The 112547-nt window shown below is 65.9% G+C and carries 105 protein-coding genes and 1 tRNA gene (2 of these 106 running past the window's edge); 68 read left to right on the forward strand and 38 right to left on the reverse strand.

Going from position 1 to position 112547, the window contains the following annotated elements; translation table 11 throughout:
• Nucleotides 1-270, reverse strand: the 5' end (the start) of a protein-coding gene (locus ACW7G1_RS01695; RefSeq protein WP_456978035.1) for a DUF3667 domain-containing protein. 900 nt of this gene lie to the left of the window's left edge; the window shows 270 of its 1170 coding nt (coding positions 1-270); it begins with the start codon at nucleotides 268-270; the stop codon falls past the left edge of the window.
• Nucleotides 271-388: 118 nt separating this feature from the next.
• Between ACW7G1_RS01695 and ACW7G1_RS01700 the strand changes: the two genes are divergently transcribed.
• A complete protein-coding gene (locus ACW7G1_RS01700; protein ID WP_456978036.1) occupies nucleotides 389-1816 on the forward strand; it encodes an MATE family efflux transporter in 1428 nt (475 codons plus the stop codon).
• Between the two features lie 65 nt (nucleotides 1817-1881).
• Nucleotides 1882-3768, forward strand: a complete 1887-nt coding sequence (gene sppA / locus ACW7G1_RS01705) for a signal peptide peptidase SppA (RefSeq protein WP_456978037.1) — start codon at nucleotides 1882-1884, stop codon at nucleotides 3766-3768.
• 14 nt (nucleotides 3769-3782) lie between these two features.
• Here sppA and ACW7G1_RS01710 read toward each other — a convergent pair whose 3' ends face one another.
• Nucleotides 3783-4037 (reverse strand): hypothetical protein, encoded by a 255-nt coding sequence (locus tag ACW7G1_RS01710; RefSeq protein ID WP_456978038.1) that lies wholly within the window; start codon nucleotides 4035-4037, stop codon nucleotides 3783-3785.
• A 126-nt stretch (nucleotides 4038-4163) separates the two neighbouring features.
• Here ACW7G1_RS01710 and ACW7G1_RS01715 point away from each other — a divergent pair, with 126 nt between their 5' ends.
• Nucleotides 4164-4943 carry an SDR family oxidoreductase gene (locus ACW7G1_RS01715; RefSeq protein ID WP_456962606.1) on the forward strand — a complete coding sequence of 260 codons (780 nt, stop codon included), beginning with the start codon at nucleotides 4164-4166 and terminating at the stop codon, nucleotides 4941-4943.
• 37 nt (nucleotides 4944-4980) lie between these two features.
• On the opposite strand, the gene ACW7G1_RS01720 is transcribed toward ACW7G1_RS01715, so the two are convergent.
• Nucleotides 4981-5460 (reverse strand): winged helix-turn-helix transcriptional regulator, encoded by a 480-nt coding sequence (locus ACW7G1_RS01720; RefSeq protein WP_456978039.1) that lies wholly within the window; start codon nucleotides 5458-5460, stop codon nucleotides 4981-4983.
• Between the two features lie 147 nt (nucleotides 5461-5607).
• Between ACW7G1_RS01720 and ACW7G1_RS01725 the strand changes: the two genes are divergently transcribed.
• Nucleotides 5608-6900, forward strand: a complete 1293-nt coding sequence (locus ACW7G1_RS01725; protein ID WP_456978040.1) for a D-amino acid dehydrogenase — start codon at nucleotides 5608-5610, stop codon at nucleotides 6898-6900.
• Nucleotides 6900-8060, forward strand: a complete 1161-nt coding sequence (gene alr, locus ACW7G1_RS01730) for an alanine racemase (protein WP_456978041.1) — start codon at nucleotides 6900-6902, stop codon at nucleotides 8058-8060. Before ACW7G1_RS01725 ends, alr begins: the two co-directional genes overlap by 1 nt.
• Nucleotides 8061-8320: 260 nt before the next feature.
• Here alr and ACW7G1_RS01735 read toward each other — a convergent pair whose 3' ends face one another.
• From ACW7G1_RS01735 to ACW7G1_RS01765, 7 genes are all read right to left on the reverse strand, one after another.
• On the reverse strand, nucleotides 8321-8995 hold the full coding sequence (locus ACW7G1_RS01735) for a DUF4124 domain-containing protein (RefSeq protein WP_456978042.1): 675 nt from the start codon (nucleotides 8993-8995) through the stop codon (nucleotides 8321-8323).
• Entirely contained in the window at nucleotides 8995-9768 is a 774-nt protein-coding gene (locus ACW7G1_RS01740) for a DUF4124 domain-containing protein (RefSeq protein ID WP_456978043.1), read from the reverse strand. The genes ACW7G1_RS01735 and ACW7G1_RS01740 overlap by 1 nt, the downstream gene beginning before the upstream one ends.
• A gap of 49 nt (nucleotides 9769-9817) precedes the next feature.
• Nucleotides 9818-10381 (reverse strand): Sua5/YciO/YrdC/YwlC family protein, encoded by a 564-nt coding sequence (locus tag ACW7G1_RS01745; RefSeq protein ID WP_456978045.1) that lies wholly within the window; start codon nucleotides 10379-10381, stop codon nucleotides 9818-9820.
• A 112-nt stretch (nucleotides 10382-10493) separates the two neighbouring features.
• Entirely contained in the window at nucleotides 10494-12989 is a 2496-nt protein-coding gene (locus ACW7G1_RS01750) for a DNA topoisomerase I (protein WP_456978046.1), read from the reverse strand.
• A 149-nt stretch (nucleotides 12990-13138) separates the two neighbouring features.
• Entirely contained in the window at nucleotides 13139-13627 is a 489-nt protein-coding gene (locus tag ACW7G1_RS01755; protein ID WP_456962598.1) for a DUF494 family protein, read from the reverse strand.
• 77 nt (nucleotides 13628-13704) lie between these two features.
• Nucleotides 13705-14904: a DNA-processing protein DprA gene (dprA, locus tag ACW7G1_RS01760; protein WP_456978047.1), complete on the reverse strand. Its 1200-nt coding sequence runs from the start codon at nucleotides 14902-14904 to the stop codon at nucleotides 13705-13707.
• A 105-nt stretch (nucleotides 14905-15009) separates the two neighbouring features.
• Nucleotides 15010-16164 (reverse strand): LysM peptidoglycan-binding domain-containing protein, encoded by a 1155-nt coding sequence (locus ACW7G1_RS01765; RefSeq protein ID WP_456978048.1) that lies wholly within the window; start codon nucleotides 16162-16164, stop codon nucleotides 15010-15012.
• A 170-nt stretch (nucleotides 16165-16334) separates the two neighbouring features.
• Here ACW7G1_RS01765 and def point away from each other — a divergent pair, with 170 nt between their 5' ends.
• The 6 genes from def (at nucleotide 16335) to ACW7G1_RS01795 (ending at nucleotide 22229) form a co-directional block, all read left to right on the forward strand.
• Nucleotides 16335-16847 (forward strand): peptide deformylase, encoded by a 513-nt coding sequence (def, locus tag ACW7G1_RS01770; RefSeq protein WP_456978049.1) that lies wholly within the window; start codon nucleotides 16335-16337, stop codon nucleotides 16845-16847.
• A gap of 109 nt (nucleotides 16848-16956) precedes the next feature.
• Nucleotides 16957-17877 carry a methionyl-tRNA formyltransferase gene (gene fmt, locus ACW7G1_RS01775; protein WP_456978050.1) on the forward strand — a complete coding sequence of 307 codons (921 nt, stop codon included), beginning with the start codon at nucleotides 16957-16959 and terminating at the stop codon, nucleotides 17875-17877.
• Nucleotides 17878-17908: 31 nt separating this feature from the next.
• A complete protein-coding gene (rsmB, locus tag ACW7G1_RS01780) occupies nucleotides 17909-19201 on the forward strand; it encodes a 16S rRNA (cytosine(967)-C(5))-methyltransferase RsmB (protein WP_456978051.1) in 1293 nt (430 codons plus the stop codon).
• Nucleotides 19202-19213: 12 nt separating this feature from the next.
• Nucleotides 19214-20176 (forward strand): glycosyltransferase, encoded by a 963-nt coding sequence (locus ACW7G1_RS01785; RefSeq protein WP_456978052.1) that lies wholly within the window; start codon nucleotides 19214-19216, stop codon nucleotides 20174-20176.
• Nucleotides 20176-21213: a CDP-glycerol glycerophosphotransferase family protein gene (locus ACW7G1_RS01790; protein WP_456978053.1), complete on the forward strand. Its 1038-nt coding sequence runs from the start codon at nucleotides 20176-20178 to the stop codon at nucleotides 21211-21213. The genes ACW7G1_RS01785 and ACW7G1_RS01790 overlap by 1 nt, the downstream gene beginning before the upstream one ends.
• Nucleotides 21213-22229, forward strand: coding sequence for a glycosyltransferase family 4 protein (locus ACW7G1_RS01795; RefSeq protein WP_456978054.1), 1017 nt, complete (start codon nucleotides 21213-21215; stop codon nucleotides 22227-22229). The genes ACW7G1_RS01790 and ACW7G1_RS01795 overlap by 1 nt, the downstream gene beginning before the upstream one ends.
• A gap of 1 nt (nucleotide 22230) precedes the next feature.
• On the opposite strand, the gene ACW7G1_RS01800 is transcribed toward ACW7G1_RS01795, so the two are convergent.
• From ACW7G1_RS01800 to ACW7G1_RS01810, 3 genes are all read right to left on the reverse strand, one after another.
• The gene (locus tag ACW7G1_RS01800) at nucleotides 22231-23685 is read right to left on the reverse strand and encodes a PH domain-containing protein (protein ID WP_456978809.1); all 1455 of its coding nucleotides are present in this window, start codon (nucleotides 23683-23685) and stop codon (nucleotides 22231-22233) included.
• Nucleotides 23686-23770: 85 nt separating this feature from the next.
• Entirely contained in the window at nucleotides 23771-24313 is a 543-nt protein-coding gene (locus ACW7G1_RS01805; protein ID WP_456978055.1) for a PH domain-containing protein, read from the reverse strand.
• A gap of 56 nt (nucleotides 24314-24369) precedes the next feature.
• Nucleotides 24370-25311 (reverse strand): lauroyl acyltransferase, encoded by a 942-nt coding sequence (locus tag ACW7G1_RS01810; RefSeq protein WP_456978056.1) that lies wholly within the window; start codon nucleotides 25309-25311, stop codon nucleotides 24370-24372.
• 50 nt (nucleotides 25312-25361) lie between these two features.
• On the opposite strand from ACW7G1_RS01810, the gene dtd reads away from it, so the two are divergent.
• The 5 genes from dtd to ACW7G1_RS01835 all read left to right on the forward strand — a co-directional run bounded on the left by dtd (nucleotide 25362) and on the right by ACW7G1_RS01835 (nucleotide 31632).
• Nucleotides 25362-25802, forward strand: coding sequence for a D-aminoacyl-tRNA deacylase (gene dtd, locus ACW7G1_RS01815; RefSeq protein ID WP_456978057.1), 441 nt, complete (start codon nucleotides 25362-25364; stop codon nucleotides 25800-25802).
• A 102-nt stretch (nucleotides 25803-25904) separates the two neighbouring features.
• Nucleotides 25905-27881: an RNA polymerase sigma factor RpoD gene (gene rpoD / locus ACW7G1_RS01820; RefSeq protein WP_456978058.1), complete on the forward strand. Its 1977-nt coding sequence runs from the start codon at nucleotides 25905-25907 to the stop codon at nucleotides 27879-27881.
• A gap of 83 nt (nucleotides 27882-27964) precedes the next feature.
• Nucleotides 27965-28040 (forward strand) — tRNA-Ile (locus ACW7G1_RS01825).
• A 379-nt stretch (nucleotides 28041-28419) separates the two neighbouring features.
• Nucleotides 28420-30018 carry an alpha/beta fold hydrolase gene (locus tag ACW7G1_RS01830; RefSeq protein ID WP_456978059.1) on the forward strand — a complete coding sequence of 533 codons (1599 nt, stop codon included), beginning with the start codon at nucleotides 28420-28422 and terminating at the stop codon, nucleotides 30016-30018.
• 57 nt (nucleotides 30019-30075) lie between these two features.
• On the forward strand, nucleotides 30076-31632 hold the full coding sequence (locus tag ACW7G1_RS01835; RefSeq protein WP_456978060.1) for an FAD-binding oxidoreductase: 1557 nt from the start codon (nucleotides 30076-30078) through the stop codon (nucleotides 31630-31632).
• Nucleotides 31633-31637: 5 nt separating this feature from the next.
• On the opposite strand, the gene ACW7G1_RS01840 is transcribed toward ACW7G1_RS01835, so the two are convergent.
• Nucleotides 31638-32552, reverse strand: coding sequence for a LysR family transcriptional regulator (locus tag ACW7G1_RS01840; protein ID WP_456978061.1), 915 nt, complete (start codon nucleotides 32550-32552; stop codon nucleotides 31638-31640).
• A 109-nt stretch (nucleotides 32553-32661) separates the two neighbouring features.
• On the opposite strand from ACW7G1_RS01840, the gene ACW7G1_RS01845 reads away from it, so the two are divergent.
• Together ACW7G1_RS01845 and ACW7G1_RS01850 are read left to right on the forward strand one after the other, a co-directional pair.
• Entirely contained in the window at nucleotides 32662-34212 is a 1551-nt protein-coding gene (locus ACW7G1_RS01845; protein ID WP_456978062.1) for an FAD-dependent oxidoreductase, read from the forward strand.
• Nucleotides 34209-34400: a hypothetical protein gene (locus ACW7G1_RS01850; protein WP_456978063.1), complete on the forward strand. Its 192-nt coding sequence runs from the start codon at nucleotides 34209-34211 to the stop codon at nucleotides 34398-34400. The genes ACW7G1_RS01845 and ACW7G1_RS01850 overlap by 4 nt, the downstream gene beginning before the upstream one ends.
• Nucleotides 34401-34417: 17 nt before the next feature.
• Here ACW7G1_RS01850 and ACW7G1_RS01855 read toward each other — a convergent pair whose 3' ends face one another.
• The gene (locus tag ACW7G1_RS01855; protein ID WP_456978064.1) at nucleotides 34418-35164 is read right to left on the reverse strand and encodes a GntR family transcriptional regulator; all 747 of its coding nucleotides are present in this window, start codon (nucleotides 35162-35164) and stop codon (nucleotides 34418-34420) included.
• Nucleotides 35165-35205: 41 nt separating this feature from the next.
• Nucleotides 35206-36462, reverse strand: a complete 1257-nt coding sequence (locus ACW7G1_RS01860) for an acetyl-CoA hydrolase/transferase family protein (protein ID WP_456978065.1) — start codon at nucleotides 36460-36462, stop codon at nucleotides 35206-35208.
• A gap of 224 nt (nucleotides 36463-36686) precedes the next feature.
• Here ACW7G1_RS01860 and ACW7G1_RS01865 point away from each other — a divergent pair, with 224 nt between their 5' ends.
• From ACW7G1_RS01865 to ACW7G1_RS01895, 7 genes are all read left to right on the forward strand, one after another.
• A complete protein-coding gene (locus ACW7G1_RS01865; protein ID WP_456978066.1) occupies nucleotides 36687-38027 on the forward strand; it encodes an MmgE/PrpD family protein in 1341 nt (446 codons plus the stop codon).
• A complete protein-coding gene (locus ACW7G1_RS01870) occupies nucleotides 38024-39424 on the forward strand; it encodes an MmgE/PrpD family protein (protein ID WP_456978067.1) in 1401 nt (466 codons plus the stop codon). The genes ACW7G1_RS01865 and ACW7G1_RS01870 overlap by 4 nt, the downstream gene beginning before the upstream one ends.
• A 54-nt stretch (nucleotides 39425-39478) precedes the next feature.
• Nucleotides 39479-40879 carry a phenylacetate--CoA ligase family protein gene (locus tag ACW7G1_RS01875; protein ID WP_456978068.1) on the forward strand — a complete coding sequence of 467 codons (1401 nt, stop codon included), beginning with the start codon at nucleotides 39479-39481 and terminating at the stop codon, nucleotides 40877-40879.
• Nucleotides 40880-41280: 401 nt separating this feature from the next.
• The gene (locus ACW7G1_RS01880; protein WP_456978069.1) at nucleotides 41281-42678 is read left to right on the forward strand and encodes an amidase; all 1398 of its coding nucleotides are present in this window, start codon (nucleotides 41281-41283) and stop codon (nucleotides 42676-42678) included.
• A complete protein-coding gene (locus tag ACW7G1_RS01885; protein WP_456978070.1) occupies nucleotides 42675-43919 on the forward strand; it encodes a CaiB/BaiF CoA transferase family protein in 1245 nt (414 codons plus the stop codon). Before ACW7G1_RS01880 ends, ACW7G1_RS01885 begins: the two co-directional genes overlap by 4 nt.
• Before the next feature lie 480 nt (nucleotides 43920-44399).
• On the forward strand, nucleotides 44400-44819 hold the full coding sequence (locus ACW7G1_RS01890) for a DUF6326 family protein (protein ID WP_456978071.1): 420 nt from the start codon (nucleotides 44400-44402) through the stop codon (nucleotides 44817-44819).
• Nucleotides 44820-44944: 125 nt separating this feature from the next.
• The gene (locus ACW7G1_RS01895) at nucleotides 44945-45361 is read left to right on the forward strand and encodes a GFA family protein (RefSeq protein ID WP_456978072.1); all 417 of its coding nucleotides are present in this window, start codon (nucleotides 44945-44947) and stop codon (nucleotides 45359-45361) included.
• 1087 nt (nucleotides 45362-46448) lie between these two features.
• On the opposite strand, the gene ACW7G1_RS01900 is transcribed toward ACW7G1_RS01895, so the two are convergent.
• Nucleotides 46449-47321 carry an aldo/keto reductase family oxidoreductase gene (locus ACW7G1_RS01900; protein ID WP_456978073.1) on the reverse strand — a complete coding sequence of 291 codons (873 nt, stop codon included), beginning with the start codon at nucleotides 47319-47321 and terminating at the stop codon, nucleotides 46449-46451.
• 142 nt (nucleotides 47322-47463) lie between these two features.
• Between ACW7G1_RS01900 and ACW7G1_RS01905 the strand changes: the two genes are divergently transcribed.
• The 5 genes from ACW7G1_RS01905 to ACW7G1_RS01925 all read left to right on the forward strand — a co-directional run bounded on the left by ACW7G1_RS01905 (nucleotide 47464) and on the right by ACW7G1_RS01925 (nucleotide 49875).
• Nucleotides 47464-48342: a LysR family transcriptional regulator gene (locus ACW7G1_RS01905; protein ID WP_456978810.1), complete on the forward strand. Its 879-nt coding sequence runs from the start codon at nucleotides 47464-47466 to the stop codon at nucleotides 48340-48342.
• 220 nt (nucleotides 48343-48562) lie between these two features.
• Nucleotides 48563-48946 (forward strand): VOC family protein, encoded by a 384-nt coding sequence (locus ACW7G1_RS01910; protein ID WP_456978074.1) that lies wholly within the window; start codon nucleotides 48563-48565, stop codon nucleotides 48944-48946.
• 66 nt (nucleotides 48947-49012) lie between these two features.
• Complete coding sequence (locus tag ACW7G1_RS01915) at nucleotides 49013-49351, forward strand: NAD(P)H-dependent flavin oxidoreductase (protein WP_456978075.1); 339 nt, start codon at nucleotides 49013-49015, stop codon at nucleotides 49349-49351.
• Nucleotides 49261-49554, forward strand: coding sequence for a nitronate monooxygenase (locus ACW7G1_RS01920; protein WP_456978076.1), 294 nt, complete (start codon nucleotides 49261-49263; stop codon nucleotides 49552-49554). Before ACW7G1_RS01915 ends, ACW7G1_RS01920 begins: the two co-directional genes overlap by 91 nt.
• 9 nt (nucleotides 49555-49563) lie before the next feature.
• Entirely contained in the window at nucleotides 49564-49875 is a 312-nt protein-coding gene (locus ACW7G1_RS01925; protein WP_456978077.1) for a cupin domain-containing protein, read from the forward strand.
• A gap of 40 nt (nucleotides 49876-49915) precedes the next feature.
• Here the strand turns inward: ACW7G1_RS01925 and ACW7G1_RS01930 are convergent, their stop codons facing one another.
• The 5 genes from ACW7G1_RS01930 to ACW7G1_RS01950 form a co-directional block, all read right to left on the reverse strand.
• Nucleotides 49916-50809: a VOC family protein gene (locus ACW7G1_RS01930; RefSeq protein ID WP_456978079.1), complete on the reverse strand. Its 894-nt coding sequence runs from the start codon at nucleotides 50807-50809 to the stop codon at nucleotides 49916-49918.
• Complete coding sequence (locus ACW7G1_RS01935) at nucleotides 50806-51390, reverse strand: LeuD/DmdB family oxidoreductase small subunit (RefSeq protein WP_456978080.1); 585 nt, start codon at nucleotides 51388-51390, stop codon at nucleotides 50806-50808. The genes ACW7G1_RS01930 and ACW7G1_RS01935 overlap by 4 nt, the downstream gene beginning before the upstream one ends.
• Entirely contained in the window at nucleotides 51387-52658 is a 1272-nt protein-coding gene (locus ACW7G1_RS01940; RefSeq protein WP_456978081.1) for a 3-isopropylmalate dehydratase large subunit, read from the reverse strand. The genes ACW7G1_RS01935 and ACW7G1_RS01940 overlap by 4 nt, the downstream gene beginning before the upstream one ends.
• Before the next feature lie 92 nt (nucleotides 52659-52750).
• Complete coding sequence (locus tag ACW7G1_RS01945) at nucleotides 52751-54874, reverse strand: TonB-dependent receptor (protein WP_456978082.1); 2124 nt, start codon at nucleotides 54872-54874, stop codon at nucleotides 52751-52753.
• Between the two features lie 121 nt (nucleotides 54875-54995).
• Nucleotides 54996-55787, reverse strand: coding sequence for a GntR family transcriptional regulator (locus ACW7G1_RS01950; protein ID WP_456978083.1), 792 nt, complete (start codon nucleotides 55785-55787; stop codon nucleotides 54996-54998).
• A 57-nt stretch (nucleotides 55788-55844) separates the two neighbouring features.
• On the opposite strand from ACW7G1_RS01950, the gene ACW7G1_RS01955 reads away from it, so the two are divergent.
• Genes ACW7G1_RS01955 through ACW7G1_RS01965 form a run of 3 tightly spaced genes read left to right on the forward strand, consistent with a single transcriptional unit; the run spans nucleotide 55845 to nucleotide 59141 of the window.
• Nucleotides 55845-56675, forward strand: coding sequence for an enoyl-CoA hydratase/isomerase family protein (locus ACW7G1_RS01955; protein ID WP_456978084.1), 831 nt, complete (start codon nucleotides 55845-55847; stop codon nucleotides 56673-56675).
• The gene (locus tag ACW7G1_RS01960) at nucleotides 56672-57727 is read left to right on the forward strand and encodes a nitrilase-related carbon-nitrogen hydrolase (RefSeq protein WP_456978086.1); all 1056 of its coding nucleotides are present in this window, start codon (nucleotides 56672-56674) and stop codon (nucleotides 57725-57727) included. The genes ACW7G1_RS01955 and ACW7G1_RS01960 overlap by 4 nt, the downstream gene beginning before the upstream one ends.
• Complete coding sequence (locus ACW7G1_RS01965) at nucleotides 57720-59141, forward strand: aldehyde dehydrogenase family protein (RefSeq protein ID WP_456978087.1); 1422 nt, start codon at nucleotides 57720-57722, stop codon at nucleotides 59139-59141. Before ACW7G1_RS01960 ends, ACW7G1_RS01965 begins: the two co-directional genes overlap by 8 nt.
• Nucleotides 59142-59223: 82 nt before the next feature.
• Here ACW7G1_RS01965 and prpB read toward each other — a convergent pair whose 3' ends face one another.
• Genes prpB through ACW7G1_RS01995 form a run of 6 tightly spaced genes read right to left on the reverse strand, consistent with a single transcriptional unit; the run spans nucleotide 59224 to nucleotide 65668 of the window.
• On the reverse strand, nucleotides 59224-60111 hold the full coding sequence (gene prpB / locus ACW7G1_RS01970; protein WP_456978088.1) for a methylisocitrate lyase: 888 nt from the start codon (nucleotides 60109-60111) through the stop codon (nucleotides 59224-59226).
• 58 nt (nucleotides 60112-60169) lie between these two features.
• Nucleotides 60170-61852 carry a 4Fe-4S dicluster domain-containing protein gene (locus tag ACW7G1_RS01975; RefSeq protein WP_456978089.1) on the reverse strand — a complete coding sequence of 561 codons (1683 nt, stop codon included), beginning with the start codon at nucleotides 61850-61852 and terminating at the stop codon, nucleotides 60170-60172.
• Nucleotides 61849-62790: a polysaccharide deacetylase family protein gene (locus ACW7G1_RS01980; protein WP_456978091.1), complete on the reverse strand. Its 942-nt coding sequence runs from the start codon at nucleotides 62788-62790 to the stop codon at nucleotides 61849-61851. Before ACW7G1_RS01980 ends, ACW7G1_RS01975 begins: the two co-directional genes overlap by 4 nt.
• Nucleotides 62787-63731 carry a polysaccharide deacetylase family protein gene (locus ACW7G1_RS01985; RefSeq protein ID WP_456978093.1) on the reverse strand — a complete coding sequence of 315 codons (945 nt, stop codon included), beginning with the start codon at nucleotides 63729-63731 and terminating at the stop codon, nucleotides 62787-62789. The genes ACW7G1_RS01980 and ACW7G1_RS01985 overlap by 4 nt, the downstream gene beginning before the upstream one ends.
• Nucleotides 63728-64393: an isochorismatase family protein gene (locus ACW7G1_RS01990; protein ID WP_456978094.1), complete on the reverse strand. Its 666-nt coding sequence runs from the start codon at nucleotides 64391-64393 to the stop codon at nucleotides 63728-63730. The genes ACW7G1_RS01985 and ACW7G1_RS01990 overlap by 4 nt, the downstream gene beginning before the upstream one ends.
• Before the next feature lie 33 nt (nucleotides 64394-64426).
• Nucleotides 64427-65668 (reverse strand): MFS transporter, encoded by a 1242-nt coding sequence (locus ACW7G1_RS01995; protein WP_456978095.1) that lies wholly within the window; start codon nucleotides 65666-65668, stop codon nucleotides 64427-64429.
• A 60-nt stretch (nucleotides 65669-65728) separates the two neighbouring features.
• On the opposite strand from ACW7G1_RS01995, the gene ACW7G1_RS02000 reads away from it, so the two are divergent.
• The 8 genes from ACW7G1_RS02000 (at nucleotide 65729) to ACW7G1_RS02035 (ending at nucleotide 73396) form a co-directional block, all read left to right on the forward strand.
• On the forward strand, nucleotides 65729-66118 hold the full coding sequence (locus ACW7G1_RS02000) for a hypothetical protein (RefSeq protein ID WP_456978096.1): 390 nt from the start codon (nucleotides 65729-65731) through the stop codon (nucleotides 66116-66118).
• Nucleotides 66119-66125: 7 nt separating this feature from the next.
• Nucleotides 66126-66995, forward strand: coding sequence for an SDR family NAD(P)-dependent oxidoreductase (locus ACW7G1_RS02005; protein WP_456978097.1), 870 nt, complete (start codon nucleotides 66126-66128; stop codon nucleotides 66993-66995).
• A 248-nt stretch (nucleotides 66996-67243) separates the two neighbouring features.
• Nucleotides 67244-68110, forward strand: coding sequence for a polysaccharide deacetylase family protein (locus ACW7G1_RS02010; RefSeq protein WP_456978098.1), 867 nt, complete (start codon nucleotides 67244-67246; stop codon nucleotides 68108-68110).
• Nucleotides 68107-68970, forward strand: a complete 864-nt coding sequence (locus ACW7G1_RS02015; RefSeq protein WP_456978099.1) for an HpcH/HpaI aldolase/citrate lyase family protein — start codon at nucleotides 68107-68109, stop codon at nucleotides 68968-68970. The genes ACW7G1_RS02010 and ACW7G1_RS02015 overlap by 4 nt, the downstream gene beginning before the upstream one ends.
• Before the next feature lie 109 nt (nucleotides 68971-69079).
• Nucleotides 69080-69598: a MaoC family dehydratase gene (locus ACW7G1_RS02020; RefSeq protein WP_456978100.1), complete on the forward strand. Its 519-nt coding sequence runs from the start codon at nucleotides 69080-69082 to the stop codon at nucleotides 69596-69598.
• A gap of 10 nt (nucleotides 69599-69608) precedes the next feature.
• Nucleotides 69609-70793, forward strand: a complete 1185-nt coding sequence (locus ACW7G1_RS02025) for an acyl-CoA dehydrogenase family protein (RefSeq protein WP_456978101.1) — start codon at nucleotides 69609-69611, stop codon at nucleotides 70791-70793.
• A 15-nt stretch (nucleotides 70794-70808) separates the two neighbouring features.
• Nucleotides 70809-71996: a CaiB/BaiF CoA transferase family protein gene (locus ACW7G1_RS02030; protein ID WP_456978102.1), complete on the forward strand. Its 1188-nt coding sequence runs from the start codon at nucleotides 70809-70811 to the stop codon at nucleotides 71994-71996.
• Between the two features lie 263 nt (nucleotides 71997-72259).
• On the forward strand, nucleotides 72260-73396 hold the full coding sequence (locus ACW7G1_RS02035; protein ID WP_456978104.1) for a CaiB/BaiF CoA transferase family protein: 1137 nt from the start codon (nucleotides 72260-72262) through the stop codon (nucleotides 73394-73396).
• Nucleotides 73397-73487: 91 nt separating this feature from the next.
• Here ACW7G1_RS02035 and ACW7G1_RS02040 read toward each other — a convergent pair whose 3' ends face one another.
• The 4 genes from ACW7G1_RS02040 to ACW7G1_RS02055 form a co-directional block, all read right to left on the reverse strand.
• Entirely contained in the window at nucleotides 73488-74600 is a 1113-nt protein-coding gene (locus tag ACW7G1_RS02040) for a nitrilase-related carbon-nitrogen hydrolase (protein ID WP_456978105.1), read from the reverse strand.
• An 84-nt stretch (nucleotides 74601-74684) separates the two neighbouring features.
• The gene (locus ACW7G1_RS02045; RefSeq protein ID WP_456978106.1) at nucleotides 74685-75197 is read right to left on the reverse strand and encodes a hypothetical protein; all 513 of its coding nucleotides are present in this window, start codon (nucleotides 75195-75197) and stop codon (nucleotides 74685-74687) included.
• A 52-nt stretch (nucleotides 75198-75249) separates the two neighbouring features.
• Entirely contained in the window at nucleotides 75250-75615 is a 366-nt protein-coding gene (locus tag ACW7G1_RS02050; protein WP_456978107.1) for a hypothetical protein, read from the reverse strand.
• Nucleotides 75612-76793 carry a class I SAM-dependent methyltransferase gene (locus ACW7G1_RS02055; protein WP_456978108.1) on the reverse strand — a complete coding sequence of 394 codons (1182 nt, stop codon included), beginning with the start codon at nucleotides 76791-76793 and terminating at the stop codon, nucleotides 75612-75614. The genes ACW7G1_RS02050 and ACW7G1_RS02055 overlap by 4 nt, the downstream gene beginning before the upstream one ends.
• A 460-nt stretch (nucleotides 76794-77253) precedes the next feature.
• Here ACW7G1_RS02055 and ACW7G1_RS02060 point away from each other — a divergent pair, with 460 nt between their 5' ends.
• From ACW7G1_RS02060 to ACW7G1_RS02070, 3 genes are all read left to right on the forward strand, one after another.
• A complete protein-coding gene (locus ACW7G1_RS02060) occupies nucleotides 77254-79713 on the forward strand; it encodes a TonB-dependent receptor (RefSeq protein ID WP_456978110.1) in 2460 nt (819 codons plus the stop codon).
• An 85-nt stretch (nucleotides 79714-79798) separates the two neighbouring features.
• On the forward strand, nucleotides 79799-81133 hold the full coding sequence (locus tag ACW7G1_RS02065; protein ID WP_456978111.1) for a flavin monoamine oxidase family protein: 1335 nt from the start codon (nucleotides 79799-79801) through the stop codon (nucleotides 81131-81133).
• 35 nt (nucleotides 81134-81168) lie between these two features.
• Nucleotides 81169-82332 carry an acyl-CoA dehydrogenase family protein gene (locus tag ACW7G1_RS02070; protein ID WP_456978112.1) on the forward strand — a complete coding sequence of 388 codons (1164 nt, stop codon included), beginning with the start codon at nucleotides 81169-81171 and terminating at the stop codon, nucleotides 82330-82332.
• Here the strand turns inward: ACW7G1_RS02070 and ACW7G1_RS02075 are convergent.
• Nucleotides 82319-83725, reverse strand: a complete 1407-nt coding sequence (locus ACW7G1_RS02075; protein WP_456978113.1) for an amino acid permease — start codon at nucleotides 83723-83725, stop codon at nucleotides 82319-82321. The two genes, ACW7G1_RS02070 and ACW7G1_RS02075, sit on opposite strands and share 14 nt — an antisense overlap.
• A 272-nt stretch (nucleotides 83726-83997) precedes the next feature.
• On the opposite strand from ACW7G1_RS02075, the gene ACW7G1_RS02080 reads away from it, so the two are divergent.
• The 6 genes from ACW7G1_RS02080 to hemC are packed head-to-tail and all read left to right on the forward strand — an operon-like array spanning nucleotide 83998 to nucleotide 88423.
• Nucleotides 83998-84705, forward strand: a complete 708-nt coding sequence (locus tag ACW7G1_RS02080; RefSeq protein ID WP_456978114.1) for a pirin family protein — start codon at nucleotides 83998-84000, stop codon at nucleotides 84703-84705.
• An 11-nt stretch (nucleotides 84706-84716) separates the two neighbouring features.
• Nucleotides 84717-85325 carry a cytochrome b gene (locus ACW7G1_RS02085; protein ID WP_456978115.1) on the forward strand — a complete coding sequence of 203 codons (609 nt, stop codon included), beginning with the start codon at nucleotides 84717-84719 and terminating at the stop codon, nucleotides 85323-85325.
• A 14-nt stretch (nucleotides 85326-85339) separates the two neighbouring features.
• On the forward strand, nucleotides 85340-85900 hold the full coding sequence (locus ACW7G1_RS02090) for a YceI family protein (RefSeq protein ID WP_456978116.1): 561 nt from the start codon (nucleotides 85340-85342) through the stop codon (nucleotides 85898-85900).
• A 56-nt stretch (nucleotides 85901-85956) separates the two neighbouring features.
• Complete coding sequence (locus ACW7G1_RS02095) at nucleotides 85957-86691, forward strand: alpha/beta hydrolase (protein WP_456978117.1); 735 nt, start codon at nucleotides 85957-85959, stop codon at nucleotides 86689-86691.
• A 51-nt stretch (nucleotides 86692-86742) separates the two neighbouring features.
• On the forward strand, nucleotides 86743-87468 hold the full coding sequence (locus tag ACW7G1_RS02100) for a LytR/AlgR family response regulator transcription factor (protein WP_456978118.1): 726 nt from the start codon (nucleotides 86743-86745) through the stop codon (nucleotides 87466-87468).
• 16 nt (nucleotides 87469-87484) lie between these two features.
• Nucleotides 87485-88423: a hydroxymethylbilane synthase gene (gene hemC, locus ACW7G1_RS02105; protein WP_456978119.1), complete on the forward strand. Its 939-nt coding sequence runs from the start codon at nucleotides 87485-87487 to the stop codon at nucleotides 88421-88423.
• Between the two features lie 42 nt (nucleotides 88424-88465).
• On the opposite strand, the gene ACW7G1_RS02110 is transcribed toward hemC, so the two are convergent.
• A complete protein-coding gene (locus ACW7G1_RS02110) occupies nucleotides 88466-89125 on the reverse strand; it encodes a DUF481 domain-containing protein (RefSeq protein WP_456978120.1) in 660 nt (219 codons plus the stop codon).
• A 478-nt stretch (nucleotides 89126-89603) separates the two neighbouring features.
• Here ACW7G1_RS02110 and ACW7G1_RS02115 point away from each other — a divergent pair, with 478 nt between their 5' ends.
• Complete coding sequence (locus ACW7G1_RS02115) at nucleotides 89604-90581, forward strand: helix-turn-helix transcriptional regulator (RefSeq protein ID WP_456978121.1); 978 nt, start codon at nucleotides 89604-89606, stop codon at nucleotides 90579-90581.
• A 15-nt stretch (nucleotides 90582-90596) separates the two neighbouring features.
• Here ACW7G1_RS02115 and ACW7G1_RS02120 read toward each other — a convergent pair whose 3' ends face one another.
• Nucleotides 90597-91322, reverse strand: coding sequence for a DUF481 domain-containing protein (locus ACW7G1_RS02120; RefSeq protein WP_456978122.1), 726 nt, complete (start codon nucleotides 91320-91322; stop codon nucleotides 90597-90599).
• 98 nt (nucleotides 91323-91420) lie between these two features.
• Nucleotides 91421-91639, reverse strand: coding sequence for a hypothetical protein (locus tag ACW7G1_RS02125; RefSeq protein WP_456978123.1), 219 nt, complete (start codon nucleotides 91637-91639; stop codon nucleotides 91421-91423).
• Between the two features lie 241 nt (nucleotides 91640-91880).
• Between ACW7G1_RS02125 and ACW7G1_RS02130 the strand changes: the two genes are divergently transcribed.
• The 16 genes from ACW7G1_RS02130 (at nucleotide 91881) to ACW7G1_RS02205 (ending at nucleotide 107080) form a co-directional block, all read left to right on the forward strand.
• Nucleotides 91881-92816, forward strand: a complete 936-nt coding sequence (locus tag ACW7G1_RS02130) for a patatin-like phospholipase family protein (protein ID WP_456978124.1) — start codon at nucleotides 91881-91883, stop codon at nucleotides 92814-92816.
• A 98-nt stretch (nucleotides 92817-92914) separates the two neighbouring features.
• Nucleotides 92915-93148 carry a hypothetical protein gene (locus ACW7G1_RS02135; RefSeq protein WP_456978125.1) on the forward strand — a complete coding sequence of 78 codons (234 nt, stop codon included), beginning with the start codon at nucleotides 92915-92917 and terminating at the stop codon, nucleotides 93146-93148.
• 82 nt (nucleotides 93149-93230) lie between these two features.
• Nucleotides 93231-95357, forward strand: coding sequence for a prolyl oligopeptidase family serine peptidase (locus tag ACW7G1_RS02140; protein ID WP_456978126.1), 2127 nt, complete (start codon nucleotides 93231-93233; stop codon nucleotides 95355-95357).
• 113 nt (nucleotides 95358-95470) lie between these two features.
• Nucleotides 95471-97591, forward strand: a complete 2121-nt coding sequence (locus ACW7G1_RS02145; RefSeq protein ID WP_456978811.1) for a S9 family peptidase — start codon at nucleotides 95471-95473, stop codon at nucleotides 97589-97591.
• 97 nt (nucleotides 97592-97688) lie between these two features.
• Complete coding sequence (locus tag ACW7G1_RS02150; RefSeq protein ID WP_456978127.1) at nucleotides 97689-98129, forward strand: YbaN family protein; 441 nt, start codon at nucleotides 97689-97691, stop codon at nucleotides 98127-98129.
• A 37-nt stretch (nucleotides 98130-98166) separates the two neighbouring features.
• Nucleotides 98167-98493, forward strand: a complete 327-nt coding sequence (lptM, locus tag ACW7G1_RS02155) for an LPS translocon maturation chaperone LptM (RefSeq protein ID WP_456978128.1) — start codon at nucleotides 98167-98169, stop codon at nucleotides 98491-98493.
• Entirely contained in the window at nucleotides 98465-99352 is an 888-nt protein-coding gene (gene dapF, locus ACW7G1_RS02160; RefSeq protein WP_456978129.1) for a diaminopimelate epimerase, read from the forward strand. The genes lptM and dapF overlap by 29 nt, the downstream gene beginning before the upstream one ends.
• The gene (locus ACW7G1_RS02165) at nucleotides 99349-100023 is read left to right on the forward strand and encodes a DUF484 family protein (RefSeq protein ID WP_456978130.1); all 675 of its coding nucleotides are present in this window, start codon (nucleotides 99349-99351) and stop codon (nucleotides 100021-100023) included. Before dapF ends, ACW7G1_RS02165 begins: the two co-directional genes overlap by 4 nt.
• A 601-nt stretch (nucleotides 100024-100624) precedes the next feature.
• Nucleotides 100625-101506 (forward strand): tyrosine recombinase XerC, encoded by an 882-nt coding sequence (gene xerC, locus ACW7G1_RS02170; protein WP_456978131.1) that lies wholly within the window; start codon nucleotides 100625-100627, stop codon nucleotides 101504-101506.
• 97 nt (nucleotides 101507-101603) lie between these two features.
• Entirely contained in the window at nucleotides 101604-102155 is a 552-nt protein-coding gene (gene hslV / locus ACW7G1_RS02175; RefSeq protein ID WP_456978132.1) for an ATP-dependent protease subunit HslV, read from the forward strand.
• 2 nt (nucleotides 102156-102157) lie between these two features.
• Nucleotides 102158-103537 (forward strand): ATP-dependent protease ATPase subunit HslU, encoded by a 1380-nt coding sequence (gene hslU / locus ACW7G1_RS02180; RefSeq protein WP_456978133.1) that lies wholly within the window; start codon nucleotides 102158-102160, stop codon nucleotides 103535-103537.
• A 115-nt stretch (nucleotides 103538-103652) separates the two neighbouring features.
• On the forward strand, nucleotides 103653-104315 hold the full coding sequence (locus ACW7G1_RS02185; protein ID WP_456978134.1) for a hypothetical protein: 663 nt from the start codon (nucleotides 103653-103655) through the stop codon (nucleotides 104313-104315).
• Nucleotides 104308-104814, forward strand: a complete 507-nt coding sequence (locus ACW7G1_RS02190) for an RNA polymerase sigma factor (RefSeq protein ID WP_456978135.1) — start codon at nucleotides 104308-104310, stop codon at nucleotides 104812-104814. The genes ACW7G1_RS02185 and ACW7G1_RS02190 overlap by 8 nt, the downstream gene beginning before the upstream one ends.
• Nucleotides 104811-105455, forward strand: coding sequence for a hypothetical protein (locus ACW7G1_RS02195; RefSeq protein ID WP_456978136.1), 645 nt, complete (start codon nucleotides 104811-104813; stop codon nucleotides 105453-105455). The genes ACW7G1_RS02190 and ACW7G1_RS02195 overlap by 4 nt, the downstream gene beginning before the upstream one ends.
• Before the next feature lie 80 nt (nucleotides 105456-105535).
• The gene (locus ACW7G1_RS02200; RefSeq protein WP_456978137.1) at nucleotides 105536-106108 is read left to right on the forward strand and encodes an NADPH-dependent FMN reductase; all 573 of its coding nucleotides are present in this window, start codon (nucleotides 105536-105538) and stop codon (nucleotides 106106-106108) included.
• Between the two features lie 72 nt (nucleotides 106109-106180).
• Nucleotides 106181-107080, forward strand: coding sequence for a pirin family protein (locus ACW7G1_RS02205; RefSeq protein WP_456978138.1), 900 nt, complete (start codon nucleotides 106181-106183; stop codon nucleotides 107078-107080).
• A 196-nt stretch (nucleotides 107081-107276) separates the two neighbouring features.
• Here the strand turns inward: ACW7G1_RS02205 and ACW7G1_RS02210 are convergent, their stop codons facing one another.
• Together ACW7G1_RS02210 and ACW7G1_RS02215 are read right to left on the reverse strand one after the other, a co-directional pair.
• Nucleotides 107277-108440, reverse strand: a complete 1164-nt coding sequence (locus tag ACW7G1_RS02210) for a hypothetical protein (protein ID WP_456978139.1) — start codon at nucleotides 108438-108440, stop codon at nucleotides 107277-107279.
• A 119-nt stretch (nucleotides 108441-108559) separates the two neighbouring features.
• Nucleotides 108560-110779 (reverse strand): SEC-C metal-binding domain-containing protein, encoded by a 2220-nt coding sequence (locus ACW7G1_RS02215; RefSeq protein ID WP_456978140.1) that lies wholly within the window; start codon nucleotides 110777-110779, stop codon nucleotides 108560-108562.
• Nucleotides 110780-111054: 275 nt separating this feature from the next.
• On the opposite strand from ACW7G1_RS02215, the gene ACW7G1_RS02220 reads away from it, so the two are divergent.
• Nucleotides 111055-112547, forward strand: partial view of a DUF5677 domain-containing protein gene (locus tag ACW7G1_RS02220; protein WP_456978141.1) — the 5' portion only. It continues 55 nt past the right edge of the window; only the first 1493 of its 1548 coding nucleotides appear in the window; the start codon lies at nucleotides 111055-111057; its stop codon lies beyond the right edge, outside the window.

A 112547-nucleotide genomic window follows, 5' to 3' on the forward strand; every position in this document is an offset into this window, starting at 1 on the left:
CACGAACAGCCGCAGCGGCGCGATGTAGCGCTGGCGGTGCCCGGCGAGGTAGTTGATGGCCACCCGGCCCGGCGACATCAGGTCGCGCAAGGTGCGGAACACCCGGCCGTCGAGGTGCCAGAACGCCTCGAAGAATTCTTCCACGGCGTGTCCGGCGTGGCGGATCGGGTTGTGCGACGACTGCCCGCACTGATGGCAGAACTCGCCCTGCAGTGTCGCGCTGCAGTTTTCACAGTGACTGGCGTCGTGATGGGTCGCGGATTTGCTCATGGCGGGCGTTGTTCACGGGTCGTCATAGGTGAGCCGGTAAGATAGCGTCCCGTCGCGACCCGGCGCCAGCGCCCGACACCGGTTCGGGGCGCGGCTGCAGTTGCGCCCCGGCTTTCCCATGTCGTCCTCCCCACATCCCAGCGTTGCGACCCCGGTCGCCGCTTCGCCGTCGCCGCGACTATCCGCAGAGATCCGCCGCACCGGGATTCTGGCCGCCCCGCTGGTGCTCGGCCATCTGGCTACCGGCCTGATCGGCTTTGTCGACGCCGTCATCGCCGGTCACCATGGCACTGACACGTTGGCGGCGGTATCGGTGGGCACCGCGTTGTTCTGGCTGCCGATGATGGTGCCGATGGGCACCTTGATGTCGCTGCCGCCAGCGATCTCGCAGCTGGATGGTCGCGGACGTCGGGATGAGATCGGTGCGTTGTTCCGGCAGGCGCTGTGGCTGTCGCTGGGCCTGGGTCTGGTGTTGCTCGGTTTCCTCAGCGTGGTCGGCATGGCGTTGGAGCCGATGGGGATCGCCCCGGGCATTCGCGAAGGCGCGCGTGAGTTCCTAGGCGGGATCCGCTGGGGGGTGCCGGCGCTGACCTTCTATCTGTGCATGCGTTATCTGTGCGACGGGCTGCACTGGACCCTGCCGACCATGCTGTTCGGCTTCGGCGGGCTGCTGGTGCTGGTGCCGTTGGGGTATGTGCTGGCCTACGGCATGTTCGGCTTGCCCGAGCGGGGTGCGGCGGGGCTGGGAATCGCGTCGGCAATCATGATGTGGATCCAGGCGATTTCCTTCTTGCTGTATCTGCGCCGGTCCAGGCGGTTTGCCGGGTTGCGCCTGTTCGCGCGCTTCGACGCGCCGCAATGGCCGGCGATCCGCGGGTTGCTGGGCACCGGCCTGCCGATTGGGGTGACGGTGGCGATGGAGGGCGGCCTGTTCGTCGTCACCGCGCTGTTGATCGGACGGTTGGGCGAGGTGCCCGCGGCCGCGCACCAGATCGCGATCAACGTCGCCAGCCTGTGCTTCATGATTCCGCTGGGGCTGGCGGAGGCGACCACGGTGCGGGTCGGGCATGCACTGGGTCGCGGCGACCTCGACGGGGTACGTCGGGCGGCGTGGGCAGGCTACGCGATCGTGATGGGGACCCAGGCGATGTCCGGGTTGACGCTGCTGCTGGGCCATGACCTCGTGGTTGGCTTCTACACCGCCGATGCGGCGGTCGCCTCGGCGGCGGCGGTCTTGTTGTTGTATGCCGCCGCGTTCCAGTTGCCCGACGGCATCCAGGTCATCTCCGCAGGCGCGTTGCGTGGCCTGCGTGACACCCGGGTGCCGATGCTGATGGTGGCGTTCTCGTACTGGGCGGTGGGCATGCCGCTGGGCGGGGTGTTGGGGCTGGGCTGGGGCGGTCTCACCCCGGCGTGGGGGCCCCGTGGCATGTGGGTCGGCCTGATCGCCGGCTTGCTGGTCGCCTCGGTGTTGCTGGGGCTGCGATTGCTGTATTCGAGCCGGCCGGCGCGGCTGCGCCAACTGCTGGCATCGCCGCGGAAATGACCAATGATGGATGAATCGATGCCGCCGTACAGGTACGCTGCGCGCATCATCTTGGAGTGTCTGCAATGAACCAGGTTTCCCGTCGCGGCCCCATCGTCCGTTTTTTTGTCGGTCTGTGGGATGCGATGAACTTCACCCGCCGGCTGATCTTCAACCTGGTGTTCTTCGCCCTGTTGTTCCTGATACTGGCCGCGATCAGCGCCGGCGACCGTACCGAGCCATTGCTTGAGCGCACCACGTTGGTAATTGCGCCCGAGGGCACCCTGGTCGAGCAGTACAGTGTCGACCCCGCAACCCGTGCCTTTACCAAGGCGCTGGGGGCGAAAGGCGGTGAGGTGCAGCTGCGCGATGTGGTGCGTGCGCTGGATGAAGCCCGCGACGACAAACGCATCGAGCGCGTGGCGCTGCGGCTGGATCAACTGGCGGGTGGCGGCATGGCGTCGCGCCGCGCAGTTGCCGATGCGGTGGCCCGGGTCCGCGACAGCGGCAAACAAGTGGTCGCTTTTTCCGATTCGATGAGCCAGCAGCAGTACCTGATCGCCGCGCAGGCCGACGAGGTCTACCTGGACCCGATGGGTGGGCTGATCCTGGAAGGCCTGGGCCGCTATCGCCAGTACTACCGCGAAGGTCTGGAAGACAAGCTCGGCGTGGACGTGCACCTGTTCAAGGTGGGCGAGTACAAGTCGGCCGCCGAACCCTTTGTGCTGGATGCCGCATCGCCGGAGTCCAAGGAAGCCGACCTGTACTGGATGAACGACCTGTGGCAGCGCTACCTGGCCGACATCGGCACCGCCCGCGGGATCGCGCCGGCGCAGATGGCGACCGACATCGCCCAGCTCCCGGCCGGCATTGCCGCAGTGCACGGTGACCTGGCCCAGTACGCGTTGCAGCACAAGCTGGTTGACGGCTTGAAAACCCGCGAGCAGGTGGCCGACTTGCTGGTCGAGCGGGGCGTGGCCGATGAGGACGCCAGCGGCGGCTTCCGCCAGGTCTCGATGGACGGTTACCTGGCCCATCTGGACACCTCCTTGAAGGCGGTTGCCGATGTGCGGCCGCAGGTCGCGGTGGTGGTGGCTGCGGGGTCGATCACCGGTGGCGAACAACCGCCGGGCAAGATTGGTGGCGAGTCCACCTCCGCACTGTTGCACCATGCTCGCGACGACGAGAACGTCAAGGCGGTGGTACTGCGGGTGAACTCACCCGGCGGCGAGGTGTTCGCCTCCGAGCAGATCCGTCGTGAAGTGGTCGCCCTGCAGGCGTCCGGCAAGCCGGTGGTGGTGTCGATGGGCGACCTGGCGGCATCGGGCGGTTACTGGATATCCATGAATGCCGATCGGATCTATGCCGATGCCTCCACCATCAGCGGCTCGATCGGGATCTTCGGCATGATCCCGACCATCCCGCGCGCGCTCGACAAGATCGGCGTGCACACCGACGGTGTCGGCACCACCGCGTTTGCCGGTGCATTCGACATCACCCGCACGCTGGATCCGGCAGTCGGCGGGGTGATCCAGTCCGTCATCGAGAAGGGCTACCGCGACTTCATCGGCAAGGTCGCCAAGGCCCGCGGCAAGTCGGTCGACCAGGTCGACGAGATTGCCCGCGGCCGGGTCTGGAGCGGCGCGCAGGCCAAGGCGCGCGGACTGGTGGATGAGTTGGGCGGCCTGCAGCCGGCGATCGTCGATGCCGCCACCCGCGCCAAACTGGGCGAGGGCGATTACGCGGTGCACTACGTCGAAAAGGCCGCCACTCCGTTCGAGCAGTGGTTCAGCGGATTTGCCGGCAGCCGGGTCGGTGCGTACTGGCTGAGCGAGTCGGACCTGGTCCGAGGGATGATGGCCATGGCGTTGCCCAATAGCCAGGCCGACCTGGAGTTGCTTGGCGATGCCATGACACCGACCGCCGGCGTGCCGGTGAAGTCGCTGGCGTATTGCTTCTGCCGCCTGGACTAGCTGGGTAAGTCCGGCTAACCGCCGGCCTTCTCGATCGCGGCTCGCTGCGCGTCGGCCGCCTTCTGGGTGGCCTCCTCCACCGCGCGCGCCTTGTCCAGAGGCGCGTGGATGGCGTCATGCAGTTGGGTGTGCTCGGCCTGCGGCTCCGGCGGGCGCTCGGTGTCCGGGACGTCGGGCCGGTTGCATGCCGCCATTGCCAGCACGAGCGTGAACAACGCCACGCAGGAAACAAGGTTGAAAGCAGGTTTCAGAACCGGTGTCGGTGACATGAGCAGGCATCCTGATGGTGACCGACGCTATGCTAACGCGGTCGCGCAGGCGCGACCTGTCGCCGCAATGGCACGTGCCGGGTGGCATGCGCCCGGCGACACACGATGACGAACACAGGAGCAGGCATGGACCCCAAGCGTTGGCGACTGGACGGGCAGCTGGCACTGGTCACTGGCGGCAGCGCCGGCATCGGCCGCGCAATCGCGCGCGAGTTGCTGGGATTTGGTGCCGACGTGCTGCTCGCCGCGCGCAACAGCGCCGGCCTGGAAGATGCCCGGGCCGAATTGCTGGAGGACTTCCCGGAGCGCGATATCCAGGTATTTGCCGCCGATGTCGGCATCGAAGAAGAACGTCGCGCCCTGCTCGACTGGGTCGAGGACCAGGGTGATGGCGGCCTGCATATCCTGGTCAACAACGCGGGCGCCAACGTCAGCAAACCGGCCGGCGAGTACGCCGAGGACGAGTGGCGCGAGATCTTCGAGGTGAACGTATTCGCCGCCTTCGAGCTGTCCCGCTACCTGCACCCGTTGCTGACCCACCACGCCGCATCGAGCATCGTCAATGTCGGCAGCGTGTCCGGCCTGACCCACGTACGCACCGGCGCACCGTACGGCATGAGCAAGGCGGCGATGCACCAGATGACCCGCAACCTGGCCGTCGAGTGGGCCGAGGACGGCATCCGCGTCAACGCCGTCGCCCCGTGGTACATCCGCACCCGTCGCACCTCCGGCGCACTGGCCGATCCGGACTACCTGGACGAAGTCCTGCTGCGCACCCCGATCGGCCGCATCGGCGAGCCCGAAGAAGTCGCCGCGGCAGTCGCCTTCCTGTGCCTGCCAGCGGCCAGTTACGTCACCGGCGAATGCATCGCCGTGGACGGCGGGTTCCTGCGTTACGGGTTTTGAGCTGGCGTGCGGGGCGATTTCAATCACGTTTTGGTGATCAGTTCCCCAACGGCAAACTCAGCGTCTCCTTGACCTCCTCCATCACGATGTAGCTCTTTGAGTCGCGCACGTTGGGCATCGTCAGCAGGGTGTTGCCGAGCAGCTTGCGGTACGACGCCATCTCCGAGATGCGCGCCTTGATCAGGTAGTCGAAGTCGCCCGAGACCAGGTGGCACTCCAGCACATGGGGCAGGCGCAGGGCGGCGGCGCGGAACTCCTCGAAGATGTCGCCGGACTTGTAGGCCAGGCTGATCTCGACGTAGACCAGCAGCCCGGCGCCCAGCTGGTGTGGGTCCAGGCGGGCGTGGTAGCCGGTGATGACGCCGTCGCGCTCCAGTCGGCGCACCCGCTCGGTGCACGGAGTGGTGGACAGGCCGACGCGCTCCCCCAGCTCGGTGAACGAGATCCGCCCCTCCTGCTGCAGGATGCGCAGGATATTGCGGTCGATTTTATCTATGCCGCGGTTTTTACCGGCCATGAAAGTTCCAAAAATCGCCTGTATTGCAGTGATTTTGCCTGAGAATGGCGGGAAATACAGGGGGAAAGATTTGGCGATCATTCCTATACTCGCTGTCACTGATGTCCGGCGAATCATTCGCCGGGAAACCACCGGAAGGCGCGTGCGATGCGGGTATTGGTATTGGGCAGTGGTGTGATCGGCGTGTGCAGCGCGTGGTATCTCGCGCAGGCCGGCTTCGAGGTGACCGTGGTCGACCGTCAGCCGGCGCCGGCTCAGGAGACCAGCTTCGCCAATGCCGGTCAGGTGTCGCCGGGGTACGCCGCGCCGTGGGCGGCACCCGGGGTGCCGTTGAAGGCGTTGAAGTGGTTGTTCTCGCGTCACGCGCCGCTGGCGATCAAGCCCGGCCTGGACCCGAACCAGTACCTGTGGCTGCTGCAGATGCTGCGCAACTGCACGATCGATCGCTATGGGGTCAACAAGTCGCGGATGGTGCGCTTGTCGGAGTACAGCCGCGACTGCCTGGACGAGTTGCGTCACGAGACCGGCATGGATTACGAGGGGCGGCAACTGGGCACCGTGCAGCTGTTCCGGACCCAGCGGCAGTTGGATGACGCCGCCAAGGACATCGCGGTGCTGAAGCAATATGGGGTGCCGTACGAGTTGCTGGACCGTGACGGGATCGTCGCGGTGGAGCCGGCGTTGGCGGGCGTGACCGACAAGCTCACCGGTGCGTTGCGGCTGCCGCATGACGAGACCGGCGACTGTGAATTGTTCACCCGGCTGCTGGCGCAGCGTGCGCAGGCGGCCGGGGTCGAGTTCCGTTTCGGGGCGACCGTCGACCGGCTGCTGGCCGATGGCGGTCGCGTCACCGGGGTGAGCATCGACGGCCAGATCGAGCGCGCCGACCGCTATGTGCTCGCGCTGGGCAGCTACAGTCCGCAGTTGCTGGCGCCGCTGGGGATCAAGCTGCCGGTGTATCCGTTGAAGGGGTACTCGCTGACCTTGCCAATCACCGATGCGGCGATGGCGCCGACCTCGACCATCCTCGACGAGAGCTACAAGGTCGCGGTCACCCGTTTCGACCAGCGCATCCGGGTCGGCGGCATGGCCGAGGTCGCCGGTTTCGACCTGTCGCTGAATCCGCGCCGCCAGGCGACCCTGGAAAAGGTGGTCAACGACCTCTACCCGCACGGCGGCGACCTTGCCCGGGCGGAGTTCTGGACCGGCCTACGTCCGGCGACCCCGGATGGCACCCCGGTGATTGGCGCGACCGGTCTGGACAACCTCTATCTCAACACTGGCCACGGCACGCTGGGCTGGACGATGGCGTGTGGTTCGGGCCGCTACCTGGCGGACCTGATGGGCGGCCAGACGCCCCTGATCAGTGGCGAAGGGCTGGATATTTCGCGCTACGGCGGCCGTGCGCGCGGTTCGTCGTCGCTGGCAGGGCGCGCCTGATGCGCCCCGCTCAAGCGCTCATCGACCTGGACGCATTACGCCACAACTATCGGCTGGCGCGGGAGCTGGGCGGGCACAAGGCATTGGCGGTGGTCAAGGCCGATGCTTACAGTCATGGCGCGGTTCGCTGCGCCCGCGCATTGGAGGCCGAGGCCGATGGCTTCGCGGTGGCCTGCATCGAGGAAGCACTGGAGCTGCGCGAGGCCGGCATCCGCGCCCCAATCCTGTTGCTGGAAGGTTTCTTTGAAGCCGATGAGTTGGTGCTGATCGACCGTCACCAGCTGTGGTGCGTGGTGCAGTCCGAATGGCAGGTCGAGGCGATCGAGCGTGCGCGGCCGGCGCGGCCATTCAAGGTCTGGCTGAAGCTGGATTCGGGCATGCACCGGCTCGGCCTTTCGGCGTCGGCGTACCTGGACTGCCTGCGGCGGTTGCAAGCATTGCCGCAGGTGGCTGAGGTCGTCGCCATGACCCATTTTGCGCGCGCCGATGAACTCGGCAATGTGCGTACTGCCGAGCAGGTGGCGCTGTTTGAACAAGTCCTTGAGCAGGCGCGAACCGGTGTCGGTCCCGGGGCCGCGCCGGTCGATGCGTCATTGATGGCGGGCGAGGGCAACGGAACCCGGCTCGATCTTCCTCGGGCCTTGGCCACCAGTGTGGAAAATTCGGCGGCGCTGCTGGGCTGGCCCGGCGTGGACGGCGAGTGGGGCCGTCCGGGATTGATGTTGTACGGGGCCAGCCCGTTCGATCAGCCGCATCCGGTCGCGGACCGCCTGCAGCCGGTGATGACGGTCCAGTCGCAGGTGATCGGGGTGCGCGAACTGGCGGCGGGCGAGCCGGTCGGCTACGGCGCGAAGTTCGTCACCCGGCGGCCGAGCCGCGTGGGTGTGGTGGCCATGGGCTATGCCGATGGTTATCCGCAGTTCGCACCCAATGGCACCCCGGTGGCGATCGATGGTCAACCCGGTGAGGTGATCGGGCGGGTATCGATGGACATGCTGACAGTGGACATCACCGACCATCCGGCGGCAGGCCTGGGCAGCCAGGTCGAGCTGTGGGGCAAGCAGGTGCGTGCGGCCGACCTGGCGCGCCATTGCAGCACCAGCGCCTATCAGTTGCTGTGTGGGTTGAAACGGGTGCCACGTCGTTACCTAGGCGACTGAAAGGCGCTCCAACTGCCCGAACAATCCGGCTTTTACTCGCCATTCCAGTGAAGGCAGAGATCCATTTTTGCTCGCCATCCCCGCGACGGCAGGGATCCGTTTTTTGCTCGTCATCCCCGCGAAGGCGGGGATCCATGGACTTTGATGTTCACGCGCTTAACGTCCCTGGACTCCCGCCTTCGCGGGAGTGACGGCAATGGTTCCGGCACTTCCTGGCGAGTGGGAGTGACGGCGATGGTCAGGCACTCCGGCGAGCGCGCTTATCGGCGGCAGGTGCTGGCATCCACGATCGCGCCGATCCGCTCGACTTCCGCGCGCGTGCCCGCCGGGTCCGGTGCGCGACCGAACTGCAACATCGCCTCGGTGTCATTGAGGTACTTGCGCCATTGCTCGCACAGCTGGTCCTCGGCGACCGGCTCGCAGTGGTCACGCTTGATCTCGCACGCGACCCCGGCGCCGGCCGCCGGATCCCCGCCCAGTCCGGTGGTTTCCAGCGGCGCGCAACGCTCGGCCGGGACGGCGTTGTCGGTCAGCAGGATCTGGCGGTCCCAACTGCGGCAGGAAAACAGCGGTGGCGGTGGCAGCAAGTCGGCCGGCGACGGGTTGGAACCGGTGTCCAGGGCGGGCTCATCGGGATTGCCGGGTTCGCCGGCCGCAGTGGCCGCGTCCGCCGTAGCGATCTGGCCAGCGGCCGGATCAGTGATCGGCAGTAACGGCACCAACGGACCCACCGGACCCACCGCGACTGGTGGTGCCGGTGTCGGCCGCTCGGTTTCAATCACCCGGCGTTGCTGCTGGCTGCCCTTGGCGCACGGGATGTCGTTTTGCACGCTGACGGCGCCAGTGGCGTCGGTACAGCGGTAGATGACCACCGAATCCTGTGCGGCGGCGGCACCGGCCAGCAGGCCCAGCAGCAATAACAGCGCCGCGCGCATCAGCCGGACCTGCAGTCGTTGACCAGGCGCGCATCGATCTGGCGCTGCTCGGCATCGATCTGGCGGCGCTCACTCTGCATTGCGCTGTTGTAGCGTCGGCCGAGCTCCCAGCGCCGGTCCCGCAAGTGGTTGCACACCTGATCTTGTGGCAGCCGGTGACACTGGTCGCTGATCCAGCTGCCCGGCGATAGGCCAAGTCCGGCCATCGGCGGGCGCACTGGCAAGCCGGGGGCACTCCGCGAGGGTTCTGGCGTTGGCCTGCCGACGCTGTCGAACTTGAAGCGACTGACCTGACGTTCGCTGGGAGCCGGCCGGTGCGCTGGGACGGCAGGAGGGTAGCCAGGTCGTCCGACCCGACCGGACCGTGGATAGACCGGGTAGCCCAATGTCCACAGCGGTACCCAGCGCGGATTGCCGGCGGGGTTGTCGCTGGTGTAGCGCTCGCCTTCGTGCGTGACGCATTGGTAAACCGGCTGCGGCGGCTGGATCACGATCACCTGCGGCGATGCCTGCACGGCGGTTGAGGTGGCGGGCGTCGGGATGGTCGTCGTCGCTGCGTCGGCAGCCGGCCGGGGCGGTGGGTCCCGGGGTCGCACCATGTCGACGCGTTGCTGTTGTTGTCCGTTCGCGCACGGGGTGTCGCGCAGGCTCAGTCGTCCTTGCCCATCGGTGCAGCGGTAGATGGTGATCCCGTCGTTGCCCGAAGCCGGGGCCGCACTTGCAAGCGTCAGGGCGACAATGCCGAACAACGAGGGCCAGATGGGTCGATGCATGGCGCCATCTTGCCCGCTCCGCGATGAACGCGAAAGCGACGCCGGGGCGTCAATCGCGCAAGGTGGTGCCGCTGCGTGCGTCGCGGATCGTGGTCGGTGCGTTGCGACCGCCGGTGGTGCCTTGCACGAGTGCATCGACCTCGTCCAGCAGCGCCGGGTCCAGGGTGTCGCGCTGGAGCGCCGGTGGCCGACCCGCGAGGTTGGCGCTGGTCGATACCAGCGGACCGCCGAACGCGGCACACAGCGCAACCACGGTGGGGTGCGCGCTGACCCGGACGGCGACACCGGCGTGACTGCCGGTGATCCAGCCGGGCACCTGCGAGGTTGCCGGCACGATCCAGGTATCGGGGCCCGGCCAGCTGCGCAATACCGGCTCGCGGCAGCCGGCCGGCAGGGCTTTCCAGTCGAGCAGCCCGTCCAGCTGCTCCGTGGATCCGGCGATCAGGATCAGGCCCTTGTCGACGGCGCGTTGCTTGATACGGAGCAGCCGAGTGACCGCGTCGCCATCGAAGGGATCGCAACCCAGGCCCCAGACCGCCTCGGTCGGGTAGATGATGATGCCGCCCCGGCGCAGGGCGGCGACCGCGGTGGAAACGTCGGGGGACGGAGACATGCGGGAAGCATAGCGCTACGCGCGGTGAAGCAAGACGCGAACGCGTCGGCGGCCGGCAGTTCCCGGGCAGCGCGACTCACGTCGCTGCTGCATCCGGGTGTTGCCGATGGGGTCAGCTGGCTGCGCTGACCGCCTTCTTCACGACCTTCTTGGCGACGGTTTTCTTGCTTGCCTTTTTCACCGTCTTCTTTGCGGCCTTCTTCGCGACTTTTTTCACGGCTTTCTTGGCCGGGGCCTTCTTCACGACTTTTTTCGCCGCCGCCTTCTTCGCGACTTTCTTGGCCGGCGCCTTCTTGCCGAAGCCCTTTCGCATCGGCTTTCCGGTCTCCTCCATCAGCTTGATCACTTCTTCCAGCGTCAGTGAAGCCGGCTCGCGATCCTTGGGGATCTTGCCGTTGAGCTTGCCGTCGCTCAGGTACGGGCCGTAGCGGCCGTTCAGGACCTGGATGTCGCTGCCGTCGAACTGCTTGATGATCCGGTTGCGCGCGATCTCTTCCTTTTCCTCGATCAGGAAGATCGCCCGGGCCAGCTCGACCTTGTACGGGTCGTCCTCCTTGGGCAGCGAGGCATAGACGCTGCCGCGCTTGGCAAACGGGCCGAAGCGGCCGATACCGACACTGACTTCCTCGCCGTTGGACTCACCCAGCAGGCGCGGCATCTTGAACAGCTCCAGCGCGTCTTCAAGGCCGATCGTATGCATGCTCTGGCCAGGCCGCAGCGAGGCGAACTTCGGTTTGTCTTCGGCGTCCTCGGCGGTGCTGCCGATCGCCGCGTATGGCCCGTAGCGACCGAGCCGGACGCTGACCGGCTTGCCGGTCTTGGGATCGGTGCCCAATTCGCGCGCGCCGGTCGCCTGGTTGCGGTCGACCGATTCCATCTTTTCGTCGACCATTTCCTTGAACGGCGTCCAGAACCGCTCCATCAACGGCACCCACTCCTCCTCGCCGCGCGACACCGCATCGAGTTCGTCCTCGAGCTTGGCGGTGAAGTCGTAGTCGACGTACTGGGTGAAATGGCCGGACAGGAAGTTGCTGACCGCACGGCCAACATCGGTCGGCCGGAAGCGGCGGCTTTCCAGTTCGACGTACTTGCGATACAGCAAGGTGGCGATGATCGAGGCGTACGTCGACGGCCGGCCGATCCCGTATTCCTCCAGGGTCTTGACCAGCGAGGCTTCGGAGAACCGCGGCGGTGGCTCGGTGAAATGCTGGTTGGCCTGGATGGCCTGGACCGGAATCCGGTCGCCGGTCTTCATGGCCGGCAACTTGCGGCCCTCATCGTCGGCGTCGGTGGCCTTGGCGTCCTTGCCTTCCTCGTAGACGGCCAGGAACCCCGGGTTGACCACGGTGGTGCCCGAGACCCGGAAGCTGTGCTCGCTGCCGGCAGCCAGGTCGACCGAGACCGTATTGAGGATCGCCGGGATCATCTGGCTGGACACTGCGCGTTTCCAGATCAGCTCGTACAAACGGCGTGCGTCGTCTTCCAGGAAGCTGGCCATCTGCGCCGGTGTGCGCAGCGCGGACGTCGGCCGTATCGCCTCATGGGCTTCCTGTGCGTTCTTGGCCTTGGACTTGTAGACGTTGGGCTGGTCGGGCACCGCGCCGGTGCCGTAGTCGCGCGCGATCACGTCGCGGATCTCCGCGACCGCCTCGATCGACAGGTTGACCGAGTCGGTACGCATGTAGCTGATCAGCCCGACGGTGCCTTCCTCGCCACCCAGCGCCACGCCCTCGTAGAGCTTCTGGGCGACCTGCATGGTGCGCTTGGTGGTGAAGCCCAGCTTGCGCGCGGCCTCCTGCTGCAGGGTGGAGGTGGTGAACGGTGCGGTCGGGCGGCGCTTGCGCTCCTTGCTGGTGACATCGGTGACCTGCAGCGCGCTGCCGGCGGCGCTGGTGATGCGCTGGCGGGCGGCTTCGGCGGTGTCGCCATCGGTGATGGTGAATTGCTCGAACTTCTTGCCGTCCAGCTTGGTCAGCCGGGCGCTGAAAGCCTGGCTGGGGTGTTGGCAATCGGCCTGGATCGACCAGTATTCCCGGGCCTTGAAGGCCTCGATCTCCAGCTCGCGCTCCACGATCATCCGCAACGCGGGTGACTGCACGCGACCGGCGGACAGGCCGCGCTGGACCTTGCGCCACAACACCGGCGACAGGTTGAAACCGACCAGATAGTCCAGCGCCCGGCGCGCCTGCTGCGCATCGACCAGGTCGGCGGCGATATCGCGCGGGTGTGCCATCGCCTCGTTGATCGCGCGCGGTGTGATCTCGGTGAACACCACCCGCTTGAGCAGCTTGTCCTCCAGCAAACCGCGCTCGCGCAGGATCTCGGCGATATGCCAGCTGATCGCCTCACCCTCGCGATCCGGATCGGTTGCCAGATAAACCGCTTCGGCTTTTTTGGCCGCCTTGGCAATCGCCTCGACGTGCTTCTCGTTGCGCTCGATCAGGTCATAGCGCATCGCGAAGCCGGCGGCGGGATCGACCGCGCCTTCCTTCGGCACCAGATCGCGCACGTGGCCATAAGAGGCCAGGACGATGAAGTCCTTGCCGAGGTACTTGTTGATCGTCTTGGCCTTGGCGGGCGACTCGACGATAAGGAGGTTCTTGGCCATTGCGGCACAGCCTTGTGGTCAGTGGCGGAGACGCGTCGTGGAGCTGACGCGGAAGAAAGACGTACTACAACAACGCCCGTGAACTGGCCGCGGACACGAGAAAATCGCTTTCCAGTGGAATCATGCCGCGGACGCCGCTGTCAAGTATTTCAGTGCACGGGCTCGGGCTCTTCCTCGAACATCTGGGTTTCCATCCAGGCGTAAGCCGCTTCGCTGCCGGGCTGGTTGAACAGCACCATCAGCACCACCCATTTGAGGTCGTCCAGGTCGATCTCGTGCTGGTCCAGCGCCATCGCCCGGTCGACCACCAGCTCTCGCTGGCCGGCGTCGAGGATCCGGTGCTGCTCCAGGAACAACAGGAACCCGCGGCAGTCGGTATCCAGGCGGTCCAGCTCGGGGCCGGCGTAGACGCGGGTGGGGCCGTCGGCGCGCAGCGGGCTGGCTGCGGGTCGTTGGCTGGCCAGCGCATCAAGCCACTCGAACGCCTTGTTGATCTCGGCAGGACTGAAGCCGGCCTGGCCCAACTCTTCGAACAGAGGGCCGCTTTGCAGGTTTTCACGGTCGCGAACCAGATCCGCGTCTTCGGTGAAGTAGTGTTCAAACAGGTACAGCAGGACGTCCAGGATGCTTTCTTTCATTTCCCCTCGGCCTGCGCCGCTGTTGGCGCGGTGGGTCAGGAGTTGTTGGGACCGCCGGGCGCGTCCGGAGGACGGTTTCAGCGGCTGCGGTAGTACCGGCCGTGCTGCGTGACCACGCGACCCTCTAGCTCCATCGGCAGGAGCATGGATGACAGCTGCGCAGCCGTCAAACCGGTGCGCTCTACCAGTTGGTCCATGTCACAGGGATCGTGGCCCAGCGCTTGCCACAGTTCTTGCTGTTCGGCGCCAATGGCAGGGGCGGCGAGTATGGGATCGGTCTCGGTGGTGGCTTGACTCCCTGACGTGGGGGCGGACAACCGCTGGCGCAAGTCGTCGGCCAGATCACCGGCCGCCACTGCCACCAGGTCGATGACCTCTTGTGGGCGTTCCACCAGGCAGGCGCCGTCGCGGATCAGGCGATGGCAGCCACGGGCCAGCGGATTGTGGATCGAGCCGGGCAACGCCATCACCTCGCGGCCGTACTCACCGGCCAGGCGCGCGGTGATCAGCGCCCCGGAGCGATGGGCGGCTTCAATCACCAGGGTGCCAAGGCTCAGTCCGGCGAGGATCCGGTTGCGGCTGGGGAAGTGCTCCTTGCGCGGACCGGTTCCGGGAAGATGCTCGCTGATGACAGCACCATCGGTGGCGATACGGGCACGAAGAGCGACGTTGCTGCGCGGGTAGGCAACGTCGGCACCCGTGCCCAGCACCGCCAACGTGACCCCTCCGACCGCCAACACGGCATGGTGGGCGGCGGTGTCGATCCCAGCCGCCATGCCACTGGCCACCGCCAGGCCCGCAGCGGCGAAGCGGCGACCAAACTCGGCGGCATTGTCGCGTCCGCCCGGCGTGGGTGAGCGGCTGCCGACCAGCGCGATCGCCGGCCGCCACAGCAGGCTGGGGTCGCCATCGATGAACAGCACCAAAGGCGGGCTCGGAATGTTTCGCAGCAAGGGCGGATAGTCGGGGTCATCCCAGCCCAGCAGGTGATGCCCGGGCTCGGCAAGCCAGGCGCGGGCGCGCTCGAGGGTTGCCGGTGCGGGGCCACGTAGCGCGGTGACTTGGGCGGTGTTCAGCCCGCAGGCCCGCCACAGCGGCGCGCCTGCGTCCAGCGCACGGGCAGGCGGGACTTGTTCAACCAGGCGCCGGCGCGGCTCGCACGGCCCGCCGCAGGCGACCAGCCGCAGCAGGGCTTCGCTACGGGCTGGACTGGTTGGATTGGCGCTGCCTGGATCGGCGCGACTGATGCTGAAGGGGTCGGGTTGGCTGGCACGCATCGGTCCAGCATCCGGCCCAAACAACGACGGCGCCCTCGGGCGCCGTCGTGTATCGCTGTAGGAAAACCCCGCGCGATGGATCAGCGCGTGGGGTCAGCGCGTTGGTCAGTATGGCGCATCCGGATGCTTGAGCTCGTAGCCGACCTTGATCGGGCGGATACCGTCCATCACCAGTGCATAGCTGACCTTGTCGAAGGTCCGGAACACCATCAGGTGGCCGGCGAATTCATCGGGCAGCCGGACCCGGTCGTTACGACCGAAGGTGTCCTCGCTGCGATCCCAATCGCCATTGGTGGTGACCCGGTCGGCCACTTCGGTGCCAACCCGCCAACTGGAGAACACGGTGCCGTTGTCGATGCCTTCACGGGCGCCGACAGATAGCGCTACCACGCTCTGCGGGCCGCCGGTACGCAACTGGTCAGCCACGGCCATCACCTGCGCGCGCCCATAGTCAAGTTGCTGGCGCGGCGGATGCGGGAAGAACTGCAGGTCGTACGGCTGCGCTTCCACCGGAATCAACCGGTCGCCGATGCGAACCTCGCGGGCGCTGGTGTCCAGCAACACGGTCGATGCCTCGATGCCGCCAACTTCGCCGCGAGTGACCGTGCCGGTGGCCTGCTGCATCAGCTCGAAACCGAGCACTTCCTGGCCTTGGTCGGGGACCACTGCATTGGTCCAGTAGCCCTCGAAATCGGCGGAGCGGCGACCGCGGCTATCCAGCTCCTGGCCGTCAAACAGGTCGCAGCAGGCGACGCGGTCCAGATGCGTATAACGCTGGGTCGGCCGCACGACCGCATAACGCTGGCCCGGTGTTGCCTGGGCAAGGCCCTTGACGTAGATGACCTGGCCCTTCGCGCTGCGCAGCCGGTCTTCTTCCAGTCCGACCACATAGGGCAGGCTGTCGATCTCATCGACCACGCGCAGGTTTTTCAGGAACGGCTCGACCTGCGCCAGCGGTACCCCGGTTACCGGCGCGGCGGCGCGCGGCCCCGGCTCGGCGACGGTGACGCGGTTCAGATATGCCAGCGACAGCACATCGCCCGGATAAATCAGATGCGGATTGGCAACCTGTGGATTGGCCTGCCAGATCTCCGGCCACAGCCATGGCTTGTCCAGGAAAGTCCCGGCGATATCCCACAAGGTGTCACCCTTTTGCACGACATACGTGTCTGGGTGGTCGCCACGAATTTCGGCGGCCATCGCAAAGGTGGCAATCGTCAGCAACGCCACGGCCATTGCCGTGCGGATTGGTTTCAACATAATTGGTTTACCTGATTCCCCGTGCAGGTGCGTCCTGACGTCACAAAGCGACGCGGACGGGGCACTATAGCCTAGAAGAACCGCGCCAATGCAAGCGTCCGGCGTGTATTTGAGACGTTATAATGGGTCCACACCTTGTGGATGTGACCCACGCCCCCATTTTCAGAGCCATGGCCCAGCTACCCATCCTGGAGTTTCCCGATTCGCGACTGCGCACCGTCGCTGTCGATGTCGATCCTGCCCGCATCGTCTCCGCGCAATTCCAGCAATTGCTCGATGACATGTTCGAGACCATGTACGACGCCCCCGGCATCGGCCTGGCCGCCAGTCAGGTCGACGTCCACCAGCGGTTCATGGTGATTGACGTGTCCGACGAAGGTGACACGCCGATGGTGTTCATCAATCCGAAGATCACCGCGCGCGACGGGGAACAGGTCCATCAGGAAGGGTGCCTGTCGGTGCCGGGCATCTTTGCCGACGTCACCCGGGCCGAAGCGATCACGGTCGAGGCGATCGGTCGCGACGGAGTGCCGTTCGAGTTGCAGACCGACGGCCTGCTGGCGGTTTGCGTGCAGCATGAGATGGATCACCTGCTGGGCAAGTTGTTCGTCGATTATCTGTCACCGCTCAAGCGTGAGATGGTGCGCAAGAAGCTCGCCAAGGCCCGCCGCAACGCCGCGTAGGTATTGCAGGCCGCTCGATGGAACGATCCGGTGGAGTGCATGGTTCCAGGCCCAAACCGTCTGGCGTTCCCGTGCCGGCTGATAACGTGTCGGCTGATAAGATGACCCGATGAGAATCGTCTTCGCCGGTACCCCGGATTTTGCTGTGCCCAGCTTGCGCGCCGCCGCGCAGCGCAATGAAGTGGTCGCCGTGTATACCCAGCCCGACCGCCCTGCCGGACGTGGCCGCGGGTTGGCGCCGTCGCCGGTCAAGCGCGAGGCGTTGGCAAGCGGGATCGAGGTGGTGCAGCCGGAAAACTTCAAGTCGCCGGCCTCGCGCGAGGCGCTGGCCGCGTTCAAGCCCGACTTGCTGGTGGTGGTGGCCTACGGCCTGATCCTGCCGCAGGCGGTGCTGGACATCCCCACCCAGGGTTGCTGGAACGTGCATGCGTCCCTGTTGCCGCGTTGGCGCGGGGCGGCACCGATCCAGCGCGCCATCCAGGCCGATGACACGCGCACCGGCGTGTGCCTGATGAAGATGGACAAAGGCCTGGACACCGGTCCGGTGGTGCTGTCGCTGACGCTGGATATCGGTAGCGACGAAACCGGTGGCCAGCTGCACGACCGCCTGGCGGAGCTGGGCGCGCAGGTGTTGGCTGACGGCCTTGGCCTGTTGCGTGCCGGCATCCGTCCGATACCGCAGCCGCAGGCCGATACCGGCGTGACCTACGCGCACAAGCTGGACAAGGCCGAGGCCCGGCTGGACTGGTCGCGCCCGGCCGTCGAGCTGGCCCACAAGGTGCGCGCCTTCAATCCGTGGCCGATGGCCGAGGCGCAGGTGGCCGGCGAACGATTGCGCCTGCATGGTGCGATCGCGTTGCCGTTGGCGCACGACGCGGTGCCGGGCACGTTGCTGGCCGCCGGCCGCGATGGCCTGGATATCGCTTGCGGTGAAGGCGCCCTGCGCATCCGGGTGTTGCAACGCGACGGCGGCAAGGCGATGACCGCGGCCGATTACCTCAACGGCCGCGCCGAGCTGAGAACCGGATGATCCCCGCGACCGCCGCCGTGGCGCAGCCGGCGTGAGTCACGGCGCCGCACCCCGCGCCATCGCCGCCACCGTGCTTGATGCGGTGCTCCATCGCGGGCGCTCGCTGAAGGCCGAGCTGGCGGTCGCCCTGCCACCGCTGGTGGATCCGCGTGACCGTGCCCTGGTCGAGGCCATCTGTTTCGCCGTGCTGCGCCAACCGCAACGGTATGAGACCGCGTTGGCGAGGTTCCTCTCGCGTCCGCTGCCCAAGCGCGATGCCAAGGTACGCACCTTGTTGTACGCCGGTTTCGCCCAGCTCGATCCGCTCGGCTTGCCCGCCCATGCGGCGGTTGCCGCCACGGTCGAGGCGGCACGGATGCTGGGACACGAGCATCACGCCGGGCTGGTCAATGCGCTGTTGCGCCGCGCCCAGCGTGAGGGTTTGCCGGCCGTCGATCCCGGCGCGCATTGGCCGCCGTGGTTGCGCGACCGGTTGCAGCAGGACTGGGGTGACAAGACCCCGGCAATACTGGAAGCCAGCGCCAAGCCGGCGCCGATGTGGCTGCGGGTCAACGCGCTGCGCGGTAGTCGTGACGCCTACGCCGAGCGCTTGCGGGCAACCGGGGTGGACGTGGCCATCGATCCGTCATTGCCCGATGCGCTGCGACTGGAGGTCGGCGTGCCGGTGGCGGCATTGCCGGACTTCGACCTTGGCGCGGTCTCGGTGCAGGACGGGTCGGCGCAACAGGTGGCCGATGCGCTCGCGCTGGCACCGGGTGCACGGGTGCTGGATGCCTGTGCGGCGCCGGGTGGAAAAGCCGCGCACCTGCTCGAACGCGACCCGGCGTTGTCACTGGTGGCGGTCGAGATCAACGCCGCGCGCCTGCGCCGCATGCGTACCGGTTTCGCGCGGCTTGGCCTTGCCGGACGCGGACGCCTGGTCACTGCCGATGCCACGACGTTGTCGACGTGGTGGGATGGCGTGCCGTTCGATGCGGTGCTGCTGGATGCGCCGTGTTCGGCGACCGGCATCGTCCGGCGCCAGCCCGACGTGCTGATACACCGGCGTGAATCCGACCTGGTTACCCTGGCCGAAACGCAATCGAACCTGCTCGACGCACTGTGGCAAACGCTCGCGCCCGGCGGCGTGCTGCTGTATGCCACCTGCTCGATCCTCAAAAGCGAGAACGAGGCGCAGGTGGAGGCATTCCTCGCCCGCACCCCGGATGCCAGCGCCGAGCCGCTCGACGAGTGTTTTGGCCATGCCAGCGGACCGGGCCGCCAACGCCTGCCGGGCGAGGGCGGCATGGATGGGTTCTTTTACGCGCGTTTGCGCAAGGCCTGAGGGCTGCCCGCCATGCCATTGGTACGCATCCTCGGCCGTGACAACGGCGCCGGTCTGAGTCGCGACCTGACCCTGGTCGCCGGCTTGCTCGCCGAGGCGGGCAACACTGTCGAGGTGGTGGGCTTCGGCAATGAAAAAGGCATCCGTACCCTGCGCCAGGCGGGCATGTGGGTCGCACGCAGCTGGCAAGGTCGCGCCGACCTGCAGATCTCGCTGGAGCATGTCTATCCGTTGTCGCTGGGGTTGGCGAAACGCAACTGGCTGATTCCCAACCCGGAATGGTTCCGGGACCGGTGGTTGCCGGTGTTGCCACGCTTTGACCAGGTGCTGTGCAAGACCCGCCACGCCCAACGGATCTTCGCCGATCTCGGCAGCCAGACCGCCTTCATCGGTTTCACCTGCGATGACCGCATGGACGCCACGGTGCAGCGCCAACCCGGGTTCTTCCATCTGGCCGGTCGCAGCCCGGTCAAAGGCACCGAGGTGATCCTCGAGGCATGGAGGCGGCGTCCGGACTGGCCGAAACTGGTCGTGGTGCAAGGCAGGAAAACCGCCCGCCCCGGCCCGGCCGCGGACAATATCGAGCACCGTATCGGCCACATCGAAGACGACGAGCTGCGGCGCCTGCAAAATACCTATCCATTCCATATCTCTCCGTCGGAGGCCGAAGGGTTCGGGCACTGCCTGGCCGAGGCGATGAGCGTGGGTGCGGTGACGGTGACGGTTGACGGCGAGCCGATGAACGAGCTGATCGAGCCCGGCCATGGCGTGTTGATCGCGCCGGCCCGGGTCGGTCAACTGGGTCTGGCGAAGCGCTACTACGTGGACGTCGATGGCGTGGACAAGGCGGTGGATCATTTGTTGGCGCTGCCCGCCAGTGAGCGCGAGGCGATGGGCGCGCGCGCACGTTCGCGCTTCCAGGCGATGGATCTGGCGTTCCGGCAACGTCTGGTGGAACAAGCAAGGGAGCCCTGATGTCGAAACGCTATCTGCTTTACGGGTCCGTCCGTTACGCCCTGGCCATCCTGCGCCCCTTGCAGGACGCCATCCGTGCCCGCGGCGGCGAGGCGGCGTGGTTCTTCGACAGTGACGGCACCGGCGCCGACGAGCTGGTGGAAGGCGAGCGCCTGCTCAGCAGCGTTGCCGAGGTGCGCGACTGGAACCCGATCGCCATATTCACTTCGAGCAACGCCCTGCCGCACTTCTTCCCCGGGGTGAAGGTCCAGACCTTCCACGGCTTCGATGCCGGCAAGCCGCGACACATCTACATCCGCGCGTTCTTCGACCTGTACTGCACGACCGGCCCGGATGACACGCGGGCGTTCCAGGCGCTCGCCGACAAGCTGGGCTACTTCAAGGTCACCGAGACCGGCTGGCCGAAGCTCGACCCGTTCCTGAAGGCCATCGAGGGACCGCTGCCACCCGTGCGCGAGCCTCCGGTGATCCTCTACCACTCCACCTTTTCGCCGTCCTGGAGTGCAGCGCCGATCCTTTACGACCAGGTCCGGCGGCTGTCGCGCGACGGGCGTTGGCGCTGGATTGTCAGCCTGCATCCCAAGACCGACCCGCAGGTCATCGCCAAGTACCGGGCGCTGGAGAACGAGAACCTGCGTTTCGCCGACAACGACAACATCCTGGAGCTGTTTCCGCAGGTCGACATGATGTGCTCGGACACCTCCTCGGCGCTCAGCGAGTTCCTGCTGACCGGCAAGCCGGTGGTGACCTTCCGCAACCGTCGGCCGGGGCCGCAGCTGATCGATATCAACGACCCGGCGCAGTTCGAGCCGGCGATCGAACGGGCATTGTCACGACCGCCGGAGCTGCTGGCGGCGATCCGCGCCTTTGCCGAGCGCCTCCATCCTTACCCGGATGGGTGCTCCAGCGAACGCACGCTGGACGCGGTCGACGACTTCCTGGCCCAGGGCGGCGTTGCCCGCCTGCGCCGTAAACCGCTCAACCTGTGGCGAAAGACCAAGATCCGTCGTCGCCTGAAGTACTGGGGGCCGCAGTAATGCGCATCGTCCATCTGCTGCTGACCAGCCGCTTTGCCGGCAGCGAGCGCCACGCGCTGGAGCTGGCCGCCGCGCAGTCGGCGCAGCACGAGGTGACGCTGCTCCTGCGTCGTGATGGTGCCGCCGGGCGCGCCGATGCCATAGCCCATCGGGTGGACCCGCGGGTCAAGGTCGAAGTGGTCGGGAACCTGTTGCCGTCACTGCAGGCGCGACGGCTGCTGCGGCGCTTGCGGCCCGACGTCGCCCACGCCCACCTGAGCGCCGGATCGCGCGCGCTGCATGGCCTGGACGTCGACGGCTGCCTGCGCGTCGCGACCCTGCACATCCGCTACAAGCCGCGCCAGCACGCGCCGCTGGATGGCCTGATTGCGATCGCGCCGTGGCAACTGGCCGACATCCCCGATGGGCTGCAAGACCGCACCGTCCAGGTCGACAACTGGACCCTGCCACGCCCGCCTGGCGCCGGCGCACGCGCCCGGTTGCGCGCCGAGCACGGCATCAGCGACGACACCTTCCTGATCGGCGCCTTGGGTCGGGTCGAGCCGGGCAAGGGACTGGATGTGCTGGTGGAGGCGTTCCAGCGCGCTGACTTGCCGAACGCACGCCTGGCCATCGTCGGTCAGGGGAGTGCCTGGAAGACCGTGCGAAAGCAGGCGGGCGCCGGGGTGTTGATGCCCGGTTTCGCGGAGCGGCCGGAAGACTGGCTGTCCGCGTTTGACGGCTTCGTCAGTGCCGCCCGGCGTGAACCCTTCGGGCTGGTGTTGCTGGAAGCGATGGAAGCGGGCCTGCCGATCGTCGCGACGGCCAGCCAGGGCGCCCAGCACCTGTCCGCGCAACTGCGGTCCGCGCTGGTGCCGATTGACGATGCGGACGCGTTGGCCGGGAGCCTGCAACAAATGTGCGCGCAGGGCCAGCAGCGGATGGCTTACCCGATGGACGGGTTCCGGATCGACGCCAAACTGGCGCAGGTTGAGGCGTTCTACCGTGATGGGCTGGCGCGCCTGCGCGGCGGCTGAATCACCAGCGCAGCCGTCGATGCGCCAACTCACCGGACAGTCGTTGGTAAATTGCCACCGCCTGGGCTTCGGGCACGAACCGGATCCGCAACGGCAGCGACGTCGCGCCGGCACCGGCGGTGTCCAGCCACACCGAAGCGGTACCGCAATAGCGGTCCAGCGGATTGCGCGACAACAGCAGCGCCTGCAGTTTGTCGATCTCGGCAAACCGCCAATGCCGGTCCAGCCAACCCTCGCGCACCGCGACCAGCTCGTCGCCCAGCGCCCAGGCGGCCCACGCCGCTCGTCGCCGTGCCTTGAAGGCGGCCCACGGCAGCCACGCCAGCGCGAGCAAGCCCCAGCGGCCAAATTCCCATCCCAGCAGCGCAGCGGCCAGCAATGTCAGCGGCAATGACGGCAGCCATCGACGCAGCCAGCTGATCACCGGCACCGGCTGCCAGTCGAGCTGGTCCCACTGCCCGCGCGGCAGCAGATTGTGGATCAGGTCGGCGCATTGTCGCGGCGTGGCAATGGGCGCGATATCGCGCAACGCACGCGACCGGTTTTGCTGCTCGGCCACGGCGGTGTCGACCTTCAACGATTGCCGCCCCAGCCAGCGGTGCATCAACCCCTCGTGCAGGATTCCCGCCTGGATCCGGCGGCGTGATGCGCTGGTGCGCCAGCGGCCCAGCAGGCCGCGTTCGACGGTCAGCCGGCGATCCTGCTCGCTGAGCCGGAAGCCGTAGTACTGCAGCAACGCCAGGGCGACCGACAGCAGCCGCAACAGCAGCACCACCAGCAGCACCAGACTGACCGCGGCGAGTGCAAACTCGGCCGCGCCAAAATGGCGCTCGCCGGCCCAGCCAAACAACGTCTCGCCCCATTGCTCGAACACGCGTGGCACCAGCTCACCGTTGAACTGGGTGATACCGCCGAATGCCGCCGCCAGCAGGATCAGCCCGCGGTTGGACACCAGTCCCAGCCGCAACACCTCACCCATTGGCAGCTCCAGCAACGTGGCGCGGGCCGTTGTAGCTGTGGGCGCGATTGTGCCGGCGCCGGAGCGGGCACGGCGGCGCACCAGTGCCTCAAGCGCCAACGCATCGTCGAGCTTGAGCACACGCATCTCGGCCTCGGGCTTGGTGCCGCCGGCCGATTCAAGCCGTACCTCGGCGACGCCGAAAAACCGATGCAGCAGTGATTGCTGCAAGGCGACATTGTGGATGCGGGAAAACGGGATCACCCGCAGGCTGCGCTCGAGCAGGCCACTGCGCACCACCAACGCATCCTCGCCGACGCGGTAGCGGTAGGTGAAGTAGTGCCACAGCGACACCAGCGCCAGCGCGCCGACGCCGATCAATGGCCACCACGCGCTGTCGCCGTAGCCGCTGGAGCCGCCACCGCCGAATACCAGCAGGGCCAGCAGCGGCACGATGAATTGCCTGAGCTGTGCCAGCAGCACGAACAACCACGACATCGGGTGCAGCCGGTGCTCGACGTCGCTGGCGTTGTCCAGCGAGGTCTCCGCCGGGGTGTGGCGCGGTGTGTCGCCTGGTTCGGTGTCAGTCATCGTCGCCGTCGTCGATCTGATGGCCGAGGCGATCACGTAGCCGCTCGGCATCGTCGGCGTCCAGGTTGGGCACGGTCACCGCGCTGTGGCGGGTGCCGGCGGTGTGGACGACCAGTGTCGCCAGCTGGCGGCGGCGTTGCAGCGGGCCGCGCTTGATGTCCAGGTGTTGGACCCGGCTCGCCGGCACCCGGGTCTCGTGTTGCCACAGTTTCCCACGGCGCAGCGCCAAGCCGTTTTCATCGAGTCGCCAGAACGTGTGGCGGTATTGCTTCAAGCCCAGCCACAGGCCGAATCCGCCGCCCAGTGCCGCCCCCAGCGCCGCGTTGGCGATCGTCGCAGCCAAGGACAACTCGATAACGGCGGCGATCACCGTGAAGGGGGCCAATCCCGCCAGCGCGAGCGCGGGCACCGTGCCGAGCAGGAACAACGCCCGCGAGCGCGGCGGTAATGGCTGCCACGCGGACACGTCCGGTCGCCCGGGCCGATCAGGAGAATCAACGGGTTCGACCGGTCCGATCGCCGGGTCGTGGCTCATCGTGAGTGCCTGTGCATCGGGATTCCCCTGGTTGGCCGTGGTGGCGCCGGCCTACGCTAGCGCCGGTAGCACTCCGGCCAGTACGGATTCTCCTCGCCGCTACCGGATGGCTGCCGCGAGAAACGTTTGTAGGTCCATTGGTACTGCGCCGGGTCGCGCCGTGCAACGCGCTCGATGGCGGCGTTGAGCGCAGTGACACTGACTTTGGGGTCGGGGTCGGCCACTGCGGCGGGCGCCGGCACGATATGCAGGGCGAACCGGGGCCCCTCGTTGCCGGTGCCACCGTCGATCCGTTCGCACCAGGCGACCACCACCGTGGCGCCGCTGCGTGCGGCGAGCCGGCCGAGCAGGGTCATGGTCAGGGCCTCGACGCCGAAGAACGGGCCGAACTCGCCGTCGCCCAGCTTGGGCTGCTGGTCGGGCAGGATGCCGACCACGCCGCCACGGGCCAGTCGCTTGAACAACTGGCGCACCCCCGCCCCTTCGGCGCGGACCTGGGTAACCCGCGCGGCAGCCCCGTCATCGGCGCGCACCCGTTGCAGGAACGCCTCGCCAATCGCCGAGTCCGGCGGCGCGTACAGGATCGCCAGCGGCGTGCGCGAGGCGAGCCACTGGTTCAACAGCTCCCAGTTGCCGTGATGCGGCGCGGCGATGATGACGCCCTTGCCGGTCGCGAGTGCGGCATCCAGGTGTTCCTCCCCGTGCATCTCGCTGATCAGGGCGAGGTTCTCCGCATGCGGGCGGGTCCACAGCCGCAGCGTCTCGACCAGTTGCCGTGCCGTATTGCGCAGGATCGATTGACGCAGCTGGTCGCGCTGAGCGGGTAGCAACTCGGGGTAGGCCAAGGCCAGGTTGCATGCGGTCACCCGCGCTGCGCAGCTGTTGGCGCGCAGGCTTCGCGCCGCCAACGCGTCACCCAGCCGATACAGCCACCGCCATGGCAGCCGGGTCAGCGCGGCGGCCATCAGGTAAAGCAAGTGGGCAACAAAAGTCGTCATCGGCGGCAGTGTAGCTACCCCGGCCACGTCACGGTCGGTATCGTGTGCCGATGCTTGCCCTCATCCAGCGCGTCACCCAGGCCAGCGTCCACGTCGACGGTGAGTTGATCGGGGCCATCGGCCCGGGCTTGCTGGCGCTGGTCGGCATTGAACCCGGGGACGGCGGCGCGCAGGTCGCGCGGATGGCGGAGCGGCTGCTTGGCTACCGGGTGTTTGCCGACCAGCAGGGCCGCATGAACCTGAGCCTGGGCAATACCGGGGGTGGATTGTTGCTGGTCAGCCAGTTCACCCTGGCCGCGGATACCTCCAGTGGCATGCGGCCGGGCTTCAGCACCGCCGCAGCGCCCGATCTGGCTGAACCGGTGTTCAACCAATTGCTGCAAACCTGCCGGGCCCGGCACCCTGCAGGGGTGGAAACCGGCCGCTTCGGTGCCCATATGGTGATAGGTCTGGTCAATGATGGCCCGGTCAGCTTCCTCCTTCGGGCCTGATCCCCGGCGCCATCCCCTGCCACAGCTTGCTTTCAGGCGGTGGCGGCAGACACTGGTATAATAGAAGGTTCCTTCCTCCCCATTACATGGTGGCGCAGCCGTATGGCAAACGAACGTCAGGCTCCCCAGTCCGATATCAAATCGCTGATCAGCAAGGGCCTGGAACAAGGCTACCTGACCTACGCGGAGGTCAACGACCACCTGCCCGACGATATCGTCGATGCAGAGCAGATCGAAGACGTCATCGCGATGATCAACGGCATGGGCATCGAAGTGCACGAAGTTGCACCCGATGCCGACACGCTGTCGATTGGCGACAGCAGCGCCAGTGCCCGCGAGGTGGACGAAAGCACCGCCGAGGAAGCTGCGGCCGCATTGACCAGTCTCGACGCCGAAGGTGGTCGCACCACCGACCCGGTGCGCATGTACATGCGCGAGATGGGCACGGTCGACCTGCTGACCCGCGAGGGCGAGATCGAGATCGCCAAACGCATCGAAGATGGCCTGAACCAGGTCCAGGCTTCGGCCGGCCTGTTCCCGGGCACGATCGAGTTGATCCTGCAGGATTACGAGCTGCACAAGGCGGGCAAGAAGCGCCTGGCCGAGCTGCTGGTTGGCTTCCTGGATCAGCTCAACGACCCGACCGTGGCGCCGCCGCCGCGTGAGGCGATGTCGATCAGCCCGGAAGAACGGCAAGAGGAGCTGGACGCCAGGGCCGCAAGGGAAGAGGCGCGGGCCGCAAAGCAGGCCGCCAAGGAAGCAAGGGAAGCGGCCAGGCAGGCCGAAAAGGGCAGTGATGACGATGCCGACGAAGATGACGACGAGGACGAGGATGACGAGGACGTCGCCGATGACGGCCCGACCGGCCCGAATCCGGCCGAGGTCACCAGTCGCTTCGAGTACCTGAGCGGGCTGTACGCCAAGTTCGAGAAGGCCTACGCCAAGCACGGCCCGAGCCACAAGTCCGTGACCAAGCTGCGCGAGGACATGGCCGAAGTGTTCGTCACCCTCAAGCTGCCGTTGCCGCTGATCGATGCGCTGGTGCAGAACATGCGCGACACCCAGGCCGAGATCAAGCGCCACGAGCGCCGGATCCTGGACCTGTCGACCCGCGTCGCCAAGATGCCGCGCAAGGACTTCATCCGCTCCTGGGATGGCAACCAGACCAACCTGGAGTGGGTCGACGAGCTGCTCAAGCGCAAGCAGAAGTGGGCCTCCGGCCTGCGTGACGTCAAGGACCAGATCATCGCCGAGCAGGAGGCCACCATTGCCACCGAGCTGGCGATGCGCATGACCCTGGGCGACCTGCGCGACATCAGCCGCACCATGGCCTATGGCGAGACCCGGGCCCGCAAGGCCAAGCGCGAGATGGTCGAGGCCAACCTGCGCCTGGTGATCTCGATCGCCAAGAAGTACACCAACCGCGGCCTGCAGTTCCTCGACCTGATCCAGGAAGGCAACATCGGCCTGATGAAGGCGGTCGACAAGTTCGAGCATCGCCGCGGCTTCAAGTTCTCGACCTACGCCACCTGGTGGATCCGCCAGGCGATCACGCGCTCGATTGCCGACCAGGCACGCACCATCCGCATCCCGGTGCACATGATCGAGACGATCAACAAGCTCAACCGGATCTCGCGCCAGATGCTCCAGCAGTACGGCCGCGAAGCCACGCCGGAAGAGCTGGCCGCAGAAATGGAGATGCCCGAGGACAAGGTTCGCAAGGTGATGAAGATCGCCAAGGAACCGATCTCCATGGAGACCCCGATCGGCGACGACGAGGACTCCCATCTGGGCGATTTCATCGAGGACACCAACGTGGAGTCCCCGGTGGAGGCGACGGTCAACATCAACCTGACCGAGACCGTCCGCGACGTGCTGTCCGGCCTGACCCCGCGTGAGGCCAAGGTGCTGCGCATGCGCTTCGGCATCGACATGAACACCGACCACACCCTCGAGGAAGTCGGCAAGCAGTTCGATGTCACCCGCGAGCGGATCCGCCAGATCGAGGCGAAGGCGTTGCGCAAATTGCGTCACCCGACCCGCTCGGAGCAACTGCGCAGCTTCCTCGATATCGAGTAAGCCCCGCAATCCCGGAACTACCCGAGGCCCCGCCAAGTGCGGGGCTTCGCTTTTCCGCAGGCTACAATTGCACTCCGCGATGCGGGCCCATAGCTCAATGGTTAGAGCAGAGGACTCATAATCCTTTGGTTCCAGGTTCGAGTCCTGGTGGGCCCACCAACTGAACTGCCAAGCCCGTGTGATTGATCCAACGCGGCTTGGTGCAGTTCGGAAATGTCTTGGCTGCTCGCGCCCTTGCCCGTGTCCACCGACCTGCTGGAAAGGATTGGCGTCCGGATCCCACCGATCAGCCAGACTGCTGGGCCATCGAGACGTCACCGTTGGCGAGCGAAGATAATCCGGGTATCTTGACAAATGTCCGGACAATTAACGCCGGCTTTTTACCGCACTGATTCCTCTTTCGGGCAGCGGTAGGGAGCGCGCTGCGGGAACGGACGCGACTGCGTGATCGTCCCGGAACGACCAGGAAGTGGTGCATGGCTACACCCCCAGAACATGAGCAGATACGGCAGGTTGTGGTGCTGGTGCGGGTGGCGCCATGAGTACGCCAGTACAGCGCCGCTTCGTCCGCATCGGCGAGCGCCACGTACACCTGCGCCATGCCGGCAGCGGCCCGGCGCTGGTGCTGCTGCACCAATCACCGCAGAACTCGCGGATGTGGCTGGACATGATCGTGCGCTTCGCCGGCCGCTACACGGTGATCGCGCCGGACACCCCGGGGTTTGGCTACTCTGATCCGCTCGCGGTTGCGAAACCGTCCATCGCCGATCTCGGACAGGCCACGGTGGAGGTGCTGGACGCGCTGGGGATCGCGCGTTTCGCCGTGTTCGGCATGCACACCGGCGGCCTGGTAGCCGCCCAGGTTGCGGCGGCATATCCGGACCGGGTCAGCGCGCTGGTGGTGGATGGCTATGCGGCCTTCACGCAGGAGGAAGGCGCGATCTATGGTGACCGCTACCTGCCGCCGTTCGAGCCGGCGTGGGACGGCTCGCACCTGCGCTGGCTGTGGTCGCGGATGCGTGAGCAGAAGTACTTTTTCCCCTGGTACGACGGCAGCGCCCAGGCGGGGATGGCGATCGATCCGCACACCACTGCCAGTACCCACGAGGCGGTGATGGATGTGCTCGAGGTCGGCGATGCGTACCGCGCCGGTTACGGCGCGGCGTTCCGGCATGTCGAGCACGGCTTTCTGTCCAAGCTGCAGCCGCCCTCCTTGCTGGTGTTCCGCCACGGCGATCCACTGCTCGCCCACCTGCCGCGCCTGCCGGTGCTGCCGGACAACGTGCAGGTGGAGGTCGAGGAGAATGGCATCGCAGGCATGCATACGCGCATGGACACGCTGTTTGCCGGCGTTCTGGCCGGTGAAGCGGCGGCCGACCTGACGCGCAGCGGCGTCGGCGTACCTGACGGCACCGACTGGTCGCGCCGCATCGTCACCTGCGCGGCGGGCGACGTCGCCGTGTGGGCGCGCACCGGGGTTGAATCGTTGAGGCTGGTGTTGCACTCGCCGGGCGAGCGGCCGTTGTCGCCGCGTGCGCTGGACGTGGGCACGGCGGCCGTGGTGGCGCCGGACCTGCCCGGCCACGGCGCCTCATCGGAGGTGGATGCGCACCTTGGCGTGGAGACCATGGTCACCGCGATCCTGGCGGCGCTGGAAGCTGCGGATGGCGGATTGCCGATCACGATCGAAAGCCACGGCGCGGCGGCCGGCTACGTGCCGGCATTGGCGGCCAAGTTGGGTGCGCGCCTGCAGCGGATCGTGCTGCACCGGCCGTGGCTGCTGGAGGCGGACGAAGCCGTGACCCTGTTGGCGCAGCTGCCCGATCCGCGGGTGCTGCGTGCGGGCGGCCATCTGGATGAAGCCTGGCAGTGGGAGCGCGAACGGCATCTGCTGTGGCCGTGGCTGGTCCCGTCGGCGGCTGCCCGGCGCCTGGTCGCCGCGCCGGCCCCGAGCCAGGTCAACGACAACGTGGTCGAGTTGTTGCGGCTGGGGGCGCGTTGCGAGCCGATGTTCCGCGAGGCCGCCTGGCCCGGACTGGCGACCAGACTGGCCGCGCTGGGAGTCCCGCTGGCAGCGGGAAATTCCGCAGCCCCTGACGACTATATGGGCCGTGCAGCTGCCCTGATTCATTCCTGACCACTGCCGCCACGAGCGCACAGTGCGCTGGCCGGCTTCACATCCGAGGACACCCCCATGAGCACCACACTTTCCCCCGAAAACGTCATCGCCCAGGTGAAATCCCGCTGGGGTGACGGTGTCATCACCGACCCGATCGAGCTGGAATACTTCGGCACCGATGTCTATTCGCAGGGCGAGCCCCTGTTGGCCGTATTGCGCCCCAACGACGCCCAGCAACTTGCCGCCGCGGTAGCGGAGCTGACGGCGGCCGGGGTGACCCTGATCGCCCGCGGTGGCGGCATGAGCTACACCGGCGGCTATCTGGCCACCCGGCAACCGACGGTGCTGGTTGACACCACCGGCCTGAACCAGGTGGTGGAGATCAACGTCGAGGACGCCTATGTGGTGGTCGAGGCCGGCGTCACCTGGGAAGCGCTGCGGCAGGCGCTGGATGCGAAGGGCGTGCGCACGCCGTACTTCGGCCCGATGTCCGGCTCGCACGCCACCGTCGGCGGGGCGTTGTCGCAGGGCAGCGTGTTCCATGGCTCGGGCCGTTATGGCTCATCGGCCGACGCGGTGCTGGGTGTGGAGGTGGTCACAGCCAACGGCGACCTCCTGCGCACCGGCTCGGCCGCGTCCGGCAATGCCGCGCCGTTCTTCCGCTGGCACGGCCCGGACCTGACCGGCGTGTTCCTCGGTGACTGCGGCCTGCTCGGCATCAAGGTGCGCGCGAGCCTGCGGCTGCTGCCAAAGCACAAACACATCGACTACCTGTCCTGGCAGTTCCAGGACGCCGCCGGCCTGATGGGTGCGATGGGCGCGCTGGCCCGCGCCGGCCTGGCGTCGGAAGTCGCCGCGTTCGATCCCAGCCTGTCGCAGATCCGCATGCGCCGGGCCAGCCTCGGCTCCGACGTCAAGACGCTGGGCAACGTGATCCGCAAGGGCGGGCTGATGCAGGGCCTGAAGCTGGTCACCAAGGGCCGCGACTTCCTCGATCCGGAACTGTTTACGTTGCACATCACGTTGGAAGCCGACTCGGCCGGTGAGATCGCCGCGCGCGTGGAGGCCGCCCGCAAGGCGGTGGCGGCGTTCGGCCACGAGGTGGAGAACAGCGTGCCGAAGGTGATGGCGGCCAACCCGTTCGCGGCGAAGAACTCGATGCTCGGTTCCGCCGGCGAGCGCTGGGCACCGATCCACGCCATCGTCCCGCACTCGCGCAGCACCGAACTGTTTGATGCGCTGCAGGACCTGTTCGCCGCCGAGAAGGCCGGGATGGACAAGCACGGGCTGTTCATCGGCACGCTGATGACCACCGTCGGCGCGCAGGCCACCTTGATCGAGCCGTGCATTTACTGGCCCGACTCGCACAACGCCTTCCACGTGCGCACCGTTGATGCTGACCATCGCGCCAAGATCGGCTGCCCCGGCGAGCACCTGGAAGCCCGCGCCGCGGCCGACGCGCTCAAGCGCAAGATCGCCGACACCATGCGCGCGCATGGTGCCGCGAACTTCCAGATCGGCAAGTTCTACACCTACCGCGAAGGCCGCGACCCGGCCGCACTGGCGATGCTGGACGCGATCAAGGCCCAGCTCGATCCGAAGGGCCTGATGAATCCGGGTGTGCTGGGGTAGGCGGCCTATTCGTCCAACGCGCGCACGTCCGTGGCGGCGTTGCGCAGTGCCTGCAGCAGTCGCGCGAGGGGTGCTGACTGCGGTTCTCCGTCGCGGGTGTAGATCATCAGCGGGCGCTGCCAGCGGAATCCGGGGGCTTTCAAGCAGACCCATTCGCCCGATACCAGCTCGGCGTGGACCAGGCGTGCGGGCAGCAGGGTGAGATAGCCGCCTTCGCGCACCAGCCCACGCAGAAAATCCAGCGACGCGGACTCCACCGGCTGCGGCGGCGGGGCGAGGCCGGCATCGGCGAAACGCTGGCGGAATTCGACTTCCACCGCGCCCAGCCGTCGGCCCATCACCCACGGGTGTTCGAGCAGTTCCGCGGCAACGATGCCGGTGCGGCCGGCGAGCGGATGCCGCGCGCTGGCCATGATCCGGTACTCGTCCTGGACCAGCAGGTCGCGGTGCAGGCGCGGGTCGGTCTGGTTCATGGTGTCCAGCGCGATCACCACGTCGATCTCGCGTGCCAGCAGGGCCGGCAGCAGTTCGGGCAGCACCCCGCCGCTGACCCGCACGCCGATCTTCGGCCACTGCTGGCGTAGCGCCAGCACTGCCGGTGCCACCAGCGAACCCGCCGCGGTCGGCCCGGTGCCGATCCGGACTTCGCCCTCGGCACCGGTCTGCAGCTCCTGCAGGCGGTCCTCGAAACTGCGCACGGCTTCATCCGCAGCGCGCGCGTGGTCCAGCAACAGGCGGCCTACCGAGGTTGGCCGCGCCTCGCGCGCGCCGCGCTCGAACAGGCGCGCGCCGAGTTGCTGCTCCAGCGCCTGGATGCCCTTGCTGAGGGCCTGCTGGGTACGTCCGGTCATCGCCGCGGCGCGGGTGAAGCTGCCGTGTTCGACGACGGCGAGGAAGTAACGAAGCTGGCGAAGGTCCATCGCCCAAGGCTAATACATTACAACTCATGGTTGTGGATGGCCCGCGAATTGGTTGGCGCTCGCGGTGGCGGCTGGCGATAGTCGGACCCTCCATTCAATGAGGAATCCCATGGCCAGCCTGTCTTCCGTTACGCAGTGGGACCAGACATTCGATCTGGTGATCGCCGGCTCCGGCCTGGCCGGGATGTGCGCGGCGATCGAGGCGCATGACCTCGACCCGGCGCTGAGCATCCTGATCATTGAAAAGGCGCCGGAAGCCGAGTCCGGCGGCAACAGCCGGGTGGCCGGCCAGTCGCTGCTGATCTCGAAAAACGCCGAGGTGCTGGCCGAATACCAGCGCAAGATGAGCACCGCCAACCCGATCCCGGAGGACATGCTGGTGCCGTGGTCGGAAGCGATGGTCGCGCTGGAACCGTGGATCCAGGAGCGGGCCGCCCAGGCCGGTGCCCAGTACATCCACGGCACCGGTTTCAGCGAGCGCGATGCGGTGCTGGAGTTCCCCGAGTTCGGCGCGCGCGAGGCCGTGCACTGCACCGCCACCATCCTGCCGATCCCTTCGGGCGTGTATCTGGCGTTCCGCGAGAACGTCCGTTTGCGTCCGCGCATCCAGATCGCCTACGAAACCCCGCTCAAGGACCTGGTGCAGGATCCCGACACGCTGGAAGTCTTCGGCGTCATCGTCGAGATTGACGGCCAGCGCCAGGCGATCCGCGCCAACCGCGGCGTGGTGATGGCGGTCGGCGGTTTCGAGGCCAACGCGGACATGCAACGCAATTATTTCGGCCTGGCCGAGGCGCATCCGCTGGGCACGCCGCACAACACTGGCGACGGCATCAAGATCCTGCAGAAGGCCGGCGCCGACCTGTGGCACCTGCGCAACCAGGGCCAGTCCGGTGGCATCTGGCCGGGCTTCAAGCCGCCGGGTTTCGACAGCGCGTTCCTGCGCACGTTCTTCTGGCAGAGCTTCAGCTGGATCGAGATCGACGCGGAGACCGTGCGGTTCTACAACGAGACCGCCGAACTGCAGCTCACCCACTACAAGGAAAAGAAGCACGGTCACTGGGTTGATACCCCGCATTACCGCGCCCAGCCGGTGCACATGATTTTTGACGCCGTGACCTGCCAGCACAACAAGCTGGTGGTCGAGGTGATGAGCTGGAACCCGGTGGTCGGCGGTTACCGTTGGAGCGACGACAACAGCGCCGAGATCGCCAAGGGCTGGATCGAGCAGGCCGACACCATCGAGGAACTGGCAGCGAAGATCGGTCGCGACCCGGCCAAGTTGAAGCAGACAGTGGAGCGCTACAACGCCGCCTGTGAGCAGCAACGCGATAACGATTTCAGCCGCAATCCGGACACGCTGTACCCGATCGCGCAAGGCCCGTTCTACGCGGTCAAGGTCGATCCGGTGATCGTCTGCACCGGCGGTGGCGCACGTCGCAATATCCATTCCGAGGTGCTCGGCCACGACCGCAAACCGATCCCGCGTTTGTACGAGGCCGGCGAGCTGGGCTCGATGTTCTCCGACCTGTACCAGAACGGCTCCTACCTGACCGAGGCGATGATCTCCGGTCGCGCGGCGGGGCGCGGCATCGTCGCGCTTACGTCCTGGCAGGCTGCGAGCGAGGCGGCAAACCAAAGCGCGCAGGTGCCGGCATGAAGGTGGTCACCCCGGCGATGAAGCTGGACGTGCGCATCAACGAGGTCGATGCACAGGACGGCCTGCTGGTGATGAAGGGCGTCGCCGGAATGCTGCCGTGCACGACCAGTCTGAGCCCGGCCGAGTTTCGCCAGCTGATGCGCATGGCATTGCGCCCGGCGGTGTTGAAGCTGTTGTTCCGCAAGTAGACAACTGCGGTAATCGCTCAGCGGTGGTTGCGCGACAGCACCATCGAGTAGGCGAAGCGACCCGGCGGATGTTTGCTGATGGCCAGCATCAGCAGTCGTCCGGTGGGGTCGCGGTAATGGCGTTGCACGCGCATCGCCGGCTCGCTGCGTTTGACCCCGAGCAACTTGGCCTCGTCGGCACTGAATGAGGCCGCATCGAACACCTGCTCCACCCGCGACAGACGCGCGGGGTCCAGGAAGCTGGCCACGGCGCGCGCTGCGGTGGCCGGGTCGAGCAGCTTGTCGGCCGGCACCCCGGTGCGCACGGGGACGAGCATTTCGGTGACGGCAATCGGCTCGCGGTTGGGTTCCTCCAGTCGCAGGCCCACCAGGTGCAGATACTCCTTGCCCTTGCTGATCTCCAGCCGCGCCGCCATCGCCGCGTCGGCAATCTCGCGGATGCCGGTGAGTACCTTGAGCCGGGTCGTGTTGCCGTACTGCATCAGCAAGTCGACGGTGTCGATCTCGTGCTCGTAACGCATCGCCTCGCGTTGAGCGATGACGCGGGTGCCCGAACCCGGTCGACGCTGCACCAGCTTGGCGGTGATCAACTGCGTCAATGCGGCGCGTGCGGTATGCCGGCTGACCTGGAAGCGCTCGCACAACTCCAGCTCGGTAGGCAGCAGGCTGCCCACCGGGTAGTCGCCACGTTCGATGCCCGCCTGCAGCAGATCACCGAGTTCGGCATAACGGGGCTTGCTGCGTTGCTTCGCGTTTGCGGTCATTCCGGAAAGTCCTTCAGGTGTTCGGGCTGCAGAGGTACGTGTCAAAGTCGTTGTGCGATGTCGTGCCAGTCGCGTTCCAGCGATTCGCGGTGAGCAGGATCCGCGATCGCGATGATGGCGCGGGCGCGGGCGTGCATGTCCAGGTGCCGCACGTCCGCTACCCCATGCTCGGTCACGATGCAGTCGGCGTCGATCCGCGCCACGCTGACCGGACCCGCAGGCAACATTGACACAATCCGGCTTTGGCCCTTGGGCGTGGCTGCCGGCAGCGCGATGATGCCGCGTCCGTCGGGTGCCTGCCGCGCGCCGCGCAGGAAGTCCGGCAGGCCGCCGACACCGCTGATCTGGCGGCCGTTGAGGCAGTCGCCGTTGACCTGTCCCAGCAGGTCGACCGACAGCGCGCTGTTGATCGCCGTCATCCGCGGGATGGCGCGCAACACGCCGTGGTCATGGGTGTGGCCGACGTCGCGGAACTGAACCCGTCCGGCCACCGCGTCATACAACGCCTGGCTGCCCAGCGCGACGCCGGCGACCACCGCGTCGGGCGCGGGTGCTAGTGCATCGGCCTCGATCAATCCGAGCAGTCCATCAGAGACCATCCCGGTATGCAGTCGCAGGCCCCGACGGCCGCGCAGCGCGCGCAGTACCGCCGACTGCAGGCGGCCCAGGCCGAGCTGCAGGCACGCGCGGTCCGGCACCCGTTCCGCAACCCGCTCGGCCACCGCGTCCATCACCGGGTCGGCCGGCGAGTCGGGGACTTCCAGCAACGGGCTGTCGTGCTCGATCGCCGCATCGATGCGCGACCATGGAATCGATGGCCCGTGCGTGCGCGGCATGCGCGGATTGATATGGGCCAACACCTTCGTCGCGCGCGGCCAGGCGGCGGGAGTGAAGTCGCAGGCGATCCCGAGCGAGCACTGACCGTCGTCGTCCGGCGGCGCGACCTGGATCAGGGCGACATCGAAGCGCGCGTCCTCGGCCAGCCATTGCCAGGTGGCCGAATAGCTCATCGGCAGGTAATCGACCCGGCCCGCCAGCCAGGATTCGCGCAGTTCGCTGCTCAGGAAGATCGTGCGCTGGCGTGCCTGCGGGTGCAGTCCGGCGAAGTCGAACCGGTTGACGGTGGGGATGTGCACGCCGGTGAAGCGCAATTGCGCACAGCGCTCCGGGGCCTGCCGCAACCAGGACTCGAACAACAGCGAATGGCCAGCGCAACCGGGCGTGTACACCTCCGCGCCGGGGCGCAGATAGTCGAAGATGGTGCTGGCATTGAGCAGTTCGGGCACGGGGTTGTTCAAGCTTTATCGTGGGGGTGGGTTGCGAGACAGCCACATGGCGTTTGCGGTCTGCGGAATCGTGATCATATGATATGTCCGGACAAAGTCCGATACCCTGCTGATAACGGCCTGCCATGCAGCGACGACCAAAACCGGCGTTGCTGCGGTGCAAGCCCATCCAGCCCCATCCCATGCAGTGAGGTGCCCGTGTTGGTTGACGCGCGATGACCCGGCAGGCTTCCAGCTTGACCGCCGCACTGGCCGTGCACCTGCTGCGGCCGGTCGACCCCGCCGCGCGCCATCGTGCCGCCGCGCTCTTGCTCGATTGGCTGGGCTGCAGCCTGGGCGCGCTGCGCTCGCCACTGGCAGGGCAACTGGCCGGGCTGGTCGACACCTTGCCTATGGGCGATGCGACCGCGATCTCGGCCGGCCAGCATGATCCGGCCTCCGCGCTGCTGATCAATGCCGCACTGGGCAACGTGCTGGAAATGGACGACGTGCACCGAGGCGCGATCCTGCACCCCGGCCCGGTGGTGATCCCGGTCGCGTTGGCGGCCAGCCAGGCCAGCGACGCTTCGCCGCAACAGTTCCTCGACGCAGTGGTACGCGGCTACGAGGCCACCATCCGCATAGGCCGCGCACTGGGGCGCGGGCATTACCGCTACTGGCATCCGACCTCCACTGCTGGCGCGTTCGGCGCGGCCGCGGCGGCGGCATCGGTGCTGGGCCTGGACGCAGAAGCGACCGCCGACGCACTGGGCACTGCCGGCAGCCGCACCGGCGGGTTGTGGCAGATGCGCCACGAACCGGTGCCGACCAAATCGATCCACAACGCCGAGGCCGCGCGCAGCGGTTGGCTGGCTGCGCAACTTGCGGCAGCCGGCTTGCGTGGACCGCGCGCGATCCTCGAAGGCGAGCAGGGCCTGTTCGCCGCCACCGCACCCGACGCACGGCCGGAACTGGTGCTGGCCGCCGAGCCGGACTGGCTGATCCACACCACCAGCCTGAAACCCTGGCCCGCCTGCCGGCACGCGCACCCCGCCGTCGATGCGATGCTCGATGCCCTGCGCCAGGCCGGCGATTTGCCCGTGGAGGCGTTTGCGAGCATCCAGATCACCACCTACGCCGAGGCCTTGCGGTTCTGCGATCGGCCGCATCCGGCCACCGAGCTGGAGGCCAAGTTCAGCCTGCAGCATGCGGTCGCCGCCATCGCCTGCCTGGGCCGGCCGCAGTTGTCGCATTACCTTCCGCATACCTTCAACGACCCGGCCATCGGCGCCATGCGCGAGCGCGTATCGGTAAGCGAGGACCCCGCCTGCAGTGCCCGCTTCCCCGATCATTACGGCGCTACCGCAACCGTGTTGCTGACCGATGGCCGACGCCTGCATGCAGCCCGCACCGATGCCTGGGGCGACCCGGAGTGCCCGATGAAGGACGCCGCGATCGGCGCCAAGGCGCTGGCGTTGGCCGAATGGGGTGGGGTATCGCCTGAGGTGGCGGCTGCGTTGTTTGATGCCGTGCGCGCGCTGCCAACCGCCGCGTCGCTGGAGCCCCTGCGCGTCGCGCTGGCCGGAGTGAAACGATGACCACGACAGCACCTAACCCGATGCCACGGCTGACCGAACCGCTGATTGCCCACGCCGCCACGCTGCGTTATAAGGACCTGTCGCCTGCCGCGATCGCCGCGACGAAGAAGTTCATCATGGACTCGGTCGCCGTCGGCATTGCCGGCTCCGGTCCGCAGGTGCCGCTGACCACCGACGTGCGTGCGGCTGCCGCCGCGTTGGGCAGCGGCAACGAAGCGCGGGTCTGGGTGACCGGTGAGCCACTGCCCACCGCCAGCGCCGCGCTGGTCAACGGCTTCCAGATCCACAACCAGGAGTTCGACTGCGTGCACATGCCCGCAGTCGTGCATCCGATGGCGGTGATCCTGTCGACCCTGGTGGCGGTCGCCGAACAGCACGGCGGGATCGACGGCAAGCGCCTGATCACCGCGGTCGCGATTGCGGTCGATGTCGCCACCCTGATCGGCATCAGCGGCCGCGCGCCGATGCGCTTCTTCCGTCCCGCGATGTGCGGTGCGTTGGGCGCGGCGGCCGGCATCGCCCACCTCCACCAGGCCGATGCGGAAACGTTGCAGCGGGCGCTGGGACTGACCTACAGCCACCTGTCGGGCACCATGCAGGCGCATGTCGAAGGCTCGCCGACGTTGGCCCTGCAGATCGGCCTCAACGGGCGTGCCGCGAGCACCGCATGGGCGCTGGCGAGCCACGGCTTCCCCGCGCCGCGCGACTGGCTCGAAGGCCCGTTCGGCTACCTGCCCTTGATCGAAGGCGCCTACGACACCGCGCCCGCGCTGGCGGCATTGGCCGCCGGACAATCGCAGGTCGAGCAGATCAGCCACAAGGTGTTCCCGACCGGCGGCGCCGCGCATGCCTGCCTGGACATGCTGGGCGAACTGCGCGAGCGCGAAGGTCTTGAACTCGACGACATCGAAAGTATCCAGCTGCAAGCGCCACCGCTGGTCCGGCGACTGGTCGCCCGCCCTTACGTGGACGGGCTGACGCCGAGCTATGCACGCCTGTGCCTGCCTTACCTCGTGGCGAGCCTGATGATCGATGGGCGGGTTGGTCTGGACACCTACGCCGCCGCCAAGCTGGGCGATCCGCGTCGCGCCGCATTTGCCGGCAAGCTGCAGGTGGTGCCCAACGCCTGCGACGACCCCAACGCGCTGGTACCACAGAGCCTGGTCGTCACACTCCGCACCGGCGCGCAGTTGCACAACCACCGCGATGCCGCGCTTGGCTCGCCGCAGCGGCCGTTGTCGCGCGAGCAGCAACTGGCCAAGTTCCACCATTGCCTCGACCACGCCGCGCGGCCGTTCGACGCCGCACGTCGCGCCGAGCTGCTGTCCCTGCTCGACCGGTTGGAGGCGCTCGACGACGTGCGCCGTCTGGTCGATTGCCTGATCGCGCCCGGTTGACCGCTGTCCGGCCGCCACCGCACTGATCGCCCCTTTTCCGATTGTTGAGATGCCATGACCACGACCCCGACCTATTTCGAGACCTTTGACGTCCGCGAACTGCTCTCGCAGTTCCCGCTGGACCAGGCGTTTGCCGAACGCTTCCAGAGCCTCAGCCGCGACGAGCTGTTCGCGCAGCAGGACACGATGTTCCAGCGCTGCGTCGCGCGTGCCTGGCAGATCCCGTTCTACCAGCGCCTGTGGGGCGCGCAGGGCATCCAGGCCGGCGACATCAAGGGACTGGCCGACATCGGCAAGCTGCCGGTATTCGGCAAGCACGAGATCATGGCGTCGGTGGAAGCCTGCCCGCCGCTGGGCGACTTCCACGGCTGGCGTGACGGCACCGCCGCCGGTGACACGCCGATGGTGTTCCACACCACCAGCGGCACCACCGGCCGGCCGCAGCCGCTGATGTTCAGCCCGAAAAGCCGGGAGATCCAGAACCTGCTGCTGGCGCGTCTGTACCGCTGGCAGGGCATGAAGGCCGGCGACGTCGTCCACTCGGTGTACGGCCACGGCATGATCAACGGTGGTCATTACGTGCGCGAGGCGGTCAACCACTTCACCCAGGCGCTGTTCTGCTCGGCCGGTACCGGTATCGAGATGCGCTCCGCCCAGCAGGTCAACCTGATGCGCGACATGGGCGCGACCGTCATCGTCGGCTTTGCCGACTACATCAAGAAGCTCGCCGACGTCGCCCGCGAGCAGGGCCTGGAGCCAGGCCGCGATATCCCGGTGCGGATGATTTGCGGCCATCTGGGCCGCGAGTCGCGCGAGTCGCTGTCGGCGGCCTGGGGCGGCGCGCAGCTGTACGACTGGTACGGCGTTGGCGACACCGGTGCGATCGCCGGCCAGGGCCCGGACCAGGACGGCCTGTACCTGATGGAGGACGCGCAGTACGTCGAGATCCTCGGCGTCGACGACGGCGCGGTGGTCGCCGATGGCGAGCCCGGCGACATGGTGGTTACCTGCCTGTACAAGGACGACATCTACCCGATCATCCGCTTCAACACCCACGACGTGACCCGCGTGCTGACCACGCCGTCGTCGCTGGGCATCAACCTGCGCCGGATCGAGGGCTTCCTCGGGCGCAGTGACAACATGGTCAAGATCCGCGGCATCAACGTGTTCCCGCAGGCGATGGCGCCGATCCTGGAAGAGCACGCCGGGTTCGCCGGCGAGTTCATCTGCGTCACCACCCGCGACGCGACCGGCCGCGACGACCTGGCCGTGCATGTCGAGGTCAAGGGCGACTGCAACGATGCCAAACTGGCCGCCGCGTTTGCCGCGTTGCTGCGCATGCGGCTGGGCGTGGACGTCAGCATCGTGCTGGCCGAGCCGGGCGCGCTGGCACCGTTGACCGGCATGGAAACCCGCCAGAAGCCGGTGCGTCTGATCGACAAGCGTTTCGCGTAACCCGCCCATGAATATCCCGGTTAGTCATTCCCGCACCTCGTTAGTCATTCCCGCACCCCCGTACTTCATTCCCGCTCCCCCGTACTTCATTCCCGCACCTTCATTCGTCATTCCCGCACCTCCATTCGTCATTCCCGCACCTTCATTCGTCATTCCCGCGAAAGCGGGAACCCAGTGACTTTGAGGTCATCGGCAACAACGGCGCTGGATCTTGCGATCTCCGGCCCTCACGCGTGGCGTTCGTGCGTTCAATCGGGCGCGAGCCAGTGGCTCGCAAGCGCCCGATCTCACCCCCGCTTTCGCGGGGACGACGGCAGTTGTTGAGACCTGACCCGCCCCGCCCCGCGCCAACGTCCGCCCGATCGAGTCCCGATGAAATCCTCCCGCATGAGCCTGCCGTTATGAGCCAAGCCGACCCCGTCCTGCTGGGCGAAGACATGAGTTCGCAGCTGGCGCGGCTGGATCGTGGCGAGCTGTCCTGCACTGACCTGTTGGAGCAGCAGCTGGATGTGATTGCCGCCAGCCAGCCGGTGCTCAACAGCTACCTCGCCGTCGGAGCCGAAGCAGCGCGGGCTGCGGCTGCGGCGTCGGATGCGCGCCGCCAAGCCGGCAACGCACGCGCGCTGGAAGGCGTGCCGATCGCGATCAAGGACAACCTCGACGCGGCCGGGTTCATCACCACCGCCGGCATGGCCACGCGCCGGGACAAAGCGCCCGCCAGCGAAGACAGCCCCGCCGTCGCCCGCCTGCGCGCGGCCGGCGCGGTGATCGTCGGCAAGCTCAACATGCACGAAGCGGCGCTGGGCGCGGACAACGACAACCCGCACTACGGCGCCTGCCACAACCCCCACCGTCCCGGCTTCACCCCGGGCGGTTCCAGCGGCGGCAGCGGCGCGGCGGTGGCGGCCGGGCTGTGCAGCGCGGCGTTGGGCACCGACAGCATGGGCTCGGTGCGAATCCCTGCCAGCTACTGCGGCGTGGTCGGCTTGAAGCCGAGCTGGGGCGCGGTCAGCACCCGTGGCAGCGTGGCCCTTAGCCGTCGGCTCGACCACGTCGGCCCGCTGGCCCGCTCGGCCCGCGACCTGCGCCGGCTGCTGCCGGTGCTGGCCGGGTTTGATCCGGCCAGCGCGCAGTCGCGGGCGATTGCGTTCGCGCCCGCATCGACCGGCCCGCTGCGGCTGGGCGTGATCGATTTCGGCGACACCATCGAGTGCGAGGCCGGCATCGCCGAGGCCTTCGCCGCCGGCCTCGACACCCTGCTTGCACTGGGTCACCAGCACATCGAGCTGCCCGCGCCGACCCTCGCACCCGGCCACTCGCGCCGCGCCGGCCTGCTGGTCTGTGAGGCGGAAATGCTGATCGAACATGAACACGACTGGCAGCATCACCGCGAGCGGTTCTCCCCCCTGCTGCAAAAGCTGATGGCCTACGCCGAAGGCAAGTCCGCCAGCGATCTGGTCGCCGCGTCGCTCGTGCTCGACCAGGCCCAGGTGCAATTGCAGCAATGGCTGGCGCAGTGCGACGTGCTGGTGATGCCGACCACGCTGCAGCGCGCGTTCGCGTTCGGCACGCCGGCTCCGGCGAACCAGGCCGACCTGACTGCCTACGCCAACTTCGCCGGCAACCCGGCCCTGTCGGTGCCGCTGGCCGTGGCCGACGGAGAACTGCCGTTGGGCTTGCAGCTGGTCGGCAACATCGGCGACGAGTTCCGCCTGATCGCGCTGGCCGAACAGTTCCAGCAGGCGATTGGCTGGCAGCCCTCGTTGCCGACGGCCTGCCGTGACTGGTGGCCGCGATGAGGCCGCTGGATGGCGTGCGGGTACTGGACCTGTCGCGCATCCTCGCCGGCCCGTGGGCGACCCAGGTGCTGGCCGATTTCGGTGCCGAGGTGATCAAGGTCGAGCGTCCCCAGGGCGGTGACGACACCAGAGGCTGGGGCCCGCCGTGGTTGCACGATGTCGACGGCGCGGCGACCGCCGAATCCGCGTACTACCTGTGTGCGAACCGCGGCAAGCGCTCGGTCGCGATCGACTTCACCGGCGAGCGCGGGCAGGCGCTGATCCGCGAACTCGCCCGCCACTGCGACGTGCTGGTGGAGAACTACAAAGTTGGCGGGCTGGCCAAATACGGGCTGGACTACGCCAGCCTGAAGGCGATCAATCCGAAGCTGGTGTACTGCTCGATCACCGGCTTCGGCCAGACCGGCCCCTACGCGCAACGGGCCGGCTACGACGCCGCGATCCAGGCGATCGGCGGCCTGATGAGCATCACCGGCGAACCCGAAGGCAAGCCCGGCGGCGTACCGCAGAAAGTCGGCGTCGCCGCTACCGACCTGATGACCGGCATGTACGCGGTGTCGGCGATCCTCGCCGCGTTGCGCCACGCCGAGCGTCACGGCGCAGGCCAGCACATCGACCTCGCGCTGCTCGACACCCAGGTCGCGTGGCTGGCCAACCAGGCCATGAACTACCTGGTCGGCGGCGAGGTGCCGCAGCGGCAGGGCAGCGCGCACCCGAACATCGTCCCGTACCAGGTCATGCCCAGCGCGGACGGCTACTTCATGCTCGCGGTCGGCAACGACGGCCAGTTCGCGCGCTTCTGCGCGGTGCTCGGCGACCCCGAACTGGCGGCCGACCCGCGCTACGCCACCAACGCCGCCCGCGTCGCCAACCGCGACCGGCTGGTGCCGTACCTCGAACAACGCCTCGCCACCCGGCCCAGTGCGCAATGGCTGGCGGAACTGGAACGCGCCACCGTGCCGTGCGCGCCGGTCAACCGCATTGACCAGGTGTTCGACGACCCGCAAGTGCGCGCGCGCGGCCTGCGCATCGACCTGCCACACCCGACCGCCGGCCACGTTCCCGGCGTCGCCAATCCGGTGCGGTTTTCGGCCACCCCGGTGCAATACGGTCACGCCGCGCCCGGACTGGGCGAACACACCAACGACGTGCTTGGCGACCTGCTCGGCCTGGATGCCGCCGAGTTGACCGCACTGGCGGCGGCTGGCGTGGTGGCATTGCCACCGAAACCGTCCTCGTGAGGAATGTCTGAACGCTTGTCGTCTTCCCCGCTTTCGTTCGTCTTCCCCCCGCTTTCATTCGTCATTCCCGCGGGCCTGTATTACCCCACCGTGATGGCCGTGCTGTGCGGAATGTTCGCGTGGTGGCCGATGCCGGCAACGAGGGATCGGGATATTTCCCTGTAGCGAGCGCAACGGTCACACCGTGTTGTCTTTGGTGTAACAGGGTAAAGGTCGGCGCTATGACGGATAGCACAATGTCCGGCGATATGAGGGAGGTGGTGGGGTGGGGCGTAACTCGTTGATCTGACGCTGATTGTGTCCTGTAGACCCCCAGGAATATTCGGGCATACTGCTTGCAACGCCCCGTTTAGGGGTCGAATAGGCGTTAGGCGTCATCCCAATCGTCACGGGGACGCGAGACACTCGTTGTTGTCTATTGCAGTGGCGAGAGTCGTGAAGCCGATAGGCACCTCACAGACCTTTTACTCGGAGACCGCCTTGTCACAGCTCACCGATTTCAAGCTCCACACGAAGCTTAAGCTGAGCCTGCTATGGGCGTCGACTGTCTTTTGCTATCTCTACTGCGACTACTTCGAACTCTACGTTCCCGGAAAACTCGAGGGAATGCTGCAAGGAAATGGACTCTTCGGCACCGTCACTCAGGGCGCCTTAGTAGCCACTTCGGTGCTTTTAGCCATCCCGTGCCTGCTTGTGTTCTTGTCTTCCGTGCTCAACCCAAGAACTAGTCAAGTTTTGAACGTCACATTTGGAGTTATCTACACGCTAATGATGGCTCTACTTGCACTCCAGGCAGACTGGTACTTTTACAAGTTCTTCGCCGCACTAGAGGCGCTTCTGACAGCTCTTGTAGTCTGGTACGCGTGGACCTGGCCAAAGACTGCAGCAAATGCCGCCTGACAATGCGTTCAAGCCGCAATTGCATCGCTACGCCAACAACATGCCCGATAGAGCTTGCCATGTCGTTGGCTACGCGCTGCAATTCGGCTTAACTTGAGCGTTAGCCCTCATACGGAGCAATCAACATGTCGGACACAAAGTTTGAAGGTGGCTGTCAGTGCGGCACCATCCGGTACCGGATCACCGGTGAGCCCGTTATGACGGCAATCTGTCATTGCTCCATGTGCAGGCGGGCCAATGCAGCGCCCGCCGTCGCGTGGGCCATGTTTGAGGAGCCGCAAGTAGTCTTCGCTCAAGGCCAGCCCAAGCTCTATGCCTCCTCGCAAGAAGGGAAGCGGGGCTTCTGCGAGACCTGCGGTACGCAGATCTCTTTTGCCGCAACTTACATCCCAGGCCTGGTGGACATCACCATCGGCAGCCTTGACGATCCGGCCTCACTCACCCCGCAGTTTCACTATTGGCATGCCGAGCATCTTGCTTGGGCGGAGTTCGCGGACACCTTGCCCCGTCATGCGGAGTTTCCACCGTTGGCTGAGGGGTGAATTAACACTCCAAATGCAACACCCCTGAGAGTTTGTGCATGCGGTCGGCGGGGGTCTGGAAGCCATAGCGTTTCCCCGGTCATTTGTTCCGCTCCACTACGCGGGTCGGCTTAACTTGGGTGTTGGGCTTGACTCAGGCGTTAGCGCCCGGAGTTGCAATGTCCGAATCTGGCGAGTAATTGCTGACTGATCGTGTGAGAGTGATCGTCCACCTTCGCTGAGAAATGGCCAATGACCATGTTCCAACTGGTAGGTATTGATCATGAACAATCTGAGCCGCTCTTTGAGCTGCCTGATGCGGAATCAGCAAATTAAAGCATCGCCAGGTGCATTGCCAACAGTGACTCGGAGTTTCGTCGCCGATTCAGCCTGGAAGACGCCGCTGCGGGCGACCAACTTCTTCTGTTGCTGTGTTGCACTGTCAGCTCACGGCCAGCGCGTTGCGGGGCGGCTTAATTCAGGCGTTTCCTCCGCGTATCACCTCCTCCAGAATACATCCTCATTCAATAGGGGTCCTCGTGTATCAAGACTTTGCGAAGTTACCGAAACCACCTTATTATTCCGTAATCTTTTCGTCGCTCAGAACCATGGGCGACAGAGGCTACGATGCAATGGCTGATCGAATGGTTGAACTGGCCGCACAACAGTCCGGCTTCCTCGGTGCTGAGAGTGCGCGCGCGAGCTCAGGGTTCGGTATCACAGTCTCTTACTGGCAGACTCTCGAATCAATATCGAGGTGGAAGGCTCACGCGGAACACAAGATCGCACAAGAAACAGGCAAACGAGATTGGTATGCGCACTATGCGCTTCGAATTGCCAGGGTCGAGCGCGCGTACTCCAAATCAGGCCACGAAGCACCTGATGCCTAACCCTTCAATCGAGAGGACATGCCCCGGCAAGCCGGGTCATGCCTCTCATCTCAAACGTTAGGCGGTTGCTGTTGATAGTTCTGCGGTGGGGCGGTTTCGGGTGCGTTCGCCCGGTTGGCGCGGCTTCGGTGGGTTGCCTCGCTTCCAGTTCCTGGCGTCTTCACTCTCGTCCTTCGGCGGCATCCAAAAGCATCGCATCTGGTACTGTTTCGGCGGGATCAGACGGCCGTTGCCACGCCATCCAGCTCACGCAGTACATCATCGAACAACACGATGTCTGCCGCGGCGATGTTTTCGTGCAGATGCGCCACCGACGACGTGCCGGGAATCAGCAGGATGTTCGGCGAGCGCCGCAGCAACCACGCCAGCGCCACCTGCATTGGTGTGGCGCCCAGGCGCGCGGCGATCTCCGACAGCGTGGTCGACTGCAGTGGGCTGAACCCGCCGAGCGGGAAAAACGGCACGTACGCCACGCCATCGCCCGCGAGATCGTCGATCAGCGTGTCGTCGTCGCGGTGCACCAGGTTGTACTGGTTCTGCACACAGGCTATGCGGCATATGCCGCGGCCTTCGGCGATCTGCGTCGGCGTTACATTGCTCAGGCCGATGTGACGCACCAGTCCCTGGCGCTGCAGATCCGCCAGAATCTCGAGCATCGGCGCGATCGAGCCCTCCGCTGGCCCGTGCGTATCGAACATGATGCGCAGGTTGACCACATCGAGCACATCCAGCCCCAGGTTGCGCAGATTCTCGTGTACCGCCGCGGTCAACTCCTCGCGCGAAAAGGCAGGTAACCAGCCGCCCCCGTCGTCGCGGCGTGCCCCGATCTTGGTGACGATGACCGCGTCGTCGCGATACGGGTGCAAGGCTTCGCGGATCAGCTGATTGGTAATGTGCGGACCGTAGAAGTCGCTGGTGTCGATGTGGTTCACGCCGCTTTCGACGGCGGCGCGCAGCACGGCGAGCGCCGCATCACGATCCCGCGGCGGGCCGAACACGCCGGGGCCCGCCAGTTGCATGGTGCCGTAGCCCATTCGGTGGACGCGACGATCGCCAAGCGTGAACGTGCCGGATTGCTGGATGGCGGACATGGGGAAACTCCTGTCGAGGTGGAGTTCCAGCGTAGGACCTGTCGGATCGTCCGATAAGAGGGCACAATCCGCACGACTTGTGCTGATTTCCGCACAACCAAAAGCTGCAGCAGAGAAAGTTGTGAAAGCGGAGCTGGCCGACCTGAACGCGTTCGTGACCGTGGCAAGCGCTGGCGGCTTTCGCGAGGGCGCGCGACTGAGCGGCGGCAGCGCCTCCGCCCTGAGCGAGGCGGTGCGCCGGCTCGAAGCGCAGCTCGGCGTGCGCCTGCTCCATCGCACCACGCGCAGCGTGGCACCCACCGAAGCCGGCAAAAATTTGCTGGAACGGCTGCGGCCCGCCTTGGCCGAGGTGGCGGACGCACTGGACGTGGTCAACAACTTTCGCGAACGCCCGGCCGGCACGCTGCGCCTCAACGTGCCGATGAGCGCCTCGCGCCTGGTGCTGCCCGCGATCGTGCCGCCGTTTCTCGCCGCTTATCCCGACATCCGCCTGGAAGTGCTTACCGACGAGAGCTTCGTCGATGTGCTGGCGGCCGGTTGCGACGCGGGCATCCGCTACGACGAGCGGCTGGAGCAGGACATGATCGCGGTGCCGATCGGGCCGCGCGTACAGCGCTTCGCCGCTGCGGCCGCGCCGGCGTATCTCGATCGCCGTGGGCGCCCGACACATCCGCGCGACCTGCTGGCCCACGCCTGCCTGCGTGGCCGTTTCGCCAGCGGCAACATGCCCGCGTGGGAGTTCGAGAAGGATGGCGAAACCGTGCGGGTGGAACCCACCGGACCGCTGGTGGTGCGCATGGGCGGCGCATCCGACCTGGCCGTCGACGCCGCGATCGCCGGCACCGGCATCGTCGCGCTGTTCGAGGACTGGATCCGCCCGCACCTGGACAGCGGCGCGCTGGAACCCGTGCTGGAGCCGTGGTGGCTGGCCTTCCCTGGGCCCTTCCTCTATTACCCCGGGCGGCGGCTGGTGCCGGCGCCGCTTCGTGCGTTCATCGACTTCATCAAGACGAACAGCTGACATGAAAAGCCCAGGTCCGATCAGTGATCCTTCCCGCCCTTGTCCGTCGAGAAGCGATAGATGATACGGTTTTCGCACACCTGCCCCGGACGCAGTACCGCTGACCCGAAATCCGGGTGATTGGGCGTGACCGGGAATATCTGCGGCTCAAGTCGTTCAAGCCGAACCGATAGTTCCTACGGCTTAGTTCAGACGTCAGGCTGCAAAGGAGGTTTTTGGCATGATTGACCACACCGGAATTGGAGTTGCTGAGGTCAGTCGCTCCGCTGTCTTCTATGATGCTGCTCTTGCCGCTCTCGGCCTTCGCAGAGTCGTGCAGCTTCCCCAAGCAACAGGTGCCGACGCTGTAGGTTACGGTGTTGAGTACCCGGTGTTCTGGATCGACCGATTCCATCCTCACAGTACCAAACAGCACACGGCGTTCATTGGGGAAAGCCGTGACGCCGTCGATGCCTTTTATACGGCGGCGCTCAGCGCCGGCGGCAAAGACAACGGGCCTCCGGCGCTTCGAGAAACCAACCAAGGCTACCCGCCCGGTTACTACGCAGCTTTCGTACTGGACCCGGATGGCAACAACATCGAGGCGGTTTGTCGTGATTTGTAACTCACAGCGCATTGTCGGGTGAATTAGCACTCCAAGGGACGCTGTTCAGAAACTGGAGTTCCAACAATGACCCTTCAACAACTCCTGGGTATAGAGCTACCGATCATTCAAGCACCTATGGCGGGCGTGCAAGGTAGTGCACTGGCAGTGGCCGTGTCTAACGCTGGTGGGCTGGGCTCGCTGCCCTGTGCCATGCTCAGTCTTGATGCCATGCGCGATGAGCTGGCAGCAATCAAGATCCAAACAGACAAGCCTTTTAACGTGAATTTTTTCTGCCACACGCCGCCCAGACCCAGTGCCGAGCGCGAAGCAGCGTGGCGAGCTACGCTTTCGCTTTATTACAAGGAATATGGAATACGGCGGTCACCAACCTTTTCTCCGGTCGACCCGCCCGAGGCATCGTGAACCGCGTCATAAACGAGCTTGGTCCTAACAGTGTCACTACACCCGATTTCCCTTTGGCTACCGCCGCCATTGCTCCTTTGCGCGCCAAGGCCGAAAGCCGAGGCTCCGGTGATTTCTCACCTCTGTGGTCTGGTCAGAATGCGAGTGGATGCAGGGAGATACCAGCCGCGCAACTCACCCGTGAATTGGCCGCTGGCCTCTAGCAATAGAACATGAAGATCATCCGCAGCAGGGAGTTCATCGCCAGTCGGCCTTGGGGTTCTCTTGATATCGCCAATATGAATGGGGTCACGACACGCCTTCATTGGACCGACCAACCCTACAAATGGCACATCAATGACGGGCAAGAGGTTTTTGCTGTTCTGGATGGCCGTGTTGAAATGCATTACCGCGAGAATGGCATCGAGCAGTCAACGGTCCTCGAAACAGGCGATATTTTCTATGCGTCGGTGGGTACCGAGCACGTTGCACATCCGATCGGCCAAGCCCGCATTCTCGTCATCGAGACTGAAGGCAGTGTCTGATAATTAATTTGACCGAAGTTGGTTTGCGGACCCGTTGAATTCAGGATCCAGAGAATTCTGTCAGCTCGATATGCTCGCCCGCCGGGCCGCGCAGGCCGAGGTGGCGGTTGCCAGTGGAGTTTTGGATTTCGCCCACCAGCTCCCAACCCGCTGGCACGTTGTCGCCGCCCAACCCCGGCAACCGCAACGCGACGCTGTGCAACCCGGCGCTGCGTTCGTTCGTTGACCGGGTGGGCGCTTGCGGCAGATCGACCTGGTCGATCTCGACCAGGCATTGCCCGGTCAGCGGGACGACGGCGACGGGGTAGCGGCCTTCCAGCTCGCGGCCGAAGGCGCGGTTGAGGACGGTGATCCTGGTGTCGAATGCCCAGCCGTTTGCTCCCGCCAATGCGGCCCAGGCGGCTTGGGAGGCGGTGCGGTCCGGGGTGGACATGACGCCGATGAAGGGACGGGCGATACGGTCGTCGGTCATCGGCAGGTCGAACGGTGGCACCGGGGCCTTGATCTGGGTGAGGTAGAGCATCTCGCCGCAGGGGCCGATGACCTGGCTGGCGCGGATAGCGGGGCTCAGTTCCAGGTCGGCCGGGGCGCCGAGCACGCGGAACGGTGCGCGCAGGCCGCCGGCGAGGGCGTCGATGTCGCCGACCAGCACTTCCAGCGACAGCCAGCCGTGGCGGAACATCGGTTCGCCGACAATGGATGTGGGATCTTCGATCACGCGCAGGATCGCTTCGCCGGCATCGTTGGCCAGCCATATGAGTGGTTGGTCGCGCAGGCCGGGCAGGCCGAGGACGTCGGCGGTGGCGGCGTCCAGCGTGTCGCGCTTGCCGACCGCCAGGCCGAGCTGCTCGGCGTAGGCGGCGCAGGTGGCATGCAGGTCGGGGGTGATCAGGGTCGCGTGCAGGATGCCTTGGCGCAGGTGGTTGTTGGTCATGCGCGGGGGGCTCGCGTTGGTGCCGCGGTGTCATCCGCAGGTCTGGCTTCGGCTGCGAGCTTGCGTTGCAGCCACGGCATCAGGCCGCCCACGCTGACGATGTCCATCAGCTCCGGCGGGATCTTCTCGCAGGCGTACTGCTGGCCGCTGGTGTGGTTGATCACCAGCCCTTCGACCGGCCGCACTTCCAGCTCGTCGCCGCGCTCGGCCTGCAGGTCGGGACATGCCAGCGCGGGCAGGCCGAGGTTGAGTGCATTGCGGTAGAAGATTCGCGCGAAGGACTTGGCGATGATCGCGCCTACGCCCAGGTGGACCAGCGATTGCACGGCCTGCTCGCGCGAGGAGCCGATGCCGAAGGAGTCGCCGCCAACCACGATGTCGCCGGGCTGCACCTCGCGTGCGAAATCCGGGTCGATCGCTTCCAGGCAATGGCTGGCGAGCACGGCGACCGATTCGCGCATGTACGGGCCGGGCGCGAGCAGGTCGGTGTCGATGTTGTCGCCGAACACGAACGCGCGGCCACGCCGGATCATGTTGCTGGTCGGGGTGCCGCCGGCGCCGCGAGTGGGGTGGTTGTTCATGCGGGCTCCATCAGCAGTTCACGCGGGTCGCAGATCACACCCTTCACCGCGCCAGCGGCGACGCTGTAGGGCGAGCCCAGGTAGACCTGCGCCTGCGCCGAGCCCATCCGGCCCTTGAAGTTGCGCGCGGTGGTGGACAGGCAGACCTCGCCGGCGGCAAGCATCCCCGCGCCCATGCCGGCGCACGCGCCGCAGCCGGTCGGCAGCAGGATCGCGCCGGCTTCGGTCAGGGTAGCCAGGGTGCCGTCGGCGGCGGCCTGGGCGGTCATCGCGACCGAGGCGGGCGCGATTAACAGACGGGTGCCGCGGGCAACCTTGCGGCCTTTCAGCACTTCGGCGGCCATCCGCAGGTCGGACAGTTTCGCGCCGGTGCAGGCGCCGATATAGGCCTGGTCGATGCGGGTGGTGTCGTACTCGGTGACTGCACGGCTGTTGGCCGGGCTGTGCGGGGCGGCAATCTGCGGCGCGAGCGAGGCGGCGTCATAGCGATGCTCGGCCAGACAGGTGGCGTCGGCGTCGCCCTGCCATTGCGTAATGTCGCCATCGAACGGCTGGCCGGCTTCGACGAGCGCGGCCATCGTGGTCGCATCGGCAGCGACGATGCCGGTCTCCGCGCCCAGCTCGGCGGACATGTTGCACAACACCATGCGCTCGGACATCGACATCGCCCGCACCGCCGCACCGCCGTATTCGAACACCTGGTTCTCGTTGCCCATGCCCAGCGTGGCACACAGGAACAGCATGATGTCCTTGGCGCTGACGCCGTTGGACAGGGCGCCATCCCAGTTCACCCGCACGGTCTGCGGGACCTTCACCCACAACTCGCCGGTGACCAGCGCGCCGGTGATGTCGGTCGCGCCGACGCCCACCATGAACGAGCCGTAGGCGCCGCCGCTGGGCGAGTGCGAATCCCCGCCGACGCAGAACATGCCTGGCTGCACGTGGCCGCCTTCCTGCAGCACCACGTGGCAGATGCCGACCATGTCGTAGTGGCGCACGCCCTGCTGCTGCGCCCAACGCCGGGTCAGGGCCAGGATCTCCGCGCTTTCCAGGTCGGTGGCGGGCACGAAGTGGTCGCTGACCACCACCACTTTGTCGGGGTCCCAGACCTTCGCCCCCAGCGACTCCAGCCGCGAGGCGACCCGGCGGGGCCCGCCGGAGTCATGCATCATCAACAGGTCGATCGACGCGGTGACGATTTCCCCGGGACGCACGCTGCCGCGATGACAGGCGCTGGCGATGATTTTTTCGGCCAAAGTTGCTGACACGCGTATCCACTCCGTTGATTAGGCCCTAATGATATATCTATATACCAAAAAGGCCTGCATTGGCAGGCCCCTTGGTGGAAGACGCGCGCGAGTTACCAGAAGCGGTACTTGAAATCGACGCCATAGGTGCGGGGAAGGGTGGGATAGATCACCGCCACGCCCAGTCCGGGGATATCGAAGCCGCCGGCCGAAATCTGCTGATCGGTGAGGTTGCGGCCCCACGCGGCGACCGACCAGTTTCCATGGTCCGGCTCGTAGGCGATGCGCGCGTTTGCCTGGGTGTTGGCCGGGGTCTTCACCAGCTCCGACAAATCCTGGTTCTGGTAGAACATGTCGGTGCGCACGACCTGAACGTTGAATATCAGCTGCGCATCGGCGATCGGCTGGACGTACGTGGTGCCGATCTGCCACTGCATCTCCGGCGCCTGCTTCAGGTCGCGGCCCTCGAAGGTCTCGCGGTTGATCTCGGCGTAGTCCCGGTACTCGGCGTCGATCGTGCCGATGTTGGCGTTGACGTTCCAGTTGTCGGTCAGCTGGGCCTGCACCTCCACTTCGACACCCTGGATGAGCGCGCCGGTGGCGTTGGTGGTGACGTAGATGCCGTTGGGATCGATTGCCGACAACTGCAGGCCGCCGTAGTCGTTGCGGTAGTAGGTGGCGTTCAGACGCACCCGGTTGTCGAACAGGGTGCTCTTGATACCCGTTTCGTAGGAGCGGACGGTCTCCTCGTCGAACGGGGTGATCGTCTCCGGCGTGGTGCCGCGTCCATTGAAGCCGCCGCTCTTGAAGCCGGTGGATATCGTGGCAAAGGCCATGACGTTGGCGCTGAGGTCGTAGTCGGCCATCAGCTTCCAGTCCGGCTTGGACCAGCGGCCGTTGCGGGTCACGCGGAAGGTCTCGTTGCCTGCGGGGTCGCGTGCCAGTACCGAGAGGTCCTTTTTCTCGTTGCTGAAGCGGCCGCCGGCAGTCAGGTTCAAGCGGTCGCTGACCGCGTAGGTCGCCTGGGCGTAGGCCGCCAGCGCCGTGGTGTCCTGCGCGATGTCATAGACGCCGCCGATGCCGAAGATGTCGTTGCGGGTCGGCTGCTCGTTCTGCTCCCGGAAACCGAACACGCCAGCCACCCAGGTGAGCGGACCGTCGCCTTGGGAGATCAGCTGGCTTTCATAGCCGTACTGGCTCTGTTCCTGGTCCTGGAACAGGTGGTAGAGCAGCTGGTCGGTGCCGTCGACGTCGACATAGATGGTGCTGTCCATGCTCCGGTAGTGGGCGATATGGCGCCACAGGAACTTGTCGTAGTAGGTCTCGAAGGTAAAGGCGGCCCCGAACTGGTCCAGATCGTTGATGCCGCCCACCAGGTCACTGCGGGTGGTGTACAGGTTCTCCAGCCGGGGCACGGTCTGGCCATCCACCAAGGCCACCGGCACCGCGTAGGTGGGCGAGGAGCGCTCGCGCAGGCGATCGATGTTGAGCGATGCGTAGGAGTTTTCCGCCACCGGCATCGAGAAGCCGACGCGTCCGGCGGTGACCTTGCTGTCGTTGACGTCCTTGCCGCTGACCTGCTCGTGGATGAAGCCGTCGCGATTGCGGGTCAGTGCCGCAGCGGAGAAGTCGATGGTCTCGCCGAGGCGGGTGTTGTACATGACCCGCATGTCGGCCCGGCCGAAATTGCCGAGCGTGCCGTCCACCTCGAGCCGCTCATCGCCCATGGGCTTGCGGGTGATGTAGCGGATCGCGCCGCCGGTGGCGTTGCGGCCGTACAGGGTCCCTTGCGGCCCGCGCAGGACCTCGATGCGTTCCACGTCGTAGAGGTCGAACATCGAACCGTTCTGGCGCGGGATGTAGACGTCGTCGATGTAGATCGCCACCGCGGGGTCGGCGGTGAACATCGACTCGTCCTGACCGACGCCGCGCAGGAAGATCTTCGCGCCCGAGCTGGTCGAGGTGTTCTGGTCAATGGTGATGTTGGGAACGTGGAACTTCAGGTCGTCCACCCGGGAGACCTGCTTGCGCTTCAGGTCTTCGGCGTTGAACACGCTGATCACCACCGGGGTGTCCTGGACCTGTTCTTCGCGGCGCTGGGCGGTGACGGTGACGTTGTCGAGCTGGACCGCCTGGCTCGCCGCCTCCTCCGCTGCCTGCTGGGCTTGGACGGGCATGCTGCTCAGGGCCGCCGCGACTGCCACCACCAGTGCACGCAGGTAGATTTGATCGTTCACCAACACCTCCATACCGCTAATTGACGTTGAACATCTCGATTAGCTCTATCGATATATCAATAGGAGATGAGAGTCAATATTTGTCCGGACAATATGGGAGGTAAGTACGGCAAAGCCCTGTTCAGTACGCCGGTTTTTCCCCGTCCACGTCGAGGGTCATCTGGTAGGAGAACTGGTCGGGGCGGTACAGGATGTTGAGCAGGTCGATAAGCTGTCCGTCACCGTCATAGGACCGGCGATCCAGCGACAACAGGGCGGTGGCGGGTGCGACCTTCAGGTGCATCGCGGTGACCGCATCGGCATTGACGGCCGACAACACCTGGTCGACGCGCCGGATCCGGATGCCGATCTGGCCGTACAGCTTCAGGCGCGAGGTGCTGGCCAGGCTGGCGGCGTTGTAATCGGGGTGGTCGGTGCGGGTCCAGCTGGTGTAGTGGCCGAACGGGGTGTCGCCGCGCAACCGCAGGCGAATGGCGTAGGCGAGCAGGTCATCGGATGCCAGCCCGAACTCGCTGCGGATCGGCGCCGATGGAACCGTGCGCCTGAATTGCAGGACCTTCACCCGGGTCTGCTCCACCAGGTCTTCCAGGCTTTCCAGCAGGCCATTGAGCGGGCTGTGCAATGGCTTGGGCTGGGAACGGTGGACGACGTGGGTACCACGGCCGCGCCGGCGTTCGACCAGACCGTCGGACGCCAGTTCGTCCAGCGCCCGTTTGACCGTGATCCGGGACACCCCGAACGCTTCGGCCAACTCGAATTCGGTCGGGATCCGCGCCCCGGTCGGCACTTCGCCGTTGAGGATCCGGTCGCGCAACAGCACGAAGATCTGGTGGTACAGCGGGGCAGGGATGTCGCTGCGCAACAACTTGCGCGCACTTGCATCCAGCAGTTGCGCTAACGCGTCGCTCGGCATGTGGCTTCACCGGTCCAGGTAGGAATGCTATAACAATAGATCAAAATGGGTGGTGCGATGAACAATACTGGCGACGATACAACGACCCCGCACGGGGATGCGGAGATGGATGATGCGGTCGCTGTCAGGATCGAAGCAGGCGTCGCCCGGATCGGGATCCACCGTGCGGACAAGCGCAACGCGCTGGCGACCCGGCACTGGGCTTCACTTGAAGCCGCTCTCGACCGGGTCGCCGAAAGCCCGGCGCACCTGTTGGTGCTTTCGGGGGTGCCGGGCGCGTTCAGTGCCGGCGCGGACATCGAAGAGCTCGGACGCCTGCTCGCCGAGCCGGCCGCGTTTGCCGCCAACAATGCCCAGGTCCAGCGCACCCAGCTGAAATTGCAGCGCCTGCCGCAGACCACCATTGCCGTGATCAATGGCGTCTGCATCGGCGGCGGACTCGGGCTTGCGCTGGCCTGCGACCTGCGGCTGGCCAGCGACCGGAGCCGTTTCGCGATCACCCCCGCCAAGCTCGGCCTGGTCTACAGCGCCGATGACACGCGGCGGCTGGTCAACGCGGTCGGGATGGCGCGCGCGCGCGAGCTGCTCCTGACCGGGCGGCTGCTGGACGCAGCGACCGCGCTGCAGTGGGGGTTGCTGAACGAAACCGTCGCCGACAGCGAGTTGGACGCCGTGGTGGCGTCGTGCCTTGAGGCGCTGCGGGCCACGTCCGGTCAGGCCCGTCGCGGCATCAAACAGGTGCTGGGTCATCTGGGCGGCGACGCCAGCATCACCGCCGACCACGCCGAGGATGCATTCCAGGCGGCGTTCGCCAGCGAGGATTTCGTGGAAGGCGCCCGCGCCTTCCTGGACCGGCGGGCACCCCGATTCGAAGGAGGAACACGATGAGTACCGCCGCCAACATCGCCTATCGCGCGCTGGCCCTGCAGAGCACCTGCCATGCGATCAATGCCGCCGCGTCGGTCGACGATGCACGCGGCCTGATCGCCGCCAACATCGAGCGCATCGGCCGCCAGGTCCGCGCCAGCAAGGCCTTCATCGGTCCCGACCTGAAGCTGGTGGTCCTGCCGGAGTACTTCGCCACCAGCTACCCGCTCGGGGACACCATTCCCGGCTGGGCGGCCAAGGCCGGTTTCGAGATGCACGGCGCCGAGTACGGGCAACTGGCCCGAATCGCGCAGGACAACGGCGTCTACCTGGCCGGTAACGCCTACGAGCAGGATCCCAACTTCCCCGGCCTGTACTTCCAGTCCAGCGTGGTGATCGACGACGCGGGCAACCAGGTGCTGCGCTACCGCCGGCTGGTCTCGCTGTACGCGCCATCGCCGTACGACGTGTGGGACAGGTACCTGGACATCTACGGCATCGACGGTGTGTTCCCGGTCGCGCGCACCGCGATCGGCCGGCTGGCCTGCGTGGCCTCGGAGGAGATTCTCTATCCGGAGATTGCGCGGGCACTGGCGCTGCGCGGAGCCGAAGTATTCCTGCATTCCACCAGCGAGGTCGGCAGCCCGGAGCTCACTCCCAAGGACATTGCCAAGCGCGCACGGGCGGTGGAGAACCTGGCCTATGTGGTCTCGGCCAACACCGCCGGCATCAGCGGCGTGGACATACCGATGGGCAGTGCGGACGGGATGTCCAAGATCGTCGACGACCAGGGCCGGGTGCTGGCCGCGGCCGGCCCCGGCGAGTCGATGGCCGCCAATACGGAACTGGACATCACCGCGTTGCGCCGGCGCAGGCAGCGCCCCGGCATGGGTCACACCCTGTCGCGATTGCCGCGCGAGGTGATCGCCCAAGGGCTGGCCCTGGCACCGCTGGCGCCCAACGCATTGCTCGATGCCGGCCAGCCGGTGATCCCGGAGCGCGCCGACTTCGCCCGTCGGCAGGTTGCGGTCATCGACCACCTTAAAGACGCCGGAGTGCTCGGGGATGATTGATTCGACCACCCTGTTGCCGCTGCGCAACCCGCGTACGGGCCAGATCGACGCGCACTTGCCGGTAACTCCGGTCGCCGCCGTTGCCGCGCTCGCCGTCGCTCTGCGCCGGGCGCAGCAGGACTGGGCCGCACGATCCGTGCAATCGCGCTGCGACGCGCTGGCCCGCCTGGCCGATGCGATCGAGCGCCGCCGCGAGCCGATGATCGAGGCCTTGCTGGCCGACACCGGCCGCTGGCACGAATCGCTGATCGAGGTCGACGGCACCGTGGCGGCGATGCGCCGCTGGAGCGTGCAGGGACCGTCGTGCCTGGCCGAGCCGGAGCCGGTACGCGAGGCGATCGGGCTTATCCGCTCGCGCCAGACGTGGGTACCTTTCGAGCTGGCCGGCGTGATCAGCCCGTGGAACTTCCCGCTGATGCTGACCCTGATCGATGCGGTGCCTGCGCTGGTCGCCGGCTGCGCGATCCTGGCCAAGCCCAGCGAAGTCACCTCGCGCTTCGTGCCGGTGTTGCAGGCGGCGCTGGACGACGTGCCCGAGCTCGCCGGCGTGTTCGGCCTGGTGACCGGGCCGGGGCACGTCGGCCAGGCGGTGATCGACGCGGTCGACCAGATTTGCTTTACCGGCAGCGTGGCCACCGGACGCAAAGTTGGCGAAGCGTGCGCGCGCCGCTTCATCCCGGCCTCGCTGGAACTGGGCGGCAAGGATGCGGCACTGGTGCTGTCGGACGCGGACCCGGTACGCGCGGCCCGTTCGCTGGCGTGGGGCAGCTTCGTCAACGGCGGCCAGAGCTGCATGTCGATCGAGCGGGTCTACGTCGAGCAGCCGGTGGCCGAGGCGTTCATCGCGGCACTGGTCGAGCAGGCCGGTCGCTTGCGGCTGGCGTACCCGGACCCCAGGGACGGCGAGATCGGCCCGATCATCTCCGAGAGCCAGGTGGCGATCGTGCGTGAGCAACTGGCCGACGCGAAGGAAAGGGGCGCACGGGCACTGACCGGGGGCGAGCTCGTCGACCACGGCGGCATGTGGTGCCCGCCAACGGTGCTGACGGACGTCACCGACGAGATGAAGGTGCTGCGTGAGGAATCCTTCGCCGCGATCCTGCCGGTGATGGTGGTGGCTGACGAGGAGGAGGCGATTGCCCGTGCAAACGCGACCGAGTTCGGGCTTTCCGCGGCCGTGTTCAGCGGCGACCTGGAGCGGGCCGAACGGGTGGCCAGGCGGCTCCAGGCCGGCGGCGTCAGCATCAACGACGCCTGCCTGACCGGGATGGTGCAGACCGCCGAGAAGCAGAGTTTCAAGCTGTCGGGGATGGGCGGCTCGCGCATGGGTACGGCATCCATCCGCCGGTTCGTGCGTGCCCGCGCATTGCTGATCCACGACGGCGACAGCTCGCCATGGTGGTTCAACCCCTAGGCCGCGGCTGGCATCGGGCAACAAAAAAAGGCCGTGCTCGCGGGAGCACGGCCTTGCTGTCTGTCATCGACCCCTGACGGGGTTACCTGGCGTCGCTGAACACCTTGTCCAGGCGACGCTCGAACTCGTGGTAACCGATGCGCTCGTACAACTCCTCGCGGGTCTGCATGAGATCGACCACGTTCTTCTGGTGGCCGTCGCGGCGGATTGCGGTGTACACCGCTTCGGCGGCCTTGTTCATGGCGCGGAACGCGGACAGCGGGTACAGCTGCATCGCCACGCCAACCGAGGCCAGCTCGTCGCGCGTGAACAGCGGGGTCTGGCCGAACTCGGTCAGGTTCGCCAGCACCGGCACCTTCACCGCATCGACGAATCGCTGATAGGTCGGCAGGTCGTAGGCCGCCTCTGCGAAGATGCCGTCGGCGCCGGCTTCCACGAAAGCAATCGCGCGCTCGATCGCGTCATCCACGCCGTGTGACGCGATGGCGTCGGTGCGTGCGATCAGGAAGAAATCCGGGTCGGTTTTCGCATCGACCGCGGCCTTGACGCGGTCGACCATCTCGCCCTTGGAGACGATCTCCTTGCCCGGACGGTGGCCGCAACGTTTCGCGCCGACCTGGTCTTCGATATGGCAGGCGGCGCCGCCTGCCTTGATCAGAGACTTGATGGTGCGCGCGATGTTGAACGCGCTGGAGCCAAAGCCGGTGTCGATGTCGACCAGCAACGGCAGCTCGCACACGTCGGTGATCCGGCGCACGTCGGTGAGCACGTCGTCCAGGGTGTTGATGCCCAGGTCCGGCATGCCCAGCGAGCCGGCGGCGACACCACCACCGGACAGGTAGATCGCGCGGTAACCGGCACGTTGCGCCAGCAGGGCGTGGTTGGCGTTGATGGTGCCGACGATCTGCAGCGGCTTCTCTTCGGTCAGGGCGCGGCGGAAACGCGCGCCGGGGCTGGTGATTGAGGTCATGGGGCTCTCGGTGTGGGGTGAAGGGGACGATCGCGCGAGCCGGTGACGGCCGCGTCGGTCACATCTGGGCGTAGTTGGGACCGTCGCCGCCGAGCGGCGCAACCCAGACGATGTTCTGGCTCGGGTCCTTGATGTCGCAGGTCTTGCAGTGCACACAGTTGGCGAAGTTGATCTGCAGGCGTTCCTCGCCGGGCTCGCCAACGAACTCATACACGCCCGCCGGGCAGTAGCGCGCTTCCGGGCCGGCGTACTTGGCCAGGTTGACGGTCACCGGCACGGCCGGATCCTTCAGCGTCAGGTGCGCCGGCTGGCTCTCGTCGTGGTGGGTGCTGCTCAGGAACACCGAGCTGAGGCGGTCGAAAGTCAGCACGCCGTCGGGCTTGGGATAATCGATCTTCCCGCGCTGGTCGGCCGGGTCCAGGCAGTCGTGGTCGGCCCTGGAATGGCGCAGGGTCCACGGCGGGTTGCGGACGCCCAGCCTGGGTAGCAACCACTGCTCGATGCCGGTCATCAGGGTGGCGATCAGGCGGCCCTTCTTGAACCACTGTTTGAAGTTTTTCGATTGCTTGAGTTCGTCGTGCAGCCAGCTGGCTTCGAACGCGGCCGGGTAGGCGACCAGTTCGTCCTGCGCGCGGCCTGCAGCGAGCGCGTCGAACGCGGCCTGGGCGGCGAGCATGCCGGTCTTGAGCGCGGCGTGGCTGCCCTTGATCCGGCTGGCGTTGAGGTAGCCGGCCTCGCAACCGACCAGCGCGCCACCGGGGAATATGGTTTTGGGCAGCGACATCAGGCCGCCCGCGGTGATGGTGCGTGCGCCGTAGGAAATGCGCTTGCCGCCTTCCAGGTGCTTGCGGATCGAGGGATGGGTCTTGAAGCGCTGGAACTCCTGGAACGGGCTCAACCACGGGTTGCTGTAGTCCAGCCCGACCACGAAGCCGACCACGACCTTGTTGTCGTCCGCGTGGTACACGAACGAGCCGCCGTAGGTATCCGAGTCCAGTGGCCAGCCGGCGGTGTGTACCACCAGACCGGGCTCGTGCCGGGACGGATCGACCTGCCACAGCTCCTTGATGCCCAGGCCGAAGCTCTGCGGGTCGCAGTCCTTGTCCAGCTTGAAACGGGCGATCAGCTCGCGCCCCAGATGGCCGCGCGATCCCTCGGCGAAGATCGTGTACCTGGCGTGCAGCTCCATGCCGCGCTGGAACTGGGGGCCGGGCTCGCGGTCCTTGTCCAGGCCCATGTCGCCGGTGGCCACGCCGAGCACCGCGCCGGCGTCGTTGTAGAGCACTTCGGCGGCGGCGAAGCCGGGGAAGATCTCCACCCCGAGCGCCTCGGCCTGGGCGGCCAGCCAGCGGGTGAACTCACCGAGGCTGATGATGTAGTTGCCGTGGTTGTCGAAGCAATCCGGCAGCAGGAAGCCGGGCGTCGCCTGCGCTCCGGTCTCGCTCAGGAACAGGAACTCATCGCGGGTCACCGGCTGGCGCAGCGGCGCGCCGCGCTCCTTCCAGTCCGGGAACAATTCATCCAGCGCGCGGGTATCCATGATCGCGCCCGACAGGATGTGCGCGCCGGGTTCGGAGCCTTTCTCCAGAACGCACACCGACACCTCACTGCCCTTGCTGGCGGCGAGCTGGCGCAGGTGGATCGCAGTGGCCAGCCCGGCCGGGCCGGCGCCGACCACGACGATGTCGTACTCCATCGATTCGCGGGGGCCGTAGGCGGCGAGCAGGTCTTCCGGGGTCATGACGGTTCCATTGCTTGTGGTGACGCCGCTGCGAGGATGGCCGAGGGCGGCGCGTTCCAGATTGATCCGGCCTGCGCTGCCAGGTGTGCAAACACGCGCTCCAGGTGCTTGATCCGGTGCGGCTGGCCCATCACCCACGGATGGATGTTGAGCGCCAGCATCCGGCCGTGGCCGGTCTCGCGGGCTTCGGCCAGCAGGAACTCGCAGGCGTCGATGATCTGGTCGGCGTACCCGGACTCGGCATGCAGGTTGTCGCCGACGATGAAGCGGTCCTCAAGCTCCAGCGACAGCGGCAGGATCGACAGCGGGCCGTGATCGGTGTTGAAGGCATAGGGCAGCTCGTCGTTGACCCAGTCCGCGCACCACTCGATGCCGGCGGCGCGCAGCAGCTCCGGTGTGCGTGCGGATTGCGAGCGGGCCGGCGACAGCCAGCCGCGGATCGGCCCGGCGGCGTACGGCGTCAGTGCGGCCAGGCTGCGCTGGATCCACTCGCGCTCGCGCGCCGCATCCAGTCCGCCGTAATGCACGCAGTCCATGTTCCAGCCGTGGCCGAGCAGCTCGGCTCCGGTCGCCTGTACCCGGCGCAGCAGCGTCGGGTAGCGCTCGGCCAACTCACCATTGACCGCGACACTGGCGGTCAGGCCATGGGACTTCAGCGCGTGCAGCACCCGGAACACGCCGACCCGGTTGCCGTAGTCGCGCAGGGTGTAATGGCGCAGGTCCGGGTAGGGCATGGTCATGCTGCCGGGCGCCTTGAAGCCTTCGCCGGTCGGGTTCAGCGGGAAGTGCTCCAGGCTCAGGTTCACCCACAGCGCCACCGGTTTCCCGTCCGGCCACGCGACCGGCGCGCGCTGGGCCAGCATCGACCAGGCGTAGCGGTCGTGGTCCATGCCGTGACGGCGGCGCGGGTACTCCAGGTATTCCGGGCCAAGGCTCATGCCGTCTGCTCCTGCGCCACCGCGTCGATCGATGCCAGTGCCTCGTCGTAGTGATGCTCGAGATAGTGTGCGGCGATCTCGCGGCCGGTCGCCTTCCATACCCCGGTGTGCTTGCTGATGTAGTCCATCGCCTCCTCGAAGGCGCGCAGCCGGTGCGGGTGGCTGACCTGGTAGGCGTGCAGCGGCACGCACATCACGGTGCCGCTCTGCGCGCCCTCTTCATACAGGCGGTCGAAGGCGTCCTTGATCATTTGCCCGTAGCGGCGTGGCTCGATCTTGTTGACCACGTAGGTGATGGTGTCGTTGAGCTCCAGCGAGTACGGCACCGAGACAAACCGCTTGCCGCTGCGGGTGCGTACCGGGGTCGGCTGGTCGTCATGGAACAGATCGCAGGTGTACTGGCCGCCGGCCTCGGCGAACAGGTCGATGGTGGCGTTGGAGTGCGACAGCGCCGGGGCCAGGTAACCGTCGCAGTGCTGGCCGGTGTGTTTGGCGATCAGCGCCATCGACTCCTCGATCATCGCCCGCTCCTGCGCCTCGTCCAGGCCGTAGGTGTAGCGGGTGTTGTAGATGCCGTGGCTGAAGAACTCCCAGTCGCGCTCGGCGGCCAGCTCGATCACCTCGGGGTGATGGATCAGGGTTGCCGCCGACAGCGACACCGAGCCGCGCAGGCCGTACTTGTCCATCACCCGCATCATGCGCTGGTGGCCGACCCGGTTGCCGTAGTCGCGCGTCGCGTAGCCCAGCACGTCCGGCTGCGGCCGCGGCCATGGCTTGCGCTGCGGATTGGGCGGCGGCGCCAGCTCGTAGAACTCGATGTTGGGCGCGATCCACAGTGCGACCTTCGCGTCACCCGGCCACTGGATCTTCGGCCGGCTGTCGTAGGGCCAGTAGTCGTACAGACCGGGGTCGGCCTTGTGGGCCGGATCGCGGGTACTCATGGCGCGACCTTGCGCAGCTGGGCCTCCACCTCGGCCACCGGCTCCACATCGGCGTACTTGAGCATGATGTCGGCAAGGTTGGCGAAGTGCGGGATCTCGTGCTTGTCGGCCACGCACTCCTCGACCACGATGGTGCGGAAACCGCGCGAGAGGCTGTCCACCGAGCAGGCGCGCACGCAGCCCGACGTCGAGCCGCCGGTGATGATCAGGGTGTCGATGCGGTGGAAGGTCAGCAGCGACCACAGGTTGGTCTCGAAGAATGGGCTGGCCATCAGCTTGTGCATGACGATGTCGCCTGGCTGCACGTCGGCGCGCGGATCGAGCTGGGCGCGCTCGGAGCCGTGCTTGATGTTCTGCAGCGAGTCCGGCGTGTTGGTGCGCGTGCCCCAGACCCCGGCGTCCTCGCCGTTCCCGGCATAGGCGACATAGGTCCAGATGACCGGCAGGCCGCGCTCGCGACACAGGAACGACAACATGTTGATGTGTTCGATCTGGCGCGGATCGGTCTGGTACGCGGTCTTGAACGCGTCCATGTCGGTGTAGGCACGCTGCACGTCGATGTTGACGATCGCCGGACGCTGGCCGAAGCCGAATTTGGCGCGGTTGCGGTTGGCCTTGACCTGCGCCCAGTACTGGCGCGCGGTGAGGTCGGAGGTTTCCATTACAGGCATCGGAGTTCTCCCTGGATCAGCGGGTCAAGAGGCGAGGCGCGCCAGGCGGGCGCGCTCGTCGCGCACCAGAGTGGACATGACCAGGGCCACGGCGATGAGGATAAACACCAGCTGGAAGGCCGGCTTGTAGCTGCCGGTAACGTCGAAGATCTTGGCGGCCATCCAGATGCCCAGTCCCGCGGTGGAGGCATCCAGCAGGGTCACGGTGCCGAGGATCTTGCCGGCCGCGGTCAGCCCGAAAGCATTGACCGCCAGCAGCTGGATCATGGTGTATAGGCCGCCCCAGCCAAGCCCGAACAGGATCAGCGAGTACCAGATCAGATCGGGCCGCATGGTGGCAAGCACTGCTGCGCCCGCGGCCATGATCATCAGGTTCACCATGAAAACGACTTTGGCCGACAGGATGTCAGCCAACATGCCGAACAGGAACTTGCCGACCATCGCCAGGCCGAACATCAGGCTCAGCGCCGAGCCCGCCTGGACCGGCGAGAACTCGAGATCGCGCATGTGCAGGAACAGGTTCTGTGACACGGCCATGATCGAGAAGAACGTGGTCATCGCGACGGTCGCCAACGCCCAGAACGTACGCGTGCGCAACGCCTGCCCGTAGGTCAGGTCAGGCAGGGTGACGATGTTTGCGGCGGCGTCCGAGGCGGCTTTTGCGGCCACCTTGTCGGCGCCCCAGGGCTTGATGTTGAGCTCTTTCGGGCTGTGCACCAGGAAGTAGGCGATGACCAGGAAGGTGGCCGGGATCGCCATTTCCCACATGAAGGCGGTACGCCAGTCCATGGTTTTCAGCAGATGCACGGCCAGCGGCGGGAAGATCATCCCGCCCAGGCTGGTGCCGACCAGTGCGATGCCGATGGCGGTTCCCCGCTGGACGCTGAACCACTGCGACACATAGATCACCGCTACGTTCAGCCCGGCGGCCACCAGCACCACGCCCATGCCCACGTGGATCATGTACAGGTGGGTCAGCGACTGCACGAAGCTGTAGGCGAGGTACATGGCACCCAGCAACGCGATGCCGGCCAGGATCAGGCGGCGCGGGCCGGCCTTGTCGATGATCGCGCCGATGAACGGCCCCAGCCAGCCAGCCATCACCAGGGTGATCACGTCGCGCAACTTCAACTGGCTGCGGGACCAGCCGAACTCGTCCAGCAGCGACTCGTCGAATGCGGTCAGGCCGGTCACGACCAGGCCGTTGGACGTCAGCAGGACCAGCATCCCCATTACCGCCATCAGCCACGGGTAGTAGCGCTTCATTGGTGTACCTCTGCAGGTTGGTTCATGGGGAACAGGGATGCCCGGTGGGACGAATGTCGATTGGCGTTGACCGCCGACGGAGGGCATGCCTACACTTTGTCCGGACAAAGTGTGCCACAGTCGATTGCCTTGGAGGAAGCCATGAATACCGTGATCGTTCTTTTCAACCTCAAGCCGGGCGCCAGCGCCGCAGACTTCGAGCAGTGGGCGCGCGAGCACGACCTCCCAACGGTAAATGCCTTGGCGTCGGTGGCGAGCTTCGAGACGTTGCGGGCCAAGGGCCTGCTGATCGGCGACGGCAAGCCGCCGTACGAATACATTGAGATCATGCGGGTACCCGACATGGCGGCGTTCGCCGCCGATCTGTCCGCGCCGGCGGTGCAGGCGGGCGCGGCGCAGTTCCAGCAGTTTGCCGACAACCCGATGTTCATCCTCACCGAATCGATCTGAGGCCGTCATGACCGTTGAATCCTCCCCGTTGGCGCCACCGCGCTACAGCGAACTCAAGGGCAAGGTCGCCCTGATCACCGGTGCCGGCCGTGCCGGCGGCCTCGGCGAGGGCATCGCCCGACGCCTCGCCGCGGAGGGTTGCACGGTGGTGATCACCGATATCGGCAAGGGCCGCGGCGAGCAGATGCCGGTCGATGCGATCGGCACCGACGAAGAGATGGCGCACACCGCGGCGGCGATCCGGGAGGCCGGCGGCGATTGCGTCGCGATGGCGCTGGACGTGCTGGAGGAGAGCCAGGTCGAGGCGGTAATCGCCAGGACCGTCGAGCGTTTCGGCGGCATCGATATCCTGGTCAACAACGCGGGCATCGGCTACCTGATGAAGTCGCTGGTCGATGTCGAGGCGGACGAATGGGACGCGGTACTCGGGGTCAACCTGCGCGGTACTTTCCTGTGCACCAAGCACGCGGCGCGCGCGATGATCGCCAAGGGCCGCGGCGGCCGGATCGTCAACATTGCCTCACAGGCCGCCAAGTCCGGCGTTCCGCATGCCGGCGCGTACTGCGCATCCAAGCACGGCGTGGTCGGGCTGACCCGGGTCAGCGCGATCGAACTGGGCGAGCACGGCATCACCGCCAACGCGATCTGCCCCAACCACGTCACCACCGGCCTGGGCGCGTGGCAGAACGAGTACTTCGCCAAGCTGCGCGGCCAAAGTGTCGATGAGTACCTGGCCCAGATGCGCGCGCGCATCCCGCTGGGGCGTCCAGGGCTGCCGGGCGATACCGCGGCGGCCTGCGCGTTCCTGTGCTCCGACGACGGCGCCTACGTCACCGGCGAGGCGATGAACGTCTCCGGCGGTGAAGAGACCCACTGACCCATTTGTTTCAGGCCGCGCACGCCTGCGCGGCACGTAACGTCAGGGAAGGTTTGGACAACTCCCGTCATCCCCGCGAAAGCGGGGATCCATGGACTTCAGCCCGTTGATTGGCAACGTTCATGGGCTCCCGCCTGCGACCGCAGGAAGTCCAGTCGGGCGCGGGAGTGACGAGCAAAGACGAGTTGACCAGGGCTTCCCTGGAACAAGCAACACAAGAGCACGCAACGTGAGAACCGGAGGGTTCGATGTCCCAAACAACTTATGCCTGGCCCAACGATGCGCGACTGGCGCTGTCGGTGGTGGTCAACGTCGAGGAAGGCTCGGAGTACAACGTTGGTGAAGGCGACAAGATCACCGAGCCGGTGGACGAGCTGTCGGTCTCGCTGACCAAGCCGGTCCGCAACTACGGCAACGAGTCCAACTATCGCTATGGCGTGAAAGAGGGCCATGCGCGCATCGCCGCGCTGCTGGACAAGTACGACGTCACCGCGACCTACACCGCCGCCGCGTTGTCGCTGGAGCGCGCGCCGGAGATCGCTGCTTACCTGCATGGCAGTCGCCACGAGACCTGCTCGCACGGCTGGCGCTGGATCCACCAGTTCCGTCTCGACGAGGCCGCCGAGCGCGAGTTCATCCGCAAGGCCGCCGACAGCATCGAGAAGACCACCGGCACCCGTCCGGTCGGCTGGCTGTCGCGCTACCTGCACACCGCCGATACCCGCCGGCTGCTGCAGGAGGAAGGCTTCCTATACCACATGGACGACTACTCGGCCGACGCGCCGTTCTGGGCGCCGGTGGACGGCTCCGACACGCCGATGGTGATCGTGCCCTACCAGTTGGACACCAACGACATGAAGATGTGGCTGGCGCCGTCCTACCTGCCCAAGCACTGGCTGGACTACGCGATCGACAGCTTCGACACCCTGTACGAAGAGGGCGGTGATGCGCCGCGGATGATGTCGCTGGGCCTGCACCTGCGGATCATCGGCCGACCGGGACGGATCGGCGCGTTGCAGAAATTCTTCAAGTACGTCGGCGAGAAACAGGGCGTCTGGTACGCGACCCGGCGCGGTATCGCCGAGCATTTTGTCAGCGAGGTCGCCGCGAAATGAGCGAGGTCGCGACCCTGGCCGCCAATCCGCGCCGTTGCCTGATGTTCGTTCCTGGTTCGCGCCCGGAGCGCTATGCCAAGGCGATTGCCACCGGTGCCGATCAGGTCTGTATCGATCTGGAGGACGCGGTCGCACCGGGCGACAAGGACAGAGCGCGTGCCTCGGCGTTTGCGTTCCTTGCTGATGTCCCGGCGTCGTACAGCGAAATCGGCCTGCGCCTGAATCCGCTATCCACCGAACTGGGGCAGAAGGATCTGGGCGCGCTGCAGGCCTCGGGCCTCACGCCGGCGTTCGTGATGTTGCCCAAGGTCGAAAGCGCCGCCGAACTGCTGCAGGCCGATGCCGCGCTGGCCGGTCGCGCCACCGCGTTGATCGCGCAGATCGAAACCCCGCGCGGGCTGCTGGATGCACGCGAGATCGCCGCCGCCACGCCGCGCCTGCAGTCACTGATGTTCGGCGGCTTTGATTTCATCGTCGCCCTGCGCGGCCGCGCGAGCTGGGAGAGCTTCTTCCACCCCCGCGTGCAGCTCGCGGTGATCGCCGCCGAGGCCGGCATCGGCTGCATCGACGTGCCGTTCCTGGACATCAAGGACGAGCCCGCGCTGGTGGCCGAGACCGATCGCGTGATCGCGCTGGGCTTCACCGCCAAGGCCGCGATCCACCCCGCCCAGGTAGACCCGATCCAGCAGCGCTACCTGCCGACCGTCGCTGAACTGGAACGTGCCAGGCGCGTGGTGGCCGCCCTGCAGGCCAACCGCGGCGAGGCGATCCAGCTCGACGGTAAGCTGGTCGATCGCCCGATCGAGATCGCCGCCGAGCGTGCAATCGCGCTGGGTGTGCACGGCGCGCGCCCGGGCTGACCCGTTATTGCGCCCGGGGCATCACCGCGCTCCACCTTCATGGACGAGCGCCGCCGACCGGCATGCCGTCATCACCACTTCAACAATTCCAAAAACAAGGAACACCCCCATGGTCCAGACAGCCAAGAAAGTCGGTGAAAACCGCTACCGCGAAACCTTCGGACGCTTCTTCGAGGAGTTCCGGATCGGTGATACCTACGAGCACCGTCCGGGTCGCACGATCACCGAGACCGACAACACCTGGTTCACGCTGCTGACGATGAACACCCATCCGATGCACTTCGACAAGGAGTATGCGAAGGCGTCGGAGTTCGGAAAGATCATCGTCTGCTCGCCGTTCACCGTCGCCTTGATGGTCGGCATGAGTGTCACCGACGTCAGCCAGAAGGCGGTGGCCAACCTGGGCTGGTCGGAGATCAAGCTGACCCACCCGCTGTTCGTCGGCGACACCCTGTACGCCGAATCGACCGTGCTGGAGAAACGCGAGTCCAAGTCGCGGCCCGGCGCCGGCATCGTCACCTGCAAGACCGACGGGCTGAACCAGGACGGCGTTCTGGTGTGCACTTTCAACCGCACCATGTTGATCGCGCGCGAAGGCCATTCGGTCGAAGACAAGGTCAACTACTGAGCGCGATGCCATGAATGCAGAAGCCAATACCGTCGCCGATGTGCCCGAGTGGAGCGCCGAGGATGAGCGCACCCTGCTCGACACCATCGATACCTGGGTGGAGAAGTCCGTCGCCCCGATCGCGATGGAATACGACCAGGAGGACAAGTACCCGCACCAGCTGGTGGAAGAGATGAAGGAGCTCGGCCTGTTCGGCGCGACCATCTCCCAGGAGTACGGCGGCCTTGGCCTGCCCGCGGGCATCTACGCCAAGATCGTCACCCGCATCGCCTCGGTGTGGATGGCGCCGACCGGCATCTTCAACTCGCACTTGATCATGGCCTCGGCGATCGAGCGTTGCGGCACAGAGGCGCAGAAGCGCCACTACCTGCCGCTGATGGCGACCGGTGAGCTGCGCGGCGGCCTCGGTCTGACCGAGCCCAACGCCGGTACCGATCTGCAGGCGATCCGCACCGTCGCCAAGCGCGACGGCGACCATTACGTCGTCAACGGCGCGAAGACCTGGATCACCAACTCGCTGCACGGCGACATGATCCTGCTGCTGGTCAAGACCGACCCGGACGCGCAGCCGCGCCATCGCGGCATGAGCATGCTGATCGCCGAGAAGGGCGATGGCTTCATCGTCGCCAACAAGATGAAGAAGTCCGGCTACCGCGCCATCGACACCTGCGAGCTGGTGTTCGAGGACTACAAGGTGCCGGTCGATCGCCTGCTCGGTGGCGAGGAAGGTCAGGGCTTCAAGCAGACCGTCGGCGGGCTGGAGCTGGGCCGCATCAATATTGCCGCGCGCGGTGCCGGCATCGCCGAGGGCGCACTGCGCCTGTCGCTGCGTTACGCCCAGGAACGGAAGACCTTTGGCAAGCCAATCTGCGAGCACCAGGCGATCCAGCTCAAGCTGGGCGAGATGGCCACGCGCGTGGAAGCCTCCAAGCTGTTGATCCAAAGCGCCGCGCGTGCCTACGACAGCGGCCAGCGCTGCGACATGGAAGCCGGCATGGCGAAGCTGTTCGCCACCGAGACCGGCGCGTACTGCGCGCAGGAAGGCATGCGCATCTTCGGCGGCTACAGCTACTCCACCGAGTACGAGATCGAGCGCTTCCACCGCGATGCGATGTTGATGTGCATCGGCGAGGGCACCAACGAGATGCAGAAGATCATCATTTCCAAACAGCTTGTCGCACGCAACGCCATCTAGTCCGGAGTCAGCAGCATGAGTGAGCTTCCCCTGAAGGGCGTTCGCATCCTCGCCGTGGAGCAGTACGGCGCCGGACCGTATGGTTCGATGCACCTGGCCGATCTGGGCGCGGAAGTGATCAAGATCGAGTCGCCGCCGGGTGGCGACGTGTCGCGGGCGACCGGGCCTTACTTCCTCGGCGACGGTGACAGCCAGTTTTTCCAGACCTTCAACCTCAACAAGCGTTCGTTGCGGCTGGACCTGAAAAGCGCTGAAGGCCGCGAAGTGTTCGGGAAGCTGGTCGGCACCGCCGACGCCGTGCTCAACAACCTGCGTGGCGACCAGCCGGCCAAGCTGGGGCTGGACTACGCCACCCTGGGCAAGCTCAATCCAAAGATCGTCTGCGCGCACCTGTCGGCCTACGGGCGCGACAACGAGCGCGCTGCGTGGCCGGGTTACGACTACCTGATGCAGGCCGAGGCCGGCTTCATGGCGCTGACCGGCGAGCCCGGCCAGCCGCCATCGCGGTTCGGCCTGTCGATGGTCGACTTCATGACCGGCACCACGATGGCGATGGGTCTGCTGGCCGCGCTGGTCGGCGCGATGCGCACCGGTGAAGGTCGCGATGTCGATGTCAGTCTGTTCGATGTCGCCCTGCACCAGCTCAGCTACCCGGCCACCTGGTACCTCAACGAAGGACACGAGACGACCCGATTGGAACGCTCCGCCCACCCCAGCACGGTGCCGTGCCAGGTGTACCGGACCGCCGACGGCTGGGTGATGGTGATGTGCATGCTGGAGAAGTTCTGGCAGACCTTCATCGCCGGCATCGAGCGTCCGCAACTGGGCACCGATCCGCGTTTTGCCGATTTCCCGGCGCGGCGCGAGCACCGCGAGGCACTGACCCCGCTGGTTGACGAGGCGCTGATGCAGCACGACACCGCGTACTGGACCGGGCGTTTTTCCGGCCAGATTCCGATCGCGCCGGTGCTCGACATCGCCCAGGCGTTGGACAATCCCTACGTCGAACGCATCGGCATGCTGCAGTCCGTCGATCACCCGCAGGGCGCGCAACGCATGCTCCGCAGTCCGATCAAGTTGAACGGCCAGAGGCTGGAAGGCGCCGCCTGCCCGCCGCTGGGCGCCGACGCGTCCGAGCTGCTGACCGAGTTGGGCTACAGCGCCGACCAGCGTGCGCGGCTGGCAGCGCAAGGCGTGGTTTGACGGGCCCGCAAGGGAAGGTCTGAATAATTGCCGTCGTCCCCGCGAAAGCGGGGGTGAGGTCGGACGTTTGCGAGCCACTGGCTCGCGTCCGATCGAACGCCCAAGCGCTATGCGCGCGGGCCGGGGATCGTAAGATCCAGCGACTTCAAGTAATTGAAAAGCAACCACGCTGGGTTCCCGCTTTCGCGGGAATGACGGGGAAAATCCAAGTTTCCCGGAGCCCCCCGAGCCGCGTGATCTACCGTTTCCACCGGAGTCGAAAGATGAAACTCGAAGGCGTGCGCGTGCTCGACCTGTCGCTGTTCCTGCCCGGCCCGCATCTGACCATGATGATGGCCGACCACGGCGCGGACGTGATCAAGGTCGAGCCACCCAGTGGCGAACCGGTGCGCGAAGTGGGGCTGAAACAGGCTGGCGCATCGACCTGGTTCCGAAACACCCATCGCGGCAAGCGCTGCATCGTGCTCGACCTCAAAAGCGAGGCCGGCCAACAGGCATTCGCGAAGCTGGTCGAACGCGCCGACGTCGTGGTCGAGGCGTTCCGTCCCGGCGTCGCCATGCGGCTGGGCATCGACTACGAGCGCTGCCGTGCCCTCAATCCGCGCATCGTCTATTGCTCGATCAGCGCCTACGGCCAGACCGGCCCGAAGGTCGCCCGCCCGGCGCATGACCTGGCGATGCAGGCCGACAGCGGCGTGGTCAGCCTCAACCTCGGCCCGGATGGCCAGCCCGCCTCGCCGCACATGCCGGTGGCCGACATGGCCGGCTCGTTGATGGCACTGAGCGGCATCCTGATGGCGTTGTACCGGCGCGAGAAGACCGACGAAGGCGACTGCATCGACCTGTCGATGCAGGACGCGCTGATGGCCTGGCTGCCGAACGTGCTCGGTCCGCCGTTTGCCGAGGATCGCGACCCGGTGGTCAAGGACGAACGCAGCTGGGGCGGCAACGCGATGTACCGGCTGTACCGCTGCAGCGACGACCGCTGGCTGGCGCTGGGCGGCGCGGAGCACAAGTTTGCCGACAACCTGCTGGGTGCGCTCGGTCGGCCCGATCTCGCCCCGCTGTGCCGCCTGCCACCCGGACCGGGCCAGGACCCGGTCAAGGCGTTCCTCGTCGACACTTTCGCCACCCGCACGCTGGCGCAGTGGAGCGAATTCCTGGAGCCGCTGGACGTCTGCTGGGCCCCGGTAAAAACCCTCACCGAAGCCTTCAACGACCCGCACACCCAGGCGCGCGAAATGATCTGGACCGCACCCGACGGCGGCAAGCACCTGGGCATCCCGATCCGCTTTGCCAACGAGCCGGGCCGGATCGATCCGCGTCTGGACGAGCTGGGCGGATCGACTGCCGAGGTGTTGGCCGAGCTGCGGTTCCACGCTCGCTGGAGCAGCCGATGAAGTCGTCGCGGCGTTGAACGCCTTGCGGTCTTCCGGCGGTGCGAAACCGTGGCCTACGTCGGGGAACCCCACGTAGGCCACCGGGATCCCGTTATTCCGCCTTCCAGCGACTTACCTTGTCCAGGAGGACTTTCATTGCCGGGCCGTCGTCAGGCAGTTGATCAACCGGCACGTCCAGATGGTTCAGCGGGTATGCCTGCTGGTACTGCTCGAGTACCGGCCGCGTCACATCCATCGGATAGTGAGGAATTCTGCGGCCTTTGCGCAGCGCGGCGATATCAATCTCAGCTTCAATGATTGCTTCATCATTGCTCGGATCTTCAGCCAGTACCTCGCCACCCGGGCTCACGATGACAGAGCCACCACCGTGTTTTGCCCATTCGCTGTCTGCCGGGAAAGTGATGTTCGACATGGCGGAATAGAAGTTGTTGAAATCCGCGGTGGCCATGACATCCAGCTTGGAGAACAGAGTGGATGTCCGAAACATGATCTCGACCCCACGCATGGCAAAAGCCGAGTACACCATCGTGTCCCGCTGTACCGTGCTCACGGCAATGTTGCCGTATTCCGTCCGCAGCACCGGAAACAGTGCTTCTTCACCGTACATCGCGACATACCTGTCGTAGACGTTCTCAATGGTGGTGGTGGGGATCTCTATGTCCGGCATGAAGTTCTTGACGTTGCGTGTTTTCCAGAACTTTTCCGCCACCTCGCCGTCGCGGCCAATCACCGTATTCAAGCTCAGGACATGACCCGGCCACGCATCGTCCCGGGCGTAACTGCCGAAGATGATGTAGGTGTCGCATTCCTTGGCGAGCTTGCCCAATGCGGCGGTTTCCGGGCCCGGGATCTTGATGGTGAATTTGAGTTTCTCTTCCCGTATCCCATCTGAATAACCGGTCAACGGAAATTCATTGAACAGGATGAAATCCGGTTTCTTGCCCACGGTACAAGCCCGCTGCGTCAGAGCCGTCATCTGCTCCAGGTTGTTTGCAAGGCCTTCACTTACAGTGGGGAAGTCCTGCAGGTTGCGCGTCAGGTTCTGCACAACCTTGATCACAACCTTGTCTTTTTCCAATGGCACTTGAGCGTAGCTGCCATCTTTTTCGACCAGCGTTGCGGCATGCGTACCCGCGGTGGAAAAGAGAAGGGCCAGCGCCAGCAGTTTCAAAGGCGCAGGGGCCAGGGATTTCAACTTGATCATTCCAGGTGTCATGTTTGATCTCTACTCAGGGGCACCACGCCATCGTCGTGGTGCCAAGGACAGGGTGGTGCCGCTACGTATCGGTCAGGCGTCCACGGCCTCGCCGGCGAAAGAGTGGCCGGTAATCTTGCGCCAGTCCCGGGTGACGAATTCCTCGTCGATCAGGGTGCGCTGGAACAGCTTTCCATCGCGGAACCAGTGCCAAACGCGGTTGCGGTAGCGGCCGCAGTCGGAGAGCTGGATCATCTCGTACAGCCACACGCCCGGATCGCTCACGCGCTCCCAATACAGCATCAGGCTGCGGTGGTGGTCGTCCTCGGGCAGTTCCGCGCACCAGCCGTAGATCAGCTCGTTGTCAAAGATGATGCGGCCGAACTGGTAGCGGGTCGGGAAATCGCGGACCTCGGTCTTGCCGTCGGCCCAGCTGTACTGGTTGGTCTGGTGGTAGGGGATCTTTTCATCGCCGGTGAAACGGCAGATCAGGCGCGAGCGGTGCTCGTCGTACTTGTTGCCTTCGGCGTCGTAGTAGCGGTAAACACCGTCCCAGACGCCTTCGTGGCGTGCGAGGGAGGGCATGTGACGTTGCATGTCGGGCATGGGGTGCTTTCCTTTGAGCGTGGTGTATTGAAGGCGCCAGTCGGTGCCGCCTCTAGCGGAGCTCGTCCATTACTTCTTCCATCGGCACGTCCATAGCACCGCTTTCCAGCGCCTCGGTCTCCTGCTGCACGATCCGCAGTACCCGGGCGATATATTCCTGCATCCATGTGCCGCGCTCATCCTCGGCCTTCGCGTCGGGGACGAAGGCGTCGATCTCCGCGCGGGTCAGCAGGCCCTTGGCTTCTATCAGCCGCTCCAGCGCGTCCAGCCGCTGATGGGTCACCGCGTGCTCCATCGCGATCACCATCGCGATCGACAGCACACGCTCCACGTCGGGATCCTTGAAGAAGTACGGCCGTTTGCCCCTGGCGCGGGAGCCGGCCAGGGCGATCGGGTCGATGGCGTCGATGTCGCTCATTTCCACGCTCCGAACATCGTCCACAACGCGGCGCGCCCGTAGTCCTCGCCGTCGCTGGCGGCTTCCGGAAAGATGCTGTGGTCGACCACGCCGCGCACGCTGGTCTCGAGATAACGGCTGTCATCGAAGCCGGCGGCAGCCATCATCGCGCGCAGGTCGTATTCGTGCATGACGCCCCAGAACGGCTCGTTGTTGTTGTAGGTGTCCCAGTCGCGGACGAACTGCTCGTAGGGATCCATGCCGTGGTACTGCGGCTGCTCGAGGTTGGCGGTGAGGCCGCCGTCGGCAAGCAGGCGGTGGATCTCGCGCAGCTTGCGCGGCATCGCCTTGGCCGAGCTCTCGTGGAAGAACATGGCGGTGCTGATCAGGTCGAAGTGGCCGTCCGGGTAGTCCAGCGATTCGGCGTCGGCCTGGCGGAATACGAGGTTGTCCACGCCCATCGAGCGTGCGCGGGCGTGGGCGTAACGCAGCATCGGCGCGGCCACGTCGACGGCGATCACCTCGGCCTCGGGAAACGCCTGCGCCAACGGCACGACGTTGTGGCCGACGGTGCATCCCAGGTCGAGGATCCGACGCGGCTTGAAGTCCGGGTGTTCTTCCTTCAGCCATTGCGCCAATGCCTGGCCGCCGCCGTCGTTGTATCGCCCGAGCATGCCGCCGGTGGTGGCGAAGATGCCGGCGTCGTAGTTCGCGCCGGCCGAGATGTCGTCGGCGACCACCTCGGTGTGATAACCGCCGGGCATGCAGTGGATGTCCACCGCGCTGGCGTAGCGGGGCACTTTGACGGTCGGGTCCAGTTGCAGGTTGACCGAGCCCTGGTTGAGTTCGCGTGCCTTCTCGACCAGCGGGCGGAGTTGGCGCAACACCAGGCCACGGCCGGCCTGCTGACGCATCTCCATGGTGTTGCGGCGCAGCGCGCTCCAGGTCTGGTAGGTGCTGTCGCTCGACATCGCCTTGCGCACTTCATGCCGGGTGGCGGGTGGGCGGTCGTGGCTTTTCTCGAAAGCTGGCTTGACCCGTTTGTCGTAGGCGACCCGCACTTTCGGGCTCAGCCGGGTGGCGAGATAGCCGTTCATGTTGGCCAGGAAGTCAAAGCGGGCGGTGTCGTCGTGGCCGGCCTGCGGGAATACCGCGTGGCGGCCGACGTGGTGCCAGCTCGGGGGCGGTTGTTGGCTCATCTGTGCTGCTCTCCACGATCACGTGAGGGTTCAACGGTAGCCGATCAATCGGCATCAGAACCGCCGGAAAACTCCGGGGCCAGGACGACTATTCCGATTCGCAAAGCTCCGCCGGATATGGGATACGATGCAAATGACTGGACAATCATGAACTAATGATATAGCTATATGTCATCCAGCTGTGAGGGTCAAGCAATGCATGGCGGGAACGAGATGTTCGACACCCCGGGAAACAATCAGCAGGTGATCCGATGCTTCGAAAATGTGTTCGCTGCTGGCCAGCCCAGATTGGGGTGCGCGGGCTTGACCTGGGAAGTGCCGAAGGTGGCGCCCGGCAACTGCACCAAACGAAGGACGGCGGCCCGGATTCCCGGGTCGGCGAGTAAAGCAAGCCTCCCCCAACGCAGGCACGCCACTACTTTCGCCGTATGACACGGCCCCGACACCACAAGGTATTCCGATGATTAGACCCACCACGCATCTGCTCAGCTCCTGCATCGCCTCGGTGTTGCTGATGATGGCCACTTCCTACGCGTCGGCGCAGGATGTCGCCGTCCCCGCGGCAGAGGAGCAGGATGCTCCGATGACCCTGGAGTCGGTGACCGTCACCGCCCGGGGAATCGCCGAGCCGTTGCAGAAAATGCCGCTGCCAATCACCGCGATCTCCAGCGACACCATCGAGAAGAAAGGCCTGGACGACGTCACCGACATCGCCGCACTGACCCCCAGTTTTTCCTTCCGCTCCGGCTACGGGCGCGGGTTCGACCGCCCGGTGATCCGTGGCATGTCGAACATCCAGGGTGAGCCCAACGCGTCGTTCTTCATCGACGGCGTCTACGTCGAGGGCGATATCTCCAGCTACGGGCTGGAGAACATCCAGCGCGTGGAGGTGATCCGCGGGCCGCAGTCCGCCGCCTTCGGCCGCCGGACCTTCTCCGGTGCGGTCAACTTCATCACCGCCCGGCCCGGCACCGTGCGCGGCGGCAAGGTCACCCTGGGCGCCGGAAACCACGGCCAGGAGAAGATGGGCCTGTTCTATTCGGGCGGCAACGACGACGGCACTTTCGGCTATGATATCAGCGTCAACAAGCGCGGCAACGACGGTATCTATTTCAACGAGGTGTCCGGCGACAAGGACCTGGGCGGCACCGAATCGCTAAGCGTGATGGGTGCCATCGCCTGGTCGCCAACCGACAAGCTGGACATCACCGCGCGCGTCAGCAAGCAGGAGACGCGTGACCAGCATTTCGCGATCGCCCGCATCGGCAGCGAGAACCTCAACTGCTTCCTTCCCGAGTTCAGCGGCGACCTGATGTTCGGGGTCTACCCGGTCCTGGAAAGCCGCCGCCGCGGCTACTACTGCGGCGACATGCCGGCGCCGGACAGCTACGGGATCAACACGCCGGAGCTGCAGGCCGCCGGGTACTTCGCCGGCCGCAAGGGCGACCTGCTGCGCACCGGCCTGGTCGCCGATTACCACTTCGACAACGGGTGGAAATTCACCTCCACCAGCGCCTACAACGAGTCCGATATCTACGAAGGCTTCGACCAGGACTACAGCGCGGACCGTGGCTACGGCGGTGCATTCGAGAGCTTCACCAACACCCGCAACTCCGACTGGTCCCAGGACTTCCGCCTCAGCAGCGACGAGAGCCTGCCGGTGTCGGGCCTGTTCGGCGTGTACTACTACGCCCAGCAGGGCCGGCCGGGCTGGTTGGGCGACCTGACCGGATTCACCATCGGAGGCCCGGTGTCGGTATCCCCGGTCTCTACCAACCCCAGCGACGAGACGATCAACAAGGCCGTCTACGGCATGCTCAACTGGCGCATCGACGAGCGCTGGACCGCGTCGCTGGAAGGCCGGTATGCGTCGGACGAGATCAGCCAGGGCGGCGTGGACACCCGCGTGCTCACCGGCTATCCGCCGCCGAGCTACACCCCGGTCGACATCGTGTACTCCCGGCCCTATGCATTGAGCGAGACCTTCGAGAGCTTCACCCCACGCGCCACGCTGGGCTACCAGGCAGCAGACAACGTCAACGTCTACGGTCTGGTGTCCAAGGGCACCAAACCAGGCGGGTTCAACGTCGACGTGCAGCGCGCCGACCTGGCCGAAGCGGGTCGCGACACCCTGATCGCCCGCGGGCTGGAAACCTTCGACGAGGAAGAGGCCTGGAACTACGAGCTGGGTCTGAAAAGCGACTGGCTCGACAATACCCTGCGCCTGAACGCGAACGTCTACTGGATTGAGTGGACCAACCAGCAGTTGACCGAAACCCAGGTGGTGCCGCGCCTCAATGACAGCATGCTCGCCACCAGCTTCACCACCAACATCGGGGAATCCCGCATCCGCGGGCTGGAGCTGGAAGGCCAGTGGGCGTTCGCCCCCGGTTGGCTGGCCTCGTTCAACTACTCCTATACCGACGCCGAGATCATCAACTTCATCAGCCAGAACCAGGCCGACCTGTTCAGTGACAGCCCGGCGCCGACGCTGGACGATCCTGCCGCCAACGCCGCCGGCAACCAGTTGCCGCGCGTGCCCAAGCACAAGGCAACGCTCGGCTTCCTGTACGAAGGTGCGCTGGCCAATGGCTGGGGCTGGACCGCCAACATCGACAGTACCTACGAGGGCCGCCGCTACGTGCAGGTGGACAACCTGGCCAGCATCGCGCCGTCGGTGCGCACCAACATGCGCTTTGCCCTGGACCTGAGCGAGAAGCTGCAGGTCGCCGCCTACGTGACCAATGCCTTCAACGACCGCGCGCCGGAAGACGTCCAGCGGACTATCGACCAGGAGGTGATCTGGTACACACCGAACGTGGCGCCATTGACGGGAACCGGTTTCAACCACGCGGTCGACTTCGGTATCACCCCGTCGCTGCCACGCATGTATGGCGTGGAAGTGAGCTATCGGTTCTGACCGGATGATCAGGCGGGACTTCATAAAGGGCCTGGCCGGGGCCGCCGCGCTCGGCCTGTCCGGGTGCGGTGGCGCTGGAGTGAGATTGGCGCGCCGCACCGACGTGATCGTGGTCGGCGCCGGCCTTGCCGGGCTGGCGGCCGCGCACGCGCTGGAACGCGGCGGTGCCACCGTCACCGTGCTGGAGGCCGGCGACCGCATCGGTGGCCGGCTGCACACGGTGACGCGCAATGGACTGAGGTTTGAAGTCGGTGGCGTCGAGGTCGGGACCGGTTATGGGCGCGTGCGTGCACATGCGCGGCGGGTCGGGGTCGAAATCGTGCCGCCGTCGATGGGTCCGCCCGCTGCGGGCGGGGTCGCGCTGGCGTTCGGTGATGAGGTGCTGGACGTGTCCGGGTGGGCCGACAGCCGCTTCAATACGCTTCGGGGGCGTGAGCGGGAGCTTGCGCCGCCGGCATTGCTGGGCGCGGCGATGGGCGGCGCGGCATTGCCCGCTGTCGACGCATGGCGTGACCCGGCCCGGCTGTCCCTGGACGTGCCCTTGTCGGTGTATCTCGCCGCCCAGGGCTGGTCCGCCCGGGCGATTGAATGGATGGAAGTGGGCGACAGCTACAGCTCGCTGGCCACCATCAGCGCGCTGGATGCGTTGCGTCGCGACGCGTTGCGCCGGCATGGCCAGCGCGGCACCGGTTGGATCGCGGGCGGCAGCCAGGCGTTGCCCGAAGCGATGGCGGCGGCGCTGGGCAGGGAGGTGAGGCTCCGCACCCGGGTGGTGGCAATCGATTCCGCGCGTGGCGCAGTGGAGGTGACCGCGTCCGATGGGCGACGCTTCCAGGCCGGAGGGGTCGTGCTGGCACTGCCCAGCGGGCCGCTCGGCGGGATCCGTATCAACCCCGCGCCGCCCGAAGCGCAATCGGCAGTCTGGGCCGCGCGCCGCAGCAACGCGGTCACCACCATCCATTTGCAACCTACGCGCGCGTTCTGGGACGACGACGGATTTCCGCTGACGATGTGGGGCGACGGCCCGTTGCAGCGGATGTTCGCGGTTCCTGGTCCCGGCGGTGCCGGCGCGGGCGGCATCGAACGCCTGATCGTCTGGCTCAACGGCGGCGCCGCCGAACAGGCCGACCTGCTCGACCCGCAGGCGCGGATGGCTTGGGCCATTGCCGGCATAGAGCGGTTGCGACCGGCCAGTGCCGGTGCGCTCGAACCGCTGGCGAGCCGCAGCTGGGGTAATGATCCGCTGGCGATGGGCGCGTTTGCCGAGATCGCGCCGGGGCGGTTTGCCGACACGATGCGCTGGCATGCACAGCCGATTGGCCGCATCCATTTCGCCGGCGAGCAGACCGTGCTCGACCAGCCCGGCATGGAAGCTGCAATCACCTCGGGCGAGCGTGCCGCAGCGGCCCTGCTTGCCTGAAATTCCTTCCGATCTTCCAAGAGACCAGACCAACCATGGCATTGCATCCCTACGACCTGTACGACGTCCGCTCGCTGTTGACCGATGAGGAGCGTGCCGTGCAGGACACGGTGGCGCGGTTCACCGATGAGCGGGTGCTGCCGATCATCGGCGATGCGTTCGATGAAGGCCGTTTCCCGAAAGAGCTGCTGCCGGAGATCGCCGAACTCGGCCTGCTGGGCGCGACGTTGCCGGAACAATACGGCGGCGGTGGCCTGAACGCGGTCAGTTACGGCCTGATCTGCCAGGAGCTGGAGCGCGGCGACAGCGGCATCCGCAGTTTCGTGTCGGTGCAGAGCTCGCTGTGCATGTACCCGATCTACGCTTACGGCAGCGAGGAGCAGCGCCTGCGCTGGCTGCCGGACATGGCCGCCGGCAAGGTGATCGGCTGCTTCGGCCTGACCGAGCCGCACGGCGGCTCCGACCCGGCGAGCATGAAGACCCACGCCAGAAAAGACGGCGGCGACTGGGTGCTCAACGGCTCCAAGATGTGGATCACCAACGGCAACCTGGCGGATATCGCGATCGTCTGGGCGCAGACCGACGACGGCATCCAGGGCTTCGTGGTCGTGAAGGGCATGGCCGGTTTTGCCGCCCAGGAGATCAAGCACAAGATGAGCCTGCGCGCGTCGGTGACGTCGTCGCTGTTCTTCGACAACGTGCGCGTGCCCGAAGCCAACCGCTTGCCCAATGTGAAAGGCCTGCGCGGTCCGCTGGGCTGCCTGACCCAGGCCCGTTACGGGATCACCTGGGGTCCGATCGGCGCGGCGATCGCGTGCCTGGACGAGGCGCTGAACTACTCCAGGGAACGCATCCTGTTCGACCGCCCGGTGGCGGCGACGCAATCGGCCCAGCTGAAGCTGGCTGACATGGCGCGCCGGATCACCATGGCGCAATTGATGGTGGTGCAGCTGGGTCGGTTGAAGGATGCCGGCAGCATGGCGCCGGCGCAGGTGAGCCTGGCCAAATGGAACAACTGCCGGATGGCGATCGACATCGCCCGCGAGTGCCGTGACCTGCTGGGTGCGGCGGGGATCACCACCGAGCATTGCGCGATCCGCCACGCACTGAACCTGGAGTCGGTGATCACCTACGAGGGCACCGAGACCATCCACCAGCTGGTGATCGGCCGCGAGCTGACCGGTATCAACGCGTTCTGATTCTTCGCGCCCGCCGCGCGACCTTGCAGGCCGCGGCGATGGCCAGCGTCAGCACGATCGTGGACAGCAGTTGCAGCCGCGAGTCGGGCGACAGCAGCGTCAGCGCGAAGATCAATGCAAGGATCGCCAGACCCAGCCAGGTCACGTACGGGAAGCCGCGCATGCGGAACGGCAACGGTGCGCCGGCCCGGTCCGCGCGACGGCGCAGGATCAGCTGCGAGACCAGGGTGATCGTCCACACCATCAGGCAGGTCGAACCGACCAGGTTGAGCAGCGCAGGCAGCACCCGCTCGGGAAACCACAGCTCCAGCAGGGTGGCGAAGAACCCGAATGTGACGCTCGCCAGCACCGCGATCAGCGGCACCATGCGCCGGTTCACCCGGGCCAGGCCGCGAGGCGCCTCGCCGCGCTCGGCCAGCGAGAAGATCATCCGCGAGGCGCCATAGAGGTTGGCGTTGAGCGCCGACAGCAGCGCGATCACCGCGACCAGGGTGATCGCGGTGGCGGCGCCCGGGATCGCGGCGAACTGCAGCACTGCCGCGAACGGCGACTTCAATGCGTCGCTGGTCCACGGCACCACCGCGATGATCACCGCGATCGAACCGATGTAGAACACCAGGATGCGCCAGGCGACGGTACGGATCGCGCGGGCGAGACTGCGCCCTGGCTGCTCGGATTCCGCGGCGGCGATGGCGACGATCTCGGTGCCGCCGAACGCGAACACCACCACCAGCAAGGCCGCTCCGATCCCGGCCAGACCCTTGGGCGCGAAGCCGCCGTGAGCGGTGAAGTTGGATAGCCCCGGCGAGGGTGCCGCTGGCAGGAGTCCGAGCAGCAGTGCCGCGCCGATGGCGATGAAGGCGAGGATCGCGATCACCTTGATGATCGCGAACCAGAACTCGAACTCGCCGAAGTTGCGCACGCCCAGCAGGTTGATCGCGGTGAATATCGCCATGAACAACAGCGACAGCCACGGCACCGGCAACGACGGCCAGACCGTGGCCAGCAGTCCGGCGGCGCCGACCGATTCGGCCGCGACCACGACCACGATCTGCAGCCACCACAACCAGCCGACGGTGGCTCCCGCGGTCGGCCCCATCGCGTCGGCGGCATAGACCGAGAACGCGCCGCTGGACGGACGCGCGGCGGCCATCTCGCCCAGCGCGTGCATCACGATGATCACCAGCGCGCCGGCGATCAGATAGGAGACCAGCACCGCCGGCCCTGCTGCCTGCACACCCACGCCCGAGCCGAGGAACAGGCCCGCGCCGATCGCGGTGCCCAGGCCCATCATGATCAGCTGGCGGGGCTTCAAGGCATGTTGAAGCCGCGGCTCGCCGGCGGTGGGAGCGTCGGCGGAGGTGTTGGCGGATAGCTGCGGAGGAAGAGACATTCGGTGGGCGGGCTGCGATTGGCGAGCCCGCAACGATACCCGTCAGTGCGATTCGCGGGGCGGCGGTCGTCCTGGGGTAGTGGCCGGTGCGCCGGGGCTGGCCGACGACGCAGGTATCGTCGCCATGAGGTGCCGCTGGTGGTCGCACAAAGGCATTGTGCCAAATATAGAACGTATAGATATAAAGCTGGCTGTTTATCCTGATTGCGATATCAATCAAGCTGTTTGCATCAGGCGACGCACCGTCGCCCTTGAACACGGAGACCGCCGACATGATCACCTTGCGCCCCGCTTCGGAACGCGGCCACGCCAACCACGGCTGGCTTGACTCCCACCACAGCTTCTCGTTCGCCGGTTACCACGACCCGAACCACATGCACTGGGGCCCGCTGCGGGTCATCAACGAAGACCGGGTGCAGGGTGGCAAGGGCTTCGGCACCCATCCGCACCAGGACATGGAGATCATCAGTTACGTCCTTGATGGCACGCTGGCCCACCGTGACTCCATGGGCACCGGCGCCACCATCGTGCCGGGCGAGGTGCAGCGGATGAGCGCCGGCACCGGCGTCACCCACTCCGAGTACAACCACGAGCAGGGCAAGACCACGCACTTCCTGCAGATCTGGATCATCCCCTCCGTGCGCGGCATTCAGCCCGGCTATGAGCAGAAGACGTTCCCGGAGGCCGAGAAGCGCGGCCGCCTGCGGCTGTTGGCCAGCCCGGACAGCGCCGACGGTTCGGTGCTGATCCACCAGGACGCGCGGATGTATTCGGGTCTGTTCGATGCCGGCGAAGCGGCCGTACTGGAGCTGGCACCGGGCCGCCTGGGCTACGTGCACATGGCCCGCGGCAGTGCGGTGGTGAATGGCCACGACGTCTCCGCCGGTGATGCGTTGCTGTACGCCGACGAGTCGCAGGTGCTGATCGAGCGCGGCGAGGGTGCCGAGATCCTCGTCTTCGACCTGCCGCCGTTGCAATGAGGCCGGCCGGGATGAGCCTCAAGGACAGTACCGGCAAGCGCCGTCCCCACCGCTGGTCGCCGGTGAGCCAACTGCTGCACTGGACCACGCTGGTGCTGATCGTCTGGCTGGCGTGGCGGGGGCTGTCGATGGTCGACATGCCCAACACGCCGGCGAAGATCAACGCCTATGCGCTGCACAAATCGCTGGGACTCACCCTGCTGGCGCTGATGGTAGTGCGACTGGCATGGCGCCTGTTGGCCCGTGCGCCCAGGCCGGTGACTGGCACGCCGGCCTGGCAGGAGCGGATCGCATCGCTGACCCATGTCGGGCTCTACGTGCTGCTGTTCGCGATGCCGCTGAGCGGATGGCTGTTCAACTCCGCCTCCGGTTACCCGTTGCAGTGGTTCAAGCAATTCAATCTGCCCCCGATCGCCGGACGCGATACCGGGTTGGCCGAGTTGGCCGGCAACGTGCACCAGTGGGGATTCTGGCTGCTGGCGCTGCTGGTGGCCCTGCACGCCGGCGCGGCCCTGTACCACCACTTCGTGCAACGCGATGACACGTTGTTGCGCATGTTGCCGCGCACCCCGGGCGGCAAGCAGACCCTTCCTGCTTCTACCTCTGTTTTGAACAACTGACCTGGACCACTGACATGACCTTCAAGCATTCCCTGTTGCTCCTTTCCCTCGCCACTGCCGGCCTCGCTGCCGGTTCCGCCAACGCCGCGGACTATGTCCAGTCTTCGGGTGCGCTGACCTTCGCCAGCGAGTACCAGGGCGAGATCTTCACCGGCCAGTTCCCCGGCTTCCGTACCACCCTCAGCTTCGACCCGGCCGCGCCACAGGACGCACGGCTCGACGTGCTGATTCCACTGGCCGGGGCGGACACCCAGAACCCCGAGCGCAACGACACGTTGCGGAGCACGGATTTTTTCAACGTCGCGAAGTTTGCGCAGGCGCGCTACACCGCCGAGGGTTTCCGTAGCCTGGGTGGCAACGAGTACGCCGCCGATGGCACGCTCAGCCTGCGCGGCGTGGGCAAACCGGTCACGCTCACGTTCACCTGGGCGCCGGGCGAGGCGCCGGTGCTGTCGGGCAGCGCGAAGGTCGAGCGCCTGGCGTTCGGGGTCGGCGGCGGTGACTGGGCTGACACCGGCATCATCCCGGACGAGGTCGCCATTTCCACCCGCGTCCGGTTCTCCCACGCGCCCTGAGCCTCCTTCTTCACTGCCGCTGGCCCCGCCAGTACAACAACGGCGACAATGCCGGGATGAACGACACAGCGACAAACAACCCCCCGGCAAACGGCACCGCGACGCTGCTCGAGACCGTCGAGCTTGAAACCGCCCCCGACCCGAGCTGGGCCGTCATCTGGCTGCATGGCCTGGGCGCGGACGGCAACGACTTCGCGCCGATCGTTCCCGAGCTGGTCCGCAAGGACTGGCCGGGGCTGCGCTTCGTGTTTCCGCACGCGCCGGTGCGCGCGGTCACGATCAACAACGGCATGTCGATGCGGGCCTGGTACGACATCGTCAGCCTCGACGCCGACAAGATGACCGACCGCGCCGACGAGACCGGGGTCACCCAGTCGGTGGCGCAGGTCGAGGCCTTGATCGCCCGCGAGCTCGAGCGTGGCATCGCGCCCGACCGGGTCGTGCTGGCCGGGTTCTCGCAGGGCGGCGCGGTCGCGCTGGCCGCGGGGCTGCGGCGCAGCGAGCCGCTGGCCGGGCTGGTCGCGTTGTCGACCTACCTGCCGTTGTCGACTGCGGCGCTGGCCGGCCTGGAACAGTCGGTGCCCGCCGCAGCGCCCACCCAACCGCTGTTCATGGCCCACGGCCAGTTCGACCCGGTGGTGCCGTTCGCGGCAGGCCAAGCCAGTGCCGCACGGCTGCGCGCGCTGGGGTTCAAGGTCGATTGGCACGCCTACCCGATGGCCCATCAGGTTTGCGCCGAGCAGATCCGCGACCTTGGCGACTGGCTGGCGGCGCGCTTTGCCGCCAGCTAGAACGGCGACGCGGCGAAGCTCACACGACCATACGGATACAGGGACAGGCCGATGAAAGTAGTCATCGTCGACGACGAACCACTGGCGCGCGATCGCTTGCGCGGACTGCTGAAGGACATGGACGGCATCGAGGTGGTCGCCGTAGCCTGTGACGGCGCCGAGGCCCTGCACGCCTGCGCCGGGCATTCCCCCGATCTGGTGTTGCTGGATATCGCCATGCCCGGCATCGACGGACTGGAAGTGGCGCGTCACCTGGCGGCCTTCGAGCCGCGTCCGGCGGTCGTGTTCTGTACCGCCTACGACATCCACGCGCTGTCGGCATTCGAGGCCGAGGCGATCGACTACCTGGTCAAGCCGGTCCGCGCCGAGCGCCTGGCCGCCGCGCTGGAGAGGGTGCGTACCTTTGCCGCCGGACGCGAGCGTAGCGGTGATCATCCCGGTGGCCCGCGCAGTCATCTTTGTGCGCGCCTGCGCGGCAGCCTGCGGTTGATCCCGGTCGAGGACGTGCGTTACCTGTACGCCGACGAGAAGTACGTCGTGGTCCACCACGCGCGTGGCGAAGACCTGATCGAGGCGTCGTTGAAGTCGCTGGAGGATGAGTTCGGTGAGCGCTTCCTGCGCATCCATCGCAATTGCCTGGTTTCCCGTCACCTGGTCACCGAGTTGCGCCGCAGCCCGGACGGACAGGTAACGGTACTGCTCGGGAAGGTGGCCGAGCCGCTGGAAGTCAGTCGGCGCTGCGCGAGCGCGGTGCGCGAAGTGCTGAAGCAGCTTTAACGGCGATAATGACCGCATGACTACCCTGCGTATCGCCACCCGCAAGAGCCCCCTCGCCCTGTGGCAGAGCGAACACGTCGCCGACGCCCTGCGCGCGGCGCATCCCGGAATCCGCGTCCAACTGGTGCCGATGAGTACCCGCGGCGACGAGGTGCTGGACCGCTCGCTGGCCGCGATCGGTGGCAAGGGGCTGTTCCTGAAGGAGCTTGAAATTGCGATGCAGCGCGGCGAAGCCGACTGCGCGGTGCATTCGCTGAAGGATGTGCCGATGGCGCTGGAGCCGGGCTTTGCGTTGCCGGCGATCCTGCCGCGCGCCGACTACGCCGACGCCTTCATCAGCAACCGTTTCGACGACATTGCCGGCCTGCCCGAGGGCGCAGTGGTTGGCACCTCGTCGTTGCGGCGGCAGGCGCAGTTGCGCGCGCTGCGCCCGGACCTGCAGCTGCGCGACCTGCGCGGCAACGTCAACACCCGGCTGGCCAAGCTCGATGGCGGTGATTACGACGCGATCGTGCTCGCTTGCGCCGGCCTGCAACGGCTCGGCTTCGATGCCCGGATCCGGTCGCGGTTGCAGGCGCCGGACTGGCTGCCGGCACCGGCGCAGGGGGCGATCGCGATCGAATGCCGCGACGACGATGCCGCAACAGCGGCGCTTTGCGCGGCACTGGACCACGCCCACACCCGCACCTGCGTGGAGGCCGAGCGGGCGATGAACCGCGCCCTGGACGGCAGCTGCCACGTGCCCGTCGCCGGTCTGGCCACGCTTGACGGGGAGCGTTTGCGATTGCACGGGCTGGTCGGCTCTGCAGCCAGTGGCGGCGCGGTGCGTGCCGATGCGGAAGGCAGCGCCGATGCGCCCGAGGCGCTGGGGGCGAAGGTCGCCAGGGCGTTGCTCGATCAGGGCGCCGGCGAATTGCTGGCGCAAGCCTTGTCATCGCCCGCGACGCGGGGCTGACTAGCGTGGCTGACTAGCGGGGTTGACTAAACGCGGGGCTGACTAGAACCGTCGCCGCAACTGCAGCGACGACTCCGCCGATTCGGTGCCGGTGACACCGGCATCGTTATGGCGGATCTGGAAGTCGCCTTCCAGGGTCCAGAACGGCCACAAGGCGACATCCAGGCCAACCGACTGCTTGACGAACGTCACCCCTTGCCCGGTTTCAAACTGGATGGTCTGGTTCCATCGCGCGCGCTCGGTGATCTGGTAGCCGAGGTCGAGCTCGCCACGCAGCACCGGGCCGGACAGGTTGATGCCATCGTCGTGGAGCGGCGCAAGCCGGTAGGCGGCGCCCAGCTGCACGCCCAGTTGGGTCGGGCCGTTGCGCAGCGCCTGCAGGTGGTAGCGGGTGCCGATGCGCCAGTCATTGGCGTAGCTCGCCTTGGCATCACGCGGGCGTGCCGGTGCGCTCAGCCCGATCCACGGGCCACTGCCGGGCAAGCTCAGCTGCCCGCCGCGCTTGCTGTCGAATGTCAGGTGATCGCCAAGCCGGGCGGCCGCGCGCTGCCATTCTTCATCGCCACAGCGGGTCGAATAGCAGAACAGCCGCAGCTGCGCCGGGTCGCTGCCAAGCGCCATCAGCGCCGGGTCGGCAACCGCCGCTGTGGGCAGGGTGATGAATGGGCCGGTGAGCAGGACCAGCCCCAAGGTGCCAAGCATGGTCGGCCATGGATCGGGGAGGAACGCCCATTATGGCAATGATCACCTACCGACCCAACTACGTCGGTTCAGCTGGCAATAGGCGTTGCGGTCGGGGATGGGCTCGGTGCGGATCGGTTCGCGCGGGGTGCGGGCTTCTTCGACGCGGTGGTCGTAGGTCGGGTTTCAACCCGACATCGACGGTGATACGAGAGTTGGCGGTGTCGGGCTGAAGCCCGACCTACGGCCGTGTGTGTCGTTTGTTTTTGCCCGTAGGTCGGGTTTTAACCCGACATTGGGGGTGATGCGGGAGTTGGCGGTGTCGGGCTGAAGCCTGACCTACGGCCGTGTGTGTCGTTTGTTTTTGCCTGTAGGTCGGGTTTTAACCCGACATTGGGGGTGATGTGGGGTTGGCGGTGTCGGGCTGAAGCCCGACCTACGTGCCGCTGCTGCGGGGGCAATAGTGGCGGTCGCTCTGGCCCGGTGCGATGCTTGCGCCATGGAACGTATCGAACGCATTCACGCCCTGCACCGGATCCTGACTTCCGCGCGCTATCCGGTGACGGTGCAGCGTCTGCAGGAGGAGCTGGAATGTTCACGGGCGACGGTCTATCGCGACCTCGCCTACCTGCGCGACCAGTTGATGGCGCCGGTGATCGGCAACGGCGAGGCCGGGTTCCGTTACGACCCCGACGAGGGTGATCGTTTCGAGTTGCCCGGCCTGTGGCTGAACTCCGACGAGCTTCACTCGTTGTTGGCGGCCCAGCAGTTGATGCTGCGCAGCGGCGGCGGGGTGTTGTCGAACGCACTGGCGCCGTTGCAACACCGTATCGAGAAGTTGCTCGACGACCATGCCGGCGGCCGGCGGGTGCCGATCGAGCGCATCCGCGTGATCCCGCACCGGACCCGGCGACTGGACGAAACCGCGTTCCGCCACGTCGCCACTGCGGTGCTGGACCGCAAGCAGCTGGCCTTCGAGTACCGCGCCCGCTCCACCGACCAGGCCACCCGGCGCACGGTGTCCCCGCAACGCATGACCCACTATCGCGACAACTGGTACCTGGATGCCTGGGACCACGACCGCGATGCATTGCGCAGCTTCGCGGTCGACCGCATCAGCAACGCCCGCCAGCTCGACGGCGCGGTGCATGACGTTCCGGACGAGGAGCTCGATCGCCAGTTGGCCTCCAGCTACGGCATTTTCTCCGGCACCCCGAAAGGCTGGGCGACGATCGTGTTCAGCGCCAAGGCCGCGCGCTGGGTGGCCGATGAGCATTGGCACTCGCAGCAGCAGGGCCGGTTCCTCAATGACGGGCGCTATGAACTGAAGGTGCCCTTCAGTTCCGGGCGCGAGCTGCTGATGGATGTGCTGCATTACGGCAGCGACGCCGAGATTATCGAACCACCGGTGTTGCGCGAGCAGGCGCGCGCCTTGTTGTCGCTGGCAATGGGCAACTACGAGCGCGACCCCCGCTGATTTCCGTGTGCCCGGTCAGAACCCGTAGACGATATTGACCGTGGTCAGGGTGTCGGTTTTCTTGATGCCCGGCAGCACATCGGTGTTGTGGCGTACTTCCAACCCGGCCTTCAGGGCCAGCGAAGCGTTCATCTTGACCAACACCCCCACGTCGTTGCGGGCGAAGGTATTGTTCTGTCCGGCCTCGACCAACAGGGTGTCGTAGATCGAGGTCGATGGATTGAACTGGTGCTTGAAGTCCATATAGCCGCGCACGATGGCGCCATTCTCGTGCACGCGCACCCCCTGGAGCTTGGACCAGCGGTAGCCCGGGCCGACTTCGAAGCTCAGTTGCGATCCCTCCTCCTTGATCACCTCATGGCTGTAGCTGATCGCGGCGGCCGATTGGTACTCGTAGGCGGCGAAGTGGTCGCGTTCGGTACGCGCCGAGCCAAACCACTGGCTGCGCTCGCCAACGCGGCGGCCGGTCTTGCTGAAGGCCTCGTAGCGGGACGCGCTTTCGATGTCGTCCTGCTCGCCATACAACAGCGCCAATCCAATCTCGTGTTCCCACAAGGCATTCTCGCGGGTCAGGCCGAGCTTGCCGGTCAGGGTCTGGGTGTCGGTGTTGCCGCTGGAAAGGGCCAGGCCCAACTCACCCGTGCCACGCCAGCCGTAGTCCTCGGTGGTCTGGTCGGCGGCAGCGGCGGTGGGGGCGGCAATGACCGCAGCAAACGCCGCGGTCAGGATCAAGGAACGCATCTGGAACTCCGGTTTGGCAATGGAAAACGGCCGGAGATCACCGGCCGCACGGGCATTATCCATGCACTCCGATGCATGCCAACCCACTGCGTGCCGGGTTACGGTTTGCGCGCGCTCCTCACCAGGTACAGGCCGAGCACGACGGCGACCGCCGCCACCAGCGCGCTGGGCAGTAGTCCCCGCAGTAGCGCGCCAATCGATCCGGTACCCGCTTCCATATCCATGCCGATCGGATCGATGACGCCGTAGCCGAGCAGCATGATGAAGGCGAAGCCGAGCGCGATACACAGGTAACCGATGTACAGCCGCGTGTTCATGACGTGTCCTCCTGTTCGCCGGTGACAAGTGTGCCGGCCGCACGGCGGATACGCGAGCGGCCGCGGGTGAGAACGGCTGGCGATGCGTCGGGTTCGCAGCGGCCGGCCATCGTCGGGTCCGTGGCATCCTTGACCCAGGGTCACCTCGATCCGCCACCGCGCCCCTTGTCATGGCCTGTATCGAAGATCTCCCAGCCATTCGACCTTCAAGACTCTCGCTCGATCCGGTTGCGGGTTGCTGATGGCCGGCGCAGACGCCCCCCGGATCGGGCGCGACGAACCGGTCGCCCTGGTGCTCGGTGCCGGTGGCGCGCGCGGGTTCGCGCAGATCGGCGTGATCGAGTCACTGCAAAAGCGCGGTCTCAACATCGTCGCGGTGGCCGGCTCATCCAGCGGTGCGTTGGTTGGTGGTTTGTTTGCCGCCGGGCAGCTCGACGTGTTCCGCGAATGGGTGCTGTCGATGAGCCGGACCGACATGTTGCGCCTGCTCGACCCGGTGTTCGGCCAGCCCGCGCTGTTTGAAGGCACGCGCTTGATGGCGGCGTTGCGGAAACGCACCGGCGACATCCGGATCGAGGACCTGCCGATCGACTTCACCGCGGTTGCGGTCGACTTGCCGCGCCAGCGCGAAGTCTGGCTGCGTGACGGTGACCTGTGGGACGCGGTGCGCGCCTCGATCGCGATCCCCGGCGTGTTCACCCCGCACCGTGTAGACGGCCGCGAATTGGTCGATGGTGGCCTGCTGGCACCACTGCCGATCGCGGCGACCCGCCTGTCGGGTGCGCACCGATTGATTGCGGTTGACATGAACAGCTGGCCGAGCAACCCGCCCGGCAGACCTGCGGAGCCGGACGCACCCGAACCGCGCATCGGCGATGAGAGCCCTGCGCACGGGGGGCTGCTCGACTGGATCGAGCGTCGTTTCCATCGCAACGGCAACGATGCCGGCGCGTCCATGGACACCGGATCCCAGTACGGCTTCATTGAGCTGATGGCGCGTTCGCTGGACACCATGCAGGCACAGATCGCGCGTGTGCAGATGGCGCTGGACCCGCCCGAACTGGTGATACGGATCCCGCGCGATGCCTGTGAGTTCTACGAGTTCTGGCGTGCGCGCGAGCTTATCGAGATCGGTCGCGCCGAAGCCGACAAGGTGCTTGACGCCGCCGGCTACTGAGCCTTGTCCAGGCGTGCGGCGGCAACGTCATCCATGCGGTCGCAGCCGGTGAGAACGTGCGGCGCAATGCTGTGGCTCCACCCATCAGGAGCCTCGCCATGAACCGTTCCGACCGAGTTGCCATCCATCCGATTGATCCACGTATCGAGGACGTGCTGCGCTACGCCAGCGCGATCGGCGCGACCTTGCTGGTGTTGCTGCCGGCGGCGCGCGGTTCCAGCGAGATGATCGGCTGGCTGCCGTTGTGGTTGCTGGTGATGCCGCTGAGTGGCTGGTGGTTGGTGCGCCAGATCCGCCGCCCGCGACTCGCTGCGAGCGTCCGGCACGGGTGACTTGGTGCACGCGGCCGGCATCGCGCCGCCGTGCTAGCGTGCGGGGTTCGTGTTTCACCTTCGTCTAGATACCGGAGCGCCCATGTCCACGCTGTCGCAGGCCTGCCAGGCCGCCATCCTCGTTGCCGGCCTGACCGTTGCCGCGGGCGCTGCCCACGCCCAGGAGTCCGCCGTGACCGATCCCTATCTCTGGCTTGAGAACGTCGAAGGGGAGAAGGCGCTTGATTGGGTCAAGGCCCGCAACGCCGTGACCGAAGCCGAACTCGCCAGCACGCCGGAGTTCAAGCAGCTGGAAGCGAAGATCCTCGCGATCCTCGACTCGGAGGCGAAGATCCCGTTCGTCAGCAAGATTGGCGACTATTACTACAACTTCTGGAAGGACGCCGGGCACGAGCGCGGCATCTGGCGTCGCACCACCCTGGCCGAGTACCGCAAGGACGCGCCGCAGTGGGAAACCGTCATCGACCTGGACGCACTGAACCAGGCCGAGGGCGAGAACTGGGTCTGGCACGGTGCGGACTGCCTGAAGCCGGCCTATGAGCGTTGCCTGATCGCGCTGTCGCGCGGCGGCGCCGACGCCGATGTCACCCGTGAGTTCGACCTGTCCACCCAGTCCTGGGTCACCGACGGTTTCTTCCGCGACGAGGCCAAGGGCGGGCTGGGCTGGATCGACCGCGACCATGTCTACGTGTTTACCGACTTTGGCCCCGACGCGGAAGGCGCGCCCACGGTGACCGAGTCCGGCTACCCGCGCGTGGTCAAGCAGTGGACCCGCGGCACCCCGATGTCCGAGGCAATAGTGGTTTACGAGGGCAAGGCCGACGACATGTACATCGCCGCCGCCCACGACCACACTCCGGGCTTCGAGCGCGATTTCGTCAGCCGCTCCCTGGCGTTCTACAACGACGAGTTGTACCTGCGCGAAGACGGCGAGCTGACCAGGATTGATGCGCCCAACTCGGCCAACAAGTCGGTGCACAAGGACTGGCTGGTGCTGGAGTTGCGCAAGCCGTACGAGGCTGGTGGCAAGACCTGGCCGGCCGGCAGCCTGATCGCGGCCAATTTCGACGACTTCATGGCCGGTGGACGCGACTTCACCGCGTTGTTCGAGCCCAGCGAGACCACGTCGCTGGCCGGCTCCGCGGTGACCGCCAACCATCTGGTGCTGAACGTGCTTGATGACGTGCGCAATAAGCTCAGCGTGTTGACCCCGCCGGAAGACGGCAAGGGCGAATGGACCCGCAGCGCCTTCGTCGGCCAGCCCGAGGGCAGCGTCAACGTGTGGGCAGTCGACCCCGACGACAACGACAAGGTCTGGATCACCGCCGACGGCTACCTCAGCCCGGAGACGCTTGCCATCGCCGAGATCGGCCAGGCGCCGCAGGTGCTGAAGACCATGCCGGCGTTCTTTGATGCTTCCAGCCATCAGGTCGAGCAGTTCTTTGCCACGAGCAAGGACGGCACACAGGTCCCGTACTTCATCGTCAAGCCGAAGGAGCTGGTGCTCGATGGCACCACACCGACCCTGCTGTACGGCTATGGCGGCTTCGAGATATCGATGCTGCCCGGTTATTCGGGCAGCGTTGGCACGGCGTGGCTGGAGAAGGGCGGCGTGTACGCGGTCGCCAACATCCGCGGCGGCGGCGAGTACGGCCCGCGCTGGCACCAGGCCGCGCTCAAGGCCAACCGTCACAAGGCCTATGAAGACTTTGCCGCGGTCGCCCAGGACCTGGTCGCACGCAAGATCACCTCGCCCGACAAGCTCGGTACCCAGGGCGGCAGCAACGGCGGCCTGCTGGTAGGCAACATGCTGACCCAGTACCCGGAGCTGTTTGGCGCCATCGTGGTGCAGGTGCCGCTGCTGGATATGAAGCGTTACCACAAGCTGCTGGCCGGGGCGTCGTGGATGGCCGAGTACGGCGATCCGGACAAGTCGGAGGAGTGGGCGTTCATCAAGACCTTCTCGCCATACCACTTGTTTGATGCCGACAAGGACTACCCGCCAACCCTGTTCACCACCTCGACCCGCGACGACCGCGTCCACCCCGGCCACGCGCGCAAAATGATGGCCAGGATGCTGGCGGCCGACAAGGACGTGCGCTACTACGAGAACATCGAAGGCGGTCACGGCGGCTCGGCCAACAACAAGCAGGCCGCGCACATGAGCGCGCTGGCGTATACGTTCCTGTGGAACCAGCTGGCGGATTGAATGCGCAAACGCCGGGCATGCCCGGCCTTTTTTGCAGGAGCGCCCCGTAGCCCGTTGCACTTCCGACCTCCGGCCCCCATCCCATGAATCCCACTTTGCTGCTTGCCGCCTTGATGACCCTCTCCAGCCCGACCCTCGCCCAGACCCTGCCCGCGCCGCCCGATGCGGCGCAAAAGCCGCACACCGTCACCGCGCCGCATGGTGCCGAGCGCCAGGACGAGTACTACTGGCTGCGCGATGACAGCCGCACTGCCCCGGAGATGCTGGCCTATCTCAACGCCGAGAACAGCTACGTCGACACGGTGATGGCGCCGCTGCAGGGCGTCCAGGACACCCTGTACGAGGAGATCGTCCGGCGCATCAAGCAGGACGACAGCTCGGTGCCGTATCGCGAGCGTGGCTGGTGGTATTACACCCGGTACGAGACCGGACAGGACTATCCGGTGCATGCGCGCCGCCACGGTTCGATGGACGCCGCCGAAGAGGTCTTGCTGGACGTCAACGCGATGGCCGCCGGCAAGGACTATTTCAGTGTCGGCGACTGGGAGGTCAGCCAGGACAACCGCCTGCTGGCCTGGGCCGAGGACGACATCGGACGCCGCCAGTACGTGATCCGGATCAAGGACCTGGAGACCGGCAAGGTCTTCGATGATGTCATCGCGGGGGTGGCGGCGAACATTGTCTGGGCCGACGACAACCAGACCCTGTTCTACGTCGAGAACGACCCGGACACCCTGCTCACGGTGCGGGTCCGGAAACACGTGCTCGGCACCCCGGTCAGCGACGACGTGCTGGTGTACGAGGAGTCCGATGACACCTTCTACATGGGCATCGGCCGCACCCGCGACGACCAGTACATCTGCATCGGCGTGGAAAGCACGGTGTCCAGCGAGTCGCGTTGCGCGCCGGCCAGCGACCCGCGCGAGTTCGTGGTGCTGGCGCCACGCCAGCGCGATGTCGAGTACGACGCCGACCACCACGGTGGGCGCTGGGTAATCCGCACCAACGCGCCGGATGCGGACGGGCAGGTGGCCGACAACTTCAAGCTGATGACCGCACCCAGCCATGCCAGCTCGCGTGCCCAGTGGCAGGAGTGGATCGGCCACGACGAAGACGTGTTCATCGAGGGCTTCGAGCTGTTCGACGGGTTCACCGCGGTGGCCGAGCGCTCCGGCGGCCTGGAGCGGGTCCGGCTGCTGCGCGGCGAGGCCGGCCAGTCGAATGCCGATGCGGAGTATGTCCAAGCCGATGAGTCGGCCTACTCGATGGGCCTGGCGGTCAATTCCGAACCCGACACCGACTGGTTGCGCTACAGCTACACCTCGCTGACTACGCCGGCGACCACCTACGAGCTCAACACCCGCACCGGCGAGCGCAAGCTGCTCAAGCGCCAGCCGGTGATCGGCTACGACCCGGACCAGTACGTGACCGAGCGGGTCTGGGCGCCGGCACGCGATGGCGTGAAAGTGCCGGTATCGCTGGTCTACAAAAAGGGCTTCCAGAAAAACGGTGAGGCGGCGCTGCTGCAGTACGCATATGGCAGCTACGGCTACTCGATGGACCCGGCCTTCAACCTGCCGGTGGTGAGCCTGCTGGACCGCGGCATGGTCTACGCCATCGCCCACGTCCGCGGCGGTCAGGAGCTGGGCCGCCAGTGGTACGACGACGGCAAGCTGCTGAACAAGCAAAACACCTTCAACGACTTCGTCGACGTGACCCGGTACCTGGTCGAGCAGGGCTATGCGGCCAGCGACCGGGTGGCCGCGTATGGCGGCAGCGCCGGCGGCTTGCTGATGGGCGCGATCGCCAACCAGGCACCCGACAGCTACAAGGTGATCCTGTCGCAGGTACCGTTTGTCGACGTCGTCACCACCATGCTGGATCCGAGCATCCCGCTGACCACCAACGAGTACGACCAGTGGGGCAACCCGGAAGACAAGCTCTTCTACGATTACATCCTGGCTTACTCGCCGTACGACAACCTGGTCGACCAGGACTATCCGGCGATGTTCATCGGTACCGGGCTGTGGGACTCGCAGGTGCAGTATTGGGAGCCGGCCAAGTACGTCGCCCGGCTGCGCGACCTGGAGACCGGCGACGCACCGATCCTGTTCCGGACCAACATGGATGCCGGCCACGGCGGCAAGTCGGGACGGTTCCGGCGCTATCGGGAGCTGGCCGAGATGTACGCGTTCGCGCTGGACCAGTTGGAGGTTGCCGCGCCGGCTTCCTGAGCCGCTGCTGGCGTGGCTGCGCCAGCGTGGTCGAGGGCCGGGGTAGAAGACCGGGTCGAGGATCGGCACCGGGGCGTCGATTCGCCGACAATGGGCCATGCCTGACCGTGCGCCAATCCCGGACCCGCCCGCCCCGGCACCCCCGCTTGCCCCTTCCGGCCCGGTAGCCAGCCGGCTGCGTTGGGCCTGGTGGCTGGTCGCCTACCTCAGCCTGGGCCTGGGTCTGGTCGGGGTGGTCGTGCCCGGTCTGCCCACGGTCCCGTTTGTGCTGCTGTCGGCTTATGCGGCCGCCCGCGGGTCTGCCCGCCTGTACCGCTGGTTGCTGGCCCATGCCCTGTTCGGGCCCATGATCGTGGACTGGCAACGCGGCGGGACCGTCGCGCGCCGGGCGAAGTGGTGGGCGAGCCTGTCGATGGCGGTGTGTGCGGTGGTGATGTTCCTGACCGCGCCGCAGTGGTGGATGGCCGGCAGCGGCACCGGGGTCATGGCGCTGGTGGCGGGTTGGTTGTGGTTGCGGCCTGAACCGCCAATCCGATGAGCTTCGCAGCCACGGCCGCCACCGCTACACTGCGCCGATGAACACACAAAAAATGATGTGGCTTGCTGGCGCGCTGACGGTGTCGCTGTTGGTGCTGAGCGGCTGTGGCAACAAGGGCCCGCTGGTGATGCCCGATGCGGTTCCGGCCGAGCCTGCGGACACCGATGCCGACCCGCTGCAGACCGACACCCCGCCGGTGGACGTTGGCTCGCCAGTGGATGACATGCCCGTCGATCCGGTGCCGATCGACCCGGCCACGGTTCCCGATTCCTCGACCGACACCGACACCGACACCGAATCAACCGACGCCCCTTCCGCCGACGTGGACGCCGCCGATGACGCCAACGACGACGGGAATGGCTGAGGCGGCGACATCGGCGGCGGCACCGGCCTTGCGTTTCAGCAAGATGCACGGCGCCGGCAATGATTTCGTCGTGTTGGACCTGCGTGGTGAAGTTTCTGCGCCCAGCCCGTCGTTGTGCCGCGCACTGGCCGACCGCCACACGGGTGTCGGCTGCGACCAGGTTCTGACCGTCGAGCCGGCTCGCGAACCGGGTTCGGTGGCCAGCTACCGGATCTGGAATGCCGACGGCTCGACGTCGCAGCAATGCGGTAACGGCGCGCGCTGCATCGCGGCCTGGCTGGTGCGTGACGGGGCGGCGTCGGCGGGTGCCGACTTCGCGATGGACAGCCCGGCCGGCACGCATGTGGCCGAGCGATTGGACGACGGCGGTTTCCGGGTCGCAATGGGAGTGCCGCAGTTCGATCCGGTCCGGATCCCGCTGCATGGCTTCAGCGCGGCGCGCGATGCCTACGTGCTGCCGGTGCGCGGCTCGATCATCGAGGTAGGCGCGGTATCGCTGGGCAACCCGCATGCCTTGATCGAGGTCGAGCAGATCGACGCCGCGCCGCTTGAGGCCATGGGTCGCAACCTGCAGCAAAGCGCCGCATTCCCGGAGTCGGTCAACGTCGGCTTTGTCCAGCTGGTCGCGCGCGACCATATCCGTCTGCGGGTGTATGAGCGCGGCGTGGGCGAGACGCTGGCATGTGGCAGCGGCGCCTGTGCGGCGGTGGCGATCCTGGTCCGCCGGGGGAAGGTTGATCGTGACGTCCGGGTGACCCTGCCCGGTGGCGAGCTGCGCGTTGCATGGCCAGACGATGCCGCGCCGATGCTGCTGGCCGGCCCGGCAAAATTCGTATTCGAAGGAGAATGGACCGCATGAGCGAGACTACCGAGAAACTGGGTGCCCACGATGTTGCCGCTTGGCTGCGTCGTCATCCCACCTTCCTGCAGCAGTTTCCCGACTTGTCGCTGACCTTGGTGGTGCCGCGCGAGGAAGGCTCCGCCGCATCGTTGGCCAGTTACCAGCTGGAGGTGCTGCGCGACAAGAACCGGGAGTTGTCCAAGCGGCTGCGTGAGCTGTTTGGCAACGCGCAGGAGAACGAGCGGCTGGCAGTGCGGACCCACCAGTTGGCGTTGGCGCTGATGCGCCAGGACACTGCCGCCGACACGGTGCGTGCGATGGCCGCCAGCCTGGCCGAGGACTTCAACGGCGATCTGGTGCGGCTGGTGTTGTTCGAGCCCGTTGAGGGGCTGGACGAGGACGAGTGGCTGCAAGTGGTGCCGCGCGATGATGCCCGTCTGCAGGCGTTCCGCGATTGCCTGGACGACGGCGAGCCGTTGTGCGGGCGGCTGCAGCCGGACAAACACGCGTTGTTGTACGGCGCGCAGGCCGAACAGGTGCATTCCACCGCGTTGCTGCCGCTGCCCAACCTGGGCCTGGTGGCCGTGGGCAGCCGCGACCCGAACCGGTTCTTCCCGGGGATGGGTACCTTGTTCCTGCGAATGATGGGCGAGGCGCTGGAAACGGCGCTGGCGAGGTATGCGCGGTAGTCACTACAACGTCAACCACGCCGGTGACGGCGACCCTGCCCGCAACCGCAACCGCAACGGGGACGGGGACTGGGACGGGGACAATGGCTGCGATCGGGAGAGTAATTGCGCCCGCATCCGCGCTTGCAAGAGCGGCCGCAAGAGCGGTCTCTCGGCTCCGGTAGGGGCGGCGCCCTGCCGGGGGTTTGCTACTCGGCTCGGTCAGGCCATCCATGGCCTGACTCGCCGCCGCAGGCCATCCCTGGCCTGCTTTCCGCAAACCCCCGACAGGACGCCGCGTCGCTGCTTCATTGACGGGGTGGCTGCCCACCGTCCACCGTCATCCCCTCCACCCCTCCCGTCATCCCCGCGAAAGCGGGGACCCAGTGACGTTCGCTCCGTAGCGCTGCCCCCTCCGTCGCCCACCGTCATTCCTCTACCCACTGTCATTCCTCTACCCACCGCCATTCCTCTACCCACCGTCATCCCCGCTCCCAACCGTCATCCCCGCGAAGGCGGGGATCCATGGACGTTCGCGCCGTGGTCATAACCCTTCCATTCGCCCGCCGCCCACCACCCACCGTCATCCCCGCGAAGGCGGGGATCCAGTGACGTTCGCTCCATGCCCATAACCTCTCCAATCGACGACTTCCTGTCCCATCTGGCGGTTGAACGGCGGATGTCGCCGCACACCCTGGATGCCTACCGACGCGACTTGACCGCATTGACGCAATGGGCGGACGCGCAGGGGCTGGCGGTGTTGGATGTGCGCACCGAGCCGTTGCGCGGCTTCATCGCCGCCGAGCATCGCCGTGGGCTGTCGCCCAAAAGCCTGCAGCGTCGCTTGTCGGCGTGTCGGAGCTTCTATGCCTGGTTGCTCAAGCATGGCCGTGTCGAGGCCAACCCCGCCGCCGCAATCCGCGCACCGAAGGCCCCACGGAAGCTGCCCGAAGTGCTCGATGCCGACGAGGTAAAAGTTCTGGTCGAAGTGCCGACCGATGTGCCGCTGGGACTGCGCGACCGGGCCATGCTGGAGTTGTTCTATTCGTCCGGCCTGCGTCTGAGCGAGTTGTGCGCGTTGCGCTGGCGTGACCTCGACCTGGACGACGGACTGGTCACCGTGCTGGGCAAGGGCAGCAAGCAGCGCAGCGTGCCGTTGGGCTCCTACGCCCGTGCGGCGCTGGCCGAATGGCACGGCTCCACCGGCGCCGGCAGTGACAGCCCGGTATTTCCCGGACGCAATGGCCCGATCACCCCGCGCGCGGTGCAATACCGGCTGCGGCAACTGGCCCAGCGCCAGGGTGTGTTCAAGCGTGTCCACCCGCACATGCTGCGGCACAGCTTCGCCAGCCACATCCTGGAGTCATCCGGGGACCTGCGTGGCGTGCAGGAACTGCTCGGCCACGCCGACATCGCCACCACCCAGATCTACACCCACCTGGATTTCCAGCACCTGGCCAAGGTCTACGATTCCGCCCACCCCCGCGCAAAACGAAAGCCGTGATTGCGCCAACCGCAACCGGAACCGCCGCTCTCGTCCCTTCACCCTTGCCTCACGCCGGACCCATCCCCACCTCTGGTTGACACCCACGGAGGCCTGTATGGACCCCAGCCAGAACCCCAATGTGTTCCACGCCACCACCATCATCTCGGTGCGCCGCAACGGCCGCGTCGCGATTGCCGGCGACGGCCAGGTGACGCTTGGCAACACGGTGATGAAATCCAACGCCCGCAAGGTCCGACGGCTCGGCCGCGACGGCCAGGTCATTGCCGGTTTTGCCGGCGCCGCTGCCGATGCGTTCACATTGTTCGAAGTCTTCGAGGCGAAACTCGAAAAGCACGGCCAGCTGACCCGCGCCGCGGTCGAGATGGCCAAGGATTGGCGCACCGAACGCCGCTTCGGCAAGCTCGAAGCGCTGCTGACGGTCGCCGACAAGGAGGCCTCGCTGGTCATCAGCGGCACCGGTGACGTCATCGAGCCGGACGACGGCATCGTCGCCATCGGCTCCGGTGGCATGTACGCGTTGTCGGCCGCGCGCGCGTTGATGGCGCATACCGAAATGGATGCCAGGACAATCGCGGTCGAGGCGATCAACATCGCCGGCGGCGTGTGCATCTACACCAACCGCAACGTCGTGGTGGAGGAACTGTGAGCATGAAACTGGACAATACCAACGCCACCATGACCCCGCGCGAGATCGTGCAGGCGCTGGACACCCACATCGTCGGTCAGCAGGACGCCAAGCGTGCGGTTGCCATCGCGCTGCGCAACCGCTGGCGCCGCAGCCAGCTCGACGAGGAGCTGCGCAACGAGGTCATGCCCAAGAACATCCTGATGATCGGCCCCACCGGCGTCGGCAAGACCGAGATCGCGCGGCGGCTGGCGACGCTCGCCAACGCGCCGTTCGTGAAGGTCGAGGCGACCCGCTTCACCGAGGTCGGTTACGTCGGCAAGGACGTCGAACAGATCATCCGCGACCTCGCCGACACCGCGGTCAAGCTGTACCGCGAGCAGGCCAAGCACAAGGTCCGCACCAAGGCCGAAGAACGCGCCGAGGATCGCATCCTGGATGCCTTGCTGCCCAAGCGCACCAAGGGTCTGGGTGGTGGCATCGGTTTCGATCCGCAGGTCGCCGCCGCCGAACCGTCGGCGCAGGAATCGGAGACCCGGATCAAGCTGCGTCGCCAGCTGCGTGCCGGTGAATTGGACGAGCGCGAGATCGATATCGAGACCGCAATGAATGTCGGCGTCGACATCCTCGCCCCGCCGGGCATGGAGGAGATGGGCCAGCAACTGCGGCAGATGTTCTCGCAGGTGTCGGGCGGCAAGACCAACAAGAAAACCCTGACCATCAAGGCCGCCCGTCCGCAGCTGATCGAGGAAGAGGCCGGCAAGCTGGTCAATGAGGACGAAGTCCGAGAGGCCGCGATCGAGGCCTGCGAGCAGCACGGCATCGTGTTCATCGACGAGATCGACAAGGTCGCCAAGCGCGGTGAAAACGTCGGCGGCGGTGACGTCTCCCGCGAAGGCGTGCAGCGCGACCTGCTGCCGCTGGTGGAAGGCTCCACCGTCAGCACCAAGTACGGCTCGGTGAAGACCGACCACATCCTGTTCATCGCTTCCGGCGCGTTCCACATGGCCAAGCCGTCGGATCTGATCCCCGAGCTGCAGGGCAGGTTCCCGATCCGGGTCGAACTGTCGGCGCTGACGAAGGCCGACTTCATCCGCATCCTGACCGAACCCAAGGCTGCGCTCACTGTCCAGTACGTCGAGTTGATGAAGACCGAAGGCGTCAGCGTCGTGTTCACCGACGACGCGGTGGAGCGCATCGCCGAGATCGCCGCGACGGTCAACGACCGCCAGGAAAACATCGGTGCCCGCCGCCTGCACACCGTGCTCGAACGCCTGCTCGACACCCTCAGCTACGAAGCCCCCGACCGCGATGGACAGGCCGTCACCATCGATAGTGCGTATGTTGACGAGCACCTGGGCGAGCTGGTGCAGGATCCGGATTTGAGTCGGTACATTCTTTAGCTGTCAGGTTTTCCGAGCGGTGGGCGACTAACCATCCAGACCCAAACGGAAACGCCACATGGATGCCACTGTCCCGTTCGCAGCTGCCCGCACCCGCCCCGCATTTCGGATCCTGATGACTTGGCTTGCCGACGCCTGGCGTCTGTTCCGTCGGGCGCCGGTCCGGATGTTCCTGCTGTCGTTGCTGCCCATTGCGGTGGAAGGGCTGATCCAGTTGGCGCCGGGCGTCGGCATCGTGGCGTCCAAGTTGCTGACGCCGTTGGCCAGCGCCTGGGTGTTCGCGCTGATACATCACAAGGCGCGGCGCGGACACTTTGCGCCCGTGGCGGCAAGCGGGGTGTGGCTGTCGCGGTTGGCGCCGATGCTGTGGGTGGCGCTGCTGTCGGCGGCAGTGTTCGCCTTCCAGTTGCTGGTCGCAGCAACATTGGGTGGCGTCGATCAGTCACTCGCGCTGGCCGCGGGCGACATCGCCAACCTGCACTTCGACCGCGCTGAACTCGGTTGCATCTTTGCGTCGGGAACGCTCCCGTCCGCGCTGCTGATGTTCCTGATGCCGCGGGTGTTGCTCGATGGCATTGGGGTCGGCCGGGCGTTGGGTGAAAGTCTGCGCTGCGTGGCGCGTTACTGGCGACCGGTGGCGCTGCTGACCTTGCTGGTGGCTGCGCTGATTGGTGCAGTTCTGTGGCTACCACTGTTGCTGCTGGTCCTGCTGCCCTTTGCCACGTTGGTCGGCTACACGAGCTATCGCGATGTATTCGACCGTCCCCAACTTGATTGACTCCGCGCCGGCGGCGACCGATATCGACGAGGTGCTCCGTCAGCACGGTCCCATGCTGTCGCGCATCGCCGCCAGCTACGAGTTCGAACCCGCGCGCCGTGAGGACCTGCTGCAGGAAATCAGCCTGGCATTGTGGCGGGCACTGCCACGCTGGCGCGGCGAAGCATCACTGCGCACGTTCGCGGCCAGGGTCGCGCACAACCGCGCGGTGGATCACCTGGGCAAGTATTGCCGGTTGAACGAGAACGAGCTCGACGAACACCATCCCGACCCCGCCGCCAACCCCCAGCAACACACTGAAGTGCAGCAACGCCGCGACGCCTTGCTGGCCGCAGTGCGACGACTTGCGCTGGGCCAGCGGCAGGTCGTCGTGTTGGCATTGGAGGGCTTCTCGCAACGTGAGATCGGCCAGTCGCTTGGACTGGAGGAAAACACCGTGGCCCAGCGCCTCGGTCGCGCCCGCAAACAACTGGCCGAGTGGCTGGGAGACAGTGCATGAGTACCGGTGCCGACAGCCGCGACGGATCCGGCGTGACCGCCACGGTGAGCGACGGATGGAACGTCCTGGCTGCCGATTGGCGCGCGCAGGCGACGGCGAAGATCGATGTCGAGGGACTGCGCCGGGAGGTCGTGCGGCGAGGGCGCCGCCTGCGCTGGATGATGGGCGCGGAAGTGCTGCTGACGACCGTTGTAATCGGCTTGTGTGTCTGGGCGACGTTGTTGGTGGAACGACCGCTGTTCTCGCCGACCGGATCGTTGGTGGTGATCGCATGTGTGCTCGGTGTCCAAGGCTGGTCGCTGTGGATTCGTCGGCGCCAGGTCAGCGACAGCGGCCTGAACGTGCGCGCGTTGCTTGCGCTGGAGCGCGACCGCATCCGGACCTCGCGGCTCTACTGGCGAGTCAACGTCTGGCTGGCGGTCGCGCTCTGGTGCGTGCTGTTCGGCGTGTTGATGCAGGGTTTAGTGGTCCCTGCCGACGACGGCGGTTCCGGCATGTCACTGCGACAGGCGATGGCGTCGTTGCTGGTCAACGCCCCGGTCATGCTGGGCTTCGCCACGTTTGCATGGTGGTGGTGCGGTCGCGGCAGGAAGCGACTACAGCGCCTGCAAGCCTTGCAGAATGCGCTCGATGCCGATTGACGACTTGCCTGTCGGTTTCATGCTCCCTTAACCGCACAGGGTCATCCTCGCGACGTTGACCTTTGACCCGGGAGCAGATGATGAAAACCTACAAGGTGGGATACCTGATTGGCAGCATCGCCACAGAGTCGATCAACCGGAAGCTCGCCAACGCGTTGATCAAGCTGGCGCCGGAGCAACTCAGGTTTGAGGAGATCTCCTACAGGGATCTGCCGATCTACAGTTACGACTACGACGCCGACTATCCCGAGCCCGGCCGCAAGTTCAAGCAGGCGATCGAGGGCTCCGACGCGATCCTGATCGTGACGCCGGAGTACAACCGCTCCATCCCCGGCGGACTCAAGAACGCCATCGACTGGGCCAGCCGGCCGTGGGGCACCAACTCCTTTGCCAATATCCCGTCGGGTGTGATCGGCACCTCGCCAGGCGCGATCGGCACCGCGGTGGGCCAGCAACATCTGCGCAGCATCCTTGGCTTCCTCAACTCGCCGCAGATGAACTCGCCCGAGGCCTACATCCAGTTCAGGGACGGGATGATCAACGATGCCGGCGAGATTGCCGACGCGTCGACGGCGGAGTTCCTGGGCAACTACCTCAAGGCGTTCCACGAGTTCGTCGCGCATGTCCTGACGGTGTTGCCGCGCGGTGCCTGAGGCCGCCTGCGTGCAGTCGGTGCGATAGTTGGGCCATCGTGGACCCGTGCGGTCCCAGACCGGAGTCTTTCGATGATCGAACTCGTCATCCAGCAGCGCCGCCGCGACCTCGGCAGCTTCGAAGTCGGCCGCGTACTGCCGTTCGCCAAACGCCGTATGGTCGGCCCCTACATCTTCTTCGACCGCATGGGCCCGAAGGACCTGCCGCCGGGCCTGCCGCGCGAGGCCGACGTGCGCCCGCATCCGCACATCGGCCTGTCAACCATCAGCTACCTGTTCGACGGCGAGATCATGCACCGCGACAGCGTCGGCTCGGAGCAGGCGGTGCGCCCGGGCGAGGTCAACTGGATGACCGCCGGCCGTGGCATCACCCACTCCGAGCGCTTCGAGCGGCTGCGCCGCGAGGGTGGGCCGATCGACGGCATCCAGGCCTGGGTAGCGCTGCCCGACGAACGTGAGGAGATGGCCCCGGGGTTCTGGCATTACGCCAGCGACGCGCTGCCGGTGTTCGACGGCGAGGGCGTGGCCGGGCGCCTGATCGCGGGCCGACTTGCCGGCGTGGTGTCGCCGGTTCGGATCGACTCACCGCAGTTCTACGTGCACTGGCAGCTGCGTGCCGGCTCGCGAGTGTCGCTGCCTGCCGAATATCCCGAGCGAGCGGTCTACGTCGCCAGAGGCGAGGTTGAAGTGGACGGCCAGCGGATCGAGCCCGGCGCCATGGCCGTGCTCACCCCCGGCAAGGCCGTCACCATCGCCGCCCTCGACGACGCCGTGGTCATGGCCCTGGGCGGCGAGCCGGTGGGGCCGCGCTACATCGACTGGAATTTCGTGTCCTCGTCGAAGGAGCGTATCGACCAGGCGCGTGAGGACTGGAAAGCCGGGCGCATGAAGCTGCCCGACCTCGACAACGATGAGTTCATCCCGCTGCCGCCGAAGATCGGCGAGGCGCGTGAACCGGAACCGATGTCGTGAGCGAGAGGGCACCGCGTGTGGCTGGTGACGGGTTCTGGCCGGGAGCCGACGTTTTCGTTAAGTGGCCGCTCCCGACCCGAAGCGGATGCTGCATCCAAGACCGAGTGATCGGGGATGACTCTTACGAGCGTTCGTCACGCGGGAATTCATTGCCGAATCCCTATGTGAGCTTTGTTTGACTATGGCTCGCTACCAGCTATTCGCTAGGAAATTGGTTCACGCACTTTAGGTTGGGAGCGACTTGCTTTCTCTCGCGGGCGCCGACAATCACGGGCGACCACGCTCTCAGGCTGGCCTCGCCTCGCGCGATGAACTCAGGGATCGCATTCGGGCTATTGCGTTGCTTTTCGTACCACGCCGGGTCGCGGCGAAGTTGGGTTAATTCCGACAGCCGGTCCGCGATCTTCCGGGCCTGATCACCAGGCCACCACGCCGCCAGTGCCATGGCTAAGCGATCTAGTGCTGGATCTTCGATCGTCGCAGTAAACAGTGTCCTGGCAATGCGACGCAGACCTTCGTCCAGCGAGGCGAACACGAAGCGAGTTTTGCTCCCGTGTGCATCATTCGATTTTCGAGTGAATTCACTCAGGTGAGTGATATCCCAGGCGGCGTTAGCGGCGCCTGCGAGAGCACGCTCGCGGTGTTCTGACTTCAAGCCTTTGAGTAAGCGCCTTCGCGGAAAGCTCGGGGCGAAGTAGTGGCAGGCGAAGATCGCCGCGGGGCCGGCCAGGATGAAGTCCCCATGCATCCACTCAAACAGCTTGAGCGTGCGCTCGAAGGGTGTCAGCGGGAGCAGTTCCAGTTCTCCGATCTTAAGCGCCGCAATGTAGTTGCAGCGCCAGCGGTGCAATGGCCTAGTGAGGTCGCGGTTGTCCGCAACCACGAGAGGATCGCCCAGAGAGGCAATGCTGTCGCTACGTCCAAGTGCCAGATCGATCCAGGCACGAGGGTGGTTATTATCTGCCAGCCGGAACCGGGCTAGCTCCTCATACGCCGCTATGTTTCCCTGCGCGGGCCCCAACTCATGGTAAGCGATCGACGGCTCGATTTGGATGTCGAGACACTGGGCGAAGGCGAGGACGGCGGCTGCCAACCGACGCTGGTCATCGGCTTTGTGTCCAGTGGTTGCCTTGGCCAGTCGCGAAACGATATTCCTGTCGGGCAGTAGGACGACGCTGACTTTATCCACCATGCTGCCGTAGAAGTGGCCCATAAGGTCGTACATGCCGACGTCCGGTGGTATGTAGCCAGGAACGAATACGTCTTCCTGCTCCAGGATCGACGCAATCTGCTGGAGGTCAGTAAGCGGAAAGTCCGCTGGCAACTGGACCACAAAGGTCATGTCTTCTTCGTCTTCCATCTGCGCTCGTAATGGCAAAGGGTATTCCAAGCCGATGGTGACCCCGGGCTCGATGTCAATTGTGCGGGGCAAATCAGTGTGGCGAAGGACGGCGTCGCGCACTAGACGTTAGCGGCGGATCATCGCGCGCAGCACTTCTTCGATTTCTTTCCGCTGCCGCAAGGGCAAGCGTCATTCCGACCGACTTTCGAGGCGCCGCGCGCCCCGCGCAACAGGCGCTCGTATGCCACCTTCGGCTCGATGGGTTCGGGCATCCCGACCGCGGCGGCATCGAGCGCGTCGTCCTGCGCCCAGGGCACGGCCAGCCGCAGCCCGAAGCGTAGCTCGGCGTCTCCCGGCGTCAGGCACATGCCGAACCACACGTCCGCCTTTTGCGCGTACTTGCGGCGCACGCAAAGAGTGGTCAAGTTCCGCGTCGCCGCGGAATCGGGCTCGCCGCTTATCAAGGCGGTGAACCCGCTACGGTCGGGAAAAATTAGCGCCAGGCTGTGCGGCTGCCCGTCCTGCGCAGAGCGCTGGGCCTGCCGGTCAATCATCCGGTTGAGGTCGTCCAAGGCCTCACTCCCCATCTCAAGAAGCTGGAATCCTTGGTCTAGCACCGTAGGTTCCGGCCGCGCTTGGATCTGGTTGATGATGCGCCCGAGTGTGGTTCCCTCGTAGCGGGTCAGGATGCCCTCGGGCGTCGCCAGCCCAGGCAACCCGCGCCGTCGCGCGGCCATTGCGATGTCCACGCCGGACGTGAAGTCCTCGGCGATCTGCACCATCGCCAGCTTCTCTTCGAACCACAGGTTCTTCTTGAGGTGGTAGCCCAGGATCGTCAGCTCCTGGGCGGCGAGGAGCTGCTCGGCATAGCGCGCGCGCCGCGAGATGAAGCTCAGGAAGTACAACGGCGTCGGCAACAGTTCGGTGAGTACGTCGATGAGAAAGACGTCGGTGACCAGGGCCGCACGAACGCTTGGGACCTCCCGCGTCTTCAAGAACTGCCGGGTCTGAAAGCTCAGCGCTGGGTAGTGGTCGCTGACCACGCAGAACATGAAGATTTCGGTGACTTCTTCCGGCAGCTCGACGTCCGTCCCGTCTACCCGTGCGAACCGGTAGCCCGGGGCGCCCAAGAACTGAGCGCAATCCAAGCCTTGGTCGTAGGCGTCCTGGATGCTCTTCTTGAAGTCATCTCGAAGGATCTGGTCGTTGCCCTTGCGCGCCTCGATCGTCAGCCGCTTGGACTTGGCCTGGACGATGATGGCGCGGTCGGCCCACAACACCAGCACGTCGATCTCGCCGGCCTTGGTCTTGCCCTGCCAAATGTCGACGTTGGTCAGCACACGGTCCGCGCCAAAGACGGCAGCCAGACGCTCGGCGACGAAGTTCTCGGTGAACTCGCCCCGGTGCTTGTCGCGCGTAGGCTGATACGTCTTGTCCGGGAGCATCCAAAAGAAGGGCGACTCGTAGATCGATTCGGACAGCGCGTAGTTCTGCAAACACACGAACTCGCCCGTCGGCCGCCTGAGCAACGGCTTGGCGGCGACCACGTTGAAATCCTGCAACCCGACGAAGCGCTCGTTGAGCTCACCTTCGGGGACGGTGAAGGCGAGCAGGATTCGCTCAACCAGCTCTGGATCGAGCCCGGAAGAAGTCGCGACCTCCGACGGCGTCACGGAGAACGCTGGCAACATGGTCCACTGATCCGGGTGCAGGTCCATAAGCTCGTCGCGTAGCCTTTCGAACCGCTGGACATTCACGCGGTCGATGGCTACTGCCACTGCGCAAGCTTGTTCGATCGTGAAGCCGACGTTGTTCTGCAGCCACGCCGCATCGGCGGCATAACGTCGAGCAGCCAAGTCCAGGTACTGGAAGGTATAGGCGGATTCGGCGCCGTAAAAAATCGGTTCGCGCAGCACCGCCCCCGATTCGAATGGATTGACCTTTTCGCCGCGCTCCAGCCCCGCGATGACGTCTTTGAGCGAAAAGGCGGCGGACAAGGCGCAGTGCAGTTCGCCGAGCAGTCGGACGCTATCTTCGACGTAGCGCTGCTGGACATGTGGCGGCGGCAATGCCCAGTCGATCGGCGACTTGAGCATCAGCCCGATCAGCGTAGAGATCTCAGTGCGCGACAACCGCTCCGGGTTGTGCATGACGTGCATGTCTTGCTCGGTCAGCGCCTCGCTGTAAAAGATCATGTTGTCGCGAAAACACAAGTAGGCCAGTGTGTGGACGTAGCCATGTTGTGCGCACACCGCCTCGAGCTCGGCAAGGATTTCCGCCTCCGGACGCGCGGCAACGGGTGGCTCCGACGGAGGGCGAACCGGGCGTATCCGCGCAGACGGCTTTCGGGGCTTCATGGGAATCGTTCGGTGAGAGTGCGGCGGCGAATATGATGGTCATGGAACGCGAAGAGCTACACGATATTCCCAAGATGTCTCATCAGGTGCGACGGCAGCGTCGGCCAGCTGGGGGCGCTGTACTACTCGACAATCGGAAGTAATGCGTTCGGCGCGAATGCCCGCTTCCGACCAAAGCTGTCGCGCAATTGGGGCACTGGCCTTCCGATAATTGCCTTCCCGGCCGCGACGTGCTGCCATCTATAAGTACAGGACATGGACTAAAGGGGGAGCAAGTGGCAAGGAAAGGGAAGAAGAAAGGTCGAAGGAAGTCTCCTTACGCCGACTACAACATAAGTGGAATTGATCAGCATAAGCGTGAAGGTAGTCGACTAAAGCCACCACTGGCCCAGCTCAATATGACGCCGTCGTCCTGGGCTGATGACCATATGCCAGAAATGCTATGGGCGGTGTTGTTGGCAGGAGTGCTCGACAGAAGCCACTACCTTCAATTGTTTCGCCAAGTCGCGGTTACCTGCAGGGAGTGGCCTCCTTCCGAGGGTGAGGCGCCGACAGACCCTGGCTTCTTTGTTGACATGACTAGGCTTGGGGAGGTCGATGACGACAAGTTCAGGGCATTTGCGGCGGTCTTGTTGGCACATCCCCTTGGTTATGCCTCCCTAAGGCCACTACTACTTATCGAGGCATTGCCAGGTCTTGAACGCTGGAAGGCCGTGCTTGCAGTAGAGCCAACGAACGATGATTGGCAAACCCTTGCCAGAGCCGTAGCTATGGTCCTGGACCATCAGTCGGAGCAATCAACGGACATCAGGTGGTTCAAGTTAATCGTTACGATTATCGCGGGGCGGCTGTTCTATCCCGAAGGATCAGAAGAACATTTGGAAGAGTTAAGGTTGTTCCCAGATCGTGGAGACATGCGGTCTGTACGCCCTCGAATTCGATCGGCCGAGATGATGATTAGGAGGAGGAATCTGGCGGCATGGGTTTCCGAATTCTGGGCTCAGGCGCTCAGGCAAACCAGGTGCATGGACCCATCCGGGGATAGCGGCTATGTGTTTACTGAGCCGCGAATTGATCCTGAATCATTGTGGGAAGTAAGACGACGGCTTATTTCAAGCTTTCACAGCAATCTGCAGCCCAAGCGTGTTGACGCCAAGCTCGACGGGGCGTTTGGAATAGTGCTCTACGCGTTGTCGCTCATTGAAGAGCTTTGTATGCACTGCGTGCAGACGAGGATAACTGGGCGTCTCGTTCTTAGAACTTTGGTGGAGATATGCATCACCCTGCGTTATCTCCGCCGGAAGGGGAGGGACGAGCTATGGCAGTCATACAGGGTGTATGGGGCTGGACAGGCAAAACTTGCGTTTCTGAAGGCTCAGGAACTTCAAGGCGATCTGCCGCCATTCCTCGACGAAAACGCGTTGTATGAGATCGCCAACGAAGATACTTGGCAGGAATACTTAGATATTGACGTTGGTCATTGGGCCACGACCAACCTTAGAAGGCTCGCCATGGAGAGTGAATCGAAGGATCTGTACGACAAGTACTACGACTGGACTTCGACAGTGACGCATGGGCACTGGGGAGCGGTCAGAGACACCAATCTCGTGACTTGTCACAACCCGCTTCATCGCCTTCATCGAATTCCTCGCCAAGAGCATAGGCAACTCGCATCGGTCGAGTCGGACGCGATTGAGATTGCCAACATTATGCTCGCCGAGATCGAATCCCTGTACCCGGGCTCTGAATCGCTCGGCATGATCATGCT

This window comes from Lysobacter sp. A378 (assembly GCF_054052125.1).

Excerpts from the sequence above, each read along its gene's own strand:
- ACW7G1_RS01700 (WP_456978036.1), top strand. The coding sequence starts at position 389 with ATGTCGTCCTCCCCACATCCCAGCGTTGCGACCCCGGTCGCCGCTTCG.
- sppA (WP_456978037.1), top strand. The coding sequence starts at position 1,882 with ATGAACCAGGTTTCCCGTCGCGGCCCCATCGTCCGTTTTTTTGTCGGT.
- ACW7G1_RS01710 (WP_456978038.1), bottom strand. The coding sequence starts at position 4,037 with ATGTCACCGACACCGGTTCTGAAACCTGCTTTCAACCTTGTTTCCTGC.
- ACW7G1_RS01715 (WP_456962606.1), top strand. The coding sequence starts at position 4,164 with ATGGACCCCAAGCGTTGGCGACTGGACGGGCAGCTGGCACTGGTCACT.
- ACW7G1_RS01720 (WP_456978039.1), bottom strand. The coding sequence starts at position 5,460 with ATGGCCGGTAAAAACCGCGGCATAGATAAAATCGACCGCAATATCCTG.
- ACW7G1_RS01725 (WP_456978040.1), top strand. The coding sequence starts at position 5,608 with ATGCGGGTATTGGTATTGGGCAGTGGTGTGATCGGCGTGTGCAGCGCG.
- alr (WP_456978041.1), top strand. The coding sequence starts at position 6,900 with ATGCGCCCCGCTCAAGCGCTCATCGACCTGGACGCATTACGCCACAAC.
- ACW7G1_RS01735 (WP_456978042.1), bottom strand. The coding sequence starts at position 8,995 with ATGCGCGCGGCGCTGTTATTGCTGCTGGGCCTGCTGGCCGGTGCCGCC.
- ACW7G1_RS01740 (WP_456978043.1), bottom strand. The coding sequence starts at position 9,768 with ATGCATCGACCCATCTGGCCCTCGTTGTTCGGCATTGTCGCCCTGACG.
- ACW7G1_RS01745 (WP_456978045.1), bottom strand. The coding sequence starts at position 10,381 with ATGTCTCCGTCCCCCGACGTTTCCACCGCGGTCGCCGCCCTGCGCCGG.
- ACW7G1_RS01750 (WP_456978046.1), bottom strand. The coding sequence starts at position 12,989 with ATGGCCAAGAACCTCCTTATCGTCGAGTCGCCCGCCAAGGCCAAGACG.
- ACW7G1_RS01755 (WP_456962598.1), bottom strand. The coding sequence starts at position 13,627 with ATGAAAGAAAGCATCCTGGACGTCCTGCTGTACCTGTTTGAACACTAC.
- dprA (WP_456978047.1), bottom strand. The coding sequence starts at position 14,904 with ATGCGTGCCAGCCAACCCGACCCCTTCAGCATCAGTCGCGCCGATCCA.
- ACW7G1_RS01765 (WP_456978048.1), bottom strand. The coding sequence starts at position 16,164 with ATGTTGAAACCAATCCGCACGGCAATGGCCGTGGCGTTGCTGACGATT.
- def (WP_456978049.1), top strand. The coding sequence starts at position 16,335 with ATGGCCCAGCTACCCATCCTGGAGTTTCCCGATTCGCGACTGCGCACC.
- fmt (WP_456978050.1), top strand. The coding sequence starts at position 16,957 with ATGAGAATCGTCTTCGCCGGTACCCCGGATTTTGCTGTGCCCAGCTTG.
- ACW7G1_RS01785 (WP_456978052.1), top strand. The coding sequence starts at position 19,214 with ATGCCATTGGTACGCATCCTCGGCCGTGACAACGGCGCCGGTCTGAGT.
- ACW7G1_RS01790 (WP_456978053.1), top strand. The coding sequence starts at position 20,176 with ATGTCGAAACGCTATCTGCTTTACGGGTCCGTCCGTTACGCCCTGGCC.
- ACW7G1_RS01795 (WP_456978054.1), top strand. The coding sequence starts at position 21,213 with ATGCGCATCGTCCATCTGCTGCTGACCAGCCGCTTTGCCGGCAGCGAG.
- ACW7G1_RS01800 (WP_456978809.1), bottom strand. The coding sequence starts at position 23,685 with ATGTCGTGGTTGTTCGTGCTGCTGGCACAGCTCAGGCAATTCATCGTG.
- ACW7G1_RS01805 (WP_456978055.1), bottom strand. The coding sequence starts at position 24,313 with ATGAGCCACGACCCGGCGATCGGACCGGTCGAACCCGTTGATTCTCCT.
- ACW7G1_RS01810 (WP_456978056.1), bottom strand. The coding sequence starts at position 25,311 with ATGACGACTTTTGTTGCCCACTTGCTTTACCTGATGGCCGCCGCGCTG.
- dtd (WP_456978057.1), top strand. The coding sequence starts at position 25,362 with ATGCTTGCCCTCATCCAGCGCGTCACCCAGGCCAGCGTCCACGTCGAC.
- rpoD (WP_456978058.1), top strand. The coding sequence starts at position 25,905 with ATGGCAAACGAACGTCAGGCTCCCCAGTCCGATATCAAATCGCTGATC.
- ACW7G1_RS01830 (WP_456978059.1), top strand. The coding sequence starts at position 28,420 with ATGAGTACGCCAGTACAGCGCCGCTTCGTCCGCATCGGCGAGCGCCAC.
- ACW7G1_RS01835 (WP_456978060.1), top strand. The coding sequence starts at position 30,076 with ATGAGCACCACACTTTCCCCCGAAAACGTCATCGCCCAGGTGAAATCC.
- ACW7G1_RS01840 (WP_456978061.1), bottom strand. The coding sequence starts at position 32,552 with ATGGACCTTCGCCAGCTTCGTTACTTCCTCGCCGTCGTCGAACACGGC.
- ACW7G1_RS01845 (WP_456978062.1), top strand. The coding sequence starts at position 32,662 with ATGGCCAGCCTGTCTTCCGTTACGCAGTGGGACCAGACATTCGATCTG.
- ACW7G1_RS01850 (WP_456978063.1), top strand. The coding sequence starts at position 34,209 with ATGAAGGTGGTCACCCCGGCGATGAAGCTGGACGTGCGCATCAACGAG.
- ACW7G1_RS01855 (WP_456978064.1), bottom strand. The coding sequence starts at position 35,164 with ATGACCGCAAACGCGAAGCAACGCAGCAAGCCCCGTTATGCCGAACTC.
- ACW7G1_RS01870 (WP_456978067.1), top strand. The coding sequence starts at position 38,024 with ATGACCACGACAGCACCTAACCCGATGCCACGGCTGACCGAACCGCTG.
- ACW7G1_RS01875 (WP_456978068.1), top strand. The coding sequence starts at position 39,479 with ATGACCACGACCCCGACCTATTTCGAGACCTTTGACGTCCGCGAACTG.
- ACW7G1_RS01880 (WP_456978069.1), top strand. The coding sequence starts at position 41,281 with ATGAGCCAAGCCGACCCCGTCCTGCTGGGCGAAGACATGAGTTCGCAG.
- ACW7G1_RS01885 (WP_456978070.1), top strand. The coding sequence starts at position 42,675 with ATGAGGCCGCTGGATGGCGTGCGGGTACTGGACCTGTCGCGCATCCTC.
- ACW7G1_RS01895 (WP_456978072.1), top strand. The coding sequence starts at position 44,945 with ATGTCGGACACAAAGTTTGAAGGTGGCTGTCAGTGCGGCACCATCCGG.
- ACW7G1_RS01900 (WP_456978073.1), bottom strand. The coding sequence starts at position 47,321 with ATGTCCGCCATCCAGCAATCCGGCACGTTCACGCTTGGCGATCGTCGC.
- ACW7G1_RS01910 (WP_456978074.1), top strand. The coding sequence starts at position 48,563 with ATGATTGACCACACCGGAATTGGAGTTGCTGAGGTCAGTCGCTCCGCT.
- ACW7G1_RS01915 (WP_456978075.1), top strand. The coding sequence starts at position 49,013 with ATGACCCTTCAACAACTCCTGGGTATAGAGCTACCGATCATTCAAGCA.
- ACW7G1_RS01925 (WP_456978077.1), top strand. The coding sequence starts at position 49,564 with ATGAAGATCATCCGCAGCAGGGAGTTCATCGCCAGTCGGCCTTGGGGT.
- ACW7G1_RS01930 (WP_456978079.1), bottom strand. The coding sequence starts at position 50,809 with ATGACCAACAACCACCTGCGCCAAGGCATCCTGCACGCGACCCTGATC.
- ACW7G1_RS01935 (WP_456978080.1), bottom strand. The coding sequence starts at position 51,390 with ATGAACAACCACCCCACTCGCGGCGCCGGCGGCACCCCGACCAGCAAC.
- ACW7G1_RS01950 (WP_456978083.1), bottom strand. The coding sequence starts at position 55,787 with ATGCCGAGCGACGCGTTAGCGCAACTGCTGGATGCAAGTGCGCGCAAG.
- ACW7G1_RS01955 (WP_456978084.1), top strand. The coding sequence starts at position 55,845 with ATGAACAATACTGGCGACGATACAACGACCCCGCACGGGGATGCGGAG.
- ACW7G1_RS01960 (WP_456978086.1), top strand. The coding sequence starts at position 56,672 with ATGAGTACCGCCGCCAACATCGCCTATCGCGCGCTGGCCCTGCAGAGC.
- ACW7G1_RS01965 (WP_456978087.1), top strand. The coding sequence starts at position 57,720 with ATGATTGATTCGACCACCCTGTTGCCGCTGCGCAACCCGCGTACGGGC.
- prpB (WP_456978088.1), bottom strand. The coding sequence starts at position 60,111 with ATGACCTCAATCACCAGCCCCGGCGCGCGTTTCCGCCGCGCCCTGACC.
- ACW7G1_RS01975 (WP_456978089.1), bottom strand. The coding sequence starts at position 61,852 with ATGACCCCGGAAGACCTGCTCGCCGCCTACGGCCCCCGCGAATCGATG.
- ACW7G1_RS01980 (WP_456978091.1), bottom strand. The coding sequence starts at position 62,790 with ATGAGCCTTGGCCCGGAATACCTGGAGTACCCGCGCCGCCGTCACGGC.
- ACW7G1_RS01985 (WP_456978093.1), bottom strand. The coding sequence starts at position 63,731 with ATGAGTACCCGCGATCCGGCCCACAAGGCCGACCCCGGTCTGTACGAC.
- ACW7G1_RS01990 (WP_456978094.1), bottom strand. The coding sequence starts at position 64,393 with ATGGAAACCTCCGACCTCACCGCGCGCCAGTACTGGGCGCAGGTCAAG.
- ACW7G1_RS01995 (WP_456978095.1), bottom strand. The coding sequence starts at position 65,668 with ATGAAGCGCTACTACCCGTGGCTGATGGCGGTAATGGGGATGCTGGTC.
- ACW7G1_RS02005 (WP_456978097.1), top strand. The coding sequence starts at position 66,126 with ATGACCGTTGAATCCTCCCCGTTGGCGCCACCGCGCTACAGCGAACTC.
- ACW7G1_RS02010 (WP_456978098.1), top strand. The coding sequence starts at position 67,244 with ATGTCCCAAACAACTTATGCCTGGCCCAACGATGCGCGACTGGCGCTG.
- ACW7G1_RS02015 (WP_456978099.1), top strand. The coding sequence starts at position 68,107 with ATGAGCGAGGTCGCGACCCTGGCCGCCAATCCGCGCCGTTGCCTGATG.
- ACW7G1_RS02020 (WP_456978100.1), top strand. The coding sequence starts at position 69,080 with ATGGTCCAGACAGCCAAGAAAGTCGGTGAAAACCGCTACCGCGAAACC.
- ACW7G1_RS02025 (WP_456978101.1), top strand. The coding sequence starts at position 69,609 with ATGAATGCAGAAGCCAATACCGTCGCCGATGTGCCCGAGTGGAGCGCC.
- ACW7G1_RS02030 (WP_456978102.1), top strand. The coding sequence starts at position 70,809 with ATGAGTGAGCTTCCCCTGAAGGGCGTTCGCATCCTCGCCGTGGAGCAG.
- ACW7G1_RS02035 (WP_456978104.1), top strand. The coding sequence starts at position 72,260 with ATGAAACTCGAAGGCGTGCGCGTGCTCGACCTGTCGCTGTTCCTGCCC.
- ACW7G1_RS02040 (WP_456978105.1), bottom strand. The coding sequence starts at position 74,600 with ATGATCAAGTTGAAATCCCTGGCCCCTGCGCCTTTGAAACTGCTGGCG.
- ACW7G1_RS02045 (WP_456978106.1), bottom strand. The coding sequence starts at position 75,197 with ATGCCCGACATGCAACGTCACATGCCCTCCCTCGCACGCCACGAAGGC.
- ACW7G1_RS02050 (WP_456978107.1), bottom strand. The coding sequence starts at position 75,615 with ATGAGCGACATCGACGCCATCGACCCGATCGCCCTGGCCGGCTCCCGC.
- ACW7G1_RS02055 (WP_456978108.1), bottom strand. The coding sequence starts at position 76,793 with ATGAGCCAACAACCGCCCCCGAGCTGGCACCACGTCGGCCGCCACGCG.
- ACW7G1_RS02060 (WP_456978110.1), top strand. The coding sequence starts at position 77,254 with ATGATTAGACCCACCACGCATCTGCTCAGCTCCTGCATCGCCTCGGTG.
- ACW7G1_RS02070 (WP_456978112.1), top strand. The coding sequence starts at position 81,169 with ATGGCATTGCATCCCTACGACCTGTACGACGTCCGCTCGCTGTTGACC.
- ACW7G1_RS02075 (WP_456978113.1), bottom strand. The coding sequence starts at position 83,725 with ATGTCTCTTCCTCCGCAGCTATCCGCCAACACCTCCGCCGACGCTCCC.
- ACW7G1_RS02080 (WP_456978114.1), top strand. The coding sequence starts at position 83,998 with ATGATCACCTTGCGCCCCGCTTCGGAACGCGGCCACGCCAACCACGGC.
- ACW7G1_RS02085 (WP_456978115.1), top strand. The coding sequence starts at position 84,717 with ATGAGCCTCAAGGACAGTACCGGCAAGCGCCGTCCCCACCGCTGGTCG.
- ACW7G1_RS02090 (WP_456978116.1), top strand. The coding sequence starts at position 85,340 with ATGACCTTCAAGCATTCCCTGTTGCTCCTTTCCCTCGCCACTGCCGGC.
- ACW7G1_RS02095 (WP_456978117.1), top strand. The coding sequence starts at position 85,957 with ATGAACGACACAGCGACAAACAACCCCCCGGCAAACGGCACCGCGACG.
- ACW7G1_RS02100 (WP_456978118.1), top strand. The coding sequence starts at position 86,743 with ATGAAAGTAGTCATCGTCGACGACGAACCACTGGCGCGCGATCGCTTG.
- hemC (WP_456978119.1), top strand. The coding sequence starts at position 87,485 with ATGACTACCCTGCGTATCGCCACCCGCAAGAGCCCCCTCGCCCTGTGG.
- ACW7G1_RS02110 (WP_456978120.1), bottom strand. The coding sequence starts at position 89,125 with ATGCTTGGCACCTTGGGGCTGGTCCTGCTCACCGGCCCATTCATCACC.
- ACW7G1_RS02115 (WP_456978121.1), top strand. The coding sequence starts at position 89,604 with ATGGAACGTATCGAACGCATTCACGCCCTGCACCGGATCCTGACTTCC.
- ACW7G1_RS02120 (WP_456978122.1), bottom strand. The coding sequence starts at position 91,322 with ATGCGTTCCTTGATCCTGACCGCGGCGTTTGCTGCGGTCATTGCCGCC.
- ACW7G1_RS02125 (WP_456978123.1), bottom strand. The coding sequence starts at position 91,639 with ATGAACACGCGGCTGTACATCGGTTACCTGTGTATCGCGCTCGGCTTC.
- ACW7G1_RS02130 (WP_456978124.1), top strand. The coding sequence starts at position 91,881 with ATGGCCGGCGCAGACGCCCCCCGGATCGGGCGCGACGAACCGGTCGCC.
- ACW7G1_RS02135 (WP_456978125.1), top strand. The coding sequence starts at position 92,915 with ATGAACCGTTCCGACCGAGTTGCCATCCATCCGATTGATCCACGTATC.
- ACW7G1_RS02140 (WP_456978126.1), top strand. The coding sequence starts at position 93,231 with ATGTCCACGCTGTCGCAGGCCTGCCAGGCCGCCATCCTCGTTGCCGGC.
- ACW7G1_RS02145 (WP_456978811.1), top strand. The coding sequence starts at position 95,471 with ATGACCCTCTCCAGCCCGACCCTCGCCCAGACCCTGCCCGCGCCGCCC.
- ACW7G1_RS02150 (WP_456978127.1), top strand. The coding sequence starts at position 97,689 with ATGCCTGACCGTGCGCCAATCCCGGACCCGCCCGCCCCGGCACCCCCG.
- lptM (WP_456978128.1), top strand. The coding sequence starts at position 98,167 with ATGAACACACAAAAAATGATGTGGCTTGCTGGCGCGCTGACGGTGTCG.
- dapF (WP_456978129.1), top strand. The coding sequence starts at position 98,465 with ATGACGCCAACGACGACGGGAATGGCTGAGGCGGCGACATCGGCGGCG.
- ACW7G1_RS02165 (WP_456978130.1), top strand. The coding sequence starts at position 99,349 with ATGAGCGAGACTACCGAGAAACTGGGTGCCCACGATGTTGCCGCTTGG.
- xerC (WP_456978131.1), top strand. The coding sequence starts at position 100,625 with ATGCCCATAACCTCTCCAATCGACGACTTCCTGTCCCATCTGGCGGTT.
- hslV (WP_456978132.1), top strand. The coding sequence starts at position 101,604 with ATGGACCCCAGCCAGAACCCCAATGTGTTCCACGCCACCACCATCATC.
- hslU (WP_456978133.1), top strand. The coding sequence starts at position 102,158 with ATGAAACTGGACAATACCAACGCCACCATGACCCCGCGCGAGATCGTG.
- ACW7G1_RS02185 (WP_456978134.1), top strand. The coding sequence starts at position 103,653 with ATGACTTGGCTTGCCGACGCCTGGCGTCTGTTCCGTCGGGCGCCGGTC.
- ACW7G1_RS02195 (WP_456978136.1), top strand. The coding sequence starts at position 104,811 with ATGAGTACCGGTGCCGACAGCCGCGACGGATCCGGCGTGACCGCCACG.
- ACW7G1_RS02200 (WP_456978137.1), top strand. The coding sequence starts at position 105,536 with ATGAAAACCTACAAGGTGGGATACCTGATTGGCAGCATCGCCACAGAG.
- ACW7G1_RS02205 (WP_456978138.1), top strand. The coding sequence starts at position 106,181 with ATGATCGAACTCGTCATCCAGCAGCGCCGCCGCGACCTCGGCAGCTTC.
- ACW7G1_RS02210 (WP_456978139.1), bottom strand. The coding sequence starts at position 108,440 with ATGGAAGACGAAGAAGACATGACCTTTGTGGTCCAGTTGCCAGCGGAC.
- ACW7G1_RS02215 (WP_456978140.1), bottom strand. The coding sequence starts at position 110,779 with ATGAAGCCCCGAAAGCCGTCTGCGCGGATACGCCCGGTTCGCCCTCCG.